Source organism: Paenibacillus sp. NPDC058071, from assembly GCF_042885235.1.
GTDB lineage: Bacteria > Bacillota > Bacilli > Paenibacillales > Paenibacillaceae > Pristimantibacillus.
Window position 1 is genome coordinate 151,802 of record NZ_JBHVSK010000010.1, and the last position, 88,487, is coordinate 240,288.

Consider the following 88,487-nt stretch of genomic DNA (forward strand, 5'->3'; position numbering starts at 1 on the left):
TCGGCAGAAAAGTTGTACCGGACTAGCCGGAAAGCATAAAAACATGTACAATAAAAACCGATACAATAAATAGAGCCTTTTGATGAACGGCAAGCCCGCAATATGCGAACAACAGGGGGAAACTATGAGTATCCAGAGCGTAGATCCGCGCACATTGAAACAAATGATCCAATTGCAAATCGCCCAAAGTCTCGATTCCAATTCTTCGACTAGTCCGCTCAGCGCGACTTCAGAAGACGGAACGTCTTTATTCGATACATTGCTTGCCCAGTATGCAAACGGCAATGCGAATGGGGAAGCGGACGCAACAACCGATCCTTCGGCCATGCTGGCTCAGCTTTCCGCTTTGCCTAACTTGTATGGGGCGCTGCCGGCAGGCAACCTATCCGCCGCCGGAAGTGCAGGTGCAAATTCCGACTATGAATCGTTAATCGCTGCAGCATCAGCGAAGTACGGTGTTAATCCGCTGCTGGTCAAGAGCGTCATTCGGACGGAATCCGGCTTTAACGCGAACGCCGTTTCTTCGGCAGGAGCGAAAGGCTTGATGCAGCTGATGGACGGCACTGCTCGCAGTCTTGGCGTAACGGATTCGTTTGATCCACAGCAAAATATTGAAGGCGGAACCCGTTATCTTGCTTATCTGCTTGGCAAATACAACGGCAACGAGCAAGTCGCTTTAGCCGCTTATAATGCGGGACCTGGACGGATTGACCGACTAGGCATCTCGACGAATGCCGAACTAGCTGCTAACGCGCATAGGCTGCCCGACGAGACGAGAAGATATGTAACGAAGGTGCTTCAAGCCGGCCTGTAAGAAGGCTTGCAGAGGAGCTTATTCCGCAATCAACGGACAAGGACTTAACAGATCACGATAGCAAGCCGCTTGCTGCGGATGCCGTCGTTGATCTTTTTATTTATGCACGGAAATAGGGAGGTGGCCGGGCACATGTTATATTTTGACCATTGCGCTTCGACTCCGCCGTATGACGAAGTCGTCGATACGCTGGCCGAAGTAATGAAGGCGCATTACGCAAATCCTTCTTCGATCCATAAAGCAGGGGCCGATGCGGACAAGCTGATCGGCCGCTCGCGTGCGCTGTTAGCCGGATTGTTTGGCGCAATGCCGGAGGAAATCGTATTTACTTCCGGCGGAACAGAGAGCAACAATTTAGCTATCAAAGGAGCGGCCCGCAAATACAAAAGCCGCGGCAATCATCTAATCACAACGCAGATTGAGCATGCTTCGGTTTACGATGCTTTCCGTCAGTTGGAGCAGGAAGGATTTCGCGTCACCTATTTGCCGGTAGATGCGAACGGCATCGTCGACTTCGAGCAGTTAAAGGCATCGCTGACAGAGGAAACTATTCTGGTCAGCGTCATGCACGTCAATAACGAAGTTGGTTCCATTCAGCCGGTCGAGGAGATCGGGAAGCTATTGAGCGGGTATCCGCGCATTTTGTTTCACATTGACGCTGTGCAAAGTATTGGCAAGCTGCCGATTCGGCCGAAAGAATGGGGTGCGGATTTGCTGAGCGGCTCCGCTCATAAGGTGCGCGGACCGAAAGGCGCCGGCTTTTTGTACGTTCGCGCCGGACTTGAACTGCTGCCGCTTTTCTCGGGAGGCTCTCAAGAGCGCGAGCTGCGCGCCGGTACGCAAAACGTGCCGTCTATTGTGGCATCGGCTAAAGCGTTCCGCCTATCGGTGGAATCGTCGGCCGCGCGAAGAGCAGCTATGTATAAGCTGCGCAGCAGGCTGATCGGCCATCTGAACGGTATACCAGAGCTATCGTTGAATGGCAGCGCGGATGAGGCGTTGGCGGCGCCTCACATTATCCATTTTTCTTACCCCGGCATGAAGCCTGAAGTTATTGTTCATATGCTGGAGGAGGAAGGCATTATCGCTTCCACCAAATCGGCCTGCTCGTCCAAAGACAGCAAGCCGAGTCGCGTGCTGCTGGCGATGGGACGAGACATTGCGCATGCTTCGGGAGGGATTCGAATCAGTCTGGGTGATGAGCATACTGAGCCGGACATCGACCGGCTTGCCGCCGCGTTGAAGAGAATGATCAACAAGCTGAAGCCGCTTGAAAGGAGCGCAAAATAAAAGTGCAATACGATACAATTATTATCCGCTACGGCGATCTTATAATGAAGGGACGCAACCGGGCGCAATTCGAGAAACGGATGCTCCAGCAATTGAAGCTAAAGCTGCACGACTTCAAAGCGCTGAAATACCATAAGCTTTACGGCCGGTTGACGATTACGTTAAACGACGAGCCATATGAGGAAATTGCAAGCCGTCTGAAGGACATTTTCGGCTTATCGACCTTTAGTCCAGTTGTGAGCGTGCCGCCCGAATTGGACAAGATTAGAGACACTGCCCTTGGGTTGATGCAATCGCTGGACAAGCCGCCCGCGACGTTCAAAGTGAGCGCCAAACGGGGCTGGAAGTCGTTCCCTCATACGTCGCAGGAATTGAACCATCTGGTCGGCTCCCATGTGCTGCGAGCTTCGGAGGGACTTAAAGTCGACGTACACCGTCCGGAGGTCGAGCTGCGAGTGGACGTGCAAGAGGAAGCCGCTTATGTATTCAACACGATTGAAAGAGGACCTGGAGGCTTCCCATTCGGCTCGAACGGGAAAGCGATGCTACTGCTGTCCGGCGGCATAGACAGTCCTGTGGCCGGCTGGATGGCGATGCGGAAAGGGTTGGAGCTGGAAGCGGTACATTTCCACAGCTATCCGTTTACGAGCGAGAAAGCGAAAGAAAAGGTAATCGATCTGGCGAAGAGATTGTCTCATTACGCCGGAGCCCCGCTTAAGCTGCATCTGGTGCCCTTTACCGAGATTCAAACGACTTTCGCTCAGGCGAAGGAAGACAATTTGATTATTACGCTCATGAGAAGAGCCATGCTGCGCATAACGGAACAGCTTGCTATCAAGAACGGAGCAAACGGCATCGTCACCGGAGAAAGCTTAGGTCAAGTGGCCAGTCAGACGCTGGGCAGTATGAACGTCATCGGCAGAGCGACTGATCTGCCAATGCTGAAGCCGCTCATCATGATGGACAAACAGGAAATTATCGACGATGCAGTCCGTATCGGAACGTTTGAGACGTCGATTTTGCCTTACGAGGATTGCTGTACGCTGTTCTTGCCGAAATCGCCGAGTACAAATCCGAATCTATATATAGTAGAACGAGTTGAGAACGGACTGACCGAGCTTAATCGCATGATTGAAGAAGCGGTTGAGAAGACCGAGGTTATGAACCTTACGCCGGATGCGGCAGACGCCTCCGAAGAGGATCGCTGGTTTTAATAATAGAAAGCGCCGTTCCCGTAGTACGCGGGGACGGCGCTTTTTTTCGTTTGCTTAATGATCGCTGCCGCCGCGTTGCTGCGCAGCCGCTTTATTACGTTTGTTTGTCAGTATGCCGGCTCCAAGAACGGCGACGATGACGAGAGCGATAAATCCCCAGTAGATGAACGGGTTGTCTGTGAAAAACGATTTATAATATTTTTCGTTCATCAGCATCTTTGCAGCCGTATAGGCTAGAATGCCTGAACCGACATAAATAATCCAGTTGTAGCGATTAATCAATTTAATGAAGAGCGTGCTTCCCCATACGATTACCGGAACGCTGATCAGCAGTCCCAGAATGACGAGCAGCATGCTGCCGTGCGCCGCACCCGCAACAGCGATAACGTTATCGATGCCCATGGCGGCATCAGCGATAATAATGGTTTGAATGGATTGCCATAGCGTATTGCCGGCTTTCACATCGCCATGTTTATCATCCTGCAGAACGAGCTTGTAAGCGATCCAGACGAGCAGCAGTCCTCCGATTAAATGAAGCCAAGGCAGCTCGAGCAATCGTACGACCACGACCGTTGCGATGATTCGAATGCCGATAGCGCCGACAGTTCCCCATAGTACGGCTTTCTTTTGCAGGTGAGGGGCCAAGTTCCGTGCTGCCATGCCTATGACGATCGCATTGTCGCCAGCCAAGATCAGATCAATAAACACAATGTTGAGCAGAGCCAGCCAAAAATCAACAGAGGTAATGTCCATATTTTAAGTCCTCCCCTCTTTTAACTTCTAGAAGACAATTCATGTTACGGATGAACTTGGAAATTAGATTCAAAATTTTTTATGGACATATTCCCCCCTGCTTGGACATACAGCTGAAAGGAAGGGGGCGAGCTCCATTGGAAAGCTTAATGATATTGCTTCAAATTGTCATGATCAATTTGCTGCTCAGCGGGGACAACGCCGTTGTTATTGCGATGGCCAGTCAGTCGCTGCCCAAACAGCAGCAGCGGAAAGCGGTATGGTGGGGAGCAATGGCCGCCGTCGGTTTGCGCTGCCTGCTTACGCTGGCCGCTATTTCACTGCTGCAGACGCCTTATCTGCAGGCCGTGGGTTCCTTGCTTCTGCTCTATATCGCGGTCAAACTGTTAATTGATGCCGATAACGGAGGAGAGGTACACGCGATAAAAAAAGCGAATACGCTCGGCCAAGCCGTTCGAACCATCGTTGTCGCCGATTTGGTGATGAGTCTCGACAATGTGCTTGCGATTGCCGCCGTGGCCAAAGGGGAAACCCTTCTTATTGTGCTCGGCATCGCTTTGAGTATACCGATGATCATATGGGGAAGCCGCTTGCTCGGAACGCTGCTCGTCAAATTTCCTTCTTTCGTCTATATCGGTTCCGGCTTGCTTGGTTATGCTGCGGGGGGAATGCTCGTTCACGATCCCGGGCTTACCGGTCATTTCGCAAACGCCCCTGCCGTAATTGTCCAGTCGCTGCCGCTGTTTTGCGCGCCGCTTGTCATCGCGTTTGGCATTATGATTCGTCGAATGAAAGCGCAATAGCAGGAAGCTGCCACATTTTCATGTGTAATTCGTTCACAAACCGTTCACAAAGTTCGCTTGTGAACGGTATTTTTTTTTTATTGTTCCTTCTGTTCCCGCTGGCATTTTCACCTCAGTTCCATTAAACTAGTAAAGATAAAAACTGTCGTCTCTCGTCAATACTTGCGGGTAAGACGGTAAGGAGCGGAAAGCGAATGCCTAATAACAAATATTCCGCTGGAATTATTGTATTGCTGGCAGGGGTCGTTATTTTACTCGGCAAACTGGGTGTATTCAGCTTTTTGGGGGCCATGTTTTGGCCGATCATCATTTTAATTCCCGGTATTTTGCTGCATGTTTTTTACTTCGGCAGAATGCTGCCGGCGGTCGTGCTTGTTCCAGGCGGCATCTTAACGGTATACGCCTTGCTCTTTATGATTTGCAACATTTTCGGGTGGGATTCCCTTAAATATTTGTGGCCGCTGTTTCTGTTCGGCATTGCCGTCGGCCTATACGAATATTACATGTTCGGTAATTCCCGCACCCGTGTTGTACTTACGGCGGCTATTGCGCTCGCGGCGGCTTCCGCTGTGTTTTTCGCGATCGTCGTGCTGTGGGGCTGGGGCATTTACGCAATTGCGATCGTATTGATCGCCGTCGGAGCATGGATGATGTTTGGCAAACGGGCGCGTTGGTAACCAAAACCGCAAACCAGAGCCTACAAAACTAGACAAATTGGAGTGGATTACAAGTTATGCAAGCAAGAGAAAACATCCGCAATATCGCGATTATCGCGCACGTCGATCATGGCAAAACGACACTGGTCGATAAGCTTCTTCAGCAATCCGGCACGTATAGAGATAACGAAGCCATACAAGAACGCGCCATGGACTCCAACGAAATTGAACGGGAACGCGGTATTACGATTTTGGCGAAAAATACGGCCATTACGTATAAAGATTACTTGATCAATATCGTCGATACACCGGGCCACGCCGACTTTGGCGGCGAAGTAGAACGGATTATGAAAATGGTCGACGGCGTACTTCTAGTAGTAGATGCGTTCGAAGGCTGCATGCCGCAAACGAAATTCGTATTGCGCAAAGCACTGGAAAGCAACCTTACACCGATCGTTGTCGTCAATAAAATCGACCGTCCAAACGCCCGTCCTACGGAAGTAATCGACGAAGTTCTCGATTTGTTCATCGAGCTTGGAGCGAACGATGAACAGCTGGAATTCCCGGTCGTTTACGCTTCCGCTCTGAATGGAACGTCGAGCCTCGATCCGGAGAAGCAGGACGAGAACATGCAAGCGATGTACGAGACGATTGTTAGCCACATTCCGCATCCGACGGAAAATGTCGAAGAGCCGCTTCAATACCTCGTAACGCTGCTTGATTACAACGAATACTTGGGCCGTATTGCAGTCGGCCGCGTCAATCGTGGCGTCGTGCGTCAAGGTCAAGCGATTGCGGTCATTAACCGCGAAGGAAAAACAAAACAAGCTCGCATCGAGAAGCTGTTTGGCTTCCAAGGCTTGAAGCGGATAGAAATCGAAGAAGCGGGCGCGGGCGACATCGTTGCGATTGCCGGTATTCGCGACATTAATATCGGCGAGACGATTGCTGATCCGGCGCATCCCGAAGCGCTGCCTGTATTGAAAATCGACGAGCCTACGCTGCAAATGACGTTCCTCGTCAACAACAGCCCATTCGCGGGCCGAGAAGGCAAATGGGTCACTTCCCGCAAGCTGCGCGAGCGTCTGTTTAAAGAGCTGGAGACCGACGTCGCACTGCGCGTTGAGGAAACGGACAGCCCGGACGCATTCGTCGTATCGGGACGCGGCGAGCTGCACCTTGGTATTCTGATCGAGAATATGCGCCGTGAAGGCTTCGAACTGCAAGTGTCCAAACCGGAAGTTATCATTAAAGAAGTCGACGGCGTGAAGAGCGAGCCGTACGAGCGTTTGATGATCGACGTGCCGGAAGAGAGCATGGGCGCGGTTATGGAGAGCCTTGGCACACGCAAAGCGGAAATGGTCAACATGGTTAACAACGGCAACGGCCAAGTGCGTCTTGAGTTCATTATTCCAGCGCGCGGGTTGATCGGATACCGGACAGCTTTCCTGACGCTGACGCGCGGCTATGGCATTATGAACAGCGCCTTCGACAGCTACGGTCCGCTCGCAGGCAGCGGCGTCGGCGGCCGCCATCAAGGTGTGCTTGTATCGAGCGAAACGGGCAATTCGACGTTCTACGGCATGATGGGCGTAGAAGACCGCGGCATCCAGTTCGTCGAGCCTGGCACTGAAATCTACGAAGGCATGATCGTCGGCGAGCATACGCGTGACAACGATATTATCGTCAACATTTGCAAAGAGAAGCAACTGAACAATATTCGTTCCGCAGGCAAAGACGATACGGTGAAGCTGAAGACGCCTCGCCTGTTCTCCCTTGAGCAAGCGCTCGAATATTTGAACGACGATGAATATTGCGAAATAACGCCGAAATCGATTCGTCTGCGTAAAAAGATTTTGAACAAAAGCGAGCGCGAACGCGCCGAGAAGCATCGCAAAATGGCGCAATCGGGCGTATAAGGCGGTTTAGGAGGCTAAAGGCATGCAACAATGGCTGAGCGAGAATTATCTCGTATCCTATCTTCTCATCCTTGCGTTTACGATTTATATCTTTAATACGGTGTTTCGGGCCAATAATCAGAGGCTGCCGATTTTAAAGGAAATACTCGTCTATATTGTCATGGCGATCGGTTCGTTCGTCCTGATGATCTTGCAGGTCGACAAGCTGCCGATTATCCAATGCATGGGCATTGCTGTCCTTATGATGCTGATGCTTCGCGGCCGCCAGCTTTACGACAAGATGAAAAGCAAGCAGTCTGGCGGAAACGCGGCAAGCGAAGCGGAAGAAGCGAAATGAAGCTGGACGATGCCTTGTTTAATTGGCTTCAAATTCAAATTGTCGCAAGCGGCCGGCCGGATGACCGGGCGGCCGTAGACACGCTCGATTTTTTCTCGCAGCTGCTCGCTGAGGATCACGGCGTCACCTCGCTGCAAGTAACGAAAACGGACGAGACGATGGTTCATGTCCGTTACGAAAGGGAGGGTCGAACGAAGCTGCAGATGTATCCGCGAGAATCAGCGGAGCAGCTGCTGCACGATATTCGTTCCAATCCGAAATACAATTGAGACTTGAAGGTGAATGCGCGATGACTCAAGGTTCAGATAAGCTTCCTCCTCGCGGAGCGGCAAGAAGAAAAGGTTCTGCTTCTCCGTCGCCCGGAAAGCCCAAGAAGAAAAAGAAAAATCCTGTCTTGCGTGCTGTTTTGGGCGGTTTGCTGGCTGGTGTCATTCTGGTCGGCGCTTACTTTGGATATTTGGCATGGAAAGCCGATGAGGCAATAGGCAATATCGGGGAAGAAACGGTCGATAACATCAAAATCAAGCCTTCGGAATCGGTGAAAAATAAGGCGGTCAGCATGGTGCTGCTCGGGCTCGATTCCCGTCCGAAAGGTGGCGGCATGAATACCGACGTCATGATGGTGGCGGCATTCAACCCGAATACGAAATCGGCAACTGTCGTATCGATTCCGCGCGACTCTCTGCTTGTCCTGGACGGCTACGCCGATCGCAAGGCGAATGCGCACTACAACGCTTTCTATAATCAGAAGCTGAAAGAGCTGATTAAGGAAGGCAAATCGGCCAAAGATGCAAAGGTACCTGCGGAAGCCGACGCGAAACGCGCCATGAGCGACATGATGGGCAAATATTTCGGCATTGAGACGAAGTATACGGCCGTAATCAATTTCAAAGGTTTTACTGATGTCGTCGATGCGCTTGGCGGCGTTGAAGTCGACGTCGATATTCGGATGAAATACAAAGATACCTTTGACGGAACAGATATCGATCTGCAGAAGGGCCGCCAGCTGTTGGATGGCGACAAAGCGCTCGATTTCATCCGCTATCGGAAATCAAACGACGGCAAGAATATGTCCAGCGATTTTGACCGGAATAAACGCGAAACCGAAGTGATCGCTGCCGTTGTCGATAAAATGAAGTCGGTGGGAGGCATCACCAAACTCGGCGGAGTCATCGAAGCGGTTGGCGATAACTTGAAAATCAATATGCCTTCCAGCGAAATTAAAAATATGATGGCCGCCTACTTTGGCATCAACAGCTCCGATGTTCAATTTATTTCTCTCGAGGGCAACTGGAAGAGCCCTTACGTTTACTTGAACGAACCGAAGCTTGCTGAAGCCAGAGCGGCGCTGCAAGCAAAAATGGCGGAATAACCGTAGACTGTCGCATTGAAGATGGATATAATGGGATTACGGATGCCGAAATGATTCTCGACCAAAGGAGGTCATGCCGATGACCGATCCTATCGAAGCCATTGAAAAGCTTAAGCCGAGAAACACGTCGTCTGCGGAGTCCTCTGCGGCAGACGGGCGGATGGGTGCGCTTGCGCCTTCTGAGATGTCCGTGTCTGGTCGTTCTCATACGTTCCGCGTACCGGTTGGACAAGTGCCGGACGCCATAAAGAAAGCCTAGTGATCATTTCACTAGGCTTTTTGCGTTCTTAATGGCGTTACGCTTCCGTTAAAGCCGATTGGGCAGCTTAGGAGCCTGCTGCATCTCGGGCTGCATCGGTACGATTTCCCGCGGCACTTGCGGCACGATCCGACCGATAATGTCGGCCATCTCTTCGGCGAAACCGGAGATCGGCCTGCCGCGCCGAATGTCGGCGCTCATCTCGTTCAGTCTTTGCGCCATATCGATATCGGCCGTCACGATCGCATCGATGCCGTACGGGTCCTTATGAAATGCTTCAGCAACCGAATACTTGATCGTACCGACGCGTGAGCGATCGGTTGTGCCGTCCACATCGATGCCGACGACGGCCGTATTGCCGAAAACGACGCAATGCGCGCCTTTTACCCCTTTGATGCCCATGGCAAGCTGCTCGAGATGCTTCGCAACTTCATTGGAGTTTTTAATCTCCTTTTTTTGCGGAGCTGTCTGTTGGGCGCGAACGCCTTTATTATTTTGCGGAGAGGGTGATGTCTCGTTTCGGGCGACAGTGCTGCAGCCTGCCATAACAGCGATAATGGCAATTGACGCAATCCACCGTTTGTACATGTTGGCCACCTCGTCTTTCAATTCCTGATTGCAGGTAATGCTGTCCAACCGTAGTGTACCCGCAGTTCCGTTTGGCTATGTATGCCTTTCTATTGAACCATCTACGCCGGGAGGGTTTTCATGAAAAAAATATTCGTGCTCGATACCAATGTGCTGCTTCATGATCCGCAAGCGATCTTTGCCTTTGACGACAATGAAGTCATCATACCTGCGGTTGTATTGGAGGAGATCGACTCGAAAAAAAGGCTTGCCGACGAATTAGGCCGAAACGCCAGGTCTGTCTCCCGTCTGCTGGACCGGATGCGCGAATCCGGCCATCTTCATGAAGGTATCGTTCTTCCCGGAGGAGGACTGCTTAAGGTAGAGCTGAATCATCGCAGCTTCATCCGCGTACAGGAAATGTTCGGGGAGATGTCCAATGACAACCGGATATTGGCCGTTGCGCTTAACTATCATATGGAGCAGTTGGAAGCGGAGCAAACGAGCAGCGTCGTTCTCGTCAGCAAGGATGTGCTCGTCCGTATCAAAGCGGATGTACTCGGTTTAATGGCTCAAGATTACTTGTCGGACCGCACGGTATCGACCTCGGAATTTTACGCCGGTTACGGGACGTTGTTCGTTCACCCTTCCGTTATCGATGAATTTTATACGTATCGTTTCTTGACGATCAAGAACCTTCAGCTGGGCAGCAGACTGAACCCGAATGAGTTTATCATTTTGCGGGACGAGATGGGCACATCCAAATCGGCTTTGCTGAAAGTGAGTCAGGACGGCGCCAAGCTGGAGCCGCTTTACTTGAGCAACGACCCGGTGTGGGGCATTACGGCGCGCAACGCTCAGCAGAGAATGGCACTCGAGCTGCTGCTGAACGACGATGTTCCGCTCGTTACGCTGACGGGCAAAGCGGGAACGGGTAAAACGCTGCTCGCGCTAGCCGCCGGGCTTTTGAAGGTGGAAGACGAGCATAAATATAAAAAGCTGCTGATTGCGCGTCCGGTCGTGCCGATGGGTAAAGATATCGGTTATTTGCCTGGCGAGAAAGACGAGAAGCTGCGCCCATGGATGCAGCCGATCTACGATAACCTGGAATATTTATTTGATACAAAAAAAGCGGGGGATATCGATAAAATTTTGATGGGGCTTGGCAGCATTCAGGTCGAGGCGCTCACTTATATACGCGGCCGCTCGATTCCGGGTCAATTTATTATTATCGATGAAGCGCAAAACTTGACGAAGCACGAGGTGAAGACGATTGTCTCCCGCGTCGGTGAAGGCAGCAAAATCGTGCTGATGGGCGATCCGGATCAAATCGATCATCCTTATCTCGATCAGGTTAGCAACGGGCTTACGCATATCGTCGAGCATTTCAAGTATGAAAGCTTGAGCGGCCATATGACGCTTGAGAAGGGCGAACGGTCGCGGCTTGCGCAGTTGGCTGCCGACCTGCTTTAATCCATCTATGATGCCGTTCTTCGGTTCTCGCTTTATTTGGGAATCCGAAGAACGGCATTTTTCGTTTTGAATCCAATAATCTCATTTGGACAACATTTGGAAAAGTTGCTATTATAATTGTAATTGTTCATTTGCGTGAACGACCCGGTTTTTTCGCATGGCTTTCAAGCTGGTTGCGGCGCTGCTGCCTTTTCTGCTATTGGCGGCGCGCAGTAACATCTAGGAGGGAGTATGTGTCCGCGAGGAAATATTGGTTCATCTTGGCTGGGGCTGCTTTGTTGACCGTCATTTTATTTGTTCCGGGTACGAGCAATCCAGCTCCCGTCTTTACCAGCGAGCAAGGAGGGGGACCCGATTTCGTCCCTGCCGCACGTGAAGGAGCCGGCGAACAGGTGGACCGAATACTTGTAAACGTTTCCATGAGCCCCGAGGAATATATGAAACTGAAAGAAGCGAACAACCGATTTATGATGAAATATCCGAATTCGGTTGTACTCATTAACAATATCGAATCCGGCAAGGATGCTTACGGAAGCTGGAAGGAAAAGCTCCAAGTCGGAAATGCGCCCGATATCATGCTGATGGATAGCGGCTGGATTCAAGAGTTTGCCGTTCGCGGCTATTTACGCTCTGCAGACGGCTCGGCCATCGCCGATACGTTGTCAAACCAGCCCGTCAAGCTGCTGTCTCCGCTCAAGTGGAACGGATACCTATGGGGCATTCCTTACGATGCCGATCCCTATTTGCAAGTTTGGAACCGGTCGAAGCTGGAGGAGGAAGGGCTGCGGGAGCCGCCTGCGGACTGGACGCTTTACCAATCGCTCGTACAAAAGATGCAAGCTGCCGATCCGGAGCTTGTGCCGATCCACTTGACTCCAGGCAATCTCGATCAATTGCTGTTCTGGTTGGACAGCTGGCCGTCAGGGGGCGGTAAGGACGCTGCTTATATGACTTCCGGCTCCGCCAAGGCGAAAGAGGAACAGCTTCGCTGGCTCACCGCAATTGCAGGATGGGGCGGAACGACCCCGCCGCAGCCGGTGAATCGGCTGTTCGTCGGATCCGAGATGGAACGCCGGAAGCAGCTTTCGACGGTCATCCGCTGGTCCGACTACCGGGCATTGTCTGAGAGGGAGCAAAATAAGCTGGTCTTAGACAAATCGGGTCTTCGCCATCCTTGGCTGAACGGCAGAAGCTTTGCGGTATCGGCCGCTTCCGAGCAGCCGTTCATCGCCTTCTCCTGGATCAAAGAAATGCTCAGTGCGACCGTGCAAGAACAAAATTATCAACTGTCGGGCCGGCTACCGGCTAACAATTTATTGTACGGATTGACGGAAAGCGGCGGCTATAGCTCGAATAGGCCGCTGCCGCCATCCTGGTGGCTGCCGCTGCTCAATGACGACACGGCGGAGCCGGCGCCGGGACCGGCGTGGCAAAGCCAACGAGGGCATTGGGAAGAGCAATGGCGCCGGCTTAGCTCCGGCGCCATCGATGCCGAGCTGTTCCTCGACTCGCTTATAAACTGATTTTTAAGAGCACGGTCAATTCGCCGTCCTCGATCGTTACTTCCTTTGCTTTCAAAAACGAGATGATTAGACCCGGATAAAAGCCGAGATCGAAGCGGTTTTCGAGATCACGCCTCGTTGTATCCGGCAGCGCGAAACCATTAAAGCGAAGATCGTCTACATGGAAGATAAGGCCGTTTTGCGGCTTGTCTTCCACGGTATAATGACCGGAAATGCTGAGCTCCATACCGTCTCGTGTTCCTTGAGCGGTCACTTTGCCGTCCTTGAAGACGAAGGCGAACGACTCGAAACGAGGGTCCTGCTCGCGCAGAAATTGGTTCAGCGAGTCTTCGGGAATATGCAGCGTATAATTGAATCCGTCTATTTCAAGCATTTCTTTGTTGTCCTGCACCCACTTGGGCAGCGCGCCCATCGCTTTCGATAATGCGCTGAAGTACAGCTCGACCTCACGGAGGCCGGCGGTTTCCCAATAATCGGTTAGTTCCTTCATCATAAGACGCAGCCGTTCCGCATCAGATCGGCCCGCCAGCTCGCCGTCAATCTGCTTCTCGAGCGCCAGCACTCTTTCTCTTTGCGTTCGTAATTTGCCTTCGGTCTCCTCGAGAGCGCTTCTTTTTGCTTCCAGTTCATCCTGCTGTTTTCGGATTAAGGCGTAACCCGCCTTATAATCGTTTAAAATCGCTTTATCATGGCTGAAAATGATGTCGATGTAGTCCAAAATAGCCAAAAAATCAGCTAAGGAACGGAATTGCAGCAGCGCGCGCAGCAGCATGTCGCGCTCGCCCATATAGTAGGCGCGAAGCACCTTGCCGGCTTCCTCGCGCTTTTGTTCGATTTGGTTTTCTTGTTGCTGAAGTCGTTTGCCGATTTGTTCAAGATCGCTTTCGATCGCCGTTTTTTGGCGGCCGATGCGTTCGATTTCTTTGTCAATTTCAACGAGAGACAAGCTTTTCTCCAGTAAATCCGCCATCCGTTCGTCCTCGGAAGGGGTAGGCTCGGCTGTAACGGGGGGCGCCACTGACACCAGCAAACAGACGATAAGCAGAATTAGAATCATTTTGCCGTCGTTAAACGTTCGGATCGTCACATGCCGCCTCCTCTCTGACGAACGTCTCTGCTAGGCCTGTACAGCTATCATTGTATGCGGCGATTCAATCTATTATATCTTATAGGGTTGGAAAGTTTAAGCGAAAAAGGAGAGCGGCTTGCACATGGAGGAAGAGAACGGGCTGGTCGTCCGAATTAGGGCGGAGATCCTCGAATCAAGTCCCCATAGCGGTTGGCAGCGGGGGAAAGCGGGAGAGAAACGGGACGTACGCTGCATGACTTTTGAACGGTATATGTCTTTATGCCTCTATGACGAGCGGGACGGTTACTATCGATCCGGACAGCCGCGTACTGGGAGGCAGGGGGACTTTTATACGAGTCCGGCGGTGGGGGCGGTCATGGCCTCATGCGTCGCCGAAGCGTTCGGTCGGTACGCGGAGACTTGCGGCGAGCCGGTTCAAGCCATTGAATGGGGAGTGGGAGATGGGCGGCTAAGCCTGCAGCTCTTTGATCTTTGGGCGGAATCCGGCTCCTCTGCGCGGCCATACCGCCAGCTGCTGATCGAGGATCATCCGGGTCATGTCGAGGCTGCCAAGAACGGCTTCGTCCATCGTGGAGCTTCTCCGGCAGCTGTACTCTATCGCACATCGAGGCAAATCGTTCATGAGTTCGATGAACTGTTTGGCGGGCATTGCGTTTTTCTCTTGGCCAACGAGCTGCTTGACGCTTTTCCAGTTCATCGCGTACAGCGGTTGGATGGAGAACTCGTCGAGCTGGGAGTGACCGTCACTGAAGACGGCGGATTCAATTATGCGTTTATGCCTCTCTCTGAACCGGAAATTGCGATTACGCTCGAACGGGACGGCATTTCTCTGAAGGAAGGCCAGCAGACAGAGGTGGCGCTTGCGGCGTGTCGTTGGATCGGAGAGCTCGGACGATTAAAGCGTGGAAGGCTGCTGCTGATTGATTACGGTCACGAAGCCGAGGAGTATGCGGCGCCGCATCGGATGCTTGGCACGTTGTTGTGCTATTCAGGGCATCGTGCGACGGACGAGCCGTTCCGGCATCCAGGGCGGCAGGATATGACCGCACATGTGCCCTTTACATCGATTCGCCGCGCAGCGGAGCGCTCCGGCTTCCGCGTCGTTTATTATGAGACGCAAAAACGTTTTCTTGCCGACTATGGCGCCCTTGAACGGCTGCGAGACCACAGCGATGCCGACCCGTTCAGCGAAGCGGCCAGAACGAACCGGGCGATCCGCCAGCTGCTGCTCAGCGACGGAATGAGCGAGACGTTCAAGGTGATGATACTGGACAAAGTAGAATAAGAACAGCATGAAAAAGCGGGCTCTAGCTGAACCGCTTTTTCGTGCTGTCGAGAGTATGGCTCGAGGGGATATTTGAATTTTTAGTAGTGAATTTCTTCCCGTATAGATCCAAGTCATTTATATCTATTCAACGTGCGGGGTTTCGCATCATGACGGCGGTTGACCGACCATACTATTCAAAGGGGTAAAGGCGCATCCTGCTATATACGGCGATCGGGCGACCACGCTTTTCAAAGATGCAAAGGCGCATCCTGCTGTAAGACAGTTTCAAGCGCTCTGTCCAAGGGGAAATTGATCTTTTAGCGTGGGCAGTGCTGATTTTGTGTGACGGATCCCCATCATTAAAGCAAGTAGCTTACGGTTAAGACGACGATAACTGCTATTTGCAGTTTCATAAGAATAGCTGCATTGCAGGTTCGTCGAACAAAATAATGATTGCTGCCGTCGAAGAGCAACGTCGCTGCGGCTGTTTGCGGGACGTCACGGGGGAATAGCTGCATTTTTGCAGTTATTCCTTTGCTTTTTGAGCTAAATAACAGAATAACTGCAAAAATGCAGCTATTTTAAGAGTAATCTTCCCGTTTGTGGTGTGAGGTAGGGAATAACTGCTTTTATGCAGTTATTTCCTTGAAACATAGTTGAATAATAGAAAATAACTGCCATTTAGCAGTTATTTCGAATCAAACTTAAAATCAGAGCATGACTGAAAAGGAGTGAACAGCGAAGGGGCAGAGGGATTCTGGAGAAACGAAAGTGTTCGATTTTAAAGCCAGATTCCTACCGCAAACATCTATAAATAATGGAATCAGGCTTGAACGGCGATCGGAAGAACCCTCTTCCCCGCAGCGCTTCCCCTCACTTAAAGTCAAGCACTGATTTCGGCTTTTTAGCCGGTATTTCAAAGCGAGAAATTAAAAAAGCGACCCCTGAGGGTCGCTTTTTATTTGTGTTACATGTCCGCCGATGGGCGGATTCAGGAGCCGATTAGAACGGCATTCCCATTTTAAATACGGTCCAATACGTAAAGCCTACGAACGAAATGATCATATATCCCCAAAACATCATTATGTACGTTCTTTCCGTAAAGTTCAAATAGCCGAAAAACGTGAATGCTACCGCTTGTGCGAAGAACAGAAGCGCGAATTCCGTCATATGACCTGCAAAAGCCATCAGGCCGATTACCAGCGTCCAAAAACCGAGTACCCGATACATGCGTGCCATGAAAACATCCCCCCTTAGCTGCGACCCGAATTTCCCGAATTTCTATTGTACATTATAACGTTTGGAGATAACAGTGTAAACAAGTTTACTGGCTTGTTTTAGAAATTTTTTGCATGTAAAGATAGCTTTCGCCTATAGTTTGCGCATGAAACGATGTAAATATGTATGAGTAATTCGAAAAATGGTTATACAAATTAGTATCCAATAGATTCTATGAACTCTACCAAGGGCATAGAGATAAAGTAAGCGCCTTTACGTTAGGAGGTTTTGATCGCATGACAGCAGTAAGACAAGATGCGTGGAGTCCGGACGACGATCTAATTCTCGCCGAGGTTACACTGCGCCATATTCGCGAAGGCAGTACCCAATTAGCAGCATTTGAAGAAGTCGGCGAACGAATCGGGCGGACTTCCGCCGCCTGCGGATTCCGATGGAACAGCTGTGTCCGCAAACGTTACGAAGAAGCGATTCAAATTGCCAAGCAGCAGCGCCAAAAACGCAGCTACTTGAAAAAACAAGCGATTATCGCAACGCCTCATGTCTCATCGTTAACCGTTTTCGACACGGAAGAACGAGCGTTTCGGACGGATTCACTGACAACGGAGGAAGGATTGTCCGTCGATTCAGTTATCCGGTTTTTGAAGCAGTTCAAATCAACCTATCAAGACGTCAGCCGTCAAATCAAATCGTTCGAGAAGGAATTGAAAGAAAAGGACGAGGAGCTTGAACGGCTGCGCGAAGAAAATGAGAGATTGTCCAAGGAAGTCAGCAGTGCGCAAACCGATTACCGGGCCGTCAATGATGATTATAAAACATTGATACAAATTATGGATCGGGCACGCCGATTGGCGGTGCTTTCGCATGAGGAAGAAGCAAAGCCACGGTTCAAAATGGATGCGAACGGCAATTTGGAACGAATCGAATAATAAGGAAAAGGAGCCTTTCTTGCACGTACGCTGCAAGGCGGGCTCCTTTTTCTTATTCGCGCGCAATGGATATTTATGCTAATGTTAATGCGAGAGACGTTCGTTTCATGGAAGGAACGAACGGAACGGTTTTTATGCGGAGGATAAGATGGCAGCGAATATCGGCATTGTTGGCGGCGGAGCGATCGGTCTGCTGCATGCAGCGAAACTGGCGTTAAGCGGCTGCCGGGTTACGGTGTGGACGCGAACGGAAAGCCAAGCATCGTTCATTCAAAGCGAGGGTGTCGAGCTTGTCCGAGACGGGCAGTTCTATCGGGTCAGAATGGACGGGCGATGGATTGAAGCCGATGCAGGACAATTAGAGGCGGAGTCGCAGGCGTACGACTGGCTGCTGCTTACGGTAAAGCAGAGCCATATAGACGACGAGCTGCTGAGAAACTTACGGGAGCTTGCCGGAGAAAGCACGCCGGTGCTTTGTTTGCAAAACGGGATCGGGCATATGGAAAAGCTGGAGCTTTCCCTGCCAGGAGCACCGCTTTTTGCGGGCGTTACGTCTGAAGGAGCCAAAAAACTTGGTCCCGCTTCGGTCGAACACACGGGCAGCGGAACGCTTTATTTTGGAGCTTGGACAGGCTCAAAAACGGAAAAAACGGGCCAAATGGGCGAAAATCGCCAAAATTTATTGATTAATGCACTAAAATTGGCAGGATTCAGCGCTTTTCTGTCGAATGAAATCAAAGATCGGATTTACCAAAAATTGCTGACCAATGCGGTAATTAACCCATTGACTGCGCTTTACGATATACCGAACGGGCTTCTCCCTCAGCACTCGGGAAGGCTGAAGCTTATGCGAAGCCTATATGAGGAATCGGCGGCTATTCTGGCGGCCGACGGCATGGTGCCGGACGAGAACGGATGGAACCGTATCCTGTCTGTGTGCGAAGCGACCTCGTCCAACATTTCATCGATGCTTGCCGACGTCAGAGCGGGAAGAACGACCGAGATCGATTGGATTAACGGAGGGCTTTCGGCAATCGCTCAGCGCAACGGCATTCGCTCTTCGCTTAACGATGCGATGACAGCCATTGTGAAGGCGATGGGCAGTACATAACGGGAGGAGCGTAACGATGGGCTTTATATGGGATGGCATTCGCAACGTGTACGCCATAATGGCCGTCATACCCGTCATTCCTTTCATTCTTATATATTTCGGCTATGGCGCGTACTCGGGTGACCGAAAGAAGGCGCTGCGGCTTGCAATGGACGTGACGACGGCTTTGCTGATCGGCTGTGTTGCCGTGTTATTCGACAGCTTGTTCGACAGCGGCTTTGGCATTTACGGCATTTTGCTCGTTATGCTGATCGGCGGCGGACTGATCGGAAATGCACAATTTCGCAAACGGGGAAATGTAGATGTGAAGCGTGTATTTCGCGCGATTTGGAGGCTGGGCTTTTTTACGATGAGCATGCTTTATGTTTTATTGATGTTCTTCAGCCTCGGAAAAACAATTTTGGCGGTATAGCTGGTTCTAACGCTTCTATGATGCGAGACGGCCGGACCGTCGCTTGAGCAGCCGGTCCTGGACCGGCTGTTTTTGCTTTGACTAAGGCGGCTCACATTGTGTACAATCAATTTGTTCGAATATAAGATTTTACATGAATCGTTTTATTATAAATGATGGGCTTATATTTTTACGCGCGAGCAGGCTTTCCGGTCGAGGATTAGGGAAAGCTTATCCGGTCATGTCTGTCTCACTTACATTACTTACGTAACTAACAGGAGGTACGGGCTTCATTATGTCGACAGAACACTATTCCTTTGCGAGCGCCCAACCGTTAACGGAGGCATATATACATCAAACCGACGAGCAAGCAGGCGCTTTGTACGGTTATCATCCAAGCAATGAGCAGGACTGGGTCAAACGTGTGAAGCGGCTGGACGAAATGGCTGGCAAGCGGGTCGCTGCCACCGAAATAGCCGGTGTATTAAGAAGCTATAACGAGAAGCTAAACGCTGCACCTGAAGCGATGGCGATGATCAGCGCAATCGCCGAGGGAGCCCCGGTTATCGTCGGCGGACAACAGGCCGGCTTATGGACAGGACCGCTAATGGTCGTGCACAAGGCGGTATCTATTATCGGAGCGGCGAAGTCGGCGAGCGAGCAGCTTGGCCGGACGGTCGCACCGGTTTTCTGGATTGCTGGCGAAGACCACGACTGGGACGAGGCGAACCATACGTATGTGCTGACGCAGGAGCAGGAACTGCGTAAGCTGTCCGTACAGCGTCCGGAAGGGGCGCGTACAGCGGTAAGCCGGACTGAGATCGACGCCCAAACCTGGGAGACGCTGCTGGCGGAACTAGCCGAATCACTGCCGCATTCCGAGTTCAAGCCGCAGCTGCTGGAGCAACTGGCCGCTTTGGTCCAGGACTCCCATTCTTTGTCGGATACGTTTGCGGCTATCTTGTCCTTGCTGTTCGGCAAGGAAGGGCTCGTTATTCTTGAAGCCGACGATCCGCAGCTGCGTAAGCTCGAATCGCCGATGTTCCGTACTCTGATCGAGCGGAACGACGAGTTGGAGCAAGCTTACCTCGCGTCTGCGAAGCGCGTGAAGGAGCTCGGATACGAGCTGCAGGCCGATGTCGTGCCAGGCAGCGCCAATTTATTCGTTTTTCAGCAGAGCAAGGGTGACGAACGAACGCTCCTGCATAAAATGGAAGGGGCATTTCAAGACCGTAAAGGAACGATTTCTTTGACGGCCGAGCAGTTGCTTCAATTGGCCGATGATCATCCCTGTCAATTGAGCAATAATGTGTTGACCCGACCGCTGATGCAAGATTACGTGCTGCCAGTGCTTGGCGCCGTTCTTGGACCGGGCGAAATTGCGTATTGGGCATTGACTGGAGAAGCGTTCCGGACGCTCGGCATGGAAATGCCGATTATTGTGCCTCGTATGTCATTTACGCTTGTGGAAGGCACGATTGCGAAAAATATGATCAAGTACGAGCTTAGCTTCGCGGACGTCGCGGAGAGGTTCGAGGAGCGGAAGAAGCAGTGGCTCGCAGCGCAGGATGAACTGTCGATCGACGACCGGTTCGCAGCGGTCAAACAGTCTTTTGTCGACAGCTACGGGCCGCTGCTGGAGCTGGCCACGTCGATTCAGCCGGGACTCGGCAAACTCGGCGAGACGAATAAGCAAAAAATCGTTGAGCAGATCGAATATTTGGAGTCAAAAACAAAAGATGCGTTTACGAAGCAGTTCGACGCTTCGATTCGTCAGTTGGATCGCATCGCATTGTCTTTATGGCCGAGCGGAAAACCGCAGGAACGCGTCCTGAATATGACCGCTTATTGGAACCGATACGGAACCTCTTGGCTGTCGAAGCTGCTTGAAGCGCCGTACGAACGGACGGGCGGGCATCAAATCGTACATTTGTAATTCAAAAGCATTCCAAAAATTTATTATATTTTATTGGGGAGGCCATTCATGAGCACAATTGAGCAAAGCATTATTCGTGATATCGCGCTTGCGCCGGAAGGACATTTGAAGATCGACTGGGCGAGCGCCCATATGCCGGTTCTGAACCGGATCCGTGAGCAATTTGAAAAGGAATTGCCTTTCAAAGGACTCAAAGTGACAATTTCGCTTCATTTGGAAGCGAAGACTGCTTACCTGGCCAAAGTCGTTCAAGCCGGCGGAGCGGAAGTAACTATTACGGGCAGCAATCCGCTGTCGACGCAAGATGATATTTGTGCGGCGCTCGTTGAAGACGGAATTACTGTATTCGCAAAGTACAATCCTACGGCGGAGGAATTCAAGGCGCTTAACGTCAAAGCGCTGGAATCGAAGCCGGATCTGGTCATCGACGACGGCGGCGACTTGGCGACGATCCTTCATGCGGAACGCCCGGATTTGCGCGTCAATTTGCGTGGCGGCGCAGAGGAGACGACGACCGGTATCATCCGTTTGAAAGCGATGGAGAAGGAAGGCACGCTGCAGTTCCCGATGGTCGCTGTAAACGACGCTTATTGCAAATATTTGTTCGATAACCGTTACGGAACGGGCCAATCGGTATTTGACGGCATCAATCGGACGACGAACCTGGTCGTTGCCGGCAAGACGGTTGTCGTCGTCGGCTACGGCTGGTGCGGTAAAGGCGTAGCGATGCGGGCGAAAGGACTTGGCGCGAACGTTGTCGTAACGGAAGTGGACGCGATTAAAGCGGTTGAGGCTTATATGGACGGTTTCCATGTGATGCCGATGCTGGAAGCGGCGAAAATCGGCGATTTCTTCATTACCGTTACAGGCAACCGCGATTGCATTCGCGGAGAGCATTACGAGGTAATGAAGAACGGCGCGATTTTGTCCAACGCCGGTCATTTCGACGTCGAGTTCAACAAGCCGGAGCTGGCGGCTCAGTCGACCCAAATTCGCAAGGTGCGTCATAACATCGAAGAATACAAGCTGAAGGACGGACGCAGCATCTATGTGCTGGCGGAAGGACGCCTAGTCAACTTGGCGGCAGGCGACGGCCATCCGGCAGAAATTATGGATACGACCTTTGCGCTCCAAGCGCTTGGTTTGAAATATGTGAACGAAAATTATCAATCGATCGGCAAGCAGGTTGTCAACGTTCCTTACGAAATCGATGAGCAAGTGGCCCGCTACAAGCTCGATTCGTTAAATATTGGCATCGACAAGCTGACTAACGAGCAGATTGCGTATCTGGACAGCTGGAAGGAAGACTAAGAGATTACGATCGTCACAAAATAAATAAACCGACAGTGTACGAGGCTGTCCCGGAAGGCCATTGCGGCCGGAAGGGACGGCCTCTTCTCGTATGTGACCCGTGAGGCGCTGGCTCGTGAACATGAATTAACGGAATGGGACGCGGGGTTGCCGCCGTACAATGAGTAAAGGAGGGATTTCAGCATGAAAAGCTCCGTCGATACGATCAAGCTGATGGACCGTTACGGTGCTCGCAATTACAGTCCGCTTCCCGTCGTGATCGCTCGCGCCGAAGGGGTATGGGTCGAAGATCCGGAAGGGCGCAAATATTTGGATATGCTAAGCGCTTATTCTGCGTTAAACCATGGTCACAGGCATCCGGCTATTATTCGGGCGTTGAAGGAGCAAGCCGATAAGGTCACGCTTACCTCCAGAGCGTTTCATAGCGAGCAACTCGGGCTATTGTCTAAGAAGCTGGCCGATTATACCGGGAAATCACGTATATTGGCCATGAATACAGGTGCCGAGGCGGTCGAGACGGCGCTTAAGGCTGCACGCCGCTGGGCTTACCGGGTGAAAGGCGTGCCGCCGGGCAAGGCTGAAATCATTGTATGCGAGGGTAATTTCCACGGCAGAACGATTACGATTACGTCCTTTTCATCCGAAGAGCCATACCGTGACGGCTTTGGCCCGTTCACGCCGGGCTTCCGCATTATCCCGTATGGCGACTCGGAGGCGCTCGCACAGGCCATTTCGCCGTACACGGCAGCCTTCCTCGTCGAACCGATTCAAGGGGAAGCGGGCGTCGTCGTTCCTCCGGACGGTTACTTGCAAGAAGCTTATGCGATCTGCAAGAAACAAGATGTATTGTTCATTGCCGATGAAATTCAGACCGGCTTCGGCCGGACGGGCAGGAAGTTCGCTTGCGACTGGGAGGGAGTAGTGCCTGACGCCTATATTGTCGGTAAAGCGCTTGGCGGAGGCATCGTGCCGATATCGGCGGTGGCCGCGGACGAAGATCTGCTCGGCTTGTTCGAACCGGGCTCTCATGGGTCGACCTTCGGCGGCAATCCGCTCGCCTGTGCTGTCGCCGTCGCCGCCTTGAAGGCGACGGAGGAGGAACGGCTGGCCGTAAGATCAGAGCGTCTCGGCGTCTATTTCAAGGAGCGACTCGCTTCGATCCAGCATAGCGATATTATCGAGGTAAGAGGAAAAGGATTGCTGATCGGCATGCAGCTTTCTGTACAGGCAAGGGCGTACTGCGAAGCGTTGTTTCAGATCGGAGTTTTGTGCAAGGAAACGCATGCAACGACCATCCGGTTTGCTCCGCCGCTAACAATCGAGCAAGAGGAGCTGGATTGGGCGCTGGAGAGAATAGAGGAAGTGTTTCGGCCATGAGCGGGGACAGCCATACAGCAATTAACGTTACGATCGTCCATGCGCCATTTGGAGCCGGAGCCGGCCATCCTGGCAGCGAAGCCGGCCCTGCTGGGCTGGCCCGGCTGGATGTGTCCGGCCGCCTGCGATCGGCCGGCTGCAGTATCGCAGACATAAAGGAAGCGGACTTGCCGGGGCCGGGCCGGGTGATGCCCACTCCGGAAGCGGCATCCTATTCGTTTGCCGTTCCGGCAATGAAGCATGCGGCGGAGGTGTTCGACGCGGGCCGAATTATTGCGCCGCTTGTCAGGAGGGCTGCCGACGCGGGAACGTTCCCACTGACGATCGGGGGCGATCACAGTATCGCCATCGGTACGGTGGCCGGGTTAGCGGCAGAGGGCCGGGAGATGGGCGTCATTTGGTTCGACGCCCATGCGGACCTGAACACCGAGGACAGCAGCCTCACGGGCAATATGCACGGCATACCGCTTGCAACTGCGCTCGGCCTCACCCGGCTGCAGGCAGGCGCTATATCTGCCGGAGCGGGAGAGATCAGTCCTATGCGGACCGTATTAATCGGCGTGCGGGAAATCGATCCCGCCGAAGCGGAGACGATCCGCAAGCTGGGCATCCGCTGCTTCGGCATGTCCGACATTCGGCGGCTGGGGATGAAAGCCGTCGCTGAACAGGCGCTTGCTATTGCTGGAAACGGCGCAAACGCCATCCATTTGAGCTTTGACATCGACAGCATCGATCCGGCCGAAGCTCCGGGAACCGGAACGCCGGTCGCGGGCGGCGTATCCTCTCGTGAAGCGAAGGAGGCGCTGGCCTTATTTGGCCGCTCATCGAAGCTGGCTTCGGCCGACTTTGTCGAGCTGAATCCGCGGCTCGATCAACAGTGGAGAACGGCTAAGCTCATGGCGGAACTCATCGAATCCTTATTTAAATAGAGAATAATCCCCCTATGTTGCAACATTTATCCATTTTATTCGTCATATAGGCGAGCGGGCGCAGCATCCGAGGTCTCGGTCTCTCGAATGGCGCTTTGTCTCGCGGAATGCGAAACAGAAAAAGGGGGATTTTTCATGCGTAAACATTTCGTTCTACTGCTGGCGGTCATATTAACCGTGCTGCTTGTGACATCCGGCTGCTCGTCGTCCAATCAATATGGGGGGAACGAGAATACAGCTGCAAGCACGTCTGATTCAAAGCTGTCCGAAGGCCAGACCGTAGCTGCGAAGAATGAAGTGGCTGAAAGAGCTGAGGGTGATGCAGGTGAAGCGAACACAAGTGGCGGCGGAGAAGGCGGATCCATCGGTAATATTGCGCCTGCAGCCTCATCGAGTGAAACCGGATTTAGCCAGAAGCTGATTTACAAAGCAAGTCTGACGATGGAGGTTGGCGATTACGACAAGGCGGTTACCGAATTGCGCAATGCCATTCATCAGAGCGGCGGCTACATTCTGCAGTTCCAAGATGAACAGTACAAATATGAGAAAGGGTCTACTTATACGATAAAAGTGCCGTCGGGTAATTTTACATCCTTCATCGATCGATTGGACGGAATGGAGCATAAACGATTCGAGCGGCAGATCGGAGCGACGGACGTCACCGAAGAATATGTAGATCTAGAGTCCCGGTTGAAGGCGAAGCTCGTCGTAGAGGAACGCCTGCTCGGATTTATGGATCAAGCCCAGAAGGCGGACGACCTGGTGAAGTTTTCGCAGCAGCTGTCGACTGTGCAGGAGGAAATTGAAAGAATCAAAGGGCGTATCCGCTACCTGGATCGCGGCGTTGCTTTTTCTACAGTTGAGCTAAGGCTGTACCAGACTTCCGAGCATGCCTACGACGCCAAGCCGACGCTTGGCAAACGCATGTCGAAGACTTTGTCGGCAAGCGTAGACACGATGGTTAATGTATTGCAAGGGCTGATGATTTTTATCGCAGGAGCTCTTCCAGTCGTCGTTTTCCTGGCTATTCTCGCTTCGCCGGTCATATGGCTTGTGCGGAGAAACAGCAAGTCCAAGCCCGCTCGGCCTGTGAGCGTGCAGAAAGAAAAGATAAACGGAATTCAAAACGATAAGGAAGCTGGACCGCCAGACGATCGGAACGATATCAGTTAACAGCATAAATTATTTTTCGAAAATCCTGCTACTTAGGCAGGATTTTTATTTTAGGTGGCGAACTACTCTATCATTGTGGGGGAAAGTGGTGTAAAGTGGTGGATATGGGGGAAAGGATGGGGCTGTCTCATGTTTATGGGTGAATACCAGCATAGCATTGACGATAAAGGCCGCATCATTATTCCGTCCAAATTCCGGGAGTCGCTTGGCGCTTCTTTTATCGCTACGAGGGGTCTCGACAACTGTTTATTCGTATATCCGATAAGCGAATGGAGCGTTCTGGAGCAAAAGCTCAAGTCGCTGCCGCTTATGAAGTCGGACGCTAGAGCGTTCACACGTTTCTTTTTTTCTGGAGCGACGGAATGCGAGCTGGACAAACAGGGAAGGGTAAACTTGCCAAGCCATTTGCGCGAATATGCCAAGCTTGACAAAGATTGCATGGTGCTGGGCGTATCCAGCCGAGTGGAGATTTGGAGCAAGGAAACCTGGGACGGCTATTACGAGCAGTCCGAGCAGACGTTCAATGAAATCGCCGAGAAGCTCGTCGATTTCGATTTCAACTTCTAAGGCAAACAACAAGAATGGGAGGATTAAAGCGTGTTTCAGCATATTACGGTACTCATGGAAGAGGCGATCGAAGGATTGGCCATCAAGCCGGACGGCATTTACGTCGACTGCACGCTCGGGGGCGCCGGCCATAGCGAGCGTATCGTTTCCCAATTGGGCGACGGCGGCCGTTTGATCGCTTTCGACCAGGACGACGCGGCGCTGGACAACGCACGTGTAAGGCTTGCTCCCTATATGGATAAAGTAACGCTGGTTAAAAGCAATTTTCGTTATTTGCAAGAAATGCTTCTCACGTGCAATGTGCCGACGAAAGACGGCGTGCCGCAAGTCGACGGCATCCTGTTCGACCTTGGCGTATCCAGCCCTCAGCTGGACGAGGCGGAACGGGGCTTCAGCTACAATCACGACGCGCCGCTCGATATGCGGATGGATCAGGACGGGGCTTTGACCGCCTACGATATTGTCAACGGCTGGGATGAGAAGGAAATCGCCCGGATCCTGTTCCAATATGGAGAGGAAAAGTTTTCTCGTCAAATTGCCCGCAAAATCATCCAAGCCCGTGAGGTGGCGCCGATTGAGAAAACCGGCGAGCTCGCCGAGTTGGTGAAATCCGGCATTCCGGCTGCGGCCAGGAGAACGGGCGGACATCCCGCCAAACGATCTTTCCAGGCGCTGCGAATCGCAGTGAACGACGAGCTTGGAGCGGAGGAAGACGCGCTGGAGCAAGCGGTCCGCTGTCTCGCTCCAGGCGGCCGCGCGGCAGTTATAACGTTTCATTCGCTGGAAGATCGGATTTGCAAGCAGTCATTTGCGAAATTTGTTGAAAAATGCACCTGCCCGCCCGATTTTCCGATGTGCGTTTGCGGGGCAAAAGGGACGATTCGGCTAGTCAATCGGAAGCCGATCATACCGGGAGAAGAGGAGCTGGAACGGAACCCGCGCGCGCGATCCTCAAAGCTGCGGGTAGCCGAAAAACTGTAATTTAAAGGGGGTACTTTCATTGGCTTATATGAACGGTAATTTGGCCATGCAGCCGAAACGGAAACCGGATCAGAAAACAGTCATCCGCGAAACGAAGAGAGTCGTTGTAAAAAGAAAGTCGTTGCCGACGCAGGAGAAACTGCTTTATCTTTTTTCCGTTGTTGTTGTGGTGGCCGTTCTTTGCGCGATTCTGATCCGGCAGACGCAAATATACGATATGAGCGTCAACATCAAGCAAATGAACAACGAATATGAGTCGATGAATGTAGAGATGATCGAGTTGAAGCGGCAGGTGGAAATGCTGAGCAACCCGGAAAGAATACGCAAGCTCGCCGAAGAGCAGGGGATGGCCGTCGCAGAAGACGCGGGCATTACCGTGAAGACGTCGGACGGAACCGCCTCCGCCATGAACGCAAATAGGTGACGCTATGCATAAAAGAATCCGATTACGCACGTTGTTGTTTGGAGGGTTCCTGACCCTCCTTTTTCTCGTTTTAATTAGCCGGGTTTTCTATGTTCAGGTCGTGAAGGGCGATTATTGGTTCGATTTGGCCAAGACGAGATGGTCGGCCCAAGAAAAGCTCGTCGCGCATAGGGGTAATATTACAGACCGCAACGGCAACGTCCTTGCAATGGATACGCTCGCCTACACAGTCGCAGTCAGTCCATATGCCATCAACAAGCTGGAGCTGTCGGAAGAAGTGGTAAAAGGGCTTCACGACATTCTCGGCAAGCCGGAGGACGAGCTTCGCAAGCAGATTAACGCCCAGAATGAAAAGGGCGAATTTTATAAACAGCGCGAAATTCGCAGAGAAGGCCTGAAAATCGACAAAGAAAAGGCCGACAAGGTCAAGGAATTTCGCCAAAGCTTGATCGAGAAGCATAAGCTGAAAAGCAACGTCGATGTTGGCATCTATTTGATGTACGATCAGAAACGCTATTATCCCCGGGACTCGCTGGCCTCTCAGTTGATCGGCTACGTTGATATGGAGGGCGAGGCGAAAACGGGCGTCGAATCGTCGTTCGACAAGCTGCTGCGCGGCGTCGATGGCGAACTGAAATATGAGAAGGACGGCAAGCGGATTCAGCTGGCGCGGGGCGAATTCGAGTACGTCGCGCAGCAGGACGGGAAAGATATTAAATTGACGATCGACTCTGAGATACAAGGCTACGTCGAACAGGCGCTGAAAGAGATCGTCAAGCAGTATAATCCGAAAACGGTGACGGCGATCGCGGCCGATCCGAAGACGATGGAAATATTGGCCATGGCCCATATGCCAACGTACAATCCGAATACCTATTGGAAAGCCGATTTCGACAATGCATACAACCACTCCATCCGGTCGCTGTACGAGCCGGGCTCGACGTTCAAGATCGTAACGCTCGCTGCAGCCGTGGAAGAGGGGCTTTTCAACCCTGGGGATACTTATCAATCGGGCAGCATTCGCGTCGACTCGAAGTCCAAGCCGATCAGAGACAGCAACAGAGTTGGTTGGGGCAGAATCTCGTATTTGGACGGCTTAAAGCATTCAAGTAACGTCGCTTTCGTCAAGCTGGGGTACGAGCAGCTTGGCGGTCAGAAGCTGCTCAGCTATATCAACAGCTTCGGCTTCGGTCAGAAAACGGGCATTCAGCTCAGCGGCGAAGCGGCGGGCAAAATCAATTTGAACTTATCCATTCCCCGCGATATCGCCAGCGTAACGTTCGGACAAGGTCCGGTGCAGGTAACGCCGATTCAACAGCTTACCGCCGTAGCGGCCGTAGCCAACGGAGGCAAGCTGCTGCAGCCGCAAATCGTCAAGGAAATTTATGACCCGACAACGAAAACGACGCAGACGTTCGAGCCGAAATTCGTCCGTCAAGTTATTTCGGAAGAAACTTCGAAGAAAGTCGGCGAGTACTTAGAGCAGGTCGTCTCTGACCGAGTGAACGGGACGGGCCGTAACGCTTATATCGAAGGCTATCGCGTTGCCGGCAAGACAGGTACGGCGCAAAAGACGGTAAAAGGGGTGACGGGGTATTCCCTGTCCAAGTTCGTCGTTTCCTTTATCGGTTACGCGCCGGTCGAGAATCCTAGAATCGTTCTGTATATCGTCGTCGATGAGCCGAACAACTCTTTAGCCAGCGGCGGCGGCGTTGCTGCTCCGGCATTTAAGGAGATCGTGTCCAAGACTCTGCGCCATATGGGCGTTGCGCCAAGCTACGAAGTCAAGGACAAGGATAAAGACAAGGATGGAATGGAAGAAACGAAGAAAGAAACAGTCAAAGTTCCGGACGTTCGGGAGCTGACGCTGTCAAACGCTAAAGCGCAGCTGAAATCGAGATCGTTGACGTTCGAAGTGGTGGGTGAAGGTTCTTCGATTGTGCAGCAGGTGCCTGCCGCGGGTACCCTAGTTCACCCGACTCAGCGCATTTATCTGATTACCGAACAGCGGGAGAAAGTAAAGGTTCCCGACTTGACCGGCGTTTCACTTCGCGACGCGGTCGAAATCAGCTCGGTGCTGAATGTGAAGCTCGTCATCGAAGGCGAAGGCTACGTGGTTTCGCAGAAAGAAGAGCAACGGAACGGAGAACGCGTGTTGACGCTGAAGCTAGAGCCTCCTCTCGGCTCGGACACGCCGAGAACGGAAGACGGCGGCTCTGACGAGGATGTGGAAGGAGCTGCCGGAGAAGGCTCGGACAGCGATTCTGCGAACGACGCGCCGGAGGGCGGCGATCCTCCCGCAGGAGAGTGACAAAGCTTGTTCTACTCCACGGTTGTCCCGAATAATCTGGGAATGAGCGGAGGCGAAGGCCTACGCGTTTCACTAGAGTTTTCGGGCGGAAGGGGAGCAAGTAATGAAAGTATCGAACGTGACGGTGCGTCGCAGGCTGTTTGCCATATTGGTTATTGGAGTGATCGCTTTTCTAGGGCTGATGTTGCGGCTTGCTTACGTCCAGTTGTGGCAAGGATCCGAGCTGACCGAAAAAGCCGAGAATTCTTGGCGGCGCGATATTCCGTATATGGCCAAGCGCGGCGAAATATGGGACCGGAACGGCACAAAGCTGGCCTACAACGTCAGCTCGCCGACGGTTTGGGCGGTGCTTGCCCAAGTGAAGGATAAGCCGGCGACCGCCAAGGCGCTGGCGCCTTACTTGGATATGACAGAGGAAGAGATAACGAAGCTGCTTGGCAAAAAGAAAACGATGCTTGTAGACCTGAAGCCGGGCGGCCGTAAAATGACGCTGGAGAAGGCATCCGAAGTAAGAGCGCTTAATTTGCCCGGCATCGTGGTCGCCGAGGACAATAAGCGCTTTTATCCGTTCGGGAGCTTGGCCGCGCATGTACTCGGCTTTACGGGCATTGACAATCAGGGCCTTACGGGAGTTGAATTAAAGTATAACGATTTGTTGACGGGGCTGAAGGGCAATGTTTCCTTTTTGTCCGACGCGAAGGGCAGGCAAATGCCCAATTCCTCGGATACATACGTCGAACCGAAGCAGGGCTTGACTATGCAGTTGACATTAGACAAGCAGATTCAGTCGGTGATGGAGCGGGAATTGGATCAGGCGATGGCTTCGCTGCAAGCCGACAACATTATTGCAATCGCCATGGACCCAAACAACGGTGAAATTCTCGGCATGGCGAGCCGGCCAACCTATGAGCCGGCCAATTACAAAGAGGTGCCAAGCGAGGTATACAATCGCAATTTGCCAATCTGGATGACATACGAGCCAGGTTCGACGTTTAAAATTATTACGCTCGCCGCTGCGATCGAAGAGAAGAAAGTGAGTTTGACGAACGAATATTTTTACGATCCCGGCGCAATTGAAGTCGGCGGAGCGAGACTCCGCTGCTGGAAGAAAGGCGGCCATGGCAGCCAAACGTTTCTTGAAGTGGTGGAAAACTCCTGCAATCCGGGCTTCGTTACGCTGGGGCAGCGGCTTGGCAAAGATAAATTATTCGAGTATATTAAAAATTTCGGGTTCGGCACGAAGACAGGCATCGACATCGGCGGCGAAGAGAACGGCATTTTGTTCAAGCTGAATCAGGTCGGACCGGTCGAGCTTGCGACGACTGCTTTCGGGCAAGGCGTGTCGGTTACGCCGATTCAGCAGATCGCAGCGGTATCCGCAGCCGTCAACGGCGGCACTTTGTATAAGCCGCATGTGACGAAGGGCTGGATCAATCCGCAAACTGGCGTGGTGGTGCAGCGCACCGAGCCGGAAGCGGTTAGACAAGTGATCTCGGAGGATACGTCCAAACTGGTGCGTGAAGCGCTCGAAAGCGTCGTCGCCAAAGGTACGGGACGGAATGCCTTTATCGACGGTTACCGGGTCGGCGGCAAAACCGGAACGGCGCAGAAGGTCGTTAACGGACGTTATTCGCCGAACGAGCATATCGTCTCATTCATTGGCGTCGCTCCGGCCGACGATCCACAGATCGTCGTTTACGTCGCTGTCGACAATCCGCAAGGCATTCAATTCGGCGGCGTAGTCGCCGCGCCAATTGTACGCAACATTATGGAGGATGCGCTGACTATCCTTCAGGTGCCGCCGCGCGACAAGCAAATCGGCCGGGTGTATAAGCCGGGCGAAACACCGATCGTGACTGTTCCGAATCTCGTTGGCAAGACGGTTTCCGACATTTATGAAGATATGAATATGAACTTTAATCTCTCATCGGCAGGCAGCGGCGGCACGGTAGTCCGTCAGGCGCCGGCGGCCGGCACGAGAGTTGAGCGCGGATCTACGATCCGCATCTATTTAGGCAGCGAGGATGATATATCGCATTCTCATTGACTATAATGGAAGATAGCAGTCCGCCTAGGGCAAGGAAGGCGGCAGAATAAAGGCGTATGCTTCCGATGCGGTTTTTGTTGCGCAGCGACGCTCTTAAAATAGATTACGCTCCACGAACCTTATGAGGAGGCTTACACTATGCAATTGCAGCAATTGGCCGATCTATTACTGACATCCAGGCTAATAGGAGACGGAGGAACAGCGATTAGCGGAATCGAGACCGATTCCCGGCTGGTCCGGGAAGGCGATCTGTTCATTTGCCTGCCCGGCCATACGGTTGACGGGCATCAGTACGCACCGCAGGCCGCTGAGCGCGGAGCGGTCGCTTTCGTAGCCGAACGGCCGCTGGACGTCGATGCGCCGCAGTTGATCGTGAAGGACAGCAGGCTGGCGATGGCGGTTATCGCAGATCATTTCTACGGTCACCCGAGCCGGTCGTTAATTTTGATTGGGGTGACTGGCACGAACGGCAAGACGACGACGACTTATTTGATTGAACAGATATTAAATGACAGCGGCCGGCAGGCGGGTGTTATCGGAACGGTCGAAATGCGCTATGCCGGACAATCCGTTCCGATGTCGGGCACGACGCCGGAAGCACTGCAACTGCAGCGCTACTTATCGAAGATGGTCGATGCGGGCACGACGCACTGCGCGATGGAGGTGTCGTCGCATGCGCTGGAGCAGGGCCGGGTCAAAGGCTGCAAATTCCGCACAGCCGTCTTTACGAACTTAACCCAGGACCACTTGGATTATCACGGCACGATGGAGCGTTATGCGGCCGCCAAGGGCTTGTTTTTCTCCCGTCTTGGGAACGAATACTCAGCCGATCCGGCGGAGCGCTCGTTTGCTGTTCTGAACGTCGACGACGCCGTCTCAGCCGAGTATGCTGCGCTGACGTCGGCCGAAGTCGTGACCTACGGCATCGAACGAGAGGCGGACGTGCGGGCTACAGCGGTTTCGATTACGCCGCAAGGAACCTTTTTTCATCTCGAAACGTTTAAAGGGAGCATCGATATTACGCTGCAAATGGTCGGCAAGTACAACGTCTATAACGCACTTGCAGCCGTCTGCTGCGCCTTGATAGAGGGCATCGGGCTGGAACAAATCAAAGCGAGTCTTGAAGCGCTGCCAGGCGTGCCGGGGCGCGTAGAGTCGGTCGTAGCCGGCCAGCCGTTCGCGGTTGTCGTCGACTATGCCCACACGCCCGACGGTTTGGAAAATGTACTGCGCGCCGTGAAGGAGCTTCAGCCAAAGCGGCTTCTGTGCGTATTCGGCTGCGGCGGCGACCGCGACCGAACGAAGCGGCCAATTATGGGTTCGATCGCTGCTAAGTACGCCGACTATGTATTCGTCACATCCGATAACCCGCGTACCGAGGACCCGGAGCTTATTTTAAAGGACATCGAAGCGGGGCTTATCGCCGATTCGGTTGACCGGGACCGCTACGAGCTGATCGTCGACCGCCGCGCCGCAATTCAAAAAGCGGTTGAAATGGCAAGCCAAGGCGATGTAGTATTGATTGCGGGGAAAGGCCATGAAACTTATCAGGATATCGCGGGCGTCAAGCACGATTTCGATGACCGTTTGGTGGCGAAAGAAGCGATAAGGGGATTATTACATTGATTAATCGAACATTGGAGCAAGTCGCCGAAATGTGCGGCGCCAGATGGAATAAACAGGACGCTGCGATTCGGATTGCGGGCGTCGGCACCGATTCTCGCCGTGTAACGGCGGGACAGCTGTTCGTGCCGATTGTCGGGGACCGTTTCGACGGGCACGACTATGTTAAGCAGGCGCTGCTGGACGGCGCGAGCGCGTCGTTATGGGAACGGGGCCGCGCGGTGCCGGAGGAGCTTGCAGAGGCGCCGCTGCTGCTCGTTAAGGATACGTTAAAGGCGCTGCAGCAGCTAGCCGCCGCATACCGCGAGGAGCTGTACGTACGCGTCATCGGCATTACGGGCAGTAATGGCAAGACGACGACGAAGGATATGGTTGCGGCCGTCCTCGGCACCTCTTATAAGGTGCATAAGACGGAAGGGAACTTGAACAACCATATCGGACTGCCGCTGACGGTTCTGCAACTGGATGAAGAGACGGACTGCGCCGTGCTGGAGATGGGCATGAGCGGCTTTGGAGAAATCGAGCTGCTGACGAACATCGCCAAGCCGGACATCGCGGTCATTACTAATATTGGAGATGCGCACTTGCAGCAGCTCGGCTCTCGCGAGGGCATCGCCAAAGCGAAGCTGGAAATTGCGCAAGGCTTGCAGTCCCGCGGCTTGCTGCTCTATAACGGCGATGAGCCGCTGTTGAAAGCGGAGCTCGCCCGCACGCCGCTGCCGGAAGGTACTGAGCTGCAGACGTTCGGCCTGCAGTCGGACAATGACTGGGCGGCCGATAACATTGAAATAGGCGCAGTTTCATCCGCCTTTGCCGTCTCACGCCAAGGACATGCCGACGCGGGAGCCGTCTACGAAATTCCGGTGCCTGGCCAGCATAATGTCAGCAATGCGCTTGCTGCTATTGCGGTAGGCCGCCGGCTCGGCATTTCCGGCGAACAGATTCGCGAAGGACTTGCCGGTCTTACGCTGACCGGGATGCGCATTCAGCCGGTTCGGGCGTATAACGGAGCGATGATTCTGAACGACGCTTATAATGCGAACCCGACCGCCGTGCGCGCGGCTATCGATCTCGTGGGGCAGCTGGAAGGGTTCCGTAAAAAATGGATTGTGCTCGGCGACATGTTCGAGCTCGGGCCGGATGAAGCGAAGCTTCATCATGAAACGGGTGCATACGTGACGCCAGAAAAAGCGGAAGCTGTGCTGACTTGCGGCACGCTGTCGACGCATACGTCCGAAGGCGCTAGAGTTTCTTTCGGCGACTTGGCGGACGACGACAGCATTGTTCATTTCGACGATAAGGAAAAGTTGGCCGACTGGCTGAAAGCGCGGCTAGCGCCTGACGATCTCGTACTCGTCAAAGGATCAAGAGGTATGCGTATGGAACAGATTGTCCAAACTTTGGAAGCGGGGTGAGGAAATGGACATGATGGTCATCTTGTTTACTTTAGGCGCTTCGTTTCTGCTAGCTGTTTTGCTAGGACCATTGTTCATCCCTTTGCTCAGGCGAATGAAGTTCGGGCAGCAAATCCGGGTTGACGGTCCGCAAAGCCATTTGAAGAAAAGCGGCACGCCTACAATGGGCGGCATTATTATTATGCTGGCCCTGCTTATCGCATTTTTAAAGTTTTCCGATAAAACGGCCGATTTCTGGGTGCTGCTGACCGCTTCGCTCGGTTTCGGGCTTGTCGGCTTTCTTGACGATTACATTAAAATCGTATTCAAGCGGTCGCTTGGCTTGACCGCCCGCCAAAAGCTGTTTGGCCAATTGCTGTTTTCCATCATCGTATGCGCCCAGTTGTACAATATGAATCACAGCACGTTCATTGCCGTTCCCGGCACGGGCTGGGGCTTCGACATGGGCTGGTTTTATTACCCGTTTGTCGTTATTATTTTGTTCGGCGCCAGCAACGCGGTCAACTTTACGGATGGCCTCGACGGGCTTCTGTCCGGTACAAGCGCCATCGCCTTCGGCGCTTTCACGATCGTGGCGCTGCAAGCTTCCGAGTATGAATCGGCGATTTTCTCGGCAGCGATGATCGGCGCCGTGCTTGGCTTTCTTATTTTCAACGCGCATCCGGCGAAGGTGTTCATGGGCGACACCGGTTCACTTGGAATCGGAGGCGGCATTGCCGCCGTTGCGATCCTGACGAAGGCGGAGCTGTTGCTTGTCGTCATCGGGGGCGTGTTCGTGCTTGAGATGCTCTCTGTCATTTTGCAGGTGTCGTCCTTCAAGCTGCGCGGCAAGCGCATTTTCAAGATGAGTCCGATCCATCATCACTTCGAGCTGTCCGGCTGGTCCGAATGGCGCGTCGTGACGAGCTTCTGGTTCGTCGGACTGGTGCTGGCGCTGGTCGGGCTGGCGCTGTCGGGCGTATTTTAAGGCTGCTTCCGGCAGCCGCTGTCAGATTCGGAGCGCCTGGCGCTTCCGGACACTGGCCGCGGGATGTGCGGGGGGTCAGCCCCTAACAGCCGGCACGCTGTTAGGCGAAAGGACAGAAAGGACCCGCATCCGCTCCGCGTCTGCGTACGTTGCGGCCGTTTGCGGGCTTCCGTCTTTTCGCCATGCAGCGTCCTTCCAGGCAGGGAGGCGGCATGCGATTCCGTTTTTAGGCTATGATCTTGCTTCCAGCATACAAAAGGAGCTGCTGTATTATGAATCATCCGGAAACGTACCGGAACCGCAAGATCGTCGTACTAGGTCTTGCGAGAAGCGGCGTAAGCGTCGCGAAAGTTTTCCATTCCTTAGGAGCCGACGTTGTCGTCAACGATAAAAAAGAACGCGAACTATGTCCCGAAGCGGACGAATTGACCGCTTTGGGCATTTCTGTACTGTGCGGATACCACCCGGACGATCTTGTCACCGCCGAAACGGCGCTGTTGGTCAAAAATCCGGGCATTCCTTATACGACCGGCCCGATTCAGCGGGCGCTGGAGCTTGGCGTCGAAGTCGTCACGGAAGTAGAGGTCGCTTATTGGCTTTCACCTGCGCCCATTATCGGCATTACTGGCTCTAACGGCAAAACGACGACGACGACCTGGCTCGGCGAGCTTCTGGCTGCGGCCGATCTCAATCCCATTGTGGCTGGCAATATTGGCACGCCGCTATGCGAAGCTGCGGTTGCCGCGAAGGAAGATAATTGGATCGTCGCTGAGCTTAGCAGCTTTCAATTGAAAGGAACGGCGGCTTTCAGGCCTAGCGTTGCGCTGCTGTTGAACGTCGTTGAAACGCATCTCGATTACCACGGCGGAATGGAAGATTATATTGCCTCGAAGGCGAAGCTTTTCGCCAATCAAACGGAGCGGGATATCGCCGTTCTGAATTGGGATGATGCGGTATGCAGGGAAATTGCGGCTGGCTTGCACTCGCGAGTGCTGCCGTTCTCGCTGTATGAACGGCTTTCGCAAGGCGTATGCGTTGAGCCGCCTTACTCGAAGGACGGCGGCGAGGAAGCCGACCGTCATATCGTTTGGCGGCAAGAGGATGGAACGGAGAAGGTCATCGTGCCTGTCTCCGAGCTTGGCATTCCGGGCCGCCACAATACGGCCAACGCGCTTGCCGCTATCTCGGCTGCTCTAAGCGCCGGAGCGGCGCCGGAGCAGTTGGAAGGCGTGCTGCGCGGCTTCAAGGGCGTCGAGCATCGGTTGGAATATACGACGGAAGTGAATGGCGTCAAATACTACAACGATTCGAAGGCGACCAATCCGACGGCAACGACGATGTCGGTCGGCTCGCTGTCCGCGCCGATCGTGCTGATTGCCGGCGGGCTGGACCGCGGATCCGATTATATGGAGCTGCTTCCGCTGTTTCGCGACCGGCTGAAAGGCTTGGTCACGCTGGGCGAGACGAGAAGCAAGCTGGCAGGCGTGGCCGAACTGGCAGGTTTACAGCACGTCCGATTGGTCGAACCTGCTAAGGACGCCGAATCGACGCTGCGCGAAGCGGTCCGCCATGCCTCGGAGCTTGCGGAGCCGGGCGATATCGTCCTGTTGTCGCCTGCGTGCGCGAGCTGGGACATGTTTCAGTCGTATGAGCAACGCGGGCGCATTTTTAAAGATTCGGCGCATACCTTGTAAGTAGGGGGCTTGTCCCTACTTACCGCTAAGAGGTGTGTTTCGCTATGGCAAAAGCCAAGTCCGCCCCGGACGTATGGATGATCGTCTCTATTGCGCTTATTCTCGCAATCGGATTGATAATGGTATACAGCGCAAGCGCCGTGCTCGCCTTTCATGAACACGGCGACAAGTTTTATTTTGTCAAACGCCAATTTATATGGGCGGTAATCGGCATCGGCGCGCTGCTGGTGACGATGAACACCAATTATTTGGTCTGGCGGAAGTGGGCGAAGCCAGCGCTGATTATTTGCTTCGCGCTGCTTCTGATCGTATTGATTCCTGGTATCGGCGTCGTTCGCGGCGGAGCGCGCAGCTGGCTCGGCATCGGCTCCTTTGGCATTCAGCCGTCGGAGTTCATGAAGCTGGCGATGCTGCTCTTTCTCGCCAAATGGTTGTCCGAGAAGCAGCAGACGATTACGCATTTTACGAAAGGCCTGCTGCCGCCGCTAGGGCTGGTTGGGTTGGCCTTCGGCTTAATTATGCTGCAGCCTGATCTTGGTTCGGGGGCAGTTATGGTCGGCGCATCCATGCTGCTGATCTTTACGGCGGGCGCTAGAATTATCCATTTGGCTTCGCTTATGGGCGTCGGCGTCTTCGGCATGATTGGTCTGATTATTGCAGAGCCGTACCGGTTGGACCGGATTACCGGCTTTTTGGACCCTTGGGCCGATCCGCGCGGCACCGGCTATCAAATTATCCAATCGCTTTATGCGATCGGACCGGGCGGCCTGGTCGGCCTCGGGCTCGGCATGAGCCGCCAGAAGTTCAGTTACTTGCCGGAGCCGCAGACCGATTTTATTTTCTCGATTTTATCGGAGGAGCTCGGTTTTATTGGAGGAGCTTCACTCATTTTGCTTTTTCTCGTGCTTGTATGGCGGGGGATCCGGGCGGCGATTTCGGCGCCGGATACGTTCGGCAGTCTGCTTGCGGTCGGGATCATCGGAATCGTCGGAGTGCAGGTGCTGATTAATATAGGCGTCGTCATTGGCGCGATGCCGGTTACCGGCATTACGCTGCCGCTCGTCAGCTACGGAGGTTCTTCGCTGACGCTGCTGCTCACCGCACTAGGCATTCTGCTGAACATTTCGCGTTATTCGCGGCAATGATAAAGCGGCAGTTGCGGACATGTATCGAAGAGGCCGGCCGGCGCCATTAACGGCGTGCGGCGGCTAACGAAAGGCGGACGACAAGGGCCGGCGTTCAGCGGGCTTATGACGTCCGCCTTGTTTTTACGCTATAATGAATTGCGGTGTTGCTAGTCGTTACTGGTGTCAGCCGTATAAAACATATAGTAGCAATCGGAATAACCGTGCTAGAATAAGAATCGAACAAAGCTTCCGGCGGAGCGCGCGGGCCTAATGGGCGGCTGTCACACTCGGCGGGCGCAGGGCATAGGATACTCTATAAATCGTGACCGTCACCTATCGGCAAGGTCATGACTATCGCATCGCGATCGGATTTGCCTGAAAGAAACGGCAGCCGTAACCGTACGCGCATCCTCTTATCCCGGAAGCATAAGGAGGTACGACCTTTGAAACATTTCATCGAGGAGCTTGAGCAAGCGGCAATCGGCCGATTGCTGTTTGACGAGCCGCTCTCTAATCATACAACTTGGAAAATCGGCGGTCCCGCCGACATTCTGCTCATTCCGGAAGGCAAAGAACAACTCGTATCGGCTATTCGCCTGCTTCATAAGCATGGGATTCCTTGGACCAGCTTAGGTCGGGGCTCGAATATGCTCGTAAGCGACAAAGGGGTTCGCGGCGTAGTCATCAAACCGAAGGACGGACTGGATTATGCGCGTTTTGACGGCGATGTCGTCTATGCGGGAGCGGCTTATTCCTTCATTAAGCTGTCGGTTATGGCCGGCAAGGAGGGGCTTACCGGTCTGGAGTTCGCAGGGGGGATTCCAGGAACGGTTGGCGGAGCTGTTTATATGAACGCCGGGGCGCACGGTTCCGACGTGTCACGTATTTTTAGATCAGCTGAAATTGTGCTGGAGACAGGTGAATTGGTTCGATACGAAGGCAAGGATATGAATTTTTCCTACCGCCATTCCATTCTTCAGGAGAAGAAAGGGTTTGTACTGGAGGCTGCCTTCGAGCTCTCCCCCGGAGACCGCAAGTTGATCACCGAATCGATGGCTGCGCATAAAGAAAGACGTCTTCGGACGCAGCCGCTGCAGCTGCCTTGCGCAGGCAGTGTGTTCCGCAATCCGCCAAACGATCATTCTGCGAGGCTGATCGAAGCGGCCGGGCTGAAGGGCTTTCGCGTCGGAGGAGCCGAGGTTTCCGAGCTTCATTCCAATTTCATAATTAACACAGGGCAAGCGACAGCTGAAGATGTTCTCACCCTCATGTCACATATCCAAGGAGTAATCCGGGAGCAGTTCGGAATTTCCTTAGTACCGGAAGTATTGGTGGTGGGTGAGCGGTAATTCGGAGGTGATACATTGGACAAATTGGTGATCGAAGGCGGGAAACCTCTCTCAGGAACCATTGTTATCCAAGGAGCGAAAAATGCCGCTTTGCCGATATTGGCAGCAAGCTTGTTGGCCGATGGGACGACAACGATCGAACATGTGCCTAAGCTGCTTGATATCGAAGTTATGCTGAACATTTTGCGGGAATTGGGTTGCCGCGCCGAGCATACCGGGGATACGGTCGTGCTGGATACCGCCACGGCGCATACGTCGCATGTGCCCGAATCGCTAATGGGTCAAATGCGGTCTTCCATCTTCCTGATGGGCCCGCTGCTCGCAAGATTCGGTGAAACGCAGGTTTACCAGCCCGGCGGCTGCGCGATCGGGGAACGCAAAATCGATTTGCATTTGCAAGGGCTCGAGGCGCTCGGAGCGGAAATCGAGGAGCTTGGCAACAAAATTGTGTGCCGGGCGGAGAAGCTGCGCGGCGCCGATATTCATCTCGCTTTTCCGAGCGTAGGCGCAACTGAGAACATTATGATGGCGGCCGTATTGGCTGAGGGACGGACGACGATCAACAATGCCGCTCGCGAGCCGGAAATTCAAGACCTGCAGCGTTTTCTGGTTGCGATGGGCGCGAAGGTGTTTGGGGCTGGAACGGACACGATCACAATCGACGGTGTGGCGTCGTTGACGCCTTGCCAGTACAGTGTCATTCCGGACCGCATCGTAGCAGGAACTATTATGGTCGCGGCGGCCGCAACACGCGGGCAAGTGACGCTGATGAATACAAATCCGGGGCATTTATCGTCGCTCATTCACGTTCTGCGCCGGGCGGGTGTTCAAGTTGCGGTAGACGGTGATATAATTAGGGTTGGAAGTTCGTCCCGCCCGAAAGCGGTGGAGCGGATCGTAACCGCGCCTTACCCGGCTTTTCCGACCGATCTGCAATCGCAAGTGATGGTGCTGTTGGCATTGGCGGACGGCGTAAGCATCATGAAGGAGACCATTTTCGAAGGCAGGCTGAAGCATGTCGACGAATTGTCCCGCATGGGGGCCGATATTCGCGTCGATCTGAACGCGGCTATCCTTCGAGGCGTGCCGAGATTGTACGGCGCGACTGTGGAAGCGACCGACCTAAGAGCGGGGGCAGCCTTGGTGATTGCCGGACTGGCGGCGCAGGGCAAGACAATTGTAGAGCAAATTCATCATATCGACCGCGGCTACGATCGGATTGAATCGATGCTGAGCCGTCTCGGAGCGCGCATATCGCGTTATTCTCCTGTACCGAACAACTTATCGAACTGATATTACGCATAAGGCAAGTCGAACGACCGGCTCCCGCCTGTTTGGGGGACCGGATGCTTTTTAGGAAGGATGGGACAAGTATTGAGCTCGCAGATGCCTGTATTAAAAAAGCCCGAAAGGCCAAGAAAGGGCAGCCGCAAGCTGGTGGCTGTTCTCCTTCTTTTATTTGCCGTTATTCTGGCCGTACTCTTTTTCAACTCTTCGATTAGTAAAATTTCCTCTATTAAAGTGAACGGGGCGCAGTACGCAAACGAGAATGATATTAGACAAGCGTCGGACATCGAAATTGGAGATGCGTTTTTCGGCACTTCCTCCGAGCGGATTGAGAATCGGATTCGCGCTTTGAAGCCGATTCAGGAGGTCACCGTTGTAAAAAAGTTTCCGGGAGCGGTTACAATTTCGGTTAAGGAATTCGAGGTTGTCGCTTTTGAAATTGCCGCGGACGGCGCGATGACGGCGATTATGTCGAACGGCACGAGCGTCGTCTCGTTAAACAACGATGTGTTAATGGACAAGCCGGTATTGTCGGGGTGGAAGGTAGGCGATCCGCAGCGGGCGGAGTTGACCAAGCAGCTTGGCACGATAACCTCAAAGCAGTTGTCCGATTTATCGGAGATCATTCCTTATCCGTCCAAAGCTTACCCGGATCGAATCCGCATTTATACGAGAACGAAATTTGAGGTCGTCACCTCCATTTCGGTGCTGGCTAGCAAGATCGACGCGCTGAACGCTGTCATCGAAACGCAGGAGCCGGGGAAGATAACGATGCTGCTTGCTGACACTTACGTTCCTTTTGATGGAAATAATGCAGAAAATATGGAATCCGACTAAAAAGAGACTACTCAATAGCTTGAAAGAATGGTAGAATTTTAGATAATGTATAATTGCGACATAGGTCTGCCTACGGTGCGTGTTTAACGATGTTCAGGTTGTAGAAGCGCACCTTCACATTAGAATATTGAAAATTTTGTTGAAAAAAGAGGGAAAATATCAACTACGTTGAATATGTAGAAAGACGTTTCCGAAGTATACCTATCGAAGCTCTATATTTTATTAGTTGAAACGGAGGTGCCGCGGGTTGAGCAGTAACGACATCATTGTCAGTTTGGACATCGGTACATCCAAAGTTCGTGCTATTATTGGTGAAGTGAACAACGGAACCATTAATATTATTGGAGTTGGATCTGCCGACTCGGAGGGTATTCGCAAAGGGGCTATTGTAGATATTGACCAAACCGTCCAATCGATCCGTAATGCGGTGCAGCATGCGGAGCGGATGGTTGGCATTCAAATATCAGACGTGTACGTCGGCATTCAGGGCAATCATATTGCGTTGCAGACGAACCATGGCGTTGTTGCCGTATCCAACGAGGATCGTGAAATAGGGGAGGAAGATATTGAGAGGGTGCTCCAGGCCGCCAAAGTAGTTGCTTTACCGCCTGAGAGAGAAATTATCAATCTGGTGCCGAAGCAATACTTGGTTGATGGTCTGGAAGGCATTTCCGACCCGCGCGGCATGATCGGCGTTCGCCTGGAAGTTGAAGCGACGATCGTGACCGGTGCGAAGACCGCTATACATAACTTGATGCGCTGTGTTGAGAAGGCGGGACTTCGAATTTCGGGCGTCATTCTAATGTCGCTCGCTTCTGGCGTTATGGCGCTTACGAAGGACGAGAAGTCGATCGGAACCGTTCTTACCGATATTGGGGCGGGCTCGACGACGATTACCATTTTCGAGAACGGCGGACTTGCGGCTACTTCGACGCTGCCAATCGGCGGGGAGTACGTAACGAACGATATCGCTTACGGGCTTCGTACGCAGACTGAGCAAGCAGAGAAGATTAAGCTGAAGTACGGCTGCGCGTTTGTCAGCGACGCCGCTGAAGACGTGAAGTTCAAAGTAACCCGTATGGGCAGCAATTTGGAGAAAGAATTTACGCAGGTCGACCTTGCTAGCATTATCGAGCCGCGTATGCAGGAAATCTTCCAAATGGTTCGCCAAGAAGTGGCTCGTCTCGGCTTTGGAGACAAAGTGAACGGCTACGTTCTGACGGGCGGCTCCGTAACGATGCCCGGCACGATGGCGCTGGCGCAAGCCGAGCTTGAATCGACGGTTCGCGTGGCGCTTCCTGATTATATCGGCGTTAGAGACCCTGCGTTCAGCAGCGGAGTCGGCATGATTCAGTACGTGTCGAAATATATGGGAGTTCACAGCACGGCTCCAGCAAAGAAAACGACAAACCGCAAGACGGGTTCCACCGCTTCATCCAAACCCGGTATGTTTGAACGGATAAAAAATATGTTTAACGAATTTATTTGATCGGGGGAAACGATGATGTTGGAATTCGATTTGGATCTAGAGCAACTCGCTCAAATAAAAGTAATTGGTGTAGGCGGCGGCGGAAGCAACGCTGTTAACCGAATGATCGAGAACGGCGTTAAAGGCGTCGATTTCATAACTGTTAATACGGATGCGCAAGCTTTGCATTTGGCGAAGTCCGAGCATAAGCTGCAAATCGGCGACAAGCTGACGCGCGGTCTTGGAGCGGGCGCCAATCCGGAGGTCGGCAAGAAAGCGGCTGAGGAATCGCGCGAGCTTGTTATGAACCAGTTGAAAGGTTCCGACATGGTTTTCGTAACCGCAGGCATGGGCGGAGGCACAGGCACGGGCGCTGCGCCGGTTATTGCCGAGATCGCTCGCGAGTGCGGCGCGCTTACCGTCGGCGTTGTAACGCGTCCATTCACTTTTGAAGGACGCAAGCGCTCTGGACAAGCGGAATTTGGCATTGAAGCGTTGAAGGAAAAGGTTGATACGCTTATCGTCATTCCAAATGACCGTTTGCTTGAGATTGTAGACAAGAAGACCCCGATGCTGGAAGCGTTCCGCGAAGCGGATAACGTTCTCCGCCAAGCTGTGCAAGGCATTTCCGACTTGATTGCTGTTCCTGGCCTCATCAACCTCGACTTCGCCGACGTGAAAACGATCATGACCGAGCGTGGTTCCGCGCTGATGGGTATCGGCATCGCAACCGGCGAGAACCGTGCTGCCGAAGCTGCTAAGAAAGCGATCATGAGCCCGCTGCTGGAAACGTCGATCGACGGCGCGCGCGGCGTTATTATGAACATTACCGGCGGCGCCAACCTGTCGCTGTACGAAGTAAACGAAGCGGCTGAGATCGTTATTTCCGCATCCGACCCGGAAGTGAATATGATCTTTGGCGCGATTATCGATGAAGATTTGAAAGACGAGATCAAAGTAACGGTCATCGCGACTGGCTTTGAGCACAAGCCATCCGGCACGGCTCGCCGTGCAGCGCAGCCTGTGCAATCCGAGCCGGAGACGCGTCAACCGTCTTCCGCATCGAGCTCCTCGTCGCAGCATGCGTCTTCGAACAATGTAAAGCCGTTCGGAGCGAACTCCTCGAGCGACCAGCTTGAAATCCCAGCGTTCCTGCGCAATCGCCCGCGCAGCGACCGTTAATAGCATGTATAGAACCCCCGCTTGCCTTTCTGGCAAGCGGGGGTTTCTTTGTTTTTCAGAGAAGCTGGTAGTGTGGATTGAATTGTGTGGTGGTGTGAGGGTTGGATGCATGCGGCAAGTAGCTGAGTATATTGTATGGTATGTGGTGTGCGGTGAGAGGAGTATAGCTCGTTGAGACGCTGGATGTAAGCAGCCAAGTAACTAAGAGTACATAGTGTGGCATGTGGTGCGCGTTGAGAGAAGTATGGTGCATGAGACGTTAGATGTAAGCGGCAAGTAACTAAGAGTAAATTGTGTGGTATGTGGTGCGCGTTGAGAGAAGTATGGTGCATGAGACGTTGGATGCATGCGGCAAGTAACTAAGAGTATATTGTGTGGTAGGTGGTACGTGGTACGTGGTGCGCGGTGAGAGGAGTATGGTAATGCGGCGTTGGATGCATGTAGCAAGTAGTTAGAAGTATATAGTCTGGTATGTGCAGGTATGGCCATAATTTATGAAGGGATGGAGGGATACACGAAAGTAATGCCAAGCGTGCGGTGTGGCATTTGTAAGCGCGATGATGTGTGAAGGCACAAGGTACGCAGACAGCTGCAATTAAAGCTATTATTGGGCAGCCTTTAAATGTACCAGAGGAGATAAGCTGTAGGGCACCAAAGCGCAAAGAGGCAGTCTGTAAGGCTCCAAAGCGCCTTACAGAAGCGAAAAACGCGAAAGAGCTGGTCTGTAAGGCTCCAAAGAGCCTTACAGAAGCAAAAAACGCGAAAGAGCTGGTCTGTAAGGCTCCAAAGCGCCTTACAGAAGAAAAAAACGCGAAAAAATCGGTCTGTAAGGCTCCAAAGCGCCTTACAGAAGCAGAAAACGCGAAAGAGTCGGTCTGTAAGGCTCCAAAGCGCCTTACAGAAGCAGAAAACGCGAAAGAGTCAGTCTGTAAGGCTCCAAAGCGCCTTACAGAGGTGAAAAACGCGAAAGAGCTGGCCTGTAAGGCTCCAAAGCGCCTTACAGAAGTGAAAAACGCGAAAAAGTCGGTCTGTAAGGCTCCAAAGCGCCTTACAGAAGCAAAAAACGCGAAAGAGCTGGTCTGTAAGGCTCCAAAGCGCCTTACAGAAGCAAAAAACGCGAAAAAGTCGGTCTGTAAGGCTCCAAAGCGCCTTACAGAAGCAAAAAACGCGAAAAAGTCGGTCTGTAAGGCTCCAAAGCGCCTTACAGAAGCAAAAAACGCAAAAAAGTCAGTCTGTAAGACTCCAAAGCGCCTTACAGAAGCAAAAAACGCGAAAGAGCTGGCCTGTAAGGCTCCAAAGCGCCTTACAGAAGCAGAAAACGCGAAAGAGTCGGTCTGTAAGGCTCCAAAGCGCCTTACAGACTCGAAAAACCCTACAAGACCAACCAAAGAGGCCAAAGCACCCCACGGCCACAGTGCAAACAAAGTGAGCTTTAAAATTTGAAAATCCGCTAAGGAGACTTACACTATCGGTTGTGGAGCTTCTGTTGATTGACTTGATAACTTTTTGTTCGTTGTGTTCCTTTCCCGGTTGGCTGAAGCAGTTCAGCGTTCACTAGCTTCTCTATTAGCACCTGTGTACGTTTTTTGCCAATTGACAGATGTTGAATAATATCGATCGGTCTGAGGTTTCGATTCAAATGAACAGCTAGGCGGATAATTTCTTGTTCCAGTGCACGATCCACTTTTTCTTTATGGCTAACGTTGATAAGTTGCGAGTTCTCGATCATACGGCTGCCGAGATACTGCTGCAATAGCTGGATACAGCTCATCGGCTTCTCATGTACATCGTCATATGCGAATCGCAACACGGTCCAGCCGTCTATGACAAGATGATTTTGTCTCATGCGCGAATCGGAAAATTGCCATCGGGACACGTTTGATGCATGCGTGGAGTACCCGTCAATTTCGATAGCTACCTTAAAGGTATGGTTTAGATAGGCAAAATCTAAAAAGCGCATGCCGTCTTTAAAGTCGGCAACTTCATATTCAGGATGTAAGTGGTCCAACTGTTTGAATGCGGGGATCCAAACTTTTTCGATAAACATTTTTTCGGCATGGCCGAGTCCTTCTTCTAGTTTTCTACGAGCATCCCCTTTTCGCAGACGTTGATGGTAAGCAAGCCATTGCTCAACATTTGTCATAATCGACATTGCCATTTCCCCTTTCATAAAACTGCCTCAAATACAATTTCTGAAGAGCATAGAAGTTTACAAGCCTAGTCAATAAAATACAAGCTCGGTGAGCTCACAAAATGACAACAAAAAAACGCCAAAATTCGAGGATACAGCAGCGTTCGTCGGTTTCATTGAAACCAAGCGTCGCTTCTTTCCTGACATTGGCGTGTTCTTCACAACCATCTATAGCTTTGAGTGGATTATACTACATGATTCTAAGTCGGACAAGAGAGTCTGAGCGAATGGATTGGGCAGAAACGGTGCAATGGTACGGCGGTAATATCTCATGTTTCAGTAAAGAGCCAATTAGCTGCTAGCAGCAACGCGCGAGCCTAGGCCTTTACCCGTAGGCAGTATAGCGGCAACATTGTGGTCCTGACGCGCGGTGCCTTCGGCGCCAGAACGCGCACTGGGAGAAGCGCGCGAAGCCCAAGCCCTTACCCGCAACGAAGTGCAGCAGCGGTCTAGGAAAGCCTCGCATCATAGACTTCACTGGTTGGAGTATCGTGTGAGACGGAACAAACACGGAAAACGCCGAATCGCGCACAGTCGTGCTCTATCGGAGGGTACTCTGCAACACTCGTGAAGCAGCGCGAGGCATCCCGTTTTTTCTATGCAAGGTCGACAAAAAAAGATGTGTCATGCCGTCATGATTAGACAGACTTTGAAATAGGATTTGAATATACTAGTGTCAATCGTTCTCGCCGGGCACCGGTTGGCCGTCTATTTTTTATAGGCGGGGCGCGGGATGGCCGATGGCAGGAAGGTGACACTGTGGCCGTATATGTCGATGTTATGTTTTTGCGAGAGCTGCTTGTCGACGGAAGCCTGCTGCTGACAACTGCCTGGGTTCGCCATATAAAAGCGAGTCCGTGGCGCGTTCTAGGAGCTTCTTCCATCGGAGCGTCCTATGTTGTACTGATGCTGTTTCCGCAGTTCTCGATGCTCTTCACGCTGCTTGTCAAAATCGCGATCTCGCTGCTCATGCTGTGGGTGGCTTTCGGCTTCGCCTCGCTTCAACATTTTGCCCGGAACGTCGCTGCTTTTTACACCGTGAATTTCGTAGCCGCCGGCGCCATTCTGGGCATCTATTATTTGCTGATGCAAGGCTCCGGAGAAGTGTGGCGAACGCTCTCTTTTGTAAGCGGCGGCATGCAGGTGGAGTTGAAAATGGGCTTTATCTATCTATTGGCAGCGTTTTGTATCGGTCTGTATATATACCGCACCGTGTTAACGCAGCGTCGTGAAAGGGAGCTGGTGCAAACCCATCTAGCAGAAGTAATTATTGAAATCGAAGACCGTGAACTCCGTTGTATCGGCTTGGTCGATACGGGCAACCAACTTTACGATCCGCTGACTCGGACGCCGGTTATGGTTGCAGAGGCGGCCTTATGGGGAGAAGATCTGCCCGATGCCTGGCTTCAGAGCATCAAGGAGGAGCAGGTCGATCGTTTAGTAGCCGGAATCGGAGATGAGTCTTTCAAGTGGCAAGAGCGGCTGCGGCTCGTTCCTTATCGGGGCGTGAACCGCAAATCGCAGTTTATGCTCGCCTTGAAGCCGGATTGTGTTCGGATCGAGCGGGAGGGAAAGGTGTACGTGAACCACAAGGTATTCGTCGGCCTGGACGGCGGGAAACTGGCGGCCGATAGCGCGTACCAAGCGATCATCCATCCGACTCTCGTTCAGAACAGTCAATGAACATGAAATGGAACGATATTCATATTCGGGGAGGGATGGGCCGGATGCTCGTCAAATGGAGATTAGTCCTGCAGTTATATTATTATCGAGTTTTGTTTTTATTCGGATTAAAAAGCGAACAGATTTACTACATCGGAGGCAGCGAGGCGCTTCCGCCGCCATTGACCCGAGAGGAAGAAGAGTATTTGCTAGACCGACTGCCGTCGGGCGATTCGGCGATTCGCGCCATGCTTATCGAACGCAATCTCCGGCTTGTCGTCTATATCGCCCGCAAGTTCGAGAACACAGGCATTCATATCGAGGATTTGGTTTCGATCGGCGCAATAGGCCTCATTAAAGCGGTCAATACGTTCGATCCGGAAAAGAAAATTAAGCTCGCCACTTATGCTTCACGCTGTATCGAGAACGAAATCTTGATGTATTTGCGGCGCAACAGCAAGACGCGGACCGAGGTGTCGTTCGACGAACCGCTCAATATCGATTGGGATGGCAACGAGCTGCTGTTATCCGACGTGCTGGGTACTGAGAACGATACGATCTACCGCAACATCGAAGAACAGGTCGACCGCAAGCTGCTTCACAAAGCGCTCGACAAGCTGTCGGAGAGAGAACGCATTATTATGGAGCTTCGTTTCGGACTTGCCGACGGAGAGGAAAAAACGCAAAAGGATGTAGCCGATTTACTCGGCATTTCGCAGTCGTATATTTCCCGATTGGAGAAAAGAATTATTAAACGTTTGCGCAAGGAATTCAATAAAATGGTGTAGTTTCAAGGCTTTTCAACCGTTCTGCAGCCATTCCGCGGCCGTTTCGGAAAAGGAATAAAAAAGGGGTCCAAGGAGATAATGTACATTAATGTTTCTCCTTGGGAGGTAATCACGTTGACCCGAAATAAAGTCGAGATCTGTGGAGTGGATACTTCGAAACTGCCTGTGCTGACTAACGCTGAAATGCGGGAATTGTTCACCGCATTGCAAACCCGAAATGAGTGGGCAGCAAGAGAGAAATTGGTTAACGGCAACTTGAGGCTTGTGCTTAGCGTCATTCAACGGTTTAACAATAGGGGAGAATTCGTAGACGACCTGTTTCAAGTCGGCTGCATCGGACTTATGAAGGCGATCGATAACTTCGATCTTAGTCAAAATGTGAAGTTCTCCACCTACGCCGTACCGATGATAATCGGAGAAATTCGCCGTTACTTAAGGGACAATAACCCGATTCGCGTATCGCGCAGTCTGCGCGATATCGCCTACAAAGCTTTACAGGTACGGGATAGCCTGACGAATCAAAATTCCCGTGAACCGACGATATTCGAAATTTCCGAGGCGTTGAACGTGCCGAAGGAAGATGTCGTCTTCGCGCTCGATGCGATTCAAGACCCGGTATCGTTATTTGAGCCGATCTATCATGACGGCGGCGATCCGATCTATGTGATGGATCAGATTAGCGACGATAAGAACAAGGATGTATCGTGGATTGAGGAAATCGCGCTTCGAGAAGCGATGCACAAGCTCAATGATCGCGAAAAAATGATTTTATCGATGCGCTTCTTCGAAGGCAAGACGCAAATGGAGGTTGCCGACGAGATCGGCATTTCGCAAGCGCAAGTATCGCGGCTGGAGAAATCGGCCATTCAACAAATGCAAAAGCATGTAAAAACGTGACGGCGCCGCATGGCGCCGTTTTTTTATCGTCCATTGGAGCAACTTTCTTTTCCCTGTTCCGTCTAATAGTTGGAAATTAAATCCTATTAGACTAAATGGAGGTCTTGATGTCTGTGACTCAATTTATATTTTCGAATCATTTGAAAAAATCGGCTGCGTTAATCGTGCTCTGCCTGTCTTTGCTGTCCGGCTCTCTCTCAGCTGCAGCCGCGGAAGCCAGCTCGAATACGGGTACAAAAGCGACGGAAAATTCGCTGTTAAGAGCAGAGGCGATTATTCCGTTTGGGAGCAAAAAAGCGACGGTAAACGGAAAAGAAATGACGATCGAGCCGCTTTATGAGACAAACGGGGTGACCATGGGGCCGCTTAACGTGCTCATCAAGTTATTCGATCTTTCAATCAAACCAGTTGGAGGGTCTTCCAAGGCCATCATTATTTCGAATGAGCTTTACAGATCGCATTCAATGGAACTGACGCCGGGTCAAAAAATCGCCATCTTAGACGGCCAGATGGTCCGCCTGCCGGCTGCGCCGACCGTCAAAAAGAATTCCACAATGGTACCTTATAGAGCTATTATTGAAGCCTTCGACGGCAAAGTCGTCTTTGAAAAGGATAAAAAAGCAATCCGTATTCAAGTGCTTGATCAGCCTGTTGTCGATTCGAAGCAAAGAATCGGGGACAGCAACTTTGGTTGGTCGCTAGGCGCTCCATTGCAAATGGAACTGATTGATCAGTCGGAATCGGGCGATCATATTTTGTTTACCGGCTTTTCCGGTGGCTCCTTTAACGTATCGGTAACCGTTGAAGAGAACGACAAAAAATTGACCCCGCAGCAGCTGATTGAGAGCATGAAGTCCACCTTGCACCCTTCGGAGACGGTGAAGAGCACAGCCGTTTCCAAGCAGCCTACAGGCGATTTTGCTTTCCTGGCTACCTCGCATAACCAGGCATTCAATACTTATTACTATCAATATTGGGGTATCCAGGCGAATGATCGTGTTTATTGGCTGACGGTCTCTCAGAACAGCGTGCGATATACGGCGGAACGCGATCGCATTTCGAAAGCGCTGCTGCAATCCTTCCGAACCTCCTTCGACGAAAGCGATCCTAATCTGCGGGATTTTGCGATTAAGCCGCTAAGTTAAGCATAAAGCCCGGATGGGAAGGGCGTTTCTAACGCCCTTCCCATCCGCCATCATGCTGCGTCCTGACGCACGGCGCCTTCGGCGCCATAACGTGCGCTGGGAGAAGCGCGCCGGCGTAAAAGGAATACTGCTGTTTTTTTACCCTGCCGGACATTTTGGGCAAATCCCACATATATATTAAGGGAGGGCAACAGCCCTTTTTAAGCCGATCCCGTGGGAAAAGGGGTTAACTTCATGAAAATATCCGATTTCCAAACGAAAGACGTCATTAATATCGTCGATGGAAAAAAGCTGGGTCAAATAAGCGATCTCGAGCTCGATCTGCGGCAAGGGCGAATCGATTCGATCGTCATCCCCCAATATACAAGGTTCCTCGGCCTGTTTGGCAGCGCGGGCGCCGAGGTCGTCATTCCTTGGCGCAATATTGTCAAGATTGGCGCCGACGTTGTGCTCGTCCGAATTGACGAATCGAAGCAGCGTCCGGAGGAGGACGATTTGCACGCCCGCACATAACAGGGTAAACTTGCTAACAAGAGGTGATTGCCCGTATGGAACTGGAAGTATTTGAATCTGTACAATTGGCGAAGGGACCTTCGCTTTTTTTGTTGTCTTCGTGGATCAAAGACAATGACAGGCTGACGGTCGGCTTCAGCGGAAGAGACGGCGGCGTCAGCGCGAGTCCATGGACTTCGCTCAATTTTGGCTTACACGTCGGAGATGAAGACGAAGCGGTCGTCCGCAATCGGCGTCTGCTGGCTGAAGCGCTCGGCTGGCCGTTCGAGGCTTGGACTTCGGCGGAGCAAGTGCACGGCTGCGAGGTCGCAGCGGTTACGGCGGACGAGCGGGGCAAGGGCCGGAATAGCCGCGCAGAGGCGATACAGGATACGGATGCGTTAATGACGGATGTGCCGGGCGTACTGCTGACTTCTTTTTACGCCGACTGTGTGCCGCTTTATTTCTATGACCCTGAGCACGAAGCGGTGGCGCTTGCGCACGCTGGATGGAAAGGGACGGTGCTGGAGATCGCGGACAAGACGGTTCGTGCGATGAAGGAGCGGTACGGTTCAAGGCTGGAAGCGATTCGCGGAGCGATCGGCCCTTCGATCGGCGACTGTTGCTACGAGGTGGACAGTCATGTGATCGAACGAATCGAGCCTTTATTGGAAACGTTCGACAACGGTGAACTTAGTGGCGAAAAAAGAAATTCCATGATGAAAATGGTGGAAAACGGCAAAGCTATGGTAAACTTGAAACAAATGAACCGACAGATTATGATAAAAGCAGGAATTTTGCCGATTCATATCGAAATGTCACAATGGTGCACGGGCTGCAACCGGGAATATTTTTATTCCCATCGTATGGAAGGCGGCTCGACTGGCCGGATGGCCAGTTGGATCGGTATTCGGGAGAGGGGAACGCATGAGTAGCAGTAATACGATGTCCGAACGAGCATCGGACGTTGAGGCGCGGATCGCAGCCGCATGCGCGAGAAGCGGACGCGACACGAATCAAGTCAATGTTATCGCAGTAACGAAATATGTATCGATTGCAACGGCGGAAGAAGCATTCCGCGCAGGCTATCGCCATTTGGGAGAAAACCGCTGGCAGGACGCGCAGGCCAAATGGCAGGCGATCAGCGGCGGTGACGGAACGAACGGCGGAGAACAACCGGTTTGGCATTTTATCGGATCGCTGCAAACGAATAAAGTGAAGGACGTCATCGGCAAATTTACATACATTCACTCGCTGGACCGGCAATCGCTTGCCAAAGAAATCGACAAGCAGGCCTCCCGGCTAGGTATCGTCGTCCCGTGCTTTATTCAAGTCAATATTTCGGGCGAAGACAGCAAGCATGGACTTGGGCCCGAACAGGTCAGCGCTTTTTTGCAGGAGCTGAGCAGCTTTACTTCGCTGCGGCCGGTCGGTTTGATGACGATGGCGCCGTACGAAGCGGAGCCGGAGGAGACGCGTCCCGTGTTTCGCGCGCTTCGTGAGCTGAGGGACAAGCTGAACGAGGAATTGAAGCTTCAGCAGCCGTTGACTGAGCTGTCTATGGGCATGTCGAACGATTTTGAAGTGGCAATTGAGGAAGGGGCAACATGGATCAGACTCGGCACAATATTAGTGGGAAAAGAGGGATGATATCATGAGCGTCATGAACCGTTTTATGAACTTTCTTGGGTTGCAGGAAGAAGAAGAAGTGATTGAACGCGAGCGGGTAACGCAAACGGAAGAGCAAGAGGTTGAAACTTCTCCTTTCGAATCACGTAAAAGTACAAAGAATAATAATGTCGTGAGCATACACTCGCAAAAAAATGTCAGAGTCGTATTGAGCGAGCCCCGCTCCTATGACGAGGCGCAGGATATCGCCGACCACTTACGCTCGAGAAGAGCCGTTATCGTCAACCTGCAGCGCGTTCGCACCGATATTGCCGTTCGTATCGTTGATTTCTTAAGCGGTACGGTATATGCTTTGAACGGCAACATTTCCAAGCTCGGGCCGAACATTTTTCTGTGCTCCCCGGATTCGGTAGAAATTCAAGGAACCATTACAGAGATGCTCGCGGAGGATAACGATTACACTAGAATGAGGTGACCTTGAATTGAATCTTACTATTTACAGTGTTGTCAACAATCTTCAGACGATCTACTATGTTCTCATTATTGCCTATGTACTGCTCTCCTGGCTGCCTAACGCTCGCGACAGTTTTATCGGACGTTGGCTAGGCGTTCTTGTAGAACCGTATTTGAGCATATTCCGCAGGTTTATTCCGCCGATCGGCGGCATGCTGGACATTTCTCCGATCATTGCGCTCTTCGCGCTTCGCTTTATCGCGATGGGGATTATCGCCGTGCTCGAATTTGTTGTCAATTTATTTGGTTAAGGAAGGTCTGAGTGATGAAACCAGCCCTATATGAACATTTCCACCCGGAAGAGAAGCCATTCGTCGACCGGGCTTGGGAATGGGTAGAACGGTCCGCCCAGCAGCATGAGCTGAAGCGGACCCCTTTTTTAGATCCGAGACAGGCGCAAATCGTGGAGATGCTGGTTAATCGCAATCCCGATGTGCAGCTGCGATTTGACGGTGGACATCCGGATGCTGAGCGCCGCAGGGCGATCATCGCTCCGGATTATTTGAGTTTGGACGACGAGCCGGCGGGCCTTTCCGTGCTGGAAGTAACCGGTGCAGGCACGCAGCTGGAGCTCGATCATGGAGATTATTTGGGCGCCCTCCTAGGTCTTGGCATAAAACGGGACCGAATCGGAGATATTCATGTGCATGAAAGCTTCTGTCATATAATTATTGCGGACGAAGTTGCCGATTATTTAAATATACACCTGAGACAAGTGCATCGGGCGAACGTGTTAACCGATGTGCGGCCATTGCGAGAATTGCAGCCGGTCGTTCCGAAGCTTCAAGAGATGTCGTTCACGGTAGCCTCCATGCGTTTGGACGGCATCGCCAGCGACGTGTACCGGATCAGCCGCTCGAAGATTGTCGACCCGATTCGGGCGGGCCGCTGCAGAGTAAATTGGAAGACGGAAGAGGATCCTTCCGAGCAGCTTCGGGCGGGGGACGTCGTCTCGTTGAAAGGGCTCGGCAGATTCAAAATATTGGATGTCGACGGTGTAACTAAAAAGGGAAGAATTCGCGTCGTTATTGGGAAATTTATTTAATCGGATTGCAGGATTTTGGAAGTAGTTGTCGAATCCAATGCACAGCGAATGTTTCCGAAGTACAGCCGCTTATACCGGCTAATACGTGGAGGAGGTGCGCCAATGCCGTTGTCGCCATTGGACATACATAACAAAGAGTTTGGTCGCAGATTGCGCGGCTATGACGAGGACGAAGTAAACGAGTTTCTCGATCAGGTCATTAAAGACTATGAGTCGGTTATCCGCGAGAATAAGGAGCTTCAAAACCAAATCTTGAACCTCCAAGAAAAGCTTAACCATTTTGCGAATATCGAAGAAACGTTAAGCAAGACGATTATCGTCGCGCAGGAGGCGGCCGACGAGGTTCGCAGCAATGCGAAAAAAGAAGGACAGCTGATTCTGAAAGAAGCGGAGAAGAACGCCGACCGCATCGTGAACGAGTCGCTCGTCAAGTCGCGTAAAGTCGCGCTCGAGGTCGAGGAGCTCAAGAAGCAGGCGTCCATTTACCGCGCCCGTTTCCGCACGCTCGTCGAGGCGCAGCTTGAGCTGCTCAGCCAAGACGGTTGGGATACGCTGGAGCACTCGCAGCCGACGGCGGCTGCAACTGTCGAACAATAGAGCGCATGAGGGCAGCAAGCCGGTTCCCGCAGCTTGGATTTGCGCGGGAAGCCGCCCAAATCCGCCAAGCCGGCTTTTATCCGTTTGACAAGCGAAACGCGATAAGCTATAACTAAGGAATATAAGGCATACAAACCGAATTCGTTTTAAACTTCGTTGACGAGAACGAGTACGCTTCTTCGTTCGATCTTCAGAGAGCCGCCGATTGCTGAAAGGCGGCGTTCGAACCGAAGCCGAATATCATCTCCGAGAAGCAGCGCCGAACATGAACCCGAGCCTGTCCGACTATGACGACAGAGACGCCGTGGTGCATTATTAAGCGTTGACGGAACGTCCTCCGTTACAGGGACCGCGAATGGACATTCATTCGCGCCAGAGGTGTCGCATCCGGCTGCTATAGCCGTGTTAGGGTGCGAAACAAGGGTGGTATCGCGAGCAAAGTCTCGTCCCTTTTTATAAGGGACGGGACTTTATTTATTTTAACCAGGGGGTATGGGCATGCAACGCGTTGACGTCAAAGAAAAGGCGAGGGCACGCGAGCTTCGCGTGTTAAAGCAATGGCAAGAGGAAGACACGTTCAAGAAATCGATCGACAACAGGAAGGGCAAACCGAACTACGTATTTTACGAAGGGCCGCCTACCGCAAACGGAGCGCCGCATATCGGCCACGTGCTGGGACGCGTCATCAAGGATTTTATCGGCCGCTACAAAACGATGCAAGGCTATCGCGTCGTCCGCAAAGCGGGATGGGATACGCACGGTCTGCCGGTCGAGCTTGGTGTAGAGAAGCAGCTTGGCATTTCGGGCAAGCAAGAGATCGAGAATTACGGCGTTGAGGCGTTTATTAAAAAATGTAAAGACAGCGTATTTGTCTACGAGAAGCAATGGCGCGAGCTGACGGAAGCAATCGCGTACTGGACCGATCTCGACAATCCGTACATCACGTTGAAAAATGAATATATCGAAAGCGTATGGCATATTCTCTCGACGATTCACAGCAAAGGGCTGCTGTATCGCGGCCATCGGGTCAGCCCTTACTGCCCTTGCTGCCAGACGACGCTCAGCTCGCATGAGGTGGCCCAAGGCTATGAAGACGTTAAAGATCTGAGCGCGACGGCGAAATTCAAGCTGACGGACAGCGGCGAGTTTGTACTGGCTTGGACGACGACGCCTTGGACGCTGCCGGCCAATGTGGCGCTTGCGGTCAATCCAGAGCTTGAATACGTCCGCGCGGCGAAAGATGGCGCAATCTACATCGTGGCGAAAAACTTGGCCGAGAGCGTATTGAAAGAAAACTACGAAACGCTGTCGACTGTTAAAGGCTCCGAGCTGGTCGGCCTGAAATATGAGCCGCCTTTCCGCTATGTTGCGATCGAGCACGGCCATGTCGTGATCCCTGGCGATTTCGTCAGCGATACAAGCGGTACTGGTATCGTTCACATCGCACCCGCTCACGGTGAAGACGACTATAAAGTGGCTCGCCAAAACGGCATCAGCATGCTGAGTGTTGTGAACAACGCTGGCCGATACGTCGAAGAAGTGACCGACCTGGCGGGACGTTTCGTCAAGGATTGCGACGTCGATATTGTCAAAATGCTGAGCGAGCGCGGATTGCTCTACTCGAAGGAGCGTTACGAGCACAGCTATCCGTTCTGCTGGCGCTGCAAATCGCCGCTGCTTTATTACGCGACGGAAAGCTGGTTCATCGAGACGACGAAAGTTAAGGATCAGCTGATCGCCAACAACAGCAACGTAGACTGGTATCCAGGACATATTCGCGAAGGCCGTTTCGGCAAATTTTTGGAAGACCTCGTCGACTGGAACATCAGCCGCAATAGGTATTGGGGCACGCCGCTCAACGTTTGGGTTTGTGAAGCGACAGGCAAAGAATATGCGCCGTCGAGCATTGCCGACCTGCGCGAGCGGGCAATCGGCGATGTGCCTGAAGACATCGAGCTGCACAAGCCGTATGTCGATGAGATCAAGCTGAAATCGCCGTTTGCCGAGGGCGCGGTCATGAACCGTACGCCGGAAGTCATCGACGTGTGGTTCGACAGCGGTTCGATGCCATTCGCACAGCAGCATCATCCGTTCGAGAACGATGAAACATTTGCAGAGCAATATCCGGCGGATATGATCTGCGAAGGGATCGACCAAACGCGCGGCTGGTTCTACAGCCTGCTGGCTGTATCGACGCTGTACAACGGAAAAGCGCCTTACAAAGCGGTTATTTCGACGGGCCATATCCTCGATGAGAACGGACAAAAAATGTCCAAATCGAAGGGCAACGTCATCGATCCTTGGGAAATCATCAATGAATACGGCACCGACGCATTCCGCTGGGCGCTGCTGGCGGATAGCGCGCCTTGGAACAGCAAACGCTTCTCGCGCGGCATCGTAGGCGAAGCGAAATCGAAGGTCATCGATACGATCGTTAATACGCATGCGTTCTACGCGCTTTATGCGTCCATCGACGGCTTCAACCCTTCAGAGCACGAAGAGAAGCGTTCGAACAACAAGCTGGACCGTTGGATCGTTTCCCGTCTGAACAGCTTGATCCAATATGTGGTGAAAGGGCTGGAGATCAACGACTTCCTGAACCCGGCGAAAGCGATCGAGACGTTCGTCGACGAGCTAAGCAACTGGTATATCCGCCGTTCGCGCGACCGTTTCTGGGGAAGCGGGCTTAGCGAAGATAAAGTAGCGGCTTATCAAACGCTGCGTCATGTGCTGCTGACGCTGTCCCGCGTAATTGCGCCTTATGCGCCGCTGCTCGCGGAAGACGTGTATGGCAACCTCGGCGGAGAGGGCAGCGTCCATTTGGCCGACTATCCGGCTGCTGACGAGTCGGCAATCGACGCCGTGCTTGAGCGCGACATGGAGAGCGCGAAGCAAATCGTCGAGCTTGCGCGCAACGTGCGCAACGAGACGAGCATCAAAACGCGTCAGCCGTTATCCGAGCTCATCGTGTCGCTAGACCGTGACTTCGATCTGGCGGAGTACGAATCGATTATTAAAGACGAGATCAATGTCAAATCGATCGTCGTGGAAAACAGCGACAGCGGCTTTGTCGACTTTACGCTGAAGCTGAACCTGAAAGTGGCCGGCAAAAAATACGGCAAAAACGTTGGTCCTATTCAGGGCTATCTGAAAGGCCTGTCGGCGGATGAAACCCGTGCGATCGTGAATGGCGGCAGCTTTGAGTTCCAATCGGCGGAAGGCGAGACGATCACGGTGACGCTGGAAGAGCTGCTCGTCGAGAAGCAAGCCAAATCGGGCTTTGCATCTGCTTCGGACAGCGGCGTAACGGTAGCGCTGAATACGGACATTACGCCTGAGCTGGAGCAAGAGGGCTGGGTGCGTGAAGTCATTCGCGCCGTTCAAGACACTAGGAAGAAACTTGACCTGCCGATCGAGAAGCGGGTCGATCTCGTGCTTGGCGTGGATGCGGAGCTGAAAGCAGCGCTTGACGCATTCGAGAACGTACTGCAGGAGAACGTGCTGTTGAACAGCGTAGCCTATGAAACAGTCGCCGGCATGGAAAACGTGCAGTTGGGCGAGAAGACAATCGGCATTCTGATCCGCGGCTAGAACGGATGCTTTAGCATATTGCTCCCGGGGTTAAGGATATAGTATAAGGAACGCGTCGTTCCATAACGAACGAGTGCTTCTCCGCTAGGAGGAGCCTCGTTTTTCCTTTTCTATATCACCCGAGGGAGGCAGGGAATATGAGCGGGTCGCGGAAGAATCGCAAAAAGGATGAACAGCGCGAGGAGCGGGAAAACGGGCATGAGCCGTCCGTCGTTGAAAGCGGCGAGCCCTCCTTGGCAAGACTGGAGAAGCTGCTTAGTAAAATCGCCATTGATTTGGAAAAGTCGCAGATCGCCGACTACGTTGATCTCGTGCATCATCCGTTCAAGCTTATTTGGCGCAACGTTTTGGCCGGAACGGCAAGAGGCGTCGGCATCGCGATCGGCTTTACTTTTTTTGCAGCGACCATCCTTTATGTGCTGCAAATACTCGGCGCGCTGAATTTGCCGATTATCGGCGACTACATCGCGGACATCGTAAGAATTGTGCAGATTCAATTGGAAGGAAAAACGTATTAAGGCGGCGAGAACGCATGCGCGTTCAGGCCGCCTTTTTTTTCGTGCCCTCGTTTACGATTCGTTGTCTTCCAGCAGATGGTCGCCTTCGCCGTCCTCCAAGTAACGCCGGTACTCGCGGTTTCGGACGATCTCGACATGGTTGCCTGTAATGTCGGTGGCAAGGAAGCTTTCAAGCGGTTCGACATAACCGTCGTTTTCGTCGGCTTCAATACCGATATGATCATAATCCGCCGCATCGCGGTTCTCGGACATAGCCGGTGAGCTGGCATTGCCCCACTGCTCGACGATCTGCCAGGCGTCTTCACCGTCGAAAGATGCAATTTCGTCATCGGTTTCGCCGGGGCTCGAACGCCCGAACGGATGGTGAATCATCGCTTCCTCGACCGGCCTGTCCGTCGTCCGCTGCTGGCGCGGCGAATGCTCCAGACAGTAAAGCGTGTCCGGCAGCGCCTCAAGCCGCTCACGCGGTATTGCCTTGCCGCACGCGATGCAGGTCCCGTATGTGCCGTCGTCCATCGCTTTTAAAGCGGAGTCGATTCTTGCTAAATGAAGCTCCTGCTGTTCCACCAGAGCAATGTCTTTGCCCCTCTCGAACATTTCGGTACCGAGGTCGCCGGGATGGTTATCGATGGGCGACAGCTCCCCCGTATTGTCGCGAAGTGAGGAGCCTAGTCCGTTGTGGTCGCTCTCCGCCAATTGATTTTCGATCGTTTGTTTCTCTGCTTCCAGCCGCCCGCGCAAACCGGCGAGCTCGCTATGGCTCAGATTCGTCATGTTGGTTCATCCACCTTCCTCTTTCTCCATAGAAATAGCTTTCGCCGCAGCTCCGTTTTTCATGAACGGAAGCGCTTGGCAACCTGATGGGAGAGACTGGCTCCAATAGGGTTGTTATGCTACAATAGCTTGGGACAAACTAGGAGGGATTCGGGTGCGTTACTATTATTTCTGGATTGCGGCAATCGTGTTCGTTATCGACTACGTGACGAAGAAAATCATTGCCACGCAAATGCAAATTAATGAGATGATCAGCGTCATTGGTAATTTCTTTATCATTACCTCGCATCGGAATCGCGGCGCTGCGTTTGGCATTTTGCAGGAGCAACGGATATTTTTCATCATCATAACGGTCGTTATTGTGGCGGGAATTGTATGGTACGCTCACATTAACCGGAAATCAGGCAAAGGCTGGCTTCTAACCGGGTTAGGTCTCGTGCTGGGCGGAGCGGTTGGCAACTTTCTCGATCGTGCGCTGTACGGCGAGGTCGTCGATTTTCTGATGTTCAACTTCGGCAGCTATACGTTCCCGATTTTTAACGTTGCGGACATGGGCATCTGCATCGGCGTCGCTTGTATTTTGATCGATACGCTGCTTACGCCGGGCGACAAGAAGAACGCAAGCCAAAGAGAGGAAAAGGAACAGAACGAGCATGAACAGCAACCTATTTAATGAACAAGAGCAAGAAGAACTGATGGAGTTTATCGTTCAGCCCGAGCAATCGGGCGAGCGAATCGATAAGTATGTAACGGAAAGTCTAAGCGACGACACCGTATCCCGCACGCAAGTGCAGGAGTGGATTAAAAAAGGCGCGGTTATGGTCAACAATGTAACTGTTAAAGCGAACTACAAGCTGACAAGCGGTGAAACGGTATCGATCCGCGTGCCGGAGCCGGAGGACGCAGCCATCGTACCGGAGGCGATTCCGCTCGACGTTGTTTATGAGGACGCGGACGTGATCGTGATCAACAAGCCGCGCGGCATGGTCGTTCACCCCGCACCTGGCCATTCGTCCGGCACGGTCGTGAATGCGCTGATGCATCATTGCCAAGATTTGTCCGGCATTAACGGCATGCTGCGTCCGGGTATCGTCCATCGCATCGACAAAGATACATCGGGCCTGCTTATGGCGGCCAAAAACGATTTGGCGCATTTGTCGCTCGCCGAACAGTTGAAGGAGCACAGCGTCACTCGCAAGTATATTGCGTTGGTGCATGGCAATTTGCACCATGATCGCGGAACGATCGACGCTCCGATCGGACGCGACGAGAAGGATCGGAAGATGTATACCGTAACGGACCGCAACAGCAAGCATGCCGTTACCCATTTTGTCGTACTGGAACGGCTGAATGACTACTCAATCGTCGAGCTGCAGCTGGAAACAGGAAGAACGCACCAAATTCGCGTTCATATGAAATATATTGGACATCCGCTCGCAGGGGACCCGGTATATGGACGGAGCAAAACGGTGGCGCTTCAAGGGCAAGCGCTGCATGCGGCGGTTATCGGCTTCATTCATCCGCGCTCGGGCGAATACTTGGAATTTGAAGCGCCGATTCCGGCCGACATGGAGCATGTGCTGAATTCGCTTCGTTTGCGATAAGATAAGGCGACGCTCAAAAGCAACGGATAAGAGGCAGGCCATTCGGAAGCTGAAGAGGGACAGCAAGGCGGTAAAAGGCGCCAACGGAGAATAATGCAAACATTTCGTTACATTCTTCATTATTTCGGATCGTAAAGTATATTATCCTAAAGCTAATCGTACACATATGATCAATGAACATTAGTTTATAAGGATAGGTGACCGAAATGACAGCCATTAACCACAATTATTTGGAGCTGCAAGGCAGCTACTTGTTTTCCGAAATTGCTAAACGCCGCACGAAATTCGTGCAGGAAAATCCGAATGCGGAAATTATTAGTCTCGGTATCGGCGACGTTACGCGCGGCCTACCGGAAGCCGTAACGAAAGCGATGCACGCGGCGGTGGACGAGCTTGCCATTCCGGGCTCGTTCCGCGGCTACGGTCCTGAGCAAGGCTATGATTTTCTTATCTCTGCTATTATTGAGAACGACTACAAAGCGCGCGGCATCGATATCCAAACAAATGAAGTGTTTGTGAGCGACGGGTCGAAATGCGACGTCGGCAACATTCAAGAAATTTTCAGCACCGACAGCATCGTAGCAGTGCAGGACCCTGTATATCCGGTATACGTGGACACGAACGTCATGGCTGGCCGTTCCGGCAAGTTCAATAAAGAAACGAACCGCTATGACAATATCGCCTACTTGGAATGCACGGCCGAGAACCAGTTCAAGCCAAGTCTTCCGGATCGCAAGGTCGATATCATTTACTTGTGCTACCCGAACAACCCAACAGGCATGACGCTGTCGAAAGAAGAATTGAAAAAATGGGTCGATTACGCAAAAGCGAACAACTGCCTCATTTTGTACGATTCGGCTTACGAAGCGTTCATTCAAGAGGAAGAGGTTCCTCATAGCATTTACGAAATCGAAGGCGCTAAGGAAGTGGCGATCGAATTCCGCAGCTTTTCCAAAACGGCAGGCTTCACTGGCGTTCGTTGCGCCTACACAGTTGTGCCTCGCGAGCTGAAAGGCTTTGACGCGAACGGCAACGAAGTGCTGATCAACGATCTGTGGAACCGCCGCCATACGACGAAGTTCAATGGCGTTTCGTACGTAACGCAGCGCGGCGCTGCAGCGATCTACTCGCCGGAAGGCAAAGAGCAGATTCAAGCGCTTGTCGACTATTACATGACGAACGCGCGCATTATTCGCGATGGTCTCGCTTCGATCGGCTTGGAAGTGTTCGGCGGCGTCAATGCTCCTTACATTTGGTTGAAGACGCCAAACGGTCTCGATTCTTGGGCATTTTTCGACAAGCTGCTTTCCGAAGCGCATATCGTCGGTACGCCGGGTGTCGGCTTCGGCCAAAGCGGTCAAGGCTATTTCCGCTTGACGGCGTTCGGCAGCCTTGAAAATACGGAAAAAGCGGTAGAGCGCATTCGCAATTTGTCGCTGTAATTGCATAGCAACGATCAACGATTCGGACGATTCATCGTCCGAATCGTTTCTTTTTCAGCTGATTTGAAAATGGTCGTATCGCGTCTTGACATCTGATGTCGAACGTGGGATAATTCCTTTGATAAAGGAAGTACCTTTAACTCAGCCCTGTGAGGCTGGCAAGGTAGCGTGAAATAAGGAATCGAACAAAGCGCGGGATTGGAGTCTGCTCCTACCGCAGTCCTGCAGGGGCTGCGGCGGCAGGCCAACCCTTTCGCGCGCCTCGATTCGAAAGCTCCTTGCGTACATCGCGAGGAGTTTTTTTTATGCGAATACCGCACCTTGGCGAAATGCATGCTGGATAGGCGAGGAACACGACGGGAGGCGGCAATGGACGATGGAAGAAGAGCATCTGGTCATTATGGATGAGACAGCGATTCGCAGGGCGTTGACGCGCATTGCCCATGAAATTGTCGAAAAGAACAAAGGCATCGACAACTGCGTGCTGATCGGCATTCGGACAAGAGGCATTTACTTTGCGAGACGAATAGCCGACCGGATTCAGGACATTGAAGGAAAGCCGGTTGAAGTTTTCGACCTGGATATTACTTCGTACCGCGATGACCGGATAACGGCTAAGCAGGAACTGGTGGAGATTGCGTCGCTGACTGGGGACCTGAATGGAGAACCGGCAAGCGTAAAGGACAAAAAAGTGATTTTGTTCGACGACGTGCTCTATACAGGCCGCACGATTCGCGCCGCAATGGATGCGGTCATGGATCGCGGTAGGCCGCAAAGCATCCAACTGGCCGTTCTGGTGGACAGAGGCCATCGCGAACTGCCGATCCGCCCCGATTATATCGGCAAAAACGTCCCGACCTCGAAGCAGGAGCAAATCGCAGTATCTATGACAGAAATCGATCTGAAAGACCAAGTAACGATCATTCATCAGAGGGGGCAAGCCGGATGACGCTGACGAAATTAAAGCAACGGAGTTTGCTCGGTTTAAAGCAATTGGACAAGAACGAAATCGAATCGATACTGGATCGGGCGGCCTACTGGGAACAGCATCCTTCCAAAGTTCATACGGTTATGCAAGGCAAATTTGCGGCGAACATGTTTTTTGAGAACAGCACGCGCACCAGATTTTCGTTCGAGGTTGCGGAGAAAAGGCTAGGAGCGGAAGTGCTGAACTTCTCGGCGGCCGTATCGAGCGTGCAAAAAGGCGAATCGATCTACGATACAGTTCGGACGCTGGAATCGATGGGCATCGACGTCGGTATTATTCGACTGAAGCCGATCGGCGTACTGGCCGAACTGGCCGAGAAAATAAAAGTACCGCTCATCAATGCCGGAGACGGCAACAACGAGCATCCGACGCAAGCGCTGCTCGACCTTTACACGATGCGCAAGCAGTTCGGAAGTCTGCAGGGCTTGAACGTATCGATCATCGGAGACGTCAAGCATAGCCGGGTGGCGAGATCGAATCTGTATGCGCTCAGCAAGTTCGGCGCTAAGGTGAGCTTTTGCTCGCCGGAAAATATGCAGGCGCCTGAGCTGGACGCGCCTTACATCTCGATGGACGAAGCGCTGAAGGCCGACGTCGTTATGATGCTCCGCGTTCAGCTTGAGAGGCACGAGGGCGGCATGCTGAGCTCGGCTGAGAATTATCGCGAACAGTTCGGTCTGACATCCGAGCGAGCAGCCAAAATGGCCAGCCATGCGATCATTATGCATCCCGCGCCGATCAACCGAGGCGTTGAAATCGATGACGAGCTCGTCGAGTGTCCGCAATCGCGCATTTTTGCGCAGATGGAGAACGGCGTGCCGATTCGGATGGCGGCTGTAGAACGGGCGCTCAGCTAACTGACGTTAAGGAAATGAACGAGGGAACGGACGCCGCGTCAGCGGCGGCGTTCTTGCGATACTTATAAAGTAGACCGAATAAAACCGGAAGGGGAACAAACAATGTCATTATGGATTATGAACGGTAACGTATGGGACGAAGCTTCCGGCTCTTTGGTCAAAAAGCATGTACGCGTCGAGGGCGGCGCTATCGTGGAAATTGTAGACGGCGTAAACGCGCCGGATACGGGATCGTCGGAAGTTATCGACGCGGCTGGCAAGCTTGTATCGGCTGGCTTGATCGATATGCACGTCCATCTGCGCGACCCAGGCTTCGAGTACAAAGAGGACATTGCAACGGGCACTCGCTCGGCAGCGAAAGGCGGCTTCACGACGATCGCCTGCATGCCGAACACTCGTCCGTCCACGGATACGCCTGAAACGGTAAAGTACATTTTAGATAAGAACGAAAAAGAAGGCGTCGTACGGGTTCTGCCATACGCCGCGATTACGAAAAACCAGCTCGGCCGCGAGCTGACTGATTTCGCAGCGTTAAAGGAAGCGGGCGCAATCGGATTTACGGATGACGGCGTGGGCGTGCAAAGCGCGCAAATGATGAAAGACGCGATGGCGCTTGCGCAATCGATGAACATGCCGATCATCGCGCATTGCGAAGACAACACGCTCGTTGAAGGCCTGTTCGTCAGCGAAGGCGAGTTTGCTCGCAAGAACGGCTTGAAGGGTATCCCGAACGAATCGGAAGCGATTCACGTCGGCCGTGACGCGCTGCTGGCCGAAGCGACAGGCGTTCACTACCATGTCTGCCACGTCAGCACCGAGCAATCGGTTCGTCTCATTCGTCTTGCGAAGCAGATCGGCGTACGGATTACCGCGGAGGTTTGCCCGCATCACTTGATCCTGTCGGACGAGGATATCCCGGGCATGGACTCCAACTGGAAGATGAACCCACCGCTCCGCACGCCGCGAGATGTGCAAGCGGTCATCGAAGCGCTGGAGGACGGCACGATCGACATGGTTGTTACCGATCACGCTCCGCATAGCGCCGAAGAAAAGGCGCGCGGCATGCAGTTGGCTCCATTCGGCATCGTGGGCTTCGAGACGGCGTTCCCGCTGCTCTACACGAAGTTCGTCCTTACCGGCAAATGGACGCTCGGCTTCCTGCTGAAGCGGATGACAGCCGATCCGGCTCGCGTGTTCGGCTTGCCGACAGGACGAATCGAGACCGGCGCGCCGGCTGACCTGACGATTATCGACTTGGACAGCGAACGAGCGGTCGATCCGGAAACGTTCGCTTCGAAGAGCAACAACACGCCATTCGGCGGCTGGAAGCTGCAAGGCTGGCCGGTAACGACAATCGTAAACGGTGCTGTCGTATACAGCGAATAAGCACCGCAGAAATACAGCAATACGATTCCAGAATTACGAAGACCTGAGGAGTGATACGGATGCAAGCAAGATTATTGTTGGAAGACGGAACGTTGTTTACGGGGCTTTCTTTCGGAGCGGAGACGCAAACGATCGGGGAAGTCGTTTTCAATACAGGCATTACCGGTTATCAAGAAGTTATTTCTGACCCGTCCTACTGCGGACAAATCGTCACGATGACTTACCCGCTCGTAGGCAACTACGGCATCTCGCGCGATGACTTCGAGTCGATTAGCCCAAGCATTCACGGCTTTGTTGTACGCCGCTACGAGCCGGTGCCAAGCAACTGGCGCGCGCAATATTCGCTTGGTCAATTGCTGAAGGAATACAACATTCCAGGCATTACTGACATCGATACGCGCATGCTTACCCGGATCATCCGCCATCATGGCACGATGAAGGGCGTTTTGACAACTGGCACGGAGCGTGTTGAAGAGCTGATGGAACGTATGGGCGCAACGGCGCTGATGACCGACCAAGTGGCGCGCACTTCGACCAAGCAAGTTTTCTCAAGCCCTGGCAATGGCGAGCGCATCGTCCTTGTCGACTTCGGTGCAAAAAGCGGTATTTTGCGCGAGCTGACGAAACGCGGCTGCGACGTTGTTGTCGTGCCTCACGATACGACGGCCGATGAAATCCGCAAGCTTGCTCCAGACGGCATCCAGCTGTCGAACGGCCCTGGGGACCCGAAAGATGTTCCTTATGCGGTGAAAATGGTATCCGAGCTGCTCGGCGAATATCCGATCTTCGGCATCTGCCTTGGCCATCAGTTGTTCGCACTTGCTTGCGGCGCTGATACGACGCGTCTGAAATTCGGCCATCGCGGCGGCAACCATCCGGTAAAAGAACTGGCGACGGGCAAATGCTACGTCACTTCCCAAAACCATGGCTACACTGTACTGGAAGATTCGATCAACAAAACCGAGCTTTCGGTAACGCATATCAACAACAACGATAAAACGATCGAAGGCCTGAAACATAACCAATATCCGGCATTCTCCGTGCAATACCATCCGGAGGCGGCTCCGGGACCGTTCGACTCGAGCTACCTGTTCGACGAATTCCTGGAGATGATTCGCACACACAAGCAAAACAACCCGCAGAAGCCTCGTCAAGCTGTGCTCGCTGCAACGTTGAAAGGAGAGCTTCAGTATGCCCAAAAATAATGAACTCAAAAAAATTCTCGTTATCGGCTCCGGCCCGATTGTCATCGGACAAGCGGCGGAATTCGACTATGCCGGCACGCAAGCTTGCCAAGCGTTGAAAGAAGAAGGCTACGAGGTTGTACTTATTAACAGCAACCCGGCAACAATCATGACTGATACAAACATGGCTGACAAAGTCTACATCGAGCCGATTACGCTCGACTTTGTCTCACAAATTATTCGCCAAGAGCGTCCTGACGGCTTGCTGCCGACGCTCGGCGGCCAAACGGGCCTGAACATGGCAGTAGAACTGGCGCGCGCAGGCGTGCTGGAAGCCGAGAATGTGAAATTGCTCGGTACGCAATTGACGGCAATCGAGAAAGCGGAGGACCGTGACTTGTTCCGCGATCTGATGCGCGAGCTTGAGCAACCGGTACCAGAGAGCGTTATCGTAACGACGGTAGAAGAAGCGGTAACGTTCGCGAATGAAATCGGCTATCCGATCATCGTTCGTCCGGCATACACGCTCGGCGGCACAGGCGGCGGCATTTGCGCGAACGAGGAAGAGCTGCGTGAGACGGTTGCTTCCGGTATCCGCTACAGCCCGATCAACCAATGCTTGATCGAGAAATCGATCGCCGGCATGAAGGAAGTTGAATATGAAGTTATGCGCGATGCGAACGACAACTGCATCGTGGTCTGCAACATGGAAAACTTCGATCCGGTCGGCGTTCATACGGGCGACAGTATCGTCGTAGCTCCTTCGCAGACGCTGTCGGACCGCGAGTATCAAATGCTTCGTTCCGCGTCGCTTAAAATCATTCGCGCGCTGAACATCGAAGGCGGCTGCAACGTGCAGTTCGCGCTCGATCCGCACAGCTTCCAATACTACGTAATCGAAGTAAACCCTCGCGTAAGCCGCTCTTCGGCGCTTGCATCGAAAGCAACGGGCTACCCGATCGCGAAGATGGCAGCGAAAATCGCAATCGGCTATACGCTGGACGAAATCGTTAACCCGGTTACGGGCCAAACGTACGCGATGTTTGAGCCTACGCTCGACTATATCGTATCGAAAATTCCACGCTGGCCGTTCGACAAGTTCGTTAACGCGAACCGCAAGCTCGGTACGCAAATGAAAGCGACAGGCGAAGTGATGGCAATCGGCCGCACATTCGAGGAGTCGATTCATAAAGCAGTTCGCTCGCTGGAAATCGGCACGCACCGCCTTCATCTGAAAGAAGCGTCTGCGCTTGAAGACGAAGTGCTGCGCACTCGCCTGGCGAAGCCGGACGACGAGCGCATGTTCCTGGTGGCGGAAGCGTTCCGCCGCGGTTACGCGCTGCAAGATATTCAAGACCTGACGAAAATCGACTGGTGGTTCCTTGATAAAATCGAAGCGATCGTCAATTTCGAGGACCGGATCCGCCGCGAAGTCGCTTTGACGAAGGAAACGCTGTACGAAGCGAAGCGTAAAGGCTTCTCCGATCGCTCGATCGCTGAAATTCGCAAAGAAGGCTTCCCGAACGGCAGCCACACGAACGAGCATGACATTCGCGCGTTCCGCAAAGAACTCGGCCTCAAGCCGGTTTACAAAATGGTAGACACTTGCGCGGCTGAATTCGAAGCGACTACGCCTTACTACTACTCGACCTATGAAACAGAAAACGAAGTAACGGAATCGAGCAAGCAAAAGGTGCTCGTACTCGGCTCCGGTCCGATCCGTATCGGCCAAGGTATCGAGTTCGACTACTCGACCGTTCACGCGGTATGGGCGATTCAAAATGCCGGCTACGAAGCGGTTATTATCAACAACAACCCGGAAACGGTATCGACCGACTTCAGCACGTCTGACCGGTTGTACTTCGAGCCGCTGTTCTTCGAGGACGTTATGAACGTCATCGAGCAGGAGAATCCGATTGGCGTTATCGTGCAATTCGGCGGACAAACGGCGATCAACCTTGCTGCTCCGCTGAATAAAGCTGGGGTACGCATTCTTGGTTCGAGCCTCGAGAGCATCGACTCGGCCGAAGACCGCAAAAAATTCGAAGCGCTGCTTCGCAAGCTGAACATCGCGCAGCCGGAAGGCAGCACGGTGACGTCCGTCGACCAAGCGGTTGAAACGGCGCAAAAGCTCGGTTATCCGGTGCTTGTTCGTCCATCCTATGTCCTTGGCGGACGCGCGATGGAAATCGTCTACTCCGACGAAGAATTGCTCAGCTACATGGAAGTAGCGGTGAAGATCAATCCGGAGCATCCGGTCCTGATCGACCGTTACATGCTCGGTAAAGAAGCCGAGGTTGACGCAATCTGCGACGGCGAAACGGTTCTTATTCCGGGTATCATGGAGCATATCGAACGTGCGGGCGTTCACTCCGGCGATTCGATCGCGGTCTATCCGCCGCAATCGCTCTCCGAAGACGTGAAGAAGCAAATCGTCGATATTACGGTTAAAATTTCCAAAGAATTGAAAGTAATCGGACTTGTCAACATACAGTTCGTCATTCATAACGATCAAGTATACGTCATCGAAGTTAACCCGCGTTCGTCCCGTACGGTACCGTTCTTGAGCAAAGTAACGAACCTGCCGATGGCGAACCTGGCAACGAAAGCGATTATGGGAACGAAGCTTGCGGAGCTCGGCTACGTCGACGGTCTGTGGCCGGAAGATGATTTTGTCTCGGTTAAAGTGCCGGTATTCTCCTTCGCGAAGCTGCGCCGCGTCGATCCGACGCTGACGCCGGAGATGAAGTCGACTGGCGAAGTTATGGGTCGCGACGATCAGTTCGCCAAAGCGTTGTTCAAAGGCTTGATCGGTGCAGGTATGAAAATTCCGATGTCCGGCGGCATTGTCGCAACTGTTGCCGACAAGGACAAAGAAGAAGCGACCGAATTGCTTCGCGGCTTCTACGAGCTTGGCTATAAAATTATTGCGACTGGCGGTACGGCCGATACGCTCGAAGCGGCGGGCATGCGCGTCAAACGCGTGAACAAGCTGAGCGAAGGCACGCCGAACATTCTTGATCTGATTCGCGAAGGCGAAGCGAACTTCGTCGTCAACACGCTGACGAAGGGCAAAACGCCGGAACGCGACGGTTTCCGTATCCGCCGCGAGGCAGTTGAAAACGGCGTTGTCTGCTTGACGTCGCTCGATACGGTCCGCGCGCTGCTGCGGATGCTGGAGACGATCAACTTCTCGTCCCGCGCAATGCCGGTTTTGCAAAAGAAATAGGATAACGTACTGAAAGCACGGCCAGCGCCAGTTGCTTCTCCGGCGGGGCGAACCGTCTTGCCGGAGAAGTCGGCGGATGGCCGTTTATTACGGCTATTTATGCCGATAAAGGAACGAGAGGAGCGGTCTTAATGGGGCTTACACGAGAGCAAGCAGCGGGTAAAATTATGGTTGCGCTCGACTATGCGAACGCGGAGAGCGCCGAGAAGCTGCTTAATGAGCTGCAGGGCATCCCTTGCTACATGAAGGTTGGCATGCAGTTGTTTTATGCGGCTGGACCTGCCTTTATTGAAAGCTTGAAAAAAAGAGGCTATCTTGTTTTTCTCGATGTGAAAATGCATGACATTCCGAACACAGTCAAGGGCGGCGCAAACAGCGTAACCAAGCTGGGCGTTGATATGTTCAACGTGCATGCCGCAGGCGGCTCGGCGATGATGGAAGCGGCGCTGGAGGGTGCGGACGCCGCACTTGCTTCGGGACAAGCCAGACCGTCGGTTATCGCTGTCACGCAATTGACAAGTACGAGCGCGCAGGTATTGAACGAAGAGATCGGCATCGCCGGCTCGGTGGAGGAAGCCGTTGTCCGCTATGCGAAGCTTGCGAACAAAGCGGGTCTGAGCGGCGTCGTCGCATCGCCTGTTGAAGTGCAGGCGATCAAGGAAGCTTGCGGAACCTCCTTCCAGACGGTTACGCCGGGCATTCGTCCCGCTTGGGCGGAAACGAACGATCAATCCCGCATTATGACGCCGAAGGACGCCTTGCTGCAAGGCACAGATTATATGGTCATCGGCCGTCCGATTACGGCCGCGGCTGAGCCGCGTGCCGCGCTAGAATCCATTATCGAGGAGCTGATTTGAAGATGAGCGAAGTAACATTGAGCAGCCTGCCGAAGGAGATCGCGGGCAAATTGCTGGAAATCGGAGCGGTGGCGCTTCGTCCGAACGAGCCGTTCACTTGGACGTCGGGCATTAAATCTCCTATTTACTGCGACAACCGGCTGACGATGGCTTATCCGGAAATTCGCGATCTGATCGCCGAAGGTTTCGCTGCCGTTATCCGGGCGAACTACCCTGACGTGCAAGTAATCGCCGGCACATCGACGGCGGGCATTCCGCATGCGGCGTGGGTGGCGCAAAAGCTGAATCTGCCGATGGCATATATTCGCGATAAAGCGAAAGGGCACGGCAAGCAGAATCAAATCGAGGGCCGCATCGAGCCGGGACAAAAAGTAATCGTTATCGAAGACTTGATCTCGACCGGCGGTAGCTCGCTCAAGGCCGGTCTTGCCGTGCGGGAAGCGGGGGCGGAAGTACTGTCCGTGCTTGCGATCTTCACGTATCAGTTCGAGTCGGCTGATGCTGCATTTGCGGCAGAGAACATGCCGATCGCAACGCTTTCCAGCTATACCGAGCTGATTCAGGCGGCTGTAGAAGCAGGGAAAGTGGGGAGCGGCGACGTAGAACTGCTGCAGTCATGGCGTCAAGATCCTCAATCATTCGGCCGATAAACGGCTGTTTTGCAACGATTTGCCACCCGTTCGTCCGCTTCGGCAGGATGAACGGGTGGCATTTTTACTTTAGAAACCTATTATTTCCGATATTTAGTCAAAATTCGACATTTATTTGAAAAATTCTTTAATAACCCCTTTGAATTTTGACGAATTATGCCGATATAAAGTTTATATTCGTGAACAGACAAGGGGCGCTACATCCATGAGATTGAATTTAGCAGTCAAGTTGGCATTAGTTGGGGCATTACCGATGTTCTTTTATATTTTAAACGGCTTTTTGCTTACCAGTATGCAAAAAAGTTCGTTGGACAACATGTCCGAAGGCATCTACGACACCGCTTACCGCACCTCATCGCTAGTTTTGAACGCGGACAGAGACATGTACCAGGCTTTTGCAGCTTACTTGGAATTAAACGACTCCAATGCGACTGATCCGGCCATTCGCACCAAATGGAAGCAGGAGCTGGAAACAAACTTGAAAGAAGTAAGCGAACGGGTGGCTGAGGCGAAAACGATTCTTAGCGATCCGAAGCTGAGCGAGTTGAAGAGCGAGGCTACAGGCAAAACGATTCCGGTTATTCTGGACGAGTTTGAGACCAATTTTACCGATTGGAGCAAATTTGTAGAAGCCAACGCTGATAAGGTAACCGATTATGCAACGAATGTTAAACTTCAAGAGCAGTTCAGCAATACGCGTGAAGCGTTGAACGATATCGGCGACATCATGGAAGTTTACGCTCAAAACCAATTGGACAGCAGCTACAAGGAATATAATATAAGCAGATTGTCGACCCTGTTGGGGCTGCTTGCTGTTGTTATCATATTAACTGTTTTGATCGTTATTACGTTGAGAGCGATTATGCAAAATGTGAAGCAAATTATGGTGAAGACGAAAATGGTGGCTGAAGGCGATTTAACGGCCCCGGTGGCGCTAAAGTATGGGAAAGACGAACTGGGCGACATTTTGCGATCGGTTGATAATATGATCGAAGTCGTTCGCAGTCTGATTGCCGGCATCTCCGCGCAAGCGCATGATGTCAACTCTTCTTCCAAGCAGTTGAACGATTCCTCGCTTGAATCCTCGGCCGCCTCTCAGCAAGTCGCGCACAGTATTCAAGAGGTGGCGGGCAGCACAGAGGTGCAGGCGCGCAGCGCGGAAGAAACGGCGAAAGCAATCGAGGAAATGACGATCGGCATTCAGCGTATTGCCGAGAATACGAATACATCAGCCGAGCAGTCCTCCAATGCTTCCGTCACAGCTGTTGCTGGCGGTGCTGCGCTCGAGCGGCTTACGACACAGATGAATCAAGTCAAAGAAGTGATTGGAAAGCTGTCCGGCGTCATTGGACTGCTTGAGACCCGTTCGCAGCAAATCGGAACAATTGCAGAAAACATTACGGGCTTCGCTAACCAGACCAATATACTGTCGCTTAACGCTTCCATAGAAGCGGCGCGCGCGGGCGAGCAAGGACGCGGTTTTGCCGTCGTAGCCGGTGAAATTCGCAAGCTGGCTGCGGGCTCGCTGGAATCGGCGGACGGCATTCACGAGCTTGTCGCCGAGACGAGGAACGATATTAACGGCGCTTCCGATTATATGGCGCAAACAGTTAAGGAAATGGAACAAGGCAGCGAGAGATTGAAGGAAGTACAGGCGAGCCTTAGCGAAATAACGGAAGCGGTCGATTTGATGAACGAGCAGCTTCAGGAAAACTCGGCAATTACGGAGCAAATGTCGGCCAGCTCTGAGGAAGTGAACGCATCCGTAGAGCAATCTGCATCGGCCGCCGCTTCCAATTTGGAGCGGACTGAAACGGTCGCAGCCGCGACAGAGGAGCAGCTCGCGCTAATGGAAAACATTGCGGCGTCGGCCAAACATTTGAACGAGGTTGTCCATGAATTGAACAAAGCGGTCAGCTATTTTAAAATTTAATCCGGACCCTTTCTGAGAAGGCGGACCCGCGCAGCGCAAGCTGTTCGGCGGGTTCGTCTTTTCCATTTCTAACGGGCGAAATTCGACAAAAGAAGATATTTCATGAAGATGTAACTTTTTCTGCTCCTGTTGCGTCTAACCATTTAAGATGAGAATTATGAAAGGGATTGGGAGGTTGAGCAACCGATTATGGCATGGGGGAAGCAAGCGCTAAAGAAGGGCGAAGAACAGCCGGAAAAGGCGGTACATAGCGAAAAACTGCTGCTCGTTAACAATGTGGAACGGGTATTTCAAGCAGGGGGCGCACCTCTGAAAGTATTAAAAGGTCTTAATATGGAATTGAGGCCGAAGCAATTAGTGATGCTGCGGGGGAGATCCGGCTCGGGCAAGACGACGCTGCTCAATTGCCTGGGAGGACTTGACACGCCCACTAGCGGCGAGATTTGGTTTAACGGCCGGCAGTTCAGCAAAATGAGCGACGACCAGCGGACGACGGTCAGACGCAAGGAGATGGGGTTTATTTTCCAAGCGTTTGCGCTTATGCCGCTGTTATCCGCGTGGGAAAACGTCGAACTCAGCCTGCGCATGGCGGGAACGCCGCGTCATTTGTGGAAAGAACGCACGGCGCACTGCCTGGACTTGGTCGGTTTGGGGAAAAGGATGCATCACCGGCCGTTCGAGCTGTCGGGCGGGGAGCAGCAGCGCGTTGCGATCGCGAAGGCGATTGCACATAAGCCGATTTTATTGCTGGCAGACGAACCGACGGCCGAATTGGATTCGAATATGTCTGCACAGATCATGTCGGTATTTCAAAACATTATTCGCACGGAAGACGTTACGATATGTATGACTACACACGATCCTACTATTATGGAGGTTGCCGATCATGTCTATGAAATGGTTGACGGGAGATTCATTTAAACGTTCAGCGGTCGTTATGCTGAGCGCTTCGATATTATTGACGAGCGGCTGCTCTCTGCTGCCGAAGGAACAAGAAGAGGAGGTACTGCCTGTCATAACGGCGCCGCAAATTGCGAAGAAGCCGGAATACGAAGTAAAGACGGATACGCTGGAGACGAAAGTGACCGTCATCGGTAAATTGATCTCGATGCAAGAGGAAAATCTGTTCTTCAAAATCGACGGCAAAAATTTGAAAGAGCTGAACGTGAAAGCCGGCGATAAGGTAAAAGCGGGAGATGTGATTGGCAGGCTGGACGTCGATTTGATGGAACGGGACCTCCGCAACAGACGTCTCGCTTTCAAGCGCGAAGAATCGCTTATGAAAGATACGCTGCGGCAAAAGGACGAGTTGGACCCCATCGATTTTGAAGAAAAAATGATTGCGTTCGAGACGAAAAAGCAGGAGTTGAGCGATCTTGAGGAGGAGATCGGCAAAGCGACGCTTACCGCGCCGTTTGCCGGGACGATCGTCAATCTGAGCGTGAAAAAGGGCGATTTGATTAAGGGCTACGACCATATTGCTATTATCGCAGATACTAGCCGTCTTGTACCGGCCGCTAAGCTGTCCAAGGATGAGCTGTCCAAAATCGCCGTCGGGATGCCGATCGTCGCGGAAATTACCGGTGCCGGAACGTTTAAGGGGACCGTTAAAGTACTGCCTATGATTAAAAACGACAACAACGGCAATGGCGGAAACGGCGGCAACGGCGGTATGGGTGGAAATCAGGAGCAGGAAAGCATTGAAGATTTCATGCAGGTTGAGATCAAGAACTTGCCAGCGAACCTCAACCGCAATACGCCATTATCTATTAATGTCATTACGAAACGGAAGGAAAATGTCGTCGTTATTCCGCCTTCCACGCTCCGTACGATCGGTTCCCGAACTTATGTGCAAGTGGTGGATGCCGAAGGCAAGCGGGAGGTCGACGTTGAGGTCGGACAACAAACGCCAACCCAGATCGAAATCATAACCGGCCTGAAACCGGGGCAGAAAGTTGTAGGTCGTTAACGTATGGGTATGCCGCTATTTCGATTCCTGTTCCGCAAAATGTGGAATACCCGCTGGCTCACGCTTAGCACGCTTGCAGGGTTAACGCTTGCCGTCGCTTTCGCGACGAGCATTCCGATGTATGCGGATGGAGCGTTAAAGCGGGTCGTCGCTCAATCGCTGCAGCAGAAAAGCGTGGGTCTCCCTGCTGGCTCGCTGCTTATGCGATACCAGTCTCCGGGCGCCAAAACCGATTTCACCTCTTTAACGGAGGTCAATCGGTATATCCAGGAGGATGTACCGGGAATGATTGGTTTTCCGTTCGATACGTTTGTTAAAAGCTATTCTATTCGCAGCGCCGACGTCGTTCCGGAAGATCCGGAAAAGGTGGATGCCAGCCGCAGCCGCCAGATGACGATGATGTCGCTCTCCGGCATCGAGGATAAGGCAGAGCTTGCGCAAGGGCGTTGGTTCTCGAAAGAAGCGGGCAGCGTCGACCTGATCGAAGCCGTCATGCTGGAAGAGGCAATGTACCGCAACGACGTCCATGTCGGCGACGTGTTTGAGTATCCCGTGTACGGCGGTTCGAATTTGACGCTGCGCGTTAAAATTGTCGGGGCGGTAAAGCCGCTTTCCGATACTGACCCGTTCTGGTATCAAGGCCTCGAAGGGCTGATGAATACGTTCCAGATCAGTGAGCAGGCATTTTCGAAAACATTGCTCGAGAAGGCGGGTATTTCGCTGCACAATGCCAGCTGGTACTATGCGTTCAATTTATCGGAAGTTAAGACGAGCGAGCTTTCCCCGCTCGGACGAACGCTGGAGAGGCTTAACATTGAGCTGTATCAGCGGCTGAAGGATACGAAGGTGGAAATTTCCTTCGCCGACACATTGAATGAATTCCGCAAGCAAAGTTTGCAGCTGCAAACGCTGCTGTTCACGCTGGCGGCTCCAATGATCGCAATGGTGTTCTACTTCATCGCGATGAACGCCCGCCAATCACTCGACAAGCAGCGAAGCGATATCGCGGTGCTTCGAAGCCGCGGAGCGGGGACCCGACAAATTATATGGATCTATTTGCTGGAGGGTCTCATGCTGGGCGGAGTTGCCCTCGTCGTCGGGCCGATGCTGGGCTGGTTTATGGCGAAGAGTATAGGTTCCGCCAATGGATTCCTCAGCTTCGTCAACCGCAAATCGATTCCGGTAGGCTTCTCCACAGAAGCGATGATCGCAGGCGGCGCGGCGGTGTTTCTGGCTGTCATGTCGACGGTTATTCCGGCCGTTATTTACGCCCGGTCCAGCATCGTCAGCTACAAACGGGATTTGGCCCGCTCGGACCGCAGTCCGTTTTGGCAGCGCTGGTTCCTTGACGTCTTGCTGCTTAGCGTAGCCGGTTACGGCTGGTATATGTTCAATGAGCGTCAAATGCTGACATTCCAAACCGGTATGACGACGGATCAGCTTAATGTGCAGCCGTTTCTGTTCTTCGTGCCGGCATTAGCAATATTCGCGCTTGGACTGTTCTGTCTGCGGTTGTTCCCTTGGCTGCTTAAGCTGTTCAACTGGCTTGGACGGAAGTTTCTTCCTGTACCGTTGTTCTTGACGCTGACGCAGTTGTCACGTTCGTCGAAAGGGTATTATCCGCTTATGATTTTACTTATTTTGACGCTGGGCTTAGGCGTCTACAACGCTTCTGCAGCAAGAACGATCGACCTGAACTCGACAGAGCGGACGCTCTACAAATTCGGTTCCGACGTTATCATTCAGACATCATGGGAAGGCACACCGGAATTGAAGCCATCCGGCGGTAATTCGGGCGGCGGCAATGGCGGCAATGGCGGCGGCTCGGGTGGCTCAGGCGGAGGCGGCGGTAATGGCGGCGGCTCCGGTGGAGGAGGCGGAAACGGAGGCGGCGGCAACCCTGGCGGGGGCGGAGCTGGTCAGCCTCCACCGAAGATGCTGTTCAACGAACCTCCGTTCGAGCTGTTCCGCAAAATGGAGGGCGTAGAGGCTGCTGCGCGTGTCTTGCAGACGAAAGGAAACGTAGTCGTCTCGGGCAAATCGATTGGCCAAGGTACGGTCATGGGCATCGATAATGTCGATTTCTCCAAAGTGGCGTGGTTCCGGAACGACTTATTTCCGATCCATCCATTCCATTACTTGAATTTTATGGGCAGTTTCGAGCAAGCGGCGCTCATTCCGTCGAAAGTAGCTGAAAAGTATCAGCTGAAGCCGGGAGACCCGATTTCCGTCGGCTTTGCCGAAGGTAAGCTGGATTTCGTTATTGTCGGCATTATGCCGTACTGGCCGAGCCAATACCCGGATCAATCGCCGTTTGTCATTACGAACTTGGATTACTTATACGATCAATTACCGATTATGCCTTACGAGGTTTGGCTGAAGATGAAGCCGGAAGCTAAAGTGGCGCCGATCGTGCTGGAGCTGCAAAAGCAAGGGATTGAGATCGCATCGATTAAGGATGTGCGGTCGGAGTTAACCACGCAGTCGAAGCATCCGACGAGAGGCGGCGTATTCGGTATTCTCTCGCTAGGCTTCCTCGTCTCTGTAATTGTGACGCTTACTGGCTATGTGCTTTATTGGTTCTTTAATTTATCGGGCAGGGTCGTACAGTTCGGCGTCCTGCGCGCAATGGGCTTGTCGCGCAAGCAATTGACCGGCATGCTCCTGTTGGAGCAGCTCTTTACGGCAGGGCTGTCGATTGGGCTAGGCGTTCTGATCGGCAAGGTTACGAGCTTGCTGTTCCTGCCATTTCTGCAGACGGCGGAAAACATCGCCGACACGGTGCCGCCGTTCCGGGTCATTTTCGACTCGAAAGACACTGCTCAGCTCTATGCAGTCGTCGGGTTCATGATGCTGACAGGAGCGCTTCTGCTCTTCCTGCATATCCGCAGGCTCCGCGTGCATCAAGCGGTCAAAATGGGAGAGGAGCGGTAACGCATGATCGATTGCGAAGGACTTGTTAAAATTTATAAAACGGATGATCTTGAAGTTGTCGCCCTGCAAGGCTTGAACCTGAAGGTAGAAGACGGAGAGCTGATGGCGATCATCGGCAACAGCGGCAGCGGCAAGTCGACGCTGCTCAACATTCTCGGCGGATTGGATCACCCATCCGCCGGCTCCGTCCGGGTAGGTCCATGGGATCTGCTGAAAATTACCGAAGATGAGCTCGTGCAATACAAGCGCGAGACGGTCGGCTTCATTTGGCAGAACAATGCGCGAAATTTGCTTCCTTATTTGACGGCATTGGAAAACGTGGAAATGCCGATGATGCTGTCCGGCAAGGTCGATAGAGCTTATGCCAAGCAGCTGCTGGAATGGGTGGGGCTGAAGGAGCGTATGCATAACAAGCTTCATCAGCTATCAGGCGGCGAGCAGCAGCGCGTTGCTATAGCGATTTCGTTGTCCAATCGGCCAAAGCTGCTGCTGGCTGACGAGCCGACAGGCTCCGTCGATACGGCTACGTCCGATTTGATTATGGGTATTTTCCGCAGATTGAACCGGGAGATTGGCATTACGATCGTCATCGTAACCCACGATTTGACGCTTGCCGGCAAGGTGGACCGGGTTGTGGCAATCAGAGACGGTCTTACCAGCACCGAGTTCATTAAGCGCAATCCGAGTATGACTTCGGGCGGAGGTGAGGAAGAACATCAGAGCGAACACGGTCTGCAGCACGTTCATGAAGCGTATGTGGTGGTAGACAGAGTAGGACGACTGCAGGTGCCGAAAGAATATTTATCGGCGTTGGCGATTACAGACAAAGCGACAATGGAATTTGACGGCGAGCGAATTATTATTACGCCGCCGAAATCTTTGGGGGGATAACGGTATGAAGACAACAACAGGATTTGCAACGGGTTTGCGCAAATGGGGCATGCTGACGCTGGCATTAACGATGACCGTTTCAGTCATGTCAGCTTGCAGCGGCGGCAACAGCAAGGAGGGCGCCGAGAAGCATGTGCTTCGGCTAGGCGTTCTTTACGGCGGCTCAGATCAAGAGTCATGGACCCGTCAGCAATACACCGATACGTTCGAGATGTTGAATCCGAATGTCGATTTTGAGATTGTGAGCGCCATTAACTGGAACGATCAGCGTTTTGAGACGCCAGGTCCGGACGGCATGAACAAACAGCCCGATCCTTATGAGAAAATTAAAGAAATGATGACCGGAAACAATCCGGTGGACGTCGTTATTATCGATTACAGCATGCTCCGCAGACTGTATCAGGAAAACCTGCTGAAGCAGTTGGACCCGCTTATTCAGCAATCCAAGATGGATTTGAGCGATTACGTGCCAGCGGTTATTGACGGTATTAAAGAAGCGAGCGACGGCAATATTTACGCGTTGACGCCGACCTTTAGCTCTTCGGCACTGTTCTATAACAAAAAAATATTTGCAGAAGCAGGCGTAGAGCCGCCTACCGACAATATGACGTGGGATGACGTTATCGCCAAAGCGAAGCTCGTATCGAAAGGCACGGGCGGCGATCGCCAATACGGCTTGCAAATTTCACGTTGGGGCGGCGACGGCTTCTCCGATACAACCGTGTTCGGTTCCGCTCTCCAATTGAAGGTCTGGGATGACAAAGGCGAAAAAATGCTTGTCAACAACAGCGAATGGGAATCGGTGTGGAATACAGTTGCCGATCTTTATAAACAAAAAATCGTTCCATCTTCTGAAGATATCAATCAGATCAATGAAAAATTGATGAAGGCGGCTGGCGACAGCTACTATAATCCAACCTCCGGTGATCTGTTTGTAAATGGAAAAGTAGCGATGACAATCGGCGAGTATTACTATATTAACGAGCTGAACCAATACATGAACAATGCTTCGAAAATTAAAGATTTCGAACCGTTCGAATGGGATGTTGTTACCCCTCCGACGCATGCGTCTAAGCCAGGCATAGGCGGCAACGTTTTCTTGGGCTCATTGATGGCAATCAATCAGAATGCGCAAAATCCGGATGATGCATGGAAGTTTATTCAATTCAGCAACAGCAAGGAATGGGCCGAATTGAAATCCCGCAGCACGTATGAACTGGTTGCACGCAAGGAATTCCTTAAACCGAAGGATGGAGCGGGCTACAATATTAATGCGTTCGCGACGCTTAAGCCGGTTCCGCCTCCTTCTGCCGATGCAGATAAGGTAATGCGCGACAAGCCGAACATTTACGAGGCTCAGAGCCCAGGATACGAATTGTTCCAACAGGTGGTTAAAGGCGACAAATCGGCCAAGGAAGCGCTGCAGGAGTGGGAGACGAAGGGTAATGTCGTTCTTCAGCGTCTGAAGACGAACCCTAACGGCAACAATGCCGGCGAAGGAGAAGGCGGCGGCGGAACGATTGATATCAAACCGCTTGAATCGGTCGGCTCTGCGCCCCCAGCTACAGAAGAGGCAGTAGAGTAGAGACTTTGATCCACAAAGAAATGACCCGCATAGGGGCGGCTAACGCTGCCTTACGCGGGTCATTTTTTTATTAAGGAGTAGTTGAACAGATTAACGGTTATCCGCCGAACGGAAACGTCCGAAGGATCGACCAGTTCCCATCGTCAGGCACCTCGATCAGTTGAATGCGGTCAACGGTCGACGTCAGTTTAATCGCAGACATTCTTAAGTTGCCGTACAGGTCGTGAAGCTCATCGGCGTTCATTTGCTGGCCGATCGTCACGTGCGGCGTATAGACGAATTTCGAATGCTGGACGGCAAGCGGACCGCTGCAGACGGCTTCATGCAGCACTTTCATAGGCAATGGGTCGTCGAGAGCGAGATATAGAGTAGGGGTGATTGGATAGAAGTTGGATACCCGATTGAAGCGAATTAGGAAAGATGAGAGTCCGGCTGTTACCGTCTCCAAATGCTTCAAGGCTGCGGACAGTTGTTCATCGCTCCAAGCTTCCCGATCTCGTACGGTGAGAAAAGGCGGGATTTTGGAGTAGTTCGGGTCGTAGCGAATTCGCCATCCATTGGCGTAATCCTGTACCTCTTGCGATGGAAACACGGCAATTCCGTATTGCATCGACATCAACTCCTTTTGTCAACGATTGGACATTTTAAGTATACCAGAATTGCAAGGTAATTCCGAATTTAGGGTACGCTATTTATCGAGGAGGGATACACAATGAAATGGATTTATTGGGTCAGGTTGTACGAAACAAAGTTTCAAGCGGGCTGCCTCGTTCGCCGGATGGAAAACGACTGGTGGGTATACGGCTACGAATGCCCGCAAGAGATTGAAGTGTTCCGTTCGCGCAAAGGACGGTACGGCGTTCGGTTCTTGGTGTAGCTTCATACAATATTTTTCCTAAAAAATCGAAAAACGCTTGACTAACTATAACTGTTTATTGTATATTAATTCATGTCGCCATTTCAAAAGTGATGTTTTACCAAATGGACGCGTCGCGGGGTGGAGCAGCCCGGTAGCTCGTCGGGCTCATAACCCGAAGGCCGCAGGTTCAAATCCTGCCCCCGCAACCAACCTTTCAATTTACGTCAGCTGACGTTTTTGTGAGGGCCCTTAGCTCAGTTGGTTAGAGCGGTCGGCTCATAACCGATTGGTCACAGGTTCGAGTCCTGTAGGGCCCACCATTTGATGCATCGCAACATGTGCCGGGGTGGCGGAACTGGCAGACGCACAGGACTTAAAATCCTGCGGTGGGTGACCACCGTACGGGTTCGATTCCCGTCCTCGGCATTATATTTACCCAAGTTCGTAAGGCTTAGCGCTTTACGATTACGGTTAAAATTACTGATTGTCTACATAATAAAAAAATCCTGTTTCATCATAATTCGTACAATTGTACGTGCATGATGAAACAGGATTTTTTTGTTTATTTTATTAACTTTATGATCAGTGTTACTGGAAAGGGTATGCAACTAAGAACAAGTCCCTACCATATGAATGGAAAGAATATTGATTGTTCAGAGTGAAAGCATTAAGTAAAGGTCACTTGACATTATTTGCAAATGTAAAGTATAGTTTACGTAAAGGTTGCTTTACATAAAGGGTGGGATAGGATAGGATGAAGCATCGTTTGAAGGAATTAAGGGCTGCAAATGGATGGACGCAGGAAAATTTGTCTGAGCAAGTCGGAGTTTCTCGGCAAACGATTATCTCCATCGAAAGCGGTCGGTACAATCCATCGTTGGAATTGGCTTATAAAATAGCTAAAGTATTTCATTGTACAATCGAAGATGTATTTATTTTTGAGGAAGGAAGTGAGAAGTCGTGAATATGGAACAGCTTCCAGGCTTGCTTGGTATACTTATTGGCGCTTTTTTTGCAGCAATTGGTATATGGTCGGGGGTCAAAAAAGCAGCTAAGAACAGAGGGATCGATGAGCGATTAAAAGTCATCGTAGCCAAATCGCATAGTACTTCCTGGTATTTTATTTTAGGATCAATCTATTGTTTATTTATTTTATATCTACTAGGTGTGGAGTTTTCTGTCCCAGCAGCGCTAGGTATCCTTGTATTTATTCAATTAGGGGGCTGGACCTTGTCGTTCTATTTCTATCATAACAAGTATTAGTAGGAAGCTAGTGGCGGGATGGGGAGACGCACAGGACTTGGAATCCTGCGGCGGGTGACCACCGTACTGGGGCGAATCTTATTATACAAGCGATTTCCCATTTGAAAATGTACATAAGTAAACTAAACGATGTTAGGTACTGATTTGTTTTTATTTCAACGGCGGACCAAGTTGAACATCAAGTATGGATCGAATCGCGAGCTATCGCAGAAAGCGAACCATATTATCTTACGAAAGTACTACAAGGCATTACTTTAAGAATAAAATAACAATAAAGGAAGGTGAAATGTTGAATATCAATAGATTTTTACCTACTCATAAATCGGATTATCAAAGTGTGAATATATTAAAAACCCTAGATATTAAAGAAATTGAGGGAATATCGTTTGAACTCTTAAAATGGGTGCAAGATATTAATTGGCCAATTGCTGAACCAATATGTCAATTACTAATTCCACTAGACATGAAGATTATTAGCGAAATAAAAATAATTTTGCAATCGGGTGATCTTGAATGGGTAGATAATTGCTTGTTTCATATAGTTAGATTTTTATCAGAGGACGCTATTTTAGAATTGAAGGATGAGCTATTAAGAATAGCTAATAGTCCAACAGCAGGTGAAATTGAGATAGAATTAAACTTGCTTTCAAAAAAGATACTAAAAAAAATAACTTAACTAATTGTGACGAATGAAGACCCCTCAGGTTCGTCTTCATTCGTATTGTTATAAGGCTTCAGCAAACCGAGATAGAGAAGCTCACAGAGGCGGATATCGTACTCAATATCACCTTATTTTCTTAGTAGTCTACGGAAGCATTGTTTGTTAAATATAAATGGTTTGATATTTACCCATCCAAACAATATAATATCGTGGAATGAGAGTGTCGGTGTAAATGGATTAGCCTTCCGATTGATACTTTTGGATTCATTACAAATGAACGATGGGGGTTTTTGGTGGAAGGCTACTACATAACATTAGAATGGCGGTGTCGAGCAAAGCATGGCAGGAAAGCATTATGTGGTATGGGTTGGTAAACAACCTGGCATATACGCCGTATGGAAGGATTGTCAGGAGCAGGTCAACGGCTATCCGGAGGCAAAGTATAAATCGTTTGCTTCGAAGCAGGAGGCTGAGAAAGCCTTCCGTGATGGATGGCAGCGGCATTGGGGGAAAGGAAGCGGCGGCAGCACCGGAGGCGGTAAAACGACGACAGCGAAAGCAGCAACGTCGTATCGCTCGAAAGCTGCAGCAGTACCGCTCGAACAAAACAAGGAAATCGACTACGACAGTATTTCCGTCGATGTAGGAACGCATGGTAACCCCGGTCCGGTCGAATATAAAGGCGTCGATACACAGACGGGCGAGGTGTTGTTCTACGTCGGTCCGATCCCGAATGGAACGAATAATCTAGGCGAATTTATCGCCGTTGTCCATGCGCTTGATTATTTACATAAGCAGGGAAGCGGGAAGACGATATACAGCGACTCTCGAACGGCGCTCGCCTGGATTCGAAACCGAAAAATCGCATCGACGCTAAAGCGAGATGAATCAACAAAGCGGATATGGGAGCTCGCCGACTGGGCGCTGAATTGGCTGAACAGCCACCCATTTACAAATCGCATTGAGAAGTGGAACACGGAGGAATGGGGCGAAATTCGCGCCGATTTCGGCCGCAAATAAGTATAAAAAAGCCTTTCTCCCTCTGAAGGAAGAAAGGCTTTTCTCTGTTATTGCGCAGCGTTCGTCTGAACTGCTGGGCTATTCTTGCTCGTGCTTGCGCCAGCCAACACAGGTGTATAGGCCGCGTCGACATAAGTCGAAACTTTAGCTTCGGTCAGCACTTGCGGATATACTTTATCCGGGTCAGGCTCAGTGATTTCGGCAAGAATGATCGCCTTGTCGCCTTCGAATACAATCGATACGATGCGGAAGCCGTAGCCTGGATGGCCGAGCGTCGTGCTTACTGTCACTTTGTTGATCTCTTTATTGACAGGCGTAACTGTCAGTTCGTAGTCTGGGCCTGGCAAAGGCTTGATCGTAGTTGCACTGTCCTTAGCGAACTTGATCGCATCATACAACCAGCCAGCCGATTCGCTTCTCGTAATTGCCCGTTTAGGGTTAAAGTTTTGTTTTTCATCGAGGACAGCGATTTTTGTAATGAGCAGCTTTTGGATGCTGTCCATGTAGTTTTTGTTGATGTCGGCTTCATCATGAATCTGTACAAACAGATCAATGAACATGTAGTCGCCTTTTGTCAGAACTGCTTTAAACAAATGATGGGCAAACTGCTCTTTCGTCATTTCATCATTCGGCTTTACGTTAGAAGGAATTTCAAGACCTCTAAATTGGCCGACGACAAAGGCGTTCGAGTACCAAGCGTCATTTTTCAAATTCGGGAAATATTCGTTCGCCAGCGGCTGCCTAATGAACCGGATATCGTCAAGGTTTAGATCCAGTCCTTTTACAATCATACTAATGCCGGCCGCATAGGTCAGCTTGCCTTTCCCGTTGAAGCTGTCGTTTTTCTCCCCGCCAATAATGCCTTCTTTTTGCAAAGCGGCAATTTTGCTCTCGTTAGGATCACCTTTGGTGTCGCTGAACGCATAGACCGTCGAGCTGAGCGAGAATACGAGCAGCATCATGATACCAATCAAAATTGATTTTTTTCTCATCGCAAACTCTCCCTTATCTTAGTTGGTTTCGTCAAATGTATAACGATAGCGCTCGTATTATTGTTGCACTGTGACGGAAAAAAACGGCATCGGCTTATTCCGAAACCGGAATTGTCAGCCTCTACCGTTATAGTGTGCGCCGTGGGTGGACGTTTTATAGCTTCATAGAGTTCTATTTTCAGCTTAGTTCAAAATAGTATTGGGCAATTGAAGCGTCGTTTGCGGATATTTGTAGTCGTCGTGGACACAGGTTGTGCTTCGATCGTAGGCCGACTGCGACAGACGGTGAGAAATTTCGAAGATGGGCAATTCCGGATTAACATGCAGAACCGAATCGTAAAACGAGCAATTCGTGAAGTTGAATTCCAGCGTTTCGATCAGAAGGACGCAGTTTGTAAACGTGCAGCCGATGAAGTGGAAGCCGTCGAAGCCGATCGTTTCATTGTTGAAATGTTCATTCTCTATTACTTTCATATGTACACTCTCCTATTCTTTGGTGAGACAGCATGACATTTATTGTAACAGAGGGCTGCTGTGAGGAATGTCGTTATATGGCCGCTGAAAACAATTATTTATCGACATCTCCGGCTGGAAATCAGGGTCATCAGTCCATTGAAATAGGAAAAAAGTCCGGTTTCCCGGACCTTTTTCGCATACGTTATCATGATGAATGCGATGAATGGTGGTATTATGGAGGCGCGAGCAGGATCATAGCGAGATAGGATTAGCAGCCTTTTCCATAACCGCCGTAGCCGCCGCCGAATACACCGCAGCTACAAGCGATAATCACCAAAAGGATGAACAGCACCAGAATAACTCCTGTGCTAGTGAAAGCACCGCCAACAAAACCGGACATTTAAGCATTGCACCTCCTCGTTTTTGGAGTACACCGTATTTTATGCAGGGAGGTACAGTACTGCTTGGGTATCTATACCCGAGACAGCGAATAACCGTTATTCGCCTAGAGGATGTATGGGGAGTTTGAGCGAGGCCAGCGCTCGGATTTTGATCATTAATATACCTATCCGTTATTAAGTGATTGTTATCCATAGGGGAAGGCAAAAAGTTGCTGATCAAACGAAAGAAACCCACAAAGCACAAGGCTTGAACTGTAACCTCATTTATAGACAGTTTAAAAAAATGGTTACCAAAGTCTTAGGCAACAATGAGATGGCTTCTGAACTCATCAGGAGTCATCTTTTTTAATGTCCATTGGTAACGTTCAGAATTGTAATGAGTCATGTACTCATTAACCGCTAGACGTAGTTCCTTAATAGACGAGCAGTCTTTGTAGTTAAGTTCGTCTTTCATATGACCAAAGAACGTCTCCAT

82 protein-coding genes, 3 tRNA genes and 1 other annotated feature are annotated in these 88,487 nt (G+C 52.1%); of the genes, 74 read left to right on the forward strand and 11 right to left on the reverse strand.

The genetic code is table 11. The features are described 5' to 3' along the window. Positions 1–124 precede the first annotated feature (124 nt). The 3 genes from ACFVTB_RS17745 (at position 125) to thiI (ending at position 3,318) form a co-directional block, all read left to right on the forward strand. Positions 125–814, forward strand: a complete 690-nt coding sequence (locus ACFVTB_RS17745) for a lytic transglycosylase domain-containing protein (RefSeq protein WP_387751807.1) — start codon at positions 125–127, stop codon at positions 812–814. 132 nt (positions 815–946) lie between these two features. Next, positions 947–2,104 (forward strand): cysteine desulfurase family protein, encoded by a 1,158-nt coding sequence (locus ACFVTB_RS17750; protein ID WP_387751810.1) that lies wholly within the window; start codon positions 947–949, stop codon positions 2,102–2,104. Positions 2,105–2,106: 2 nt separating this feature from the next. Next, positions 2,107–3,318 (forward strand): tRNA uracil 4-sulfurtransferase ThiI, encoded by a 1,212-nt coding sequence (thiI, locus tag ACFVTB_RS17755; RefSeq protein ID WP_387751812.1) that lies wholly within the window; start codon positions 2,107–2,109, stop codon positions 3,316–3,318. A gap of 54 nt (positions 3,319–3,372) precedes the next feature. Here thiI and ACFVTB_RS17760 read toward each other — a convergent pair whose 3' ends face one another. Further along, positions 3,373–4,071, reverse strand: a complete 699-nt coding sequence (locus ACFVTB_RS17760) for a TerC family protein (RefSeq protein ID WP_387751815.1) — start codon at positions 4,069–4,071, stop codon at positions 3,373–3,375. Between the two features lie 137 nt (positions 4,072–4,208). Here ACFVTB_RS17760 and ACFVTB_RS17765 point away from each other — a divergent pair, with 137 nt between their 5' ends. The 7 genes from ACFVTB_RS17765 to ACFVTB_RS17795 all read left to right on the forward strand — a co-directional run bounded on the left by ACFVTB_RS17765 (position 4,209) and on the right by ACFVTB_RS17795 (position 9,417). Further along, positions 4,209–4,874 (forward strand): TerC family protein, encoded by a 666-nt coding sequence (locus ACFVTB_RS17765; protein ID WP_387751817.1) that lies wholly within the window; start codon positions 4,209–4,211, stop codon positions 4,872–4,874. 194 nt (positions 4,875–5,068) lie between these two features. Continuing rightward, positions 5,069–5,551, forward strand: coding sequence for a hypothetical protein (locus ACFVTB_RS17770; RefSeq protein WP_387751820.1), 483 nt, complete (start codon positions 5,069–5,071; stop codon positions 5,549–5,551). 56 nt (positions 5,552–5,607) lie between these two features. Further along, positions 5,608–7,449: a translational GTPase TypA gene (gene typA / locus ACFVTB_RS17775; protein WP_387751831.1), complete on the forward strand. Its 1,842-nt coding sequence runs from the start codon at positions 5,608–5,610 to the stop codon at positions 7,447–7,449. A 22-nt stretch (positions 7,450–7,471) separates the two neighbouring features. Further along, positions 7,472–7,786, forward strand: coding sequence for a YlaH-like family protein (locus ACFVTB_RS17780; protein WP_387751834.1), 315 nt, complete (start codon positions 7,472–7,474; stop codon positions 7,784–7,786). Beyond that, positions 7,783–8,055 (forward strand): hypothetical protein, encoded by a 273-nt coding sequence (locus ACFVTB_RS17785; RefSeq protein WP_387751837.1) that lies wholly within the window; start codon positions 7,783–7,785, stop codon positions 8,053–8,055. The genes ACFVTB_RS17780 and ACFVTB_RS17785 overlap by 4 nt, the downstream gene beginning before the upstream one ends. A gap of 20 nt (positions 8,056–8,075) precedes the next feature. Then, positions 8,076–9,158, forward strand: coding sequence for an LCP family protein (locus ACFVTB_RS17790; RefSeq protein ID WP_387751839.1), 1,083 nt, complete (start codon positions 8,076–8,078; stop codon positions 9,156–9,158). A 79-nt stretch (positions 9,159–9,237) separates the two neighbouring features. Then, the gene (locus ACFVTB_RS17795; protein WP_387751842.1) at positions 9,238–9,417 is read left to right on the forward strand and encodes a hypothetical protein; all 180 of its coding nucleotides are present in this window, start codon (positions 9,238–9,240) and stop codon (positions 9,415–9,417) included. A gap of 48 nt (positions 9,418–9,465) precedes the next feature. On the opposite strand, the gene ACFVTB_RS17800 is transcribed toward ACFVTB_RS17795, so the two are convergent. Continuing rightward, complete coding sequence (locus ACFVTB_RS17800) at positions 9,466–10,005, reverse strand: YhcN/YlaJ family sporulation lipoprotein (RefSeq protein ID WP_387751845.1); 540 nt, start codon at positions 10,003–10,005, stop codon at positions 9,466–9,468. A gap of 120 nt (positions 10,006–10,125) precedes the next feature. Here ACFVTB_RS17800 and ACFVTB_RS17805 point away from each other — a divergent pair, with 120 nt between their 5' ends. Further along, positions 10,126–11,457 carry a PhoH family protein gene (locus ACFVTB_RS17805; protein WP_387751848.1) on the forward strand — a complete coding sequence of 444 codons (1,332 nt, stop codon included), beginning with the start codon at positions 10,126–10,128 and terminating at the stop codon, positions 11,455–11,457. Between the two features lie 233 nt (positions 11,458–11,690). Then, positions 11,691–12,980, forward strand: coding sequence for an extracellular solute-binding protein (locus tag ACFVTB_RS17810; protein ID WP_387751851.1), 1,290 nt, complete (start codon positions 11,691–11,693; stop codon positions 12,978–12,980). Here ACFVTB_RS17810 and ACFVTB_RS17815 read toward each other — a convergent pair. Next, the gene (locus ACFVTB_RS17815; RefSeq protein ID WP_387751853.1) at positions 12,970–14,067 is read right to left on the reverse strand and encodes a coiled-coil domain-containing protein; all 1,098 of its coding nucleotides are present in this window, start codon (positions 14,065–14,067) and stop codon (positions 12,970–12,972) included. The two genes, ACFVTB_RS17810 and ACFVTB_RS17815, sit on opposite strands and share 11 nt — an antisense overlap. A gap of 124 nt (positions 14,068–14,191) precedes the next feature. Here ACFVTB_RS17815 and ACFVTB_RS17820 point away from each other — a divergent pair, with 124 nt between their 5' ends. After that, positions 14,192–15,355: a class I SAM-dependent methyltransferase gene (locus ACFVTB_RS17820; protein ID WP_387751856.1), complete on the forward strand. Its 1,164-nt coding sequence runs from the start codon at positions 14,192–14,194 to the stop codon at positions 15,353–15,355. A gap of 984 nt (positions 15,356–16,339) precedes the next feature. Here ACFVTB_RS17820 and ACFVTB_RS17825 read toward each other — a convergent pair. Beyond that, the gene (locus ACFVTB_RS17825) at positions 16,340–16,576 is read right to left on the reverse strand and encodes a DUF2626 family protein (RefSeq protein WP_387751859.1); all 237 of its coding nucleotides are present in this window, start codon (positions 16,574–16,576) and stop codon (positions 16,340–16,342) included. Positions 16,577–16,851: 275 nt separating this feature from the next. On the opposite strand from ACFVTB_RS17825, the gene ACFVTB_RS17830 reads away from it, so the two are divergent. The 24 genes from ACFVTB_RS17830 to ACFVTB_RS17945 all read left to right on the forward strand — a co-directional run bounded on the left by ACFVTB_RS17830 (position 16,852) and on the right by ACFVTB_RS17945 (position 46,452). Next, the gene (locus tag ACFVTB_RS17830) at positions 16,852–17,502 is read left to right on the forward strand and encodes an RsfA family transcriptional regulator (protein WP_387751861.1); all 651 of its coding nucleotides are present in this window, start codon (positions 16,852–16,854) and stop codon (positions 17,500–17,502) included. Positions 17,503–17,650: 148 nt separating this feature from the next. Continuing rightward, positions 17,651–18,613 (forward strand): ketopantoate reductase family protein, encoded by a 963-nt coding sequence (locus ACFVTB_RS17835; protein WP_387751864.1) that lies wholly within the window; start codon positions 17,651–17,653, stop codon positions 18,611–18,613. Between the two features lie 16 nt (positions 18,614–18,629). Further along, a complete protein-coding gene (locus ACFVTB_RS17840) occupies positions 18,630–19,025 on the forward strand; it encodes a DUF3397 domain-containing protein (protein ID WP_387751867.1) in 396 nt (131 codons plus the stop codon). A 274-nt stretch (positions 19,026–19,299) separates the two neighbouring features. Beyond that, positions 19,300–20,940, forward strand: coding sequence for a bacillithiol biosynthesis cysteine-adding enzyme BshC (gene bshC / locus ACFVTB_RS17845; RefSeq protein WP_387751869.1), 1,641 nt, complete (start codon positions 19,300–19,302; stop codon positions 20,938–20,940). A 48-nt stretch (positions 20,941–20,988) separates the two neighbouring features. Next, entirely contained in the window at positions 20,989–22,251 is a 1,263-nt protein-coding gene (locus ACFVTB_RS17850; RefSeq protein ID WP_387751872.1) for an adenosylhomocysteinase, read from the forward strand. 183 nt (positions 22,252–22,434) lie between these two features. Beyond that, the gene (gene rocD, locus ACFVTB_RS17855; RefSeq protein ID WP_387751875.1) at positions 22,435–23,628 is read left to right on the forward strand and encodes an ornithine--oxo-acid transaminase; all 1,194 of its coding nucleotides are present in this window, start codon (positions 22,435–22,437) and stop codon (positions 23,626–23,628) included. Further along, on the forward strand, positions 23,625–24,557 hold the full coding sequence (gene rocF / locus ACFVTB_RS17860; RefSeq protein WP_387751878.1) for an arginase: 933 nt from the start codon (positions 23,625–23,627) through the stop codon (positions 24,555–24,557). Before rocD ends, rocF begins: the two co-directional genes overlap by 4 nt. Positions 24,558–24,692: 135 nt before the next feature. After that, entirely contained in the window at positions 24,693–25,730 is a 1,038-nt protein-coding gene (locus ACFVTB_RS17865; RefSeq protein WP_387751881.1) for a DUF4349 domain-containing protein, read from the forward strand. A gap of 129 nt (positions 25,731–25,859) precedes the next feature. Then, positions 25,860–26,297 carry a division/cell wall cluster transcriptional repressor MraZ gene (gene mraZ, locus ACFVTB_RS17870; protein ID WP_387751884.1) on the forward strand — a complete coding sequence of 146 codons (438 nt, stop codon included), beginning with the start codon at positions 25,860–25,862 and terminating at the stop codon, positions 26,295–26,297. A gap of 30 nt (positions 26,298–26,327) precedes the next feature. After that, a complete protein-coding gene (gene rsmH / locus ACFVTB_RS17875) occupies positions 26,328–27,278 on the forward strand; it encodes a 16S rRNA (cytosine(1402)-N(4))-methyltransferase RsmH (RefSeq protein ID WP_387751885.1) in 951 nt (316 codons plus the stop codon). A 28-nt stretch (positions 27,279–27,306) separates the two neighbouring features. Next, entirely contained in the window at positions 27,307–27,702 is a 396-nt protein-coding gene (ftsL, locus tag ACFVTB_RS17880; protein ID WP_387752063.1) for a cell division protein FtsL, read from the forward strand. 4 nt (positions 27,703–27,706) lie between these two features. Next, positions 27,707–30,013, forward strand: a complete 2,307-nt coding sequence (locus ACFVTB_RS17885; RefSeq protein ID WP_387751888.1) for a penicillin-binding transpeptidase domain-containing protein — start codon at positions 27,707–27,709, stop codon at positions 30,011–30,013. A 103-nt stretch (positions 30,014–30,116) separates the two neighbouring features. Next, the gene (locus ACFVTB_RS17890) at positions 30,117–32,060 is read left to right on the forward strand and encodes a stage V sporulation protein D (RefSeq protein ID WP_387751891.1); all 1,944 of its coding nucleotides are present in this window, start codon (positions 30,117–30,119) and stop codon (positions 32,058–32,060) included. 138 nt (positions 32,061–32,198) lie between these two features. Then, positions 32,199–33,686 carry a UDP-N-acetylmuramoyl-L-alanyl-D-glutamate--2,6-diaminopimelate ligase gene (locus ACFVTB_RS17895; RefSeq protein ID WP_387751893.1) on the forward strand — a complete coding sequence of 496 codons (1,488 nt, stop codon included), beginning with the start codon at positions 32,199–32,201 and terminating at the stop codon, positions 33,684–33,686. After that, positions 33,683–35,098, forward strand: coding sequence for a UDP-N-acetylmuramoyl-tripeptide--D-alanyl-D-alanine ligase (locus tag ACFVTB_RS17900; RefSeq protein WP_387751896.1), 1,416 nt, complete (start codon positions 33,683–33,685; stop codon positions 35,096–35,098). The genes ACFVTB_RS17895 and ACFVTB_RS17900 overlap by 4 nt, the downstream gene beginning before the upstream one ends. A gap of 4 nt (positions 35,099–35,102) precedes the next feature. Further along, on the forward strand, positions 35,103–36,065 hold the full coding sequence (gene mraY / locus ACFVTB_RS17905; RefSeq protein WP_387751898.1) for a phospho-N-acetylmuramoyl-pentapeptide-transferase: 963 nt from the start codon (positions 35,103–35,105) through the stop codon (positions 36,063–36,065). 272 nt (positions 36,066–36,337) lie between these two features. Further along, on the forward strand, positions 36,338–37,759 hold the full coding sequence (murD, locus tag ACFVTB_RS17910) for a UDP-N-acetylmuramoyl-L-alanine--D-glutamate ligase (RefSeq protein WP_387751901.1): 1,422 nt from the start codon (positions 36,338–36,340) through the stop codon (positions 37,757–37,759). A gap of 44 nt (positions 37,760–37,803) precedes the next feature. After that, complete coding sequence (gene spoVE / locus ACFVTB_RS17915) at positions 37,804–38,904, forward strand: stage V sporulation protein E (protein ID WP_387751904.1); 1,101 nt, start codon at positions 37,804–37,806, stop codon at positions 38,902–38,904. 425 nt (positions 38,905–39,329) lie between these two features. Then, positions 39,330–40,235 (forward strand): UDP-N-acetylmuramate dehydrogenase, encoded by a 906-nt coding sequence (murB, locus tag ACFVTB_RS17920; RefSeq protein WP_387751906.1) that lies wholly within the window; start codon positions 39,330–39,332, stop codon positions 40,233–40,235. A gap of 15 nt (positions 40,236–40,250) precedes the next feature. Further along, the gene (murA, locus tag ACFVTB_RS17925; RefSeq protein ID WP_387751908.1) at positions 40,251–41,528 is read left to right on the forward strand and encodes a UDP-N-acetylglucosamine 1-carboxyvinyltransferase; all 1,278 of its coding nucleotides are present in this window, start codon (positions 40,251–40,253) and stop codon (positions 41,526–41,528) included. Positions 41,529–41,609: 81 nt separating this feature from the next. Further along, positions 41,610–42,359 (forward strand): cell division protein FtsQ/DivIB, encoded by a 750-nt coding sequence (locus ACFVTB_RS17930; RefSeq protein WP_387751911.1) that lies wholly within the window; start codon positions 41,610–41,612, stop codon positions 42,357–42,359. Positions 42,360–42,606: 247 nt separating this feature from the next. Beyond that, a complete protein-coding gene (gene ftsA / locus ACFVTB_RS17935; RefSeq protein ID WP_387751913.1) occupies positions 42,607–43,848 on the forward strand; it encodes a cell division protein FtsA in 1,242 nt (413 codons plus the stop codon). Between the two features lie 15 nt (positions 43,849–43,863). Continuing rightward, positions 43,864–45,009, forward strand: a complete 1,146-nt coding sequence (gene ftsZ / locus ACFVTB_RS17940; RefSeq protein ID WP_387752066.1) for a cell division protein FtsZ — start codon at positions 43,864–43,866, stop codon at positions 45,007–45,009. A gap of 564 nt (positions 45,010–45,573) precedes the next feature. Continuing rightward, a complete protein-coding gene (locus tag ACFVTB_RS17945) occupies positions 45,574–46,452 on the forward strand; it encodes a hypothetical protein (RefSeq protein WP_387751915.1) in 879 nt (292 codons plus the stop codon). Positions 46,453–46,474: 22 nt separating this feature from the next. Here the strand turns inward: ACFVTB_RS17945 and ACFVTB_RS17950 are convergent, their stop codons facing one another. Beyond that, a complete protein-coding gene (locus ACFVTB_RS17950; protein ID WP_387751917.1) occupies positions 46,475–47,161 on the reverse strand; it encodes a DUF559 domain-containing protein in 687 nt (228 codons plus the stop codon). Positions 47,162–47,959: 798 nt separating this feature from the next. On the opposite strand from ACFVTB_RS17950, the gene spoIIGA reads away from it, so the two are divergent. From spoIIGA to ACFVTB_RS18015, 13 genes are all read left to right on the forward strand, one after another. Continuing rightward, the gene (spoIIGA, locus tag ACFVTB_RS17955) at positions 47,960–48,883 is read left to right on the forward strand and encodes a sigma-E processing peptidase SpoIIGA (protein WP_387751920.1); all 924 of its coding nucleotides are present in this window, start codon (positions 47,960–47,962) and stop codon (positions 48,881–48,883) included. A gap of 44 nt (positions 48,884–48,927) precedes the next feature. Beyond that, positions 48,928–49,650: an RNA polymerase sporulation sigma factor SigE gene (gene sigE / locus ACFVTB_RS17960; RefSeq protein WP_387752069.1), complete on the forward strand. Its 723-nt coding sequence runs from the start codon at positions 48,928–48,930 to the stop codon at positions 49,648–49,650. Positions 49,651–49,764: 114 nt separating this feature from the next. Continuing rightward, positions 49,765–50,547, forward strand: coding sequence for an RNA polymerase sporulation sigma factor SigG (gene sigG, locus ACFVTB_RS17965; RefSeq protein WP_042159827.1), 783 nt, complete (start codon positions 49,765–49,767; stop codon positions 50,545–50,547). A gap of 113 nt (positions 50,548–50,660) precedes the next feature. After that, complete coding sequence (locus ACFVTB_RS17970) at positions 50,661–51,692, forward strand: copper amine oxidase N-terminal domain-containing protein (protein WP_387751923.1); 1,032 nt, start codon at positions 50,661–50,663, stop codon at positions 51,690–51,692. A gap of 234 nt (positions 51,693–51,926) precedes the next feature. Continuing rightward, the gene (locus ACFVTB_RS17975) at positions 51,927–52,205 is read left to right on the forward strand and encodes a YlmC/YmxH family sporulation protein (protein WP_387751926.1); all 279 of its coding nucleotides are present in this window, start codon (positions 51,927–51,929) and stop codon (positions 52,203–52,205) included. A gap of 35 nt (positions 52,206–52,240) precedes the next feature. Next, the gene (gene pgeF / locus ACFVTB_RS17980) at positions 52,241–53,119 is read left to right on the forward strand and encodes a peptidoglycan editing factor PgeF (RefSeq protein ID WP_387751928.1); all 879 of its coding nucleotides are present in this window, start codon (positions 52,241–52,243) and stop codon (positions 53,117–53,119) included. After that, complete coding sequence (locus tag ACFVTB_RS17985) at positions 53,112–53,834, forward strand: YggS family pyridoxal phosphate-dependent enzyme (RefSeq protein ID WP_387751931.1); 723 nt, start codon at positions 53,112–53,114, stop codon at positions 53,832–53,834. Before pgeF ends, ACFVTB_RS17985 begins: the two co-directional genes overlap by 8 nt. A 4-nt stretch (positions 53,835–53,838) precedes the next feature. Further along, a complete protein-coding gene (locus tag ACFVTB_RS17990) occupies positions 53,839–54,288 on the forward strand; it encodes a cell division protein SepF (protein WP_387751934.1) in 450 nt (149 codons plus the stop codon). Positions 54,289–54,295: 7 nt separating this feature from the next. Next, the gene (locus tag ACFVTB_RS17995; RefSeq protein WP_387751937.1) at positions 54,296–54,577 is read left to right on the forward strand and encodes a YggT family protein; all 282 of its coding nucleotides are present in this window, start codon (positions 54,296–54,298) and stop codon (positions 54,575–54,577) included. 14 nt (positions 54,578–54,591) lie between these two features. Then, entirely contained in the window at positions 54,592–55,371 is a 780-nt protein-coding gene (locus ACFVTB_RS18000) for a YlmH family RNA-binding protein (RefSeq protein ID WP_387751941.1), read from the forward strand. Positions 55,372–55,473: 102 nt separating this feature from the next. Next, entirely contained in the window at positions 55,474–55,968 is a 495-nt protein-coding gene (locus ACFVTB_RS18005) for a DivIVA domain-containing protein (RefSeq protein ID WP_387751942.1), read from the forward strand. Between the two features lie 147 nt (positions 55,969–56,115). Beyond that, positions 56,116–56,422, forward strand: a binding site (T-box leader). A gap of 44 nt (positions 56,423–56,466) precedes the next feature. After that, on the forward strand, positions 56,467–59,559 hold the full coding sequence (gene ileS, locus ACFVTB_RS18010) for an isoleucine--tRNA ligase (protein WP_387751944.1): 3,093 nt from the start codon (positions 56,467–56,469) through the stop codon (positions 59,557–59,559). Positions 59,560–59,696: 137 nt separating this feature from the next. Continuing rightward, positions 59,697–60,077, forward strand: a complete 381-nt coding sequence (locus ACFVTB_RS18015) for a DUF5665 domain-containing protein (protein WP_387751946.1) — start codon at positions 59,697–59,699, stop codon at positions 60,075–60,077. Positions 60,078–60,128: 51 nt separating this feature from the next. Here ACFVTB_RS18015 and ACFVTB_RS18020 read toward each other — a convergent pair whose 3' ends face one another. Beyond that, positions 60,129–60,851 (reverse strand): TraR/DksA C4-type zinc finger protein, encoded by a 723-nt coding sequence (locus ACFVTB_RS18020; protein ID WP_387751948.1) that lies wholly within the window; start codon positions 60,849–60,851, stop codon positions 60,129–60,131. A 154-nt stretch (positions 60,852–61,005) separates the two neighbouring features. On the opposite strand from ACFVTB_RS18020, the gene lspA reads away from it, so the two are divergent. From lspA to ACFVTB_RS18100, 16 genes are all read left to right on the forward strand, one after another. After that, positions 61,006–61,524 carry a signal peptidase II gene (lspA, locus tag ACFVTB_RS18025; protein ID WP_387751951.1) on the forward strand — a complete coding sequence of 173 codons (519 nt, stop codon included), beginning with the start codon at positions 61,006–61,008 and terminating at the stop codon, positions 61,522–61,524. Positions 61,525–61,546: 22 nt separating this feature from the next. Continuing rightward, positions 61,547–62,455 carry an RluA family pseudouridine synthase gene (locus ACFVTB_RS18030; protein ID WP_387752072.1) on the forward strand — a complete coding sequence of 303 codons (909 nt, stop codon included), beginning with the start codon at positions 61,547–61,549 and terminating at the stop codon, positions 62,453–62,455. 206 nt (positions 62,456–62,661) lie between these two features. Next, positions 62,662–63,897 (forward strand): LL-diaminopimelate aminotransferase, encoded by a 1,236-nt coding sequence (locus ACFVTB_RS18035; RefSeq protein WP_387751954.1) that lies wholly within the window; start codon positions 62,662–62,664, stop codon positions 63,895–63,897. Positions 63,898–64,273: 376 nt separating this feature from the next. Beyond that, positions 64,274–64,846, forward strand: coding sequence for a bifunctional pyr operon transcriptional regulator/uracil phosphoribosyltransferase PyrR (gene pyrR, locus ACFVTB_RS18040; protein WP_387751957.1), 573 nt, complete (start codon positions 64,274–64,276; stop codon positions 64,844–64,846). Further along, the gene (locus ACFVTB_RS18045; protein ID WP_387751960.1) at positions 64,843–65,742 is read left to right on the forward strand and encodes an aspartate carbamoyltransferase catalytic subunit; all 900 of its coding nucleotides are present in this window, start codon (positions 64,843–64,845) and stop codon (positions 65,740–65,742) included. Before pyrR ends, ACFVTB_RS18045 begins: the two co-directional genes overlap by 4 nt. Positions 65,743–65,844: 102 nt before the next feature. Continuing rightward, the gene (locus tag ACFVTB_RS18050) at positions 65,845–67,128 is read left to right on the forward strand and encodes a dihydroorotase (protein WP_387751962.1); all 1,284 of its coding nucleotides are present in this window, start codon (positions 65,845–65,847) and stop codon (positions 67,126–67,128) included. A gap of 59 nt (positions 67,129–67,187) precedes the next feature. After that, a complete protein-coding gene (locus tag ACFVTB_RS18055; protein WP_387751965.1) occupies positions 67,188–68,333 on the forward strand; it encodes a carbamoyl phosphate synthase small subunit in 1,146 nt (381 codons plus the stop codon). After that, the gene (gene carB / locus ACFVTB_RS18060; RefSeq protein WP_387751968.1) at positions 68,320–71,541 is read left to right on the forward strand and encodes a carbamoyl-phosphate synthase large subunit; all 3,222 of its coding nucleotides are present in this window, start codon (positions 68,320–68,322) and stop codon (positions 71,539–71,541) included. The genes ACFVTB_RS18055 and carB overlap by 14 nt, the downstream gene beginning before the upstream one ends. A 131-nt stretch (positions 71,542–71,672) precedes the next feature. Next, positions 71,673–72,398, forward strand: a complete 726-nt coding sequence (pyrF, locus tag ACFVTB_RS18065; protein WP_387751971.1) for an orotidine-5'-phosphate decarboxylase — start codon at positions 71,673–71,675, stop codon at positions 72,396–72,398. A 2-nt stretch (positions 72,399–72,400) separates the two neighbouring features. Then, positions 72,401–73,048 carry an orotate phosphoribosyltransferase gene (gene pyrE / locus ACFVTB_RS18070; RefSeq protein WP_387751974.1) on the forward strand — a complete coding sequence of 216 codons (648 nt, stop codon included), beginning with the start codon at positions 72,401–72,403 and terminating at the stop codon, positions 73,046–73,048. Positions 73,049–73,253: 205 nt separating this feature from the next. Further along, the gene (locus ACFVTB_RS18075; protein WP_387751977.1) at positions 73,254–74,981 is read left to right on the forward strand and encodes a methyl-accepting chemotaxis protein; all 1,728 of its coding nucleotides are present in this window, start codon (positions 73,254–73,256) and stop codon (positions 74,979–74,981) included. 189 nt (positions 74,982–75,170) lie between these two features. After that, complete coding sequence (locus tag ACFVTB_RS18080; protein WP_387751979.1) at positions 75,171–75,902, forward strand: ABC transporter ATP-binding protein; 732 nt, start codon at positions 75,171–75,173, stop codon at positions 75,900–75,902. Beyond that, positions 75,868–76,950: an efflux RND transporter periplasmic adaptor subunit gene (locus ACFVTB_RS18085; protein ID WP_387751982.1), complete on the forward strand. Its 1,083-nt coding sequence runs from the start codon at positions 75,868–75,870 to the stop codon at positions 76,948–76,950. The genes ACFVTB_RS18080 and ACFVTB_RS18085 overlap by 35 nt, the downstream gene beginning before the upstream one ends. Before the next feature lie 3 nt (positions 76,951–76,953). Then, positions 76,954–79,884 carry an ABC transporter permease gene (locus tag ACFVTB_RS18090; protein ID WP_387751985.1) on the forward strand — a complete coding sequence of 977 codons (2,931 nt, stop codon included), beginning with the start codon at positions 76,954–76,956 and terminating at the stop codon, positions 79,882–79,884. A 3-nt stretch (positions 79,885–79,887) separates the two neighbouring features. Continuing rightward, entirely contained in the window at positions 79,888–80,775 is an 888-nt protein-coding gene (locus ACFVTB_RS18095; protein ID WP_387751988.1) for an ABC transporter ATP-binding protein, read from the forward strand. Positions 80,776–80,779: 4 nt separating this feature from the next. Then, positions 80,780–82,360 (forward strand): ABC transporter substrate-binding protein, encoded by a 1,581-nt coding sequence (locus ACFVTB_RS18100; RefSeq protein WP_387751990.1) that lies wholly within the window; start codon positions 80,780–80,782, stop codon positions 82,358–82,360. Positions 82,361–82,457: 97 nt separating this feature from the next. On the opposite strand, the gene ACFVTB_RS18105 is transcribed toward ACFVTB_RS18100, so the two are convergent. Then, a complete protein-coding gene (locus tag ACFVTB_RS18105; RefSeq protein ID WP_387751993.1) occupies positions 82,458–82,970 on the reverse strand; it encodes a 2'-5' RNA ligase family protein in 513 nt (170 codons plus the stop codon). Between the two features lie 102 nt (positions 82,971–83,072). Between ACFVTB_RS18105 and ACFVTB_RS18110 the strand changes: the two genes are divergently transcribed. The 8 genes from ACFVTB_RS18110 to rnhA all read left to right on the forward strand — a co-directional run bounded on the left by ACFVTB_RS18110 (position 83,073) and on the right by rnhA (position 86,163). Further along, positions 83,073–83,237, forward strand: coding sequence for a hypothetical protein (locus ACFVTB_RS18110; protein ID WP_015845421.1), 165 nt, complete (start codon positions 83,073–83,075; stop codon positions 83,235–83,237). 114 nt (positions 83,238–83,351) lie between these two features. Further along, positions 83,352–83,428, forward strand: a tRNA-Met gene (locus tag ACFVTB_RS18115). 34 nt (positions 83,429–83,462) lie between these two features. Continuing rightward, a tRNA-Ile gene (locus ACFVTB_RS18120) sits at positions 83,463–83,539 on the forward strand. 20 nt (positions 83,540–83,559) lie between these two features. Next, positions 83,560–83,645: transfer RNA gene (locus tag ACFVTB_RS18125), tRNA-Leu, on the forward strand. A 328-nt stretch (positions 83,646–83,973) separates the two neighbouring features. Then, a complete protein-coding gene (locus ACFVTB_RS18130) occupies positions 83,974–84,183 on the forward strand; it encodes a helix-turn-helix transcriptional regulator (RefSeq protein ID WP_387751996.1) in 210 nt (69 codons plus the stop codon). Further along, positions 84,180–84,482 (forward strand): hypothetical protein, encoded by a 303-nt coding sequence (locus ACFVTB_RS18135; protein ID WP_387751999.1) that lies wholly within the window; start codon positions 84,180–84,182, stop codon positions 84,480–84,482. The genes ACFVTB_RS18130 and ACFVTB_RS18135 overlap by 4 nt, the downstream gene beginning before the upstream one ends. A 286-nt stretch (positions 84,483–84,768) precedes the next feature. Further along, complete coding sequence (locus ACFVTB_RS18140; RefSeq protein WP_387752002.1) at positions 84,769–85,158, forward strand: DUF5071 domain-containing protein; 390 nt, start codon at positions 84,769–84,771, stop codon at positions 85,156–85,158. Between the two features lie 324 nt (positions 85,159–85,482). After that, positions 85,483–86,163 (forward strand): ribonuclease H, encoded by a 681-nt coding sequence (gene rnhA, locus ACFVTB_RS18145; RefSeq protein ID WP_387752004.1) that lies wholly within the window; start codon positions 85,483–85,485, stop codon positions 86,161–86,163. A gap of 47 nt (positions 86,164–86,210) precedes the next feature. Here the strand turns inward: rnhA and ACFVTB_RS18150 are convergent, their stop codons facing one another. The 4 genes from ACFVTB_RS18150 to ACFVTB_RS18165 form a co-directional block, all read right to left on the reverse strand. Further along, complete coding sequence (locus tag ACFVTB_RS18150) at positions 86,211–87,155, reverse strand: S-layer homology domain-containing protein (RefSeq protein WP_387752007.1); 945 nt, start codon at positions 87,153–87,155, stop codon at positions 86,211–86,213. Between the two features lie 183 nt (positions 87,156–87,338). Then, positions 87,339–87,629 carry a hypothetical protein gene (locus ACFVTB_RS18155; protein WP_387752010.1) on the reverse strand — a complete coding sequence of 97 codons (291 nt, stop codon included), beginning with the start codon at positions 87,627–87,629 and terminating at the stop codon, positions 87,339–87,341. Positions 87,630–87,879: 250 nt separating this feature from the next. Beyond that, positions 87,880–88,011, reverse strand: a complete 132-nt coding sequence (locus ACFVTB_RS18160) for a hypothetical protein (protein WP_387752013.1) — start codon at positions 88,009–88,011, stop codon at positions 87,880–87,882. 299 nt (positions 88,012–88,310) lie between these two features. Next, positions 88,311–88,487 (reverse strand): IS3 family transposase (locus ACFVTB_RS18165; RefSeq protein ID WP_387752074.1); only part of this gene is annotated, 177 nt, incomplete at its 5' end.

Coding starts and splice junctions, on each gene's coding strand:
- ACFVTB_RS17950 (WP_387751917.1), bottom strand. CDS start 47,161: ATGTCGATTATGACAAATGTTGAGCAATGGCTTGCTTACCATCAACGT.
- ACFVTB_RS17830 (WP_387751861.1), top strand. CDS start 16,852: ATGACAGCAGTAAGACAAGATGCGTGGAGTCCGGACGACGATCTAATT.
- ACFVTB_RS17895 (WP_387751893.1), top strand. CDS start 32,199: ATGCAATTGCAGCAATTGGCCGATCTATTACTGACATCCAGGCTAATA.
- ACFVTB_RS18105 (WP_387751993.1), bottom strand. CDS start 82,970: ATGCAATACGGAATTGCCGTGTTTCCATCGCAAGAGGTACAGGATTAC.
- ACFVTB_RS17840 (WP_387751867.1), top strand. CDS start 18,630: ATGGGCTTTATATGGGATGGCATTCGCAACGTGTACGCCATAATGGCC.
- ACFVTB_RS17800 (WP_387751845.1), bottom strand. CDS start 10,005: ATGTACAAACGGTGGATTGCGTCAATTGCCATTATCGCTGTTATGGCA.
- murD (WP_387751901.1), top strand. CDS start 36,338: ATGAATCATCCGGAAACGTACCGGAACCGCAAGATCGTCGTACTAGGT.
- ACFVTB_RS18150 (WP_387752007.1), bottom strand. CDS start 87,155: ATGAGAAAAAAATCAATTTTGATTGGTATCATGATGCTGCTCGTATTC.
- ACFVTB_RS17780 (WP_387751834.1), top strand. CDS start 7,472: ATGCAACAATGGCTGAGCGAGAATTATCTCGTATCCTATCTTCTCATC.
- ACFVTB_RS18030 (WP_387752072.1), top strand. CDS start 61,547: ATGGAGTTTATCGTTCAGCCCGAGCAATCGGGCGAGCGAATCGATAAG.
- ACFVTB_RS18090 (WP_387751985.1), top strand. CDS start 76,954: ATGGGTATGCCGCTATTTCGATTCCTGTTCCGCAAAATGTGGAATACC.
- ACFVTB_RS17990 (WP_387751934.1), top strand. CDS start 53,839: ATGAGCGTCATGAACCGTTTTATGAACTTTCTTGGGTTGCAGGAAGAA.
- ACFVTB_RS18035 (WP_387751954.1), top strand. CDS start 62,662: ATGACAGCCATTAACCACAATTATTTGGAGCTGCAAGGCAGCTACTTG.
- mraZ (WP_387751884.1), top strand. CDS start 25,860: ATGTTTATGGGTGAATACCAGCATAGCATTGACGATAAAGGCCGCATC.
- ACFVTB_RS18100 (WP_387751990.1), top strand. CDS start 80,780: ATGAAGACAACAACAGGATTTGCAACGGGTTTGCGCAAATGGGGCATG.
- ACFVTB_RS18080 (WP_387751979.1), top strand. CDS start 75,171: ATGGCATGGGGGAAGCAAGCGCTAAAGAAGGGCGAAGAACAGCCGGAA.
- ACFVTB_RS18020 (WP_387751948.1), bottom strand. CDS start 60,851: ATGACGAATCTGAGCCATAGCGAGCTCGCCGGTTTGCGCGGGCGGCTG.
- ACFVTB_RS18085 (WP_387751982.1), top strand. CDS start 75,868: ATGTCTATGAAATGGTTGACGGGAGATTCATTTAAACGTTCAGCGGTC.
- ACFVTB_RS17805 (WP_387751848.1), top strand. CDS start 10,126: ATGAAAAAAATATTCGTGCTCGATACCAATGTGCTGCTTCATGATCCG.
- ACFVTB_RS18000 (WP_387751941.1), top strand. CDS start 54,592: ATGAAACCAGCCCTATATGAACATTTCCACCCGGAAGAGAAGCCATTC.
- typA (WP_387751831.1), top strand. CDS start 5,608: ATGCAAGCAAGAGAAAACATCCGCAATATCGCGATTATCGCGCACGTC.
- sigE (WP_387752069.1), top strand. CDS start 48,928: ATGCTCGTCAAATGGAGATTAGTCCTGCAGTTATATTATTATCGAGTT.
- ACFVTB_RS17985 (WP_387751931.1), top strand. CDS start 53,112: ATGAGTAGCAGTAATACGATGTCCGAACGAGCATCGGACGTTGAGGCG.
- ACFVTB_RS17785 (WP_387751837.1), top strand. CDS start 7,783: ATGAAGCTGGACGATGCCTTGTTTAATTGGCTTCAAATTCAAATTGTC.
- ACFVTB_RS17825 (WP_387751859.1), bottom strand. CDS start 16,576: ATGGCACGCATGTATCGGGTACTCGGTTTTTGGACGCTGGTAATCGGC.
- ACFVTB_RS18015 (WP_387751946.1), top strand. CDS start 59,697: ATGAGCGGGTCGCGGAAGAATCGCAAAAAGGATGAACAGCGCGAGGAG.
- ACFVTB_RS18055 (WP_387751965.1), top strand. CDS start 67,188: ATGCAAGCAAGATTATTGTTGGAAGACGGAACGTTGTTTACGGGGCTT.
- ACFVTB_RS18130 (WP_387751996.1), top strand. CDS start 83,974: ATGAAGCATCGTTTGAAGGAATTAAGGGCTGCAAATGGATGGACGCAG.
- rnhA (WP_387752004.1), top strand. CDS start 85,483: ATGGCAGGAAAGCATTATGTGGTATGGGTTGGTAAACAACCTGGCATA.
- ftsZ (WP_387752066.1), top strand. CDS start 43,864: ATGTTGGAATTCGATTTGGATCTAGAGCAACTCGCTCAAATAAAAGTA.
- ACFVTB_RS18050 (WP_387751962.1), top strand. CDS start 65,845: ATGTCATTATGGATTATGAACGGTAACGTATGGGACGAAGCTTCCGGC.
- ftsL (WP_387752063.1), top strand. CDS start 27,307: ATGAACGGTAATTTGGCCATGCAGCCGAAACGGAAACCGGATCAGAAA.
- pgeF (WP_387751928.1), top strand. CDS start 52,241: ATGGAACTGGAAGTATTTGAATCTGTACAATTGGCGAAGGGACCTTCG.
- ACFVTB_RS17760 (WP_387751815.1), bottom strand. CDS start 4,071: ATGGACATTACCTCTGTTGATTTTTGGCTGGCTCTGCTCAACATTGTG.
- ACFVTB_RS18140 (WP_387752002.1), top strand. CDS start 84,769: ATGTTGAATATCAATAGATTTTTACCTACTCATAAATCGGATTATCAA.
- ACFVTB_RS17885 (WP_387751888.1), top strand. CDS start 27,707: ATGCATAAAAGAATCCGATTACGCACGTTGTTGTTTGGAGGGTTCCTG.
- ACFVTB_RS17865 (WP_387751881.1), top strand. CDS start 24,693: ATGCGTAAACATTTCGTTCTACTGCTGGCGGTCATATTAACCGTGCTG.
- pyrF (WP_387751971.1), top strand. CDS start 71,673: ATGGGGCTTACACGAGAGCAAGCAGCGGGTAAAATTATGGTTGCGCTC.
- ACFVTB_RS17770 (WP_387751820.1), top strand. CDS start 5,069: ATGCCTAATAACAAATATTCCGCTGGAATTATTGTATTGCTGGCAGGG.
- bshC (WP_387751869.1), top strand. CDS start 19,300: ATGTCGACAGAACACTATTCCTTTGCGAGCGCCCAACCGTTAACGGAG.
- ACFVTB_RS18095 (WP_387751988.1), top strand. CDS start 79,888: ATGATCGATTGCGAAGGACTTGTTAAAATTTATAAAACGGATGATCTT.
- ACFVTB_RS17820 (WP_387751856.1), top strand. CDS start 14,192: ATGGAGGAAGAGAACGGGCTGGTCGTCCGAATTAGGGCGGAGATCCTC.
- ACFVTB_RS17890 (WP_387751891.1), top strand. CDS start 30,117: ATGAAAGTATCGAACGTGACGGTGCGTCGCAGGCTGTTTGCCATATTG.
- ACFVTB_RS17835 (WP_387751864.1), top strand. CDS start 17,651: ATGGCAGCGAATATCGGCATTGTTGGCGGCGGAGCGATCGGTCTGCTG.
- rocF (WP_387751878.1), top strand. CDS start 23,625: ATGAGCGGGGACAGCCATACAGCAATTAACGTTACGATCGTCCATGCG.
- ACFVTB_RS17975 (WP_387751926.1), top strand. CDS start 51,927: ATGAAAATATCCGATTTCCAAACGAAAGACGTCATTAATATCGTCGAT.
- rocD (WP_387751875.1), top strand. CDS start 22,435: ATGAAAAGCTCCGTCGATACGATCAAGCTGATGGACCGTTACGGTGCT.
- ACFVTB_RS17790 (WP_387751839.1), top strand. CDS start 8,076: ATGACTCAAGGTTCAGATAAGCTTCCTCCTCGCGGAGCGGCAAGAAGA.
- ACFVTB_RS18075 (WP_387751977.1), top strand. CDS start 73,254: ATGAGATTGAATTTAGCAGTCAAGTTGGCATTAGTTGGGGCATTACCG.
- ACFVTB_RS18160 (WP_387752013.1), bottom strand. CDS start 88,011: ATGTCCGGTTTTGTTGGCGGTGCTTTCACTAGCACAGGAGTTATTCTG.
- mraY (WP_387751898.1), top strand. CDS start 35,103: ATGGACATGATGGTCATCTTGTTTACTTTAGGCGCTTCGTTTCTGCTA.
- pyrR (WP_387751957.1), top strand. CDS start 64,274: ATGGAAGAAGAGCATCTGGTCATTATGGATGAGACAGCGATTCGCAGG.
- ACFVTB_RS17850 (WP_387751872.1), top strand. CDS start 20,989: ATGAGCACAATTGAGCAAAGCATTATTCGTGATATCGCGCTTGCGCCG.
- ACFVTB_RS17795 (WP_387751842.1), top strand. CDS start 9,238: ATGACCGATCCTATCGAAGCCATTGAAAAGCTTAAGCCGAGAAACACG.
- ACFVTB_RS18155 (WP_387752010.1), bottom strand. CDS start 87,629: ATGAAAGTAATAGAGAATGAACATTTCAACAATGAAACGATCGGCTTC.
- ACFVTB_RS17745 (WP_387751807.1), top strand. CDS start 125: ATGAGTATCCAGAGCGTAGATCCGCGCACATTGAAACAAATGATCCAA.
- ACFVTB_RS18110 (WP_015845421.1), top strand. CDS start 83,073: ATGAAATGGATTTATTGGGTCAGGTTGTACGAAACAAAGTTTCAAGCG.
- ACFVTB_RS18005 (WP_387751942.1), top strand. CDS start 55,474: ATGCCGTTGTCGCCATTGGACATACATAACAAAGAGTTTGGTCGCAGA.
- carB (WP_387751968.1), top strand. CDS start 68,320: ATGCCCAAAAATAATGAACTCAAAAAAATTCTCGTTATCGGCTCCGGC.
- ileS (WP_387751944.1), top strand. CDS start 56,467: ATGCAACGCGTTGACGTCAAAGAAAAGGCGAGGGCACGCGAGCTTCGC.
- spoVE (WP_387751904.1), top strand. CDS start 37,804: ATGGCAAAAGCCAAGTCCGCCCCGGACGTATGGATGATCGTCTCTATT.
- pyrE (WP_387751974.1), top strand. CDS start 72,401: ATGAGCGAAGTAACATTGAGCAGCCTGCCGAAGGAGATCGCGGGCAAA.
- ACFVTB_RS17750 (WP_387751810.1), top strand. CDS start 947: ATGTTATATTTTGACCATTGCGCTTCGACTCCGCCGTATGACGAAGTC.
- ACFVTB_RS18045 (WP_387751960.1), top strand. CDS start 64,843: ATGACGCTGACGAAATTAAAGCAACGGAGTTTGCTCGGTTTAAAGCAA.